This window comes from Candidatus Accumulibacter sp. ACC012 (genome assembly GCF_907163155.1).
GTDB classification, from domain to species: domain Bacteria; phylum Pseudomonadota; class Gammaproteobacteria; order Burkholderiales; family Rhodocyclaceae; genus Accumulibacter; species Accumulibacter delftensis.
Genome location: NZ_CAJQUC010000022.1, coordinates 1 through 113,454, shown reverse-complemented (window position 1 = coordinate 113,454; position 113,454 = coordinate 1). Strand labels below are relative to the sequence as shown.

At 62.6% G+C, this 113,454-nt stretch carries 107 protein-coding genes, 6 pseudogenes and 1 riboswitch; of the genes and pseudogenes, 53 read left to right on the top strand and 60 right to left on the bottom strand.

The features are described from left to right. The first annotated feature begins 78 nt into the window (after positions 1-78). The 3 genes from QZ648_RS21325 to bfr all read left to right on the top strand — a co-directional run bounded on the left by QZ648_RS21325 (position 79) and on the right by bfr (position 3,995). Entirely contained in the window at positions 79-603 is a 525-nt protein-coding gene (locus QZ648_RS21325; RefSeq protein WP_291998232.1) for a hypothetical protein, read from the top strand. Positions 604-757: 154 nt separating this feature from the next. Then, entirely contained in the window at positions 758-3,202 is a 2,445-nt protein-coding gene (locus QZ648_RS21320) for a mechanosensitive ion channel domain-containing protein (RefSeq protein WP_291998231.1), read from the top strand. Positions 3,203-3,515: 313 nt separating this feature from the next. Then, complete coding sequence (bfr, locus tag QZ648_RS21315; protein ID WP_291998230.1) at positions 3,516-3,995, top strand: bacterioferritin; 480 nt, start codon at positions 3,516-3,518, stop codon at positions 3,993-3,995. Between the two features lie 51 nt (positions 3,996-4,046). On the opposite strand, the gene dtd is transcribed toward bfr, so the two are convergent. Together dtd and QZ648_RS21305 are read right to left on the bottom strand one after the other, a co-directional pair. After that, the gene (dtd, locus tag QZ648_RS21310; RefSeq protein ID WP_169066586.1) at positions 4,047-4,499 is read right to left on the bottom strand and encodes a D-aminoacyl-tRNA deacylase; all 453 of its coding nucleotides are present in this window, start codon (positions 4,497-4,499) and stop codon (positions 4,047-4,049) included. 7 nt (positions 4,500-4,506) lie between these two features. Beyond that, complete coding sequence (locus QZ648_RS21305; RefSeq protein WP_169066585.1) at positions 4,507-5,538, bottom strand: cation diffusion facilitator family transporter; 1,032 nt, start codon at positions 5,536-5,538, stop codon at positions 4,507-4,509. An 89-nt stretch (positions 5,539-5,627) separates the two neighbouring features. On the opposite strand from QZ648_RS21305, the pseudogene QZ648_RS21300 reads away from it, so the two are divergent. From QZ648_RS21300 to QZ648_RS25175, 3 genes and pseudogenes are all read left to right on the top strand, one after another. After that, positions 5,628-6,296, top strand: a pseudogene (locus tag QZ648_RS21300) (response regulator transcription factor). Then, positions 6,272-6,982: a hypothetical protein gene (locus tag QZ648_RS21295; protein ID WP_366144215.1), complete on the top strand. Its 711-nt coding sequence runs from the start codon at positions 6,272-6,274 to the stop codon at positions 6,980-6,982. Before QZ648_RS21300 ends, QZ648_RS21295 begins: the two are co-directional and overlap by 25 nt. Beyond that, on the top strand, positions 6,949-7,215 hold the full coding sequence (locus tag QZ648_RS25175) for an ATP-binding protein (RefSeq protein ID WP_366144226.1): 267 nt from the start codon (positions 6,949-6,951) through the stop codon (positions 7,213-7,215). The genes QZ648_RS21295 and QZ648_RS25175 overlap by 34 nt, the downstream gene beginning before the upstream one ends. Positions 7,216-7,359: 144 nt before the next feature. Here QZ648_RS25175 and QZ648_RS21290 read toward each other — a convergent pair whose 3' ends face one another. Beyond that, positions 7,360-8,001, bottom strand: coding sequence for a class I SAM-dependent methyltransferase (locus QZ648_RS21290; protein WP_291998229.1), 642 nt, complete (start codon positions 7,999-8,001; stop codon positions 7,360-7,362). Positions 8,002-8,310: 309 nt separating this feature from the next. Between QZ648_RS21290 and QZ648_RS21285 the strand changes: the two genes are divergently transcribed. Further along, positions 8,311-9,222, top strand: coding sequence for a DMT family transporter (locus QZ648_RS21285; RefSeq protein ID WP_169066583.1), 912 nt, complete (start codon positions 8,311-8,313; stop codon positions 9,220-9,222). A 60-nt stretch (positions 9,223-9,282) separates the two neighbouring features. Here QZ648_RS21285 and QZ648_RS21280 read toward each other — a convergent pair whose 3' ends face one another. The 10 genes from QZ648_RS21280 to rapZ form a co-directional block, all read right to left on the bottom strand. Then, positions 9,283-10,482, bottom strand: coding sequence for a hypothetical protein (locus tag QZ648_RS21280; protein WP_169066582.1), 1,200 nt, complete (start codon positions 10,480-10,482; stop codon positions 9,283-9,285). Between the two features lie 52 nt (positions 10,483-10,534). Then, positions 10,535-11,266 carry a hypothetical protein gene (locus QZ648_RS21275; RefSeq protein WP_169066581.1) on the bottom strand — a complete coding sequence of 244 codons (732 nt, stop codon included), beginning with the start codon at positions 11,264-11,266 and terminating at the stop codon, positions 10,535-10,537. Further along, a complete protein-coding gene (locus QZ648_RS21270; protein ID WP_291998228.1) occupies positions 11,266-11,817 on the bottom strand; it encodes a hypothetical protein in 552 nt (183 codons plus the stop codon). The genes QZ648_RS21275 and QZ648_RS21270 overlap by 1 nt, the downstream gene beginning before the upstream one ends. Beyond that, the gene (locus QZ648_RS21265; protein ID WP_366144214.1) at positions 11,814-12,170 is read right to left on the bottom strand and encodes a DnaJ domain-containing protein; all 357 of its coding nucleotides are present in this window, start codon (positions 12,168-12,170) and stop codon (positions 11,814-11,816) included. Before QZ648_RS21265 ends, QZ648_RS21270 begins: the two co-directional genes overlap by 4 nt. Positions 12,171-12,260: 90 nt before the next feature. Further along, entirely contained in the window at positions 12,261-12,611 is a 351-nt protein-coding gene (locus tag QZ648_RS21260) for a TfoX/Sxy family protein (RefSeq protein WP_169066579.1), read from the bottom strand. Between the two features lie 9 nt (positions 12,612-12,620). Next, a complete protein-coding gene (gene metF / locus QZ648_RS21255; RefSeq protein WP_291998227.1) occupies positions 12,621-13,460 on the bottom strand; it encodes a methylenetetrahydrofolate reductase [NAD(P)H] in 840 nt (279 codons plus the stop codon). Between the two features lie 13 nt (positions 13,461-13,473). Further along, positions 13,474-13,824: a phage holin family protein gene (locus QZ648_RS21250; protein ID WP_169066577.1), complete on the bottom strand. Its 351-nt coding sequence runs from the start codon at positions 13,822-13,824 to the stop codon at positions 13,474-13,476. Positions 13,825-13,854: 30 nt separating this feature from the next. After that, complete coding sequence (gene ahcY, locus QZ648_RS21245; RefSeq protein ID WP_291998403.1) at positions 13,855-15,264, bottom strand: adenosylhomocysteinase; 1,410 nt, start codon at positions 15,262-15,264, stop codon at positions 13,855-13,857. Positions 15,265-15,368: 104 nt separating this feature from the next. After that, positions 15,369-15,441: riboswitch (S-adenosyl-L-homocysteine riboswitch) on the bottom strand. Positions 15,442-15,518: 77 nt separating this feature from the next. Then, positions 15,519-15,893, bottom strand: coding sequence for a NusG domain II-containing protein (locus QZ648_RS21240; RefSeq protein WP_291998226.1), 375 nt, complete (start codon positions 15,891-15,893; stop codon positions 15,519-15,521). 126 nt (positions 15,894-16,019) lie between these two features. Next, a complete protein-coding gene (rapZ, locus tag QZ648_RS21235) occupies positions 16,020-16,901 on the bottom strand; it encodes an RNase adapter RapZ (RefSeq protein WP_291998225.1) in 882 nt (293 codons plus the stop codon). An 82-nt stretch (positions 16,902-16,983) separates the two neighbouring features. On the opposite strand from rapZ, the gene QZ648_RS21230 reads away from it, so the two are divergent. The 5 genes from QZ648_RS21230 (at position 16,984) to QZ648_RS21210 (ending at position 22,597) form a co-directional block, all read left to right on the top strand. Further along, positions 16,984-18,174: a M20 aminoacylase family protein gene (locus QZ648_RS21230; RefSeq protein ID WP_291998224.1), complete on the top strand. Its 1,191-nt coding sequence runs from the start codon at positions 16,984-16,986 to the stop codon at positions 18,172-18,174. Positions 18,175-18,512: 338 nt separating this feature from the next. Then, on the top strand, positions 18,513-19,193 hold the full coding sequence (locus QZ648_RS21225; protein ID WP_291998223.1) for a response regulator transcription factor: 681 nt from the start codon (positions 18,513-18,515) through the stop codon (positions 19,191-19,193). Then, complete coding sequence (locus QZ648_RS21220; RefSeq protein WP_248595366.1) at positions 19,162-20,655, top strand: sensor histidine kinase; 1,494 nt, start codon at positions 19,162-19,164, stop codon at positions 20,653-20,655. The genes QZ648_RS21225 and QZ648_RS21220 overlap by 32 nt, the downstream gene beginning before the upstream one ends. Positions 20,656-20,666: 11 nt before the next feature. Next, complete coding sequence (locus QZ648_RS21215) at positions 20,667-20,909, top strand: hypothetical protein (RefSeq protein WP_291998222.1); 243 nt, start codon at positions 20,667-20,669, stop codon at positions 20,907-20,909. A 134-nt stretch (positions 20,910-21,043) separates the two neighbouring features. Further along, positions 21,044-22,597 carry a heavy metal translocating P-type ATPase gene (locus QZ648_RS21210; RefSeq protein WP_291998221.1) on the top strand — a complete coding sequence of 518 codons (1,554 nt, stop codon included), beginning with the start codon at positions 21,044-21,046 and terminating at the stop codon, positions 22,595-22,597. A 64-nt stretch (positions 22,598-22,661) separates the two neighbouring features. On the opposite strand, the gene QZ648_RS21205 is transcribed toward QZ648_RS21210, so the two are convergent. After that, positions 22,662-23,000 (bottom strand): RES family NAD+ phosphorylase, encoded by a 339-nt coding sequence (locus QZ648_RS21205; protein ID WP_169066572.1) that lies wholly within the window; start codon positions 22,998-23,000, stop codon positions 22,662-22,664. Between the two features lie 228 nt (positions 23,001-23,228). Between QZ648_RS21205 and QZ648_RS21200 the strand changes: the two genes are divergently transcribed. The 4 genes from QZ648_RS21200 (at position 23,229) to QZ648_RS21185 (ending at position 29,791) form a co-directional block, all read left to right on the top strand. Then, positions 23,229-23,570, top strand: coding sequence for a copper-binding protein (locus tag QZ648_RS21200; protein ID WP_291998220.1), 342 nt, complete (start codon positions 23,229-23,231; stop codon positions 23,568-23,570). Positions 23,571-23,770: 200 nt separating this feature from the next. After that, positions 23,771-25,075, top strand: coding sequence for a TolC family protein (locus tag QZ648_RS21195; RefSeq protein WP_291997166.1), 1,305 nt, complete (start codon positions 23,771-23,773; stop codon positions 25,073-25,075). Further along, positions 25,072-26,631, top strand: coding sequence for an efflux RND transporter periplasmic adaptor subunit (locus tag QZ648_RS21190; RefSeq protein WP_291998219.1), 1,560 nt, complete (start codon positions 25,072-25,074; stop codon positions 26,629-26,631). Before QZ648_RS21195 ends, QZ648_RS21190 begins: the two co-directional genes overlap by 4 nt. A 1-nt stretch (position 26,632) precedes the next feature. Then, positions 26,633-29,791 carry an efflux RND transporter permease subunit gene (locus QZ648_RS21185; RefSeq protein ID WP_291998218.1) on the top strand — a complete coding sequence of 1,053 codons (3,159 nt, stop codon included), beginning with the start codon at positions 26,633-26,635 and terminating at the stop codon, positions 29,789-29,791. Between the two features lie 470 nt (positions 29,792-30,261). Here the strand turns inward: QZ648_RS21185 and QZ648_RS21180 are convergent, their stop codons facing one another. The 3 genes from QZ648_RS21180 to QZ648_RS21170 form a co-directional block, all read right to left on the bottom strand. Continuing rightward, positions 30,262-30,918 carry a PEP-CTERM sorting domain-containing protein gene (locus tag QZ648_RS21180; protein ID WP_169066568.1) on the bottom strand — a complete coding sequence of 219 codons (657 nt, stop codon included), beginning with the start codon at positions 30,916-30,918 and terminating at the stop codon, positions 30,262-30,264. Positions 30,919-30,994: 76 nt separating this feature from the next. Beyond that, complete coding sequence (locus QZ648_RS21175; protein ID WP_291998217.1) at positions 30,995-31,621, bottom strand: putative transposase; 627 nt, start codon at positions 31,619-31,621, stop codon at positions 30,995-30,997. Between the two features lie 143 nt (positions 31,622-31,764). Then, entirely contained in the window at positions 31,765-32,676 is a 912-nt protein-coding gene (locus QZ648_RS21170) for a LysR substrate-binding domain-containing protein (RefSeq protein WP_291998216.1), read from the bottom strand. Between the two features lie 119 nt (positions 32,677-32,795). Between QZ648_RS21170 and QZ648_RS21165 the strand changes: the two genes are divergently transcribed. Continuing rightward, positions 32,796-33,878, top strand: coding sequence for a class 1 fructose-bisphosphatase (locus tag QZ648_RS21165; protein ID WP_291998215.1), 1,083 nt, complete (start codon positions 32,796-32,798; stop codon positions 33,876-33,878). Between the two features lie 46 nt (positions 33,879-33,924). Further along, complete coding sequence (locus QZ648_RS21160) at positions 33,925-34,806, top strand: phosphoribulokinase (RefSeq protein ID WP_291998214.1); 882 nt, start codon at positions 33,925-33,927, stop codon at positions 34,804-34,806. A 141-nt stretch (positions 34,807-34,947) separates the two neighbouring features. Here QZ648_RS21160 and rpoH read toward each other — a convergent pair whose 3' ends face one another. Continuing rightward, the gene (rpoH, locus tag QZ648_RS21155; RefSeq protein ID WP_169066563.1) at positions 34,948-35,808 is read right to left on the bottom strand and encodes an RNA polymerase sigma factor RpoH; all 861 of its coding nucleotides are present in this window, start codon (positions 35,806-35,808) and stop codon (positions 34,948-34,950) included. Positions 35,809-36,293: 485 nt separating this feature from the next. Here rpoH and QZ648_RS21150 point away from each other — a divergent pair, with 485 nt between their 5' ends. Beyond that, positions 36,294-36,515 carry a cysteine-rich CWC family protein gene (locus QZ648_RS21150; protein WP_291998213.1) on the top strand — a complete coding sequence of 74 codons (222 nt, stop codon included), beginning with the start codon at positions 36,294-36,296 and terminating at the stop codon, positions 36,513-36,515. On the opposite strand, the gene nudB is transcribed toward QZ648_RS21150, so the two are convergent. From nudB to QZ648_RS21095, 11 genes and pseudogenes are all read right to left on the bottom strand, one after another. After that, positions 36,478-36,933 (bottom strand): dihydroneopterin triphosphate diphosphatase, encoded by a 456-nt coding sequence (gene nudB, locus QZ648_RS21145; RefSeq protein ID WP_169066561.1) that lies wholly within the window; start codon positions 36,931-36,933, stop codon positions 36,478-36,480. The genes QZ648_RS21150 and nudB overlap by 38 nt on opposite strands. Next, entirely contained in the window at positions 36,930-37,373 is a 444-nt protein-coding gene (locus QZ648_RS21140) for a barstar family protein (RefSeq protein ID WP_169066560.1), read from the bottom strand. Before QZ648_RS21140 ends, nudB begins: the two co-directional genes overlap by 4 nt. Before the next feature lie 22 nt (positions 37,374-37,395). Then, positions 37,396-37,749 carry a ribonuclease domain-containing protein gene (locus QZ648_RS21135; RefSeq protein WP_291998402.1) on the bottom strand — a complete coding sequence of 118 codons (354 nt, stop codon included), beginning with the start codon at positions 37,747-37,749 and terminating at the stop codon, positions 37,396-37,398. A 71-nt stretch (positions 37,750-37,820) separates the two neighbouring features. Then, on the bottom strand, positions 37,821-39,623 hold the full coding sequence (aspS, locus tag QZ648_RS21130; RefSeq protein ID WP_169066558.1) for an aspartate--tRNA ligase: 1,803 nt from the start codon (positions 39,621-39,623) through the stop codon (positions 37,821-37,823). Between the two features lie 21 nt (positions 39,624-39,644). After that, positions 39,645-40,310 carry a DUF502 domain-containing protein gene (locus tag QZ648_RS21125; protein WP_169066557.1) on the bottom strand — a complete coding sequence of 222 codons (666 nt, stop codon included), beginning with the start codon at positions 40,308-40,310 and terminating at the stop codon, positions 39,645-39,647. After that, the gene (locus QZ648_RS21120; RefSeq protein WP_291998212.1) at positions 40,307-40,681 is read right to left on the bottom strand and encodes an FmdB family zinc ribbon protein; all 375 of its coding nucleotides are present in this window, start codon (positions 40,679-40,681) and stop codon (positions 40,307-40,309) included. Before QZ648_RS21120 ends, QZ648_RS21125 begins: the two co-directional genes overlap by 4 nt. Positions 40,682-40,798: 117 nt before the next feature. Next, positions 40,799-41,659: an A24 family peptidase gene (locus QZ648_RS21115; protein ID WP_291998211.1), complete on the bottom strand. Its 861-nt coding sequence runs from the start codon at positions 41,657-41,659 to the stop codon at positions 40,799-40,801. Beyond that, positions 41,659-42,897, bottom strand: a complete 1,239-nt coding sequence (locus QZ648_RS21110) for a type II secretion system F family protein (RefSeq protein ID WP_169066555.1) — start codon at positions 42,895-42,897, stop codon at positions 41,659-41,661. Before QZ648_RS21110 ends, QZ648_RS21115 begins: the two co-directional genes overlap by 1 nt. Positions 42,898-42,911: 14 nt before the next feature. Next, positions 42,912-44,627, bottom strand: a complete 1,716-nt coding sequence (gene pilB, locus QZ648_RS21105) for a type IV-A pilus assembly ATPase PilB (protein WP_291998210.1) — start codon at positions 44,625-44,627, stop codon at positions 42,912-42,914. A 282-nt stretch (positions 44,628-44,909) separates the two neighbouring features. Further along, positions 44,910-45,047 (bottom strand): phosphate acyltransferase, encoded by a 138-nt coding sequence (locus tag QZ648_RS21100; protein ID WP_291998209.1) that lies wholly within the window; start codon positions 45,045-45,047, stop codon positions 44,910-44,912. 706 nt (positions 45,048-45,753) lie between these two features. After that, positions 45,754-47,205, bottom strand: a pseudogene (locus QZ648_RS21095) (phosphate acyltransferase); the annotation flags it as partial. A gap of 325 nt (positions 47,206-47,530) precedes the next feature. On the opposite strand from QZ648_RS21095, the gene fusA reads away from it, so the two are divergent. Beyond that, the gene (gene fusA, locus QZ648_RS21090) at positions 47,531-49,579 is read left to right on the top strand and encodes an elongation factor G (protein WP_291998208.1); all 2,049 of its coding nucleotides are present in this window, start codon (positions 47,531-47,533) and stop codon (positions 49,577-49,579) included. 37 nt (positions 49,580-49,616) lie between these two features. Further along, positions 49,617-52,115, top strand: coding sequence for a glycerol-3-phosphate 1-O-acyltransferase PlsB (plsB, locus tag QZ648_RS21085; protein WP_169066630.1), 2,499 nt, complete (start codon positions 49,617-49,619; stop codon positions 52,113-52,115). Between the two features lie 23 nt (positions 52,116-52,138). Here the strand turns inward: plsB and QZ648_RS21080 are convergent, their stop codons facing one another. Beyond that, on the bottom strand, positions 52,139-52,888 hold the full coding sequence (locus tag QZ648_RS21080; protein WP_291998207.1) for a transglycosylase SLT domain-containing protein: 750 nt from the start codon (positions 52,886-52,888) through the stop codon (positions 52,139-52,141). A 595-nt stretch (positions 52,889-53,483) separates the two neighbouring features. Between QZ648_RS21080 and QZ648_RS21075 the strand changes: the two genes are divergently transcribed. Then, positions 53,484-54,779, top strand: a complete 1,296-nt coding sequence (locus tag QZ648_RS21075; RefSeq protein ID WP_291998206.1) for a hemolysin family protein — start codon at positions 53,484-53,486, stop codon at positions 54,777-54,779. Between the two features lie 44 nt (positions 54,780-54,823). Here the strand turns inward: QZ648_RS21075 and queC are convergent, their stop codons facing one another. From queC to QZ648_RS20990, 17 genes are all read right to left on the bottom strand, one after another. Continuing rightward, positions 54,824-55,522, bottom strand: a complete 699-nt coding sequence (gene queC, locus QZ648_RS21070) for a 7-cyano-7-deazaguanine synthase QueC (RefSeq protein WP_169066628.1) — start codon at positions 55,520-55,522, stop codon at positions 54,824-54,826. A 129-nt stretch (positions 55,523-55,651) separates the two neighbouring features. Continuing rightward, complete coding sequence (locus tag QZ648_RS21065; RefSeq protein WP_291998205.1) at positions 55,652-56,137, bottom strand: phasin family protein; 486 nt, start codon at positions 56,135-56,137, stop codon at positions 55,652-55,654. Positions 56,138-56,381: 244 nt separating this feature from the next. Next, positions 56,382-57,767, bottom strand: a complete 1,386-nt coding sequence (locus QZ648_RS21060) for a hypothetical protein (RefSeq protein ID WP_291998204.1) — start codon at positions 57,765-57,767, stop codon at positions 56,382-56,384. A 55-nt stretch (positions 57,768-57,822) separates the two neighbouring features. After that, entirely contained in the window at positions 57,823-58,200 is a 378-nt protein-coding gene (locus QZ648_RS21055) for a PilZ domain-containing protein (RefSeq protein WP_291998203.1), read from the bottom strand. 20 nt (positions 58,201-58,220) lie between these two features. Further along, positions 58,221-58,886, bottom strand: coding sequence for a 7-carboxy-7-deazaguanine synthase QueE (gene queE / locus QZ648_RS21050; RefSeq protein WP_291998202.1), 666 nt, complete (start codon positions 58,884-58,886; stop codon positions 58,221-58,223). Between the two features lie 4 nt (positions 58,887-58,890). Continuing rightward, positions 58,891-59,679: a tol-pal system protein YbgF gene (ybgF, locus tag QZ648_RS21045; RefSeq protein WP_291998201.1), complete on the bottom strand. Its 789-nt coding sequence runs from the start codon at positions 59,677-59,679 to the stop codon at positions 58,891-58,893. 25 nt (positions 59,680-59,704) lie between these two features. Then, positions 59,705-60,229: a peptidoglycan-associated lipoprotein Pal gene (gene pal, locus QZ648_RS21040; protein ID WP_291998200.1), complete on the bottom strand. Its 525-nt coding sequence runs from the start codon at positions 60,227-60,229 to the stop codon at positions 59,705-59,707. 52 nt (positions 60,230-60,281) lie between these two features. Continuing rightward, positions 60,282-61,574 carry a Tol-Pal system beta propeller repeat protein TolB gene (tolB, locus tag QZ648_RS21035; protein ID WP_169066622.1) on the bottom strand — a complete coding sequence of 431 codons (1,293 nt, stop codon included), beginning with the start codon at positions 61,572-61,574 and terminating at the stop codon, positions 60,282-60,284. Positions 61,575-61,752: 178 nt separating this feature from the next. Next, positions 61,753-62,823: a cell envelope integrity protein TolA gene (tolA, locus tag QZ648_RS21030; protein WP_291998199.1), complete on the bottom strand. Its 1,071-nt coding sequence runs from the start codon at positions 62,821-62,823 to the stop codon at positions 61,753-61,755. Between the two features lie 10 nt (positions 62,824-62,833). Continuing rightward, entirely contained in the window at positions 62,834-63,238 is a 405-nt protein-coding gene (gene tolR, locus QZ648_RS21025) for a protein TolR (RefSeq protein WP_169066621.1), read from the bottom strand. A 4-nt stretch (positions 63,239-63,242) separates the two neighbouring features. Next, positions 63,243-63,920 carry a protein TolQ gene (tolQ, locus tag QZ648_RS21020; RefSeq protein WP_169066620.1) on the bottom strand — a complete coding sequence of 226 codons (678 nt, stop codon included), beginning with the start codon at positions 63,918-63,920 and terminating at the stop codon, positions 63,243-63,245. Further along, positions 63,917-64,360: a tol-pal system-associated acyl-CoA thioesterase gene (ybgC, locus tag QZ648_RS21015; RefSeq protein ID WP_291998198.1), complete on the bottom strand. Its 444-nt coding sequence runs from the start codon at positions 64,358-64,360 to the stop codon at positions 63,917-63,919. Before ybgC ends, tolQ begins: the two co-directional genes overlap by 4 nt. A gap of 75 nt (positions 64,361-64,435) precedes the next feature. Beyond that, positions 64,436-65,500, bottom strand: a complete 1,065-nt coding sequence (ruvB, locus tag QZ648_RS21010) for a Holliday junction branch migration DNA helicase RuvB (protein ID WP_169066618.1) — start codon at positions 65,498-65,500, stop codon at positions 64,436-64,438. Positions 65,501-65,625: 125 nt separating this feature from the next. Next, the gene (gene ruvA / locus QZ648_RS21005; protein WP_169066617.1) at positions 65,626-66,201 is read right to left on the bottom strand and encodes a Holliday junction branch migration protein RuvA; all 576 of its coding nucleotides are present in this window, start codon (positions 66,199-66,201) and stop codon (positions 65,626-65,628) included. Continuing rightward, positions 66,198-66,776, bottom strand: coding sequence for a crossover junction endodeoxyribonuclease RuvC (ruvC, locus tag QZ648_RS21000; protein WP_291998197.1), 579 nt, complete (start codon positions 66,774-66,776; stop codon positions 66,198-66,200). The genes ruvA and ruvC overlap by 4 nt, the downstream gene beginning before the upstream one ends. After that, the gene (locus QZ648_RS20995; RefSeq protein ID WP_169066616.1) at positions 66,773-67,636 is read right to left on the bottom strand and encodes a DMT family transporter; all 864 of its coding nucleotides are present in this window, start codon (positions 67,634-67,636) and stop codon (positions 66,773-66,775) included. The genes ruvC and QZ648_RS20995 overlap by 4 nt, the downstream gene beginning before the upstream one ends. 86 nt (positions 67,637-67,722) lie before the next feature. Then, positions 67,723-68,505 carry an IclR family transcriptional regulator gene (locus QZ648_RS20990; protein WP_169066615.1) on the bottom strand — a complete coding sequence of 261 codons (783 nt, stop codon included), beginning with the start codon at positions 68,503-68,505 and terminating at the stop codon, positions 67,723-67,725. Positions 68,506-68,644: 139 nt separating this feature from the next. Here QZ648_RS20990 and QZ648_RS20985 point away from each other — a divergent pair. The 10 genes and pseudogenes from QZ648_RS20985 to QZ648_RS20940 form a co-directional block, all read left to right on the top strand. Next, positions 68,645-69,361: pseudogene (locus tag QZ648_RS20985) on the top strand ((Fe-S)-binding protein); the annotation flags it as partial. A gap of 77 nt (positions 69,362-69,438) precedes the next feature. Next, positions 69,439-70,905, top strand: coding sequence for a LutB/LldF family L-lactate oxidation iron-sulfur protein (locus QZ648_RS20980; protein WP_291998196.1), 1,467 nt, complete (start codon positions 69,439-69,441; stop codon positions 70,903-70,905). Positions 70,906-71,011: 106 nt separating this feature from the next. Then, positions 71,012-71,737, top strand: coding sequence for an aldehyde dehydrogenase family protein (locus QZ648_RS20975; RefSeq protein WP_291998195.1), 726 nt, complete (start codon positions 71,012-71,014; stop codon positions 71,735-71,737). 8 nt (positions 71,738-71,745) lie between these two features. Continuing rightward, positions 71,746-72,702 (top strand): D-2-hydroxyacid dehydrogenase, encoded by a 957-nt coding sequence (locus tag QZ648_RS20970; protein ID WP_169066611.1) that lies wholly within the window; start codon positions 71,746-71,748, stop codon positions 72,700-72,702. 205 nt (positions 72,703-72,907) lie between these two features. Continuing rightward, positions 72,908-73,684: a molybdate ABC transporter substrate-binding protein gene (gene modA, locus QZ648_RS20965; RefSeq protein ID WP_169066610.1), complete on the top strand. Its 777-nt coding sequence runs from the start codon at positions 72,908-72,910 to the stop codon at positions 73,682-73,684. Between the two features lie 35 nt (positions 73,685-73,719). Beyond that, complete coding sequence (gene modB, locus QZ648_RS20960) at positions 73,720-74,382, top strand: molybdate ABC transporter permease subunit (protein WP_169066633.1); 663 nt, start codon at positions 73,720-73,722, stop codon at positions 74,380-74,382. After that, positions 74,379-75,524, top strand: coding sequence for an ABC transporter ATP-binding protein (locus tag QZ648_RS20955; protein ID WP_169066609.1), 1,146 nt, complete (start codon positions 74,379-74,381; stop codon positions 75,522-75,524). Before modB ends, QZ648_RS20955 begins: the two co-directional genes overlap by 4 nt. Beyond that, positions 75,521-76,210, top strand: a complete 690-nt coding sequence (locus QZ648_RS20950) for a lactate utilization protein C (RefSeq protein ID WP_169066608.1) — start codon at positions 75,521-75,523, stop codon at positions 76,208-76,210. The genes QZ648_RS20955 and QZ648_RS20950 overlap by 4 nt, the downstream gene beginning before the upstream one ends. 260 nt (positions 76,211-76,470) lie before the next feature. Further along, positions 76,471-77,154, top strand: coding sequence for a TIGR04283 family arsenosugar biosynthesis glycosyltransferase (locus QZ648_RS20945; protein ID WP_291998194.1), 684 nt, complete (start codon positions 76,471-76,473; stop codon positions 77,152-77,154). A 36-nt stretch (positions 77,155-77,190) separates the two neighbouring features. Next, positions 77,191-78,054, top strand: a complete 864-nt coding sequence (locus QZ648_RS20940) for a DUF547 domain-containing protein (protein WP_291998193.1) — start codon at positions 77,191-77,193, stop codon at positions 78,052-78,054. 96 nt (positions 78,055-78,150) lie between these two features. On the opposite strand, the gene QZ648_RS20935 is transcribed toward QZ648_RS20940, so the two are convergent. After that, a complete protein-coding gene (locus QZ648_RS20935) occupies positions 78,151-78,918 on the bottom strand; it encodes a LysE family translocator (RefSeq protein WP_291998192.1) in 768 nt (255 codons plus the stop codon). A 240-nt stretch (positions 78,919-79,158) separates the two neighbouring features. Between QZ648_RS20935 and QZ648_RS20930 the strand changes: the two genes are divergently transcribed. The 11 genes from QZ648_RS20930 (at position 79,159) to QZ648_RS20880 (ending at position 89,005) form a co-directional block, all read left to right on the top strand. Next, on the top strand, positions 79,159-80,568 hold the full coding sequence (locus tag QZ648_RS20930; protein ID WP_291998191.1) for a diguanylate cyclase: 1,410 nt from the start codon (positions 79,159-79,161) through the stop codon (positions 80,566-80,568). A gap of 278 nt (positions 80,569-80,846) precedes the next feature. Continuing rightward, entirely contained in the window at positions 80,847-81,350 is a 504-nt protein-coding gene (tpx, locus tag QZ648_RS20925; protein WP_169064809.1) for a thiol peroxidase, read from the top strand. Between the two features lie 56 nt (positions 81,351-81,406). Further along, complete coding sequence (locus QZ648_RS20920) at positions 81,407-82,273, top strand: IclR family transcriptional regulator (RefSeq protein WP_169064810.1); 867 nt, start codon at positions 81,407-81,409, stop codon at positions 82,271-82,273. Continuing rightward, positions 82,270-82,539, top strand: coding sequence for a YkgJ family cysteine cluster protein (locus tag QZ648_RS20915; protein ID WP_291998401.1), 270 nt, complete (start codon positions 82,270-82,272; stop codon positions 82,537-82,539). The genes QZ648_RS20920 and QZ648_RS20915 overlap by 4 nt, the downstream gene beginning before the upstream one ends. A gap of 34 nt (positions 82,540-82,573) precedes the next feature. After that, entirely contained in the window at positions 82,574-83,398 is an 825-nt protein-coding gene (locus tag QZ648_RS20910) for an undecaprenyl-diphosphate phosphatase (RefSeq protein WP_169064811.1), read from the top strand. Between the two features lies 1 nt (position 83,399). After that, a complete protein-coding gene (locus QZ648_RS20905; RefSeq protein ID WP_169064812.1) occupies positions 83,400-83,978 on the top strand; it encodes a YqiA/YcfP family alpha/beta fold hydrolase in 579 nt (192 codons plus the stop codon). A gap of 2 nt (positions 83,979-83,980) precedes the next feature. Then, a complete protein-coding gene (locus QZ648_RS20900; protein ID WP_169064813.1) occupies positions 83,981-85,894 on the top strand; it encodes an RNB domain-containing ribonuclease in 1,914 nt (637 codons plus the stop codon). A 1-nt stretch (position 85,895) separates the two neighbouring features. Beyond that, a complete protein-coding gene (locus tag QZ648_RS20895; protein ID WP_291998190.1) occupies positions 85,896-86,783 on the top strand; it encodes a TonB family protein in 888 nt (295 codons plus the stop codon). 7 nt (positions 86,784-86,790) lie between these two features. Then, positions 86,791-87,642, top strand: a complete 852-nt coding sequence (gene aroE / locus QZ648_RS20890; protein ID WP_169064815.1) for a shikimate dehydrogenase — start codon at positions 86,791-86,793, stop codon at positions 87,640-87,642. Then, the gene (gene mtgA / locus QZ648_RS20885) at positions 87,639-88,334 is read left to right on the top strand and encodes a monofunctional biosynthetic peptidoglycan transglycosylase (protein ID WP_169064816.1); all 696 of its coding nucleotides are present in this window, start codon (positions 87,639-87,641) and stop codon (positions 88,332-88,334) included. Before aroE ends, mtgA begins: the two co-directional genes overlap by 4 nt. Before the next feature lie 137 nt (positions 88,335-88,471). Then, a complete protein-coding gene (locus tag QZ648_RS20880; RefSeq protein WP_169064817.1) occupies positions 88,472-89,005 on the top strand; it encodes a LapA family protein in 534 nt (177 codons plus the stop codon). 72 nt (positions 89,006-89,077) lie between these two features. Here the strand turns inward: QZ648_RS20880 and QZ648_RS20875 are convergent, their stop codons facing one another. The 6 genes from QZ648_RS20875 to nirJ form a co-directional block, all read right to left on the bottom strand. Continuing rightward, positions 89,078-90,481: a DEAD/DEAH box helicase gene (locus QZ648_RS20875; RefSeq protein WP_169064818.1), complete on the bottom strand. Its 1,404-nt coding sequence runs from the start codon at positions 90,479-90,481 to the stop codon at positions 89,078-89,080. Between the two features lie 286 nt (positions 90,482-90,767). After that, complete coding sequence (locus QZ648_RS20870; protein ID WP_169064819.1) at positions 90,768-91,316, bottom strand: chorismate lyase; 549 nt, start codon at positions 91,314-91,316, stop codon at positions 90,768-90,770. A gap of 179 nt (positions 91,317-91,495) precedes the next feature. Then, positions 91,496-91,939, bottom strand: coding sequence for a DUF192 domain-containing protein (locus QZ648_RS20865; protein WP_169064820.1), 444 nt, complete (start codon positions 91,937-91,939; stop codon positions 91,496-91,498). Positions 91,940-92,082: 143 nt separating this feature from the next. After that, complete coding sequence (locus tag QZ648_RS20860) at positions 92,083-92,382, bottom strand: hypothetical protein (RefSeq protein WP_169064821.1); 300 nt, start codon at positions 92,380-92,382, stop codon at positions 92,083-92,085. A 14-nt stretch (positions 92,383-92,396) separates the two neighbouring features. Further along, entirely contained in the window at positions 92,397-94,004 is a 1,608-nt protein-coding gene (locus QZ648_RS20855; protein WP_291998189.1) for a nitrite reductase, read from the bottom strand. Next, positions 94,004-95,197, bottom strand: a complete 1,194-nt coding sequence (nirJ, locus tag QZ648_RS20850) for a heme d1 biosynthesis radical SAM protein NirJ (RefSeq protein WP_169064822.1) — start codon at positions 95,195-95,197, stop codon at positions 94,004-94,006. Before nirJ ends, QZ648_RS20855 begins: the two co-directional genes overlap by 1 nt. Positions 95,198-95,665: 468 nt before the next feature. Between nirJ and clsB the strand changes: the two genes are divergently transcribed. Beyond that, positions 95,666-96,826, top strand: a complete 1,161-nt coding sequence (clsB, locus tag QZ648_RS20845) for a cardiolipin synthase ClsB (protein ID WP_291998188.1) — start codon at positions 95,666-95,668, stop codon at positions 96,824-96,826. On the opposite strand, the gene gluQRS is transcribed toward clsB, so the two are convergent. Beyond that, complete coding sequence (gene gluQRS, locus QZ648_RS20840; RefSeq protein ID WP_291998187.1) at positions 96,823-97,764, bottom strand: tRNA glutamyl-Q(34) synthetase GluQRS; 942 nt, start codon at positions 97,762-97,764, stop codon at positions 96,823-96,825. The genes clsB and gluQRS overlap by 4 nt on opposite strands. A 90-nt stretch (positions 97,765-97,854) precedes the next feature. On the opposite strand from gluQRS, the gene argB reads away from it, so the two are divergent. The 4 genes from argB to QZ648_RS20820 all read left to right on the top strand — a co-directional run bounded on the left by argB (position 97,855) and on the right by QZ648_RS20820 (position 104,222). Then, positions 97,855-98,742 (top strand): acetylglutamate kinase, encoded by an 888-nt coding sequence (gene argB / locus QZ648_RS20835; protein ID WP_169064825.1) that lies wholly within the window; start codon positions 97,855-97,857, stop codon positions 98,740-98,742. 13 nt (positions 98,743-98,755) lie between these two features. Continuing rightward, positions 98,756-99,400, top strand: a complete 645-nt coding sequence (locus QZ648_RS20830) for a pyrimidine 5'-nucleotidase (protein WP_291998400.1) — start codon at positions 98,756-98,758, stop codon at positions 99,398-99,400. A gap of 121 nt (positions 99,401-99,521) precedes the next feature. Next, complete coding sequence (locus tag QZ648_RS20825; RefSeq protein ID WP_291998186.1) at positions 99,522-103,130, top strand: PAS domain S-box protein; 3,609 nt, start codon at positions 99,522-99,524, stop codon at positions 103,128-103,130. Between the two features lie 15 nt (positions 103,131-103,145). After that, a complete protein-coding gene (locus tag QZ648_RS20820; protein ID WP_291998185.1) occupies positions 103,146-104,222 on the top strand; it encodes an acyltransferase family protein in 1,077 nt (358 codons plus the stop codon). On the opposite strand, the gene hemB is transcribed toward QZ648_RS20820, so the two are convergent. After that, complete coding sequence (gene hemB / locus QZ648_RS20815; RefSeq protein ID WP_291998184.1) at positions 104,215-105,243, bottom strand: porphobilinogen synthase; 1,029 nt, start codon at positions 105,241-105,243, stop codon at positions 104,215-104,217. The genes QZ648_RS20820 and hemB overlap by 8 nt on opposite strands. A gap of 194 nt (positions 105,244-105,437) precedes the next feature. After that, the gene (gene yihA / locus QZ648_RS20810) at positions 105,438-106,151 is read right to left on the bottom strand and encodes a ribosome biogenesis GTP-binding protein YihA/YsxC (protein WP_169064892.1); all 714 of its coding nucleotides are present in this window, start codon (positions 106,149-106,151) and stop codon (positions 105,438-105,440) included. Positions 106,152-106,273: 122 nt separating this feature from the next. Here yihA and QZ648_RS20805 point away from each other — a divergent pair, with 122 nt between their 5' ends. The 5 genes and pseudogenes from QZ648_RS20805 to ilvN all read left to right on the top strand — a co-directional run bounded on the left by QZ648_RS20805 (position 106,274) and on the right by ilvN (position 111,478). Continuing rightward, complete coding sequence (locus QZ648_RS20805) at positions 106,274-106,909, top strand: c-type cytochrome (protein ID WP_169064829.1); 636 nt, start codon at positions 106,274-106,276, stop codon at positions 106,907-106,909. A gap of 137 nt (positions 106,910-107,046) precedes the next feature. After that, positions 107,047-107,478, top strand: a complete 432-nt coding sequence (locus tag QZ648_RS20800) for a CBS domain-containing protein (RefSeq protein ID WP_291998183.1) — start codon at positions 107,047-107,049, stop codon at positions 107,476-107,478. A gap of 335 nt (positions 107,479-107,813) precedes the next feature. Next, the gene (locus QZ648_RS20795) at positions 107,814-109,091 is read left to right on the top strand and encodes a cation:proton antiporter (RefSeq protein ID WP_291998182.1); all 1,278 of its coding nucleotides are present in this window, start codon (positions 107,814-107,816) and stop codon (positions 109,089-109,091) included. Between the two features lie 387 nt (positions 109,092-109,478). Next, positions 109,479-111,162, top strand: a pseudogene (gene ilvB, locus QZ648_RS20790) (acetolactate synthase large subunit). A 6-nt stretch (positions 111,163-111,168) separates the two neighbouring features. Beyond that, positions 111,169-111,478: pseudogene (gene ilvN / locus QZ648_RS20785) on the top strand (acetolactate synthase small subunit). Between the two features lie 80 nt (positions 111,479-111,558). Here the strand turns inward: ilvN and QZ648_RS25170 are convergent. The 3 genes and pseudogenes from QZ648_RS25170 to bioB all read right to left on the bottom strand — a co-directional run bounded on the left by QZ648_RS25170 (position 111,559) and on the right by bioB (position 113,406). Then, positions 111,559-111,720, bottom strand: coding sequence for a hypothetical protein (locus QZ648_RS25170; RefSeq protein WP_366144212.1), 162 nt, complete (start codon positions 111,718-111,720; stop codon positions 111,559-111,561). A gap of 258 nt (positions 111,721-111,978) precedes the next feature. Further along, a complete protein-coding gene (locus QZ648_RS25165) occupies positions 111,979-112,413 on the bottom strand; it encodes a hypothetical protein (protein WP_366144211.1) in 435 nt (144 codons plus the stop codon). Between the two features lie 6 nt (positions 112,414-112,419). After that, positions 112,420-113,406: pseudogene (gene bioB / locus QZ648_RS20775) on the bottom strand (biotin synthase BioB). Between the last annotated feature and the right edge of the window lie 48 nt (positions 113,407-113,454).

Here is a 113,454-nt window from a genome sequence, read left to right as displayed (position 1 = left end):
CAGCAGGAGAATCGAACCGCCTACAGGAGGCGGCCTGGGGCGGCGAGTTCATGTCTCTTTGTTGAGGTAGAGCGAGCAATGAGCAGTAGTGATCAGAAAGGTGGGCACTGGAAGGAGAAAGTCTTCCACGAGTTCGGCGAGTACGCGACCATCGTTATCTACCTGACCCTGGTGTTTGCCGCTTTCACGCAGTATCGCCGGCTGGTCCTCGCTGCCCATGACATTAGCTACACGAACTACTGGATAGCGCTTGTCGAGGCGTTCATTCTGGGCAAGGTGATCATGATCGGTTCTGTGCTGCGTATTGGTCGTGGCCTCGAGGACAAGCCCCTGATTTTTCCGGCGCTCTACAAAACCGTCATGTTCACCCTTCTGGTTGTGGTGTTCACGCTCTGTGAGCATGGGTTCAAGGGACTATGGACAGGCAAGGGTTTCGGCGGCGGCTTGCTTGAATTCCTTGGTCAGGGCGCGCATGAATTGCTCGCCGGGTCTCTGGTCATCTTTGTGGCCCTGACCCCCTTCTTCGCCATCAGGGAGCTTGGGCGGGTCGTGGGTACGGACAAGATATGGGCTCTGTTTTTCCGGGCACGACCTCGCCAATGAATGTTTGAACGCTCGCCACGGATGAGCGGCCAACAAGTTTCGGGCTTCCCCTTCCCGTGAAAGTCGCCTACGCGACCCACCAATCGCCCTTTTCCCACCGCCTGGAAAGGTCTTATGCCTGTGTTTTTTGAGTTGCCACCTCTGGAATAGAAATATGCCGATCCGTAATGCGAGCCACCGTTTTCTCCGCCGCTTTGTGCGCTGCCCGGTCTGGGTCTTGTTGCTGGTTTCGGCGCTGCTGATCCCTGCGGCGGCAGCGGAGGCGCCGGGACTTGAGCTTCTGAGCAAGGCGACGGCAGCCCTCGATCGAATTGAACGTCAGCTCGACTCTGCAGGGAGAGCGACAAAGCAGGAGCTGAGAACGCTTGAGGCGCAAGTCGCCACGGTTCGTGCCAGCGCGCTGGACTGCGTGCAAGGGGCGACCCTGGAGGTCAAGAAGCTGGACCGCGAGCTGGCCATCCTCGGCCCAAATAGCCGCGCGGACGGCGGGGCGGGCAAAGAGAACCCATCCAGCGAGCAAGCTGAAAAACCGGTTTCGTCCGCTAACGGCGGGCCGTTGCAAGACTCGCAGCGCCGGAAAGCCGATTTGGAAGAGCGTATTGCCCGCTGCAAACTGCTGCTGCTACGCACTGACGATCTGGACTCACAGGTGGACCATCACCAGCGCCGTCTGCAAACGCGGCAGCTACTGGTGCGCGGACCGGGCCTGGTGGATCTGGTGCAGGCCAATCTGGATGGGGCGGATCGCTGGCTGGACTTTACGACCCAACTGGCGGCGAGATCCACAGGTTGGCATGCGCTTGGCCCTCTGCATTTGGCCGCTGCCGCGGCTCTTGGCTTGCTGGGCTTTTTCCTCGGCCGCAGTGTGCAGCGCCGGCAGTTGGCTCAGGTGGCCGCCATGAAGGTCGAGAATGGGGACGTCTCGGCCGGACTTGTTCAGGCGCTTGTCGCCTGCGCCATCAGTTACGCGCCCGTTCTGCTTGCTCTGGGCGGTCTCAGCGCTTATGTGGCGGTCATTCCGCGCGCCGGTGGCGATCTGCCCTTTGTCGCCAAACTGGTTTACGGCCTGCTGGCTTACTTCCTTGTCGTGGTTGGTATCCGAAGCCTGCTCAGCCCCTGTCGGCCCGCGACCTACTATCTGAGCTTGTCGGAAAGCGTTGCGCGGCCGCTAGGCCGGCGCAGCCGCATGTTGCTCCTGCTGGCGCTGACCTGGTGGCTGGTGCAAGAACTCCGGGCGGAGGGCCTGCTCAGCGAGATCATGTTTTCGCTAACCAGAAAGGCCTTCGATCTGCTCTGGGTTCTCAATGTCATCTGGGTTATCTGGCTGCTGCGCCGGCTCCATGACTGGCGTGACAAGTGGTCCGCCCCACTGCTGATCAGCCTGGCCTTGTTCGCTGGCCTGCTTGCCGGCTGGATCGGCTATGCGAACCTCGAGAGGCTGATAATCAACGGCGTCAGCGTCAGCTTGCTGTTGTTCGGGCTGGCCCTGGTGGCGAGTCGGTTTTTCGCCGATCTGTTCGATGGCCTGGACGAGGGACGCTATCGCTGGCAAAAAACCCTGCGTCAGGCCATCGGACTCAAGGGCGACGAGTACGTGCCCGGCCTGTACTGGTTGCGACTGCTGCTCAAGCTTTTGCTGTGGATTGCTATCGCCTTGCTGGTGTTGCGTGTCTGGGGAGCTGGAGAGATCAACAACGATATCCTGCGCTATTTTAGCGAGGGCTTCGAGGTCGCCGGCGTAAACATCGTCCCCGGTCAATTGCTGTGGGCCATCTTGGCGCTAGTCGTCCTGCTCACACTGACTCGCTGGTTCAAGGGCCGACTGGAGTCGAAGTGGTTGCTCAATACACGCATGGAGAACAGCGCACGGGAAGCTCTGGTCACCACTTTCGGTTACCTGGCAGTGGCTCTTTCGGTCATCGTCGCGCTATCGATCGCCGGCATCCAGTTCACCAATCTGGCCATCATTGCCGGTGCGATGTCGGTGGGCATTGGTTTTGGCCTGCAGAATGTCATCAATAACTTCGTATCTGGCATCATCATGCTGGTGGAGCGGCCGGTGAAGTCCGGCGACAGGATCATCGTCGGCGGCACCGAGGGTTACGTCGAGCGCATCAGCATACGCACGACGACCATACGCACCTTGGAACGTGCCGATGTGATCGTGCCCAACTCGGACCTGATCTCAGGCCAGGTGACCAACCTGACGCTGCGCAACACCTGGGGAAGGATCACGGTACCCATAGGCGTTGCCTACGGCAGCAACGTCGAGAGAGTCATCGAGACGCTTCACGAGGTCGCCAACAATCACCCGGAAGTCATCAGAGGCAACCCGGAGCTATCCGAGCCTTATGCACTGTTTCTGAGCTTCGGTGACAGCGCGCTGATGTTCGAGCTGCGCGCCTTTATCCGCGAAGTCGACCGGCGCCAGCGCGTGATCAGCGACATCAATCGTGCCATCGATGCCGCGTTCCGCGAAGAGGGCATCGAAATCCCCTTTCCTCAGCGTGATATCAATTTCCGTGGGCCTTTGCGGATCGAGCGCGCCCCGGTGCTTCCACGACCAGCCACTGCTCGCGAGGACCCGCCAGAGGCATAGCGCTGGCCCCGATTCGAATTACTGGCGATTGTTGCAGACCGCCGGCGGCGGTACATTCTCGCTAGGCTCGGGGTCAACAGGGCGCGCGAATGAGCTGCCGGAAAGGAGCGCATTGTCTGGAGCCACGCTTGCTGGAAACTGAGTGACGACGCGAGCTGTTCCTTGATGTGAATTGCGCGGCCACGTTGCTGTCTGTAACGGTGGCTGCGCTGTCATACTGGCGGGCAAGCTCAGGGTGGAAACCCGGCTCACCCGCGCTTCCCCAATTACCCGCCGCAACACTTTTTGCGGCAAACCTCAAAACGGAGTCCCCATGAAAGGTGACAAAATGGTCATCCAGCTGCTCAACAAACAGCTGGCCAACGAGCTTGCCGCGATCAACCAGTATTTCCTGCACGCCCGGATGTACAAGAACTGGGGTTTCAATGCCCTCGGCAAGCACGAGTACGAGGAGTCGATCGAAGAAATGCAGCACGCCGACAAGATCATTGAACGTCTGCTGTTTCTCGACGGCCTGCCCAAGATGGAGGTGCCGAAGCTGTTAATCGGCAGCAACGTTCCCGAGTGCCTGAGCGGCGACCTCAAGCTCGAGCGCGCTGCGCACGCCGACCTTATCAACGCCGTGAGCCACTGCGAATCCGTCAAGGACTACGTCTCCCGCGACCTGCTGCAGGAGATCCTCAATGACACCGAGGAGCACCTTGACTACCTCGAAACGCAGCTCGATCTGATCGACAAGGTTGGCTTGCAGAACTATCTGCAGACGCAGATGGGGGGGGCGTCAGGGGACTGATCGTCGGCTGGCTGCCTAGCGATGAGCGAGCGCTGCTGGCTCGCCCAGCGGCTACTCCGCTTGCCGCGAATCGAGGCTGATCGTCACCGGACCGTCGTTGATCAGGTGAACTTGCATGTCGGCGCCGAAGACGCCGGTCGGCACCTGCCGTCCCAGGGTTTTCTCGAGGCACAGGACAAAGCGCTCGAAGAGCGGTTGCGCCAGGTCCGGCGGTGCCGCGCGGCTCCAGGAAGGGCGGTTTCCTTTTCGGGTCGATGCAAAGAGGGTGAACTGGCTGACCGCCAGCAGTTCGCCGTCGGCATCGACGACGCTGCGGTTCATGACCCCGGCGGCATCGGCAAAAATGCGTAGCCTGGCCAGCTTGGCGGCCATCCAGTCAAGATCGGCGGCGGCGTCAGAGGGCTCGAAGCCGGCCAGGACCAGCAGACCGGTGCCGATGCTGCCGGTCACTTGACCGTCGACTTCCACCCGTGCCGAGGCGACGCGTTGGGCGACGACCCGCATCCCTCGCTCAGCTTCCCGGCACGCCGCGTTGTTCGCCGGGCGCCAGCCAGCGGACGGCATTGTGCAGAGGTTCCGGCTGTAAGGTGACGTGCGTGATGCCTTGCTCGGAGAGGAGCTGCCGACTGGCGGCAAGGACCGCTGGCCAGTGTGCCAGCGATTCGACGACGAGATGCGCCGATAGGGCGATACGGTTCGACGAGAGTGTCCAGATGTGCAGATCGTGCACCGAGGCAACGCCCGGCACGCCGGCCAGCCGGCGACCGACCTCCGCGGTGGACAGGCTCACCGGGACACCTTCCATCAACGCCTGCAGGACCTCGCGCAGCAGGCGCAGGCTGGACACCAGCATCAGCGCGCAGATCAGCAGCGAGAGCAGCGGGTCGACGGTCATCCAGCCGGTCCACATGATCACCGCACCGGAGACCAGCGCGGCCACCGATCCGAGCAGGTCACCGAGCACGTGCAGCAGGGCGCCGCGGGTATTCATCGTTTGCTCGCCGTGCATCAACAACCAGGCGACACCGATGTTGAGCACCAGTCCAATCGCCGCGACGATGGTTACCGCTTCGCCGTTGACCACCCCCGGTTCGAGAAAGCGGCGCACCGCCATCACCGAAATGCCAACCACGACCACGACCATGAACAGCACGTTGGCCAGCGCCGCCAGCGTTTCGACGCGGCCGTAGCCGTAGGTGTGTCGTTGTGTCGGCGGCCGTTTCGAGATCCAGGCGGCAAAGGCGGCGAGGGCCAGCGAAGCACTGTCGGTGACCATGTGCCCGGCATCGCCGAGCAGTGCCAGCGATCCCGACCAGAAACCGGTGACTGCCTCGACGGCGGCAAAGCCGAGCGTCAGCAGCAACGCCCAGATCAGGCGTGGGCCGGCGTCCGCGTGGTGGTGGTGATGCGCGTGGCCATCGTGATCGCCATGCGCGCTATAGTCGTGCGCGGTGTGGCCCGCTGCGTGCGAATTGCCGTCGTGATCGTGGCCCTCGTGGCCCTCGTGGCCCTCGTGCTTATCGTGTGGGTGGTGTTCGCTCATAGTGGCGGCATTCTAGCCGACATCAATGCCGCCGGGGTCAGCTCAGGACTGCGGGCGGAAGATGCTGCCGTTGGCTGAAAGGAGAAAAGATGCGGGTCCTTCTGGTCGAAGACGACGCAATGATCGGCAATGCCGTTCTCGCCGCCTTGAAGGATGCTTCCTACGCCGTTGATTGGCTACGCAACGGGCACGGCGATCAGCACCATGGCGAGTCAAATCTATGAGCTGGTGCTCCTGGATCTTGGTTTGCCGGGCAAGGACGGACTGCAGGTGCTCAACAGCATCCGCAGCCAGGCCAACCCGGTGCCAGTCCTGATTATCACTGCACGCGACGGCGTCGAGGACCGGCTTTTGGGCCTGACGGCGGCGCTGATGACTACGTGCTCAAACCCTTCGAGATGCGCGAATTGCTGGCTCGCATGCGGGCGGTGATGCGCAGGAAAGGTGGCGCCGCGGCTGCCGAGCTGAGTAATGGTCTTGTTTCGCTTGATCCAGCGGCGCACAAGGCACGCGTCAAGGATGGCGAACCCGTAACGCTTTCCAATCGTGAATTCGCGCTCCTGCAAGCACTGCTGATTCGTCCCGGTGCGATCCTGTCGCGTAGCGAGCTGGAGGACAGGATCTACGGCTGGGGCGAGGAAGTGGACAGCAATGCCGTCGAATTCCTGATTCTGATTCATGTGCTGCGCAAGAAGCTGGGCAGCGAAGTCATCAAGAACGTTCGGGGAGTTGGATGGATGGTCTCGAAAAGCGTCTGAGAGAGTCGCTGCAAAGCAAGTTGTCCGTCGGGCTGTCACTGGCGATTCTCGGTGTGGCCCTGATCGCCGGTATCTTCGCTTTTTTTCTGGCGCACCATGAGGCTGAGGAGTTGCAGGACGACGTGCTGCGTCAGCTTGCGGCGGTCATTGTCCGGCAACACCTGGCCCTGGCTACTCCGCCTGTGGGAGAACTCGGTAACGAGGAGGTTCGTGATCGGGAGAATCGCGTTTTCGTGCAACTCCTCGCCGGCAGTTCCTCGATCGCCAGCGGTGTGTCTGCCGATCTGCCCTTGGCGTTGCCAACAGATCTGGTCGACGGTCTGCAGACGGTGAGTATTGGTCATGAACGCTATCGCGTTCTGGTCAGGGCTCTCGACAGTGGGGATCGCCTAGCCATAGCGCAGGACACGGCTGTCCGCGACGAAATTTCTCGCGGCGGCGCGCTACTCACGCTGACGCCCTTCCTGATCCTGGTTCCGATCCTGCTATTTGTCGTCGCCGCTATCGTTCGCAAGATATTTCGCCCGCTTGCCGCGCTCGCCCATGAAATCGATCAGCGCCACGAAGACGAGTTGCACCCGATTGCCCCCGAGACTCTGTGGTGGGGAACGCGATTCGTTACACGCCGGCCGGTGGGCGCGTCGACTTGTCGGTGCTGGCTACCGCCGTCGCGACGACGCTGGTAATCGAAGATAGCGGTCCCGGCATTCCGGACGCAGAGCGAGAGCGGGTGTTTGATCCGTTCTATCGCGTCCTGGGCAGCAACGAGATTGGTTCGGGGCTCGGTCTGTCGATTGTTCGGGCTATTGCCGTTCGTGTGGGCGCCACGCTGGCTTTTGGCTTTGCTAACCAGCAATCGTGTTCAGGCCTGCGGGTGACGGTAACTTTTCCAGCCGTAGAGAAGGGATGCTGCGATTGATCCGGGCACAACCCTGTCGCCGACCAGTACGCGGCGTGACAGCGGTGACAGCGGCTTTTTGAAGTGCCCGAGCAGCGGCGAAGAAAGAGGGGGACGAAAGGCGCATGGAGTTTTCGTGGCTTTGCTGCAGAACTTGTTCAGCTTCTATTGAACTCGTTCGAACAGGGCCAGGTGTAGCGTGTGGAAGAAAGGGCTGCGCGCAATGTCCTTCACCAGTCGGAAGCCTTGCGTTCTGAAGTAGGTTTCCACCTCGCCAAGCGGCGTTGTGAATTTCTGCGACCTGCGGCCACCGCAGAGCACCCGGAGACGGCGGGCGAAGGAGCTTGCCGAAAAGGGACTCGAGTATGAGAGGACGACCTGGCTCCCGGCGACGCGACAGAGTTCAGAAACCGCTTTTTGCCGGATGCTCGGCGTCGGGAAATGATGAAACAGGCGAAAACAGACGATGGTATCGAACTGTCCATCGGCGTAGGTCAACTGTTCGATATCCTGCTCTTCGAGCCGGCAGTCAAGCCCGTTATCGGCCAGGCCCTGGCGGGCAATCTGCAGCATGGCGACGGAATGATCGGCGCCGCTCACTTGATAGCCCTGCCTGGCCAGATGGACGCTTACTCTGCCACCGCCGCAAGGCAGGTCCAGTACTCGCCGGCTTTTCGCAACAAGGGTAAATACCTGGTCGAGCAACGCCATCTCGGCGAACTGTTGCCTTGCGGGGCGATCCTTGTAGGCCAACGCGGTGCTCACGTCGTACTTGGTTTTGCCGCGATAGTCGATCACTGTTTGCATGTGCTGGCCTCCTGGCTCGGTTAGCCGGAAGCGGGTTTTACGCTTGCCAGGAAGTGTGACCTGGAAAGCCGCGCTTCCCCTCGCCGGCGGGTGTGTATGCCTGCGAAGATAGCGATCAAGACTTAGCCCAGCCTTAGCTGCTGACGGCCGCTGTCTCGGGTAGGCTGCGTGCCAGCCAGCCGGTCGGTCTGAGGACCGGAGAGCGCTTTCGCCGTCGCCGACGTTTACCCGTCGTCGCCGTTGACGTACAGTGAGCGCCCGCTTCGTCAGCCAGAGGCTTTCGCACTATTTTTTTTTCTTGCCATCGGCATGCCCTGGAAAAATTGGTCTGCCGAAAGTCTCGGGGTCGCGCTGGCGATTCTGGCGGCCTTCGGCTTTTCGTTCAAGGCGATCTTCGTCAAGCTCGCCTACGCCGTCCCGCAGGCAGTGCCGGTCGAGGCGATCACCCTGCTCGCCTTGCGGATGAGCTTCGCCCTGCCCTTCTTCGCGGTCATCGCGGTGCACGCCAGTCGCGCGGCGCCGTCGCTGTCCCGGCGTGACTGGCTGACGCTGATTGCGCTCGGCCTGCTCGGTTACTACGGCGCCAGCATTCTCGACTTCATTGGCCTCAGCTACATCAGTGCCGGTCTCGAGCGCTTGATTCTGTTTACCTATCCGACGCTGACGGTGATGATCGGCGTGCTGTTCATGGGCAAGGCCTTGCAGCACCGCGAGATCGGCGCGCTGCTGCTGTCGTACGCGGGAATCGGCCTGGTCTTTTTCCACGACCTCGAGTTCTCGGGGGAGGCGCGATCGGTAGTCATCGGCTCGCTTTTCATCTTCGCTTCGTCGCTGGCCTACGCTTTCTACCTGGCGGGCAGCGGCAGCATGATCCAGCGCCTCGGTTCGGTGCGCTTCACGGCCCTGGCGATGCTGGTCTCGGTCCTGGCCACGGAGCTGCATTTGCTCGTCACGCAGCCGCTGTCGGCGTTGTTGCTGCAGCCGCTGCCAATCTATGCCTACGCGGCGGCGATGGCGCTTTTTTCCACGGTGCTGCCGGTCTTCCTGCAATCGGCGGCGATCCGCCGTATCGGCGCGAGCAAGTCGGTGATGATCGGAACTCTTGGCCCGATGCTGACCATCGTCTTCGCCTGGTTGCTGCTCGACGAGCCGCTTTCCCTGGTGCAGTTGGCAGGCGCTGGACTGGTCCTGGCCGGGGTGTGGCTGGTCTCGCGGCGTTGAGCCAGTCCAGGAAGCGCCCGCGGCTGCGAGGCGCGCCTGCTGGCCGCCGTGTCCACGCCACTAACGGATGATGCAGTTTTCCTTGAGGTAGGTGAGCGCCTGGCTGCCGGAAGTATCGGCGGGGTCGACCAGGGCGTTCTCCAACTCGGGAAAGACTTCATTCCAGAGAGCCTCGAGGTCATCCTGCATGGCGTAAGGGGCAAAAGCGCGGATGAAGGCCAGTGCCGGTTGGCGTTGCAGGCCCTCTTTCCGGATCTTGCCGATCAGCGTACGTGCGGCGGCCTTGCTCAGTGCCGCCCTGGGCGCCATATCGACCGCCAGACAGAGGAAAATCGTCAGCAGCGAATTATCGTCTACCTTGCCAGCGGTGATCTTCTGCCAGTCCTGTGACACGCCTGCGCTGAACTGGCTGGCTTCCTCGAGACCGAAGTCGCGCAGGAAATACAAGGGCTCAAGCTCGGGAATCAGCTTGTTCATCGCCTGCGAGGCGTCGAGAATCCGCGGCAGATCGTCGCTTTCGACCTTGTGCAGTTCCCTGCGAGCGGCTGCCTGATAGGCTTCCGGCAGCGCCTTGAAAACCGCCGCGAGGCTTTTTCTGCCTTTGGCGGGGACGCCTTTTTCGCGGAGTTTCGCCAATATGCCAACGAATTCGGCGGCGTTGGGAAGTGAAGCTGCCGTGCTGCCGGCGAGATGCAGGAGGACGGCGGTGCGGATGATCGACTCGCTGGCCACGGTCGAAATCTCTTCCGCAGGGACGCCGAGGCTTTCGGCAAACCACAGCGCCGTGTCGATCGTCTGCTGGTGGTCTTGCCGTTCTGCGCGCGCCTGGCGATAGTCGGCGCTACTGCGCAGCGACCAGTCGGCGAGAAACAGCTTCTGGGACTGCTTGATCATGATTCCGAACGAGGCATCCTCGGGCATTGCCCAGAGGCTTTTCAGCATTTCCGAGCCGCCCCGCGAATGCGACAGAAAAGTACCGTCACGCAAGGAGTGTGCTGCTTTTTCAAGGTCGCCACCACTTTGTTCCTCAAGGAACAAACTGACCAGATTGACGATTCGTTCGCGTGCTTCGTCGATGTTCGGGCGCAGGTACTGGGTGCCGAAATACTCGGCGATCTGCACCATGCCCTTCGGCCCGTCGTCGACAATAGCGGCAATTTTCGCGTCGGCCAGGATGCCGGCGCGGACGCCGAAAGCGAGCGCACGTTCGAAAAAGGGCCGCTCGTCGAAAACGGCGAGCTGGTGGTGGTCGTTGGGCATGGGCGGTCAGCTGTCTGCGGCTAGCATTGGGTGCATCGAGAGATCTACCGATCTACAAGGCTGATTCTTCCTCGGGCTCACCCGGGGGGCGGCGCTGCTCATTGGCACGAGTTGGCGTCTCGTCGCTTGCAAGTTGCGGTTCTTCGGCTCGTGCGCGCGCCCGCAAGATCAGCAGGACATCGCGAAAAATCTCGGCATGTTCGTAGCGCAGGAGCCAGGTCAGCTCCATCCAGTCCTGATCGCTGACTTCGCTATGGCTGAGGAAGGGGCGATTGGCCTCGGGATCCGACAATTCGTCGAGACGTTCGTCGTCGTTCAACTCGGCAGCCGCTTCATCGACGTCGTCGAAGAAGCCGAAAGTGCCGGTTTTGAAGAAGTGCTCGACGATTTCGGCACGATCACAGAGATAGTCCGCCAGCGCGTCGCAGCCGCCGTCTACCGCCGCGATTGCCTCGATGAACTCGCCGGGGTCGCTGTCAGCCCGGAAAATGACCGAGTTGATGATCGCCTGCAGGCGTTCGTGAGTGGCATCGCCATAGCGACGCTCAAGGACGATGGCGCGCGCGAATTGCTCCGGCAGGACCAGCAGGCTGACCACCGATTCCTTCGAGGAATCGAAGTCGCGGAGGACTGCCAAGAGGTCCTTGGCGGCGAAATCATCGAGCGCGACGACCAGGGCGCCGTCGCCGTCGCTATCGACCAGGGAGGCCAGCGCCGCTTCGGCCCCGACAATGTCGCCGACGCGGATCAACTTCTCGGCGCGTACGAGTACTGGGTGACTCATCAGTTGTCTCCCGAATGGCGATCTTTGCGGTCAAAACCCTGTTCGGCAAGCCAGTCGGCGCCCGCTTCCTCGAGATCGATGTCGTCGCCGTCGACGTCGGGGTCGGAGCGGTCGTCGTCGAAATCGTTGCGCTGCCGTCGATCGCCTGACTCTGACGAAGGCTTATTCCGGCCGTGCAGGTATTCCAGGCACGCGGTGACGACCAGGAAGCGTTCGCCGTTCGGATCTTCGAGGACCGTTTTCGCCAGCTCGCTGGCCCACGGCTGCAGATGCACGCTCTCCAGCAGTATCTCCCAGGAAGGTAGGTCTTCCGGGTCCTGAGACGCCAGATCGCGCATGACTTCCGGGCTGGAAAAGTCCATTCCCCCGTGGAACGTGACGGCGACCATTTCCGGGCTGAATTCGATCATCGGCAGCAGTTCGGGAAGCTGACTGCGCTTCAGGAGCAGCCGCTGGGCGAGGACATCGTGCCCAGCCGAATCGGTCAGCAGGTCGTCGAGCTCAGCGTCGTAGGCCGAGCTGAGTTCTTCAAAAAATTGCGACAGCCTCACTGCAATATTCCTTCCAGGTAGTTCTTCCAGATCTCGCGCGCGGTCTCAAGCGGTTTTTCGAGAAGATTGCGACGCCGGTTCTCGTCATAGTCGTGCCGCTTGCCCTCGTCGGAAAGCGTTTCGTACGCTTCCTGAACGTCGCGGAATCGGTCAGCGGCGTCGGCCGCGGTATTGCGGTCAGGGTGGAGCTGCAGGGTTTTTTTGCGATAGGCCTGCTTTACGCCTTCGAGAGACGTATCACTGGCCACGCCAAGTACTGCGTAATAGTCCTTCATGCGTCCTCTTCGGGCTGGGTCGGCTGCGCGCTGGCGCGCGTGCCGCTGAAGCAGGCGAGATTGCGCAAAGCGGGCCATTCTAGCCCGAAATCAGCGCTTTCGGCCGGGGCGCGCGAACGAAGCGGCCGCTGCGCGCGACGCTGGCGTGCCTCCGCCCCGCCGACGAAGTTACTTTGCCGGCTTGCGATTGCGCGCCGCCGCGGCCAGCGCGGCACGCGCCCAGGGCAGCATTTCCTCGCTACTCTCCATCGCCTCTTCGGGCACCGTCCAGTAATTCATGGTGTCGCTACGGCCGTCCTTGCGCAGCAGGCGGAAAGGCTCGCCGCCGACAGTTTCGAAGGTGGCTGCGCTTTGCGCGTCAGCCTTGAGGTAGAGGATGTCGTTGGCGACGATGGCAAAGAAGAGATCGTCGCAATAGAAGCCCCAGCCGCCGAACATCGCCTTGACGCGCAGGGTGCCCAGCGGAGCGAAGAGTTCGAGAGCATAGCGGACAACTACGGGTAGCTCGCGTGCAGCCATCTTGAAAACCTATGATAGGCGGAGGCGCTGCCACAAGGCGGCGGTCAGCGCGTCCTGGTTGAGGGTGTAGAAGTGCAGGCCCGGTGCGCCGTTGGCCAACAGGCGTTCGCAAAGCCCGGTTACCACGTCGAGGCCAAAGGCGCGGATCGATGCACTATCGTCGCCGTAGCTTTCGAGCTTCTTCCTGATCCAGCGCGGTATTTCTGCACCGCAGGTATCGGAAAAGCGCGCCAGGCTGCTGTAGCTGGCGATGGGCATGATGCCGGGGACGATTGGCAGGTCGATGCCGATTGCCTGGCACTCGTCGATGAAGTGTGCGTAGGCGTCGAAGTTGTAGAAGTACTGGGTGATTGCCGAGTTGGCGCCAGCGTCGAGCTTGCGCTTGAAGCTTTGCAGATCGTCCTGCGGATTCTTCGCCTGCGGGTGGTACTCGGGGTAGGCGGCGACCTCGATATGGAAGCAGTCGCCGGTTTCGGCACGGATGAATTCGACCAGTTCGTTGGCGTAGCGAAAAGCGCCAGGCCGGGCCATCCCGGATGGGAGGTCGCCGCGCAATGCGACGAGGTGGCGGATACCGTTCGCGCGGTACTCTTCAAGGATGCTGCGGATGCTTTCGCGCGTCGAGCCGATGCACGACAGGTGCGGCGCCGCCTGGTAGCCCTCGCGCTGGATCTCGAGCACCGTTTCGAGCGTTCGGTCACGGGTCGAGCCGCCGGCACCGAAAGTGACCGAAAAGAAGCGCGGCTTGAGCGCGGCCATGCGGGCCCGCGCGGCGCGCAGCTTTTCGGCGCCCTCGGGCGTTTGCGGTGGAAAGAGCTCGAGGCTGAAAGTACGCTTGTTCTGTGTCATGAGGAGAACATCACTAGCCCTTGCGGGTGGTCAACAGGGAAGAAAGTAGCGACGAGATGATGCTGTACAGCAGCGCTCCGAAGACGCCCGGCCAGAAGCCGCTGACGACGAATCCGTCGACCAACGAACCCGCCAGCCAGAACATCAGGCCGTTGACCACGAACAGGAAGAGGCCGAAGCTCAGCAGCGTGACCGGGAGTGTCAGCAAGACCAACAGAGGGCGTAAGGCGGTATTCACCAGCCCCAGCAGCACGGCGGCGATCATGGCCGTGCCAAATGATGCCAGCTGTATCGACGCGGGCATCAGGTAGGCGACGGCAAGGAGTGCGCAGGCGTTGAGCAGCCAGAGCAGGATCAGGCGCATGACGATCTCCCCCTGTTAAGGTCTCGGGTATCAGTAGCGGTAGTGGTCCGGCTTGTAAGGACCGTCCTTGGCGACACCGATGTACGCTGCTTGCGCATCGCTCAATTCGCTGAGTTGGGCGTTCAGGGTTCTGAGCTGCAGGCGCGCGACCTTTTCATCCAGATGCTTGGGCAGTGTATAGACGCCGATCGGGTAATCGTCGGTCCGCGTGAACAGCTCGATCTGGGCGATCGTCTGGTTGGCGAACGAGGAACTCATCACGTACGACGGATGGCCCGTGCCGCAGCCGAGATTGACCAGACGACCCTTGGCCAGCAGGATGATGCGCTTGCCGTCGGGAAAGATCACGTGGTCAACCTGTGGCTTGATCTCTTCCCAGCTGTAGCCCTCGATCGACGCGACGTCGATTTCGTTGTCGAAGTGCCCGATGTTGCAGACGATGGCCTGATTCTTCATCTTCGCCATGTGGCTGTGGTCGATGACGTGGTAGTTGCCGGTGCAGGTGACGAAGATGTCGGCCTTGTCCGCCGCGTAATCCATGGTCACTACCCGGAAGCCTTCCATGGCCGCCTGCAGCGCACAAATCGGGTCGACTTCGGTGACCCAGACCTGGGCGGAGAGGGCGCGCATGGCCTGCGCCGAGCCCTTGCCGACGTCGCCGTAGCCGGCAATCAAGGCGATCTTGCCAGCGATCATCACGTCGGTCGCCCGCTTGATGCCGTCAACCAGAGATTCGCGACAGCCATAAAGGTTGTCGAACTTCGACTTGGTGACCGAATCATTGACGTTGATGGCCGGGAAGCGCAGTTCGCCCCTGGTGTGCATCTGGTAAAGGCGATGCACGCCGGTGGTGGTTTCCTCCGTGACCCCCTTGACCGCCGCCAGGCGGACGGAGTACCAGGCGGGATCGCTGGCCAGCTTGGCCTTGATCGAAGCGAAGAGGATCGTTTCTTCTTCCGAAGTCGGCTTGGCGAGAACCGAGGGGTCCTTTTCGGCTCTGGCACCGAGGTGCAGGAGCAGGGTTGCGTCACCACCATCGTCGAGAATCATGTTGCTGAAGCCGCCGTCGGGCCACTCGAAGATGCGGTGCGTGTAGTCCCAGTAGTCGGTCAGCGATTCGCCCTTGACGGCAAACACCGGCACGCCGGATGCCGCGATCGCTGCGGCGGCATGGTCCTGGGTCGAAAAGATGTTGCACGACGCCCAGCGCACTTCGGCGCCGAGGGCGGTCAGCGTCTCGATCAGTACGGCGGTCTGGATGGTCATGTGCAGCGAACCGGTGATGCGCGCGCCCTGCAGGGTCTTGGTAGCGGCAAATTCTTCGCGAATCGCCATCAGGCCAGGCATTTCGGTTTCGGCGATGCGCATTTCCTTGCGGCCCCAGTCGGCGAGGCCGAGGTCGGCAATCACGTAGTCTTGGGTCTTGCTAAAAGCGTCCAGCACAGGTGGCTCCTTCAGAACTTTGCCGGGACAGGAAACCGTCGTGTGCCCACTGAAGGACTTCAGCGTGGGCCCATCCCGTTTCCCATGTCCGGCATGGGTTGGTTGGATGAGCGCCGTTTGAGAAATCCGAGCCTGAAACTGTCTCGCGACAGCCCTGCAGCGCCCCTCGGATTAGGCTTGCCATTATAACCGGATCCTGGTCCGTTAAAGCAGGGCTTCCGTCACGAACTCGTGCTCGTGCCGCGCCGGGTTCAGTAAGCGAGTGAATCGTAAGTCTGCTTGCTTCCCCGCACCTCGACGCTGACCTGGTTGGGAGCGCAGATGGCGATCTCGCCGGGGCGCGACAGCCAGCCCTGGCGCACGCAGTACTGGCGAAGGCCGGGATCCGCAGCGACGCGCACTCGACGCTGGTCGACGACCACCGTGGTGATGCCCAGCGGACCGGGGACTTCGATGCGCCGATTGCGTGATAGTTCGAGTTCCGAGAAAACTTCGCCGCCGCGCCGGACGATGGCTTTTTCAGCAACGCCTGCCCGCCAGGCCAGCGGGAAGGCGGTAGCACAGAAGGCCAGGCCGAGCGCCACGATCAGCCAATCGCCGGGCTTGAACAGCCCGAACCAGTGCATGACCGTTACCGTGACAGTCGCGTCCGCGACTCACGAAGCTCCCTTCTCCCCTCTGCGGGAGAAGGGTTGGGGAAGAGGGGAGCAGCCATGACTATCATGAGCGGGGGTTCTGGGGCGTCATGACCGTCAGGAAATGTCGAGAGTGCCGAGCATCGGCGGCGGCAACTCGCGGTGGCGAACCAGCACCCGGGCACTGCTGCGGAATTCACGCCCCAAGCGTTCGGCGAGGTAAACCGAGCGGTGTTGCCCGCCGGTGCAGCCGATGGCTACGGTCAGGTAATTGCGACTGTCGCGGATATACGCCGGTAGCCAGGCGCGAACGAAGCCGGCGATGTCCTGGCGCATGCGCAGGACTTCTGCTTCGGCTTCGAGAAAGGAAATGACCTGCTCGTCGCGGCCGGTCAGCGTGCGCAGGCTGGCTTCGTAGTAGGGATTGGGCAGGCAGCGCACGTCGAACACCAGGTCGGCGTCGAGCGGAATGCCGTTCTTGAAGCCGAACGACTCGAACAGCAGCGCCAGTCCCTGGCAAGGCTCCGCCATGTCGTCGGTGGCGACGAACTGGCGCACCCACTCGCGCAAGGCTGCCGGCTTGAGGACGGTGGTGTCCATGTGATGAGCGATGGCGGACAGGCCGGCGAGGTGGACACGTTCTTCGGCGATTGCTTCGGTGAGGGTCAGCCGATCGCTGGCCAGTGGATGTCGGCGCCGCGTTTCGGAATAGCGTTTGATCAGCGTGTCGTCCTGCGCGTCAAGAAACAGCAACTGCAGTTCGAGATTCCGGGTCCGCAGTGTGTCGAGTTGCGGCGGTAGCTTGGCGACGCTGTCGCCGCCGCGACTGTCGATCACCACGCCGACCTTGCGATAGCCCTGCTGGTCGAGTTGCTCGACAAGCTGCGGCAACAACTGCGAGGGCAGGTTGTCCACACAATAGTAGTCGGCGTCCTCCAGTACCTTGAGGGCAATCGATTTTCCGGAACCGGAGAGGCCGCTAATGAGAACGAGGTGCATGTGAGCAAGGATAGCGGTGTGCGCAGTCCCGAGCAAGTCACTCTGGCATACTCTCGATGTTCCTTTTTGTCAGGTCAGGCTCATGACTCTTTTTGATATCCCTTTTCTCGGCGAACTGGCGGCAATTCGGCGTGATCTTCATGCCCACCCGGAGCTTGCTTTCAATGAGTTGCGCACTGCCGATTTGGTGGCGCGCGAGTTGAGCAGCTACGGGCTGCAAATCCATCGCGGGCTGGCGCGTACGGGCGTTGTTGCGACCCTGCGCAACGGCAGTGGTGCGCGGGCGATCGGCCTGCGCGCCGATATGGACGCCTTGCCGCTGCTGGAGAAGAACGATTTTTCCCACCGCTCGACCGCGCCAGGTCTGATGCATGCTTGTGGTCACGACGGCCATACGGCGATGCTGCTCGGCGCCGCGCGCTTCATGGCCGAGCACGTAAACGAGCTTGATTTCGACGGCAGCGTGCATTTCATCTTCCAGCCTGCCGAGGAGTCGGAGGGAGGGGCGGCGGTGATGATGGCCGACGGCCTGTTCGAGAAGTTTCCGATGGACGCCGTATTTGGCCTGCACAACTGGCCCGGAATCCCGGTTGGCGAAATGGCGGTGATGCCCGGGCCGGTGATGGCCGGGACCTGCGCCTTCGAGATCTGGGTGCGTGGCCACGGTTGCCATGCCGCGATGCCCCATCAAGGGGTCGATACGCTGGTCGTCAGCAGCCAATTGGTGCTGGCCTTGCAGACCGTCGTGGCGCGCAACGTCCACCCTTGCGAGTCGGCCGTGGTCAGCGTCACCCAGATACACGGCGGTGAAGCCTGGAACATCATTCCCGACGACGCCGTCCTGCGCGGCACGATCCGTAGCTTCAACGGGCAAACGCAGGCGCTGGTCGAGAGCGCCGTCGAACGCCTGTGCAGCGGCATTGGCAGCGCTTTCGGTGCGCAGATTTCAGTGCGCTTCGACCATCGCTATCCAGCAACGGTCAATAGCGTGGCAGAAAGCGAGGTCTGTCGTCAGGTGGCGAGGGACGTGCTAGGCGCTGACAAACTGCGCATGGACGAACTGCCGTCGATGGGCGCCGAAGACTTCGCGTACATGCTGGCCGAGAAGCCGGGTTGCTACGCCTGGTTGGGCAACGGTCCGGGTAGCGGCGGCTGTACCCTGCACAATCCCCACTACGACTTCAACGACGAAATCCTGCCGATCGGCATCAGTTACTGGGTGCGCCTGGCAGAGGCCTGGCTCAACGGGAGGCGCGCGGAAGGCCCGGCCTGAGTTGCTGGCCAGCGTTCCGCGAAGGCGCCGGCATGGCTCGCGGAACGTAGTGCGTGGTGCATGACGACAGTGGGCGGTTTTTTGTTACACTCGCACGATAGCAGGGCCGCAGCCCGCCCCGCGACCGACCGCGGCGGTGACGGCGGTTGCGGTACTGCTGCAAAGGCCCGCGAAAAAATGGCGGGGAGTATCCACGTACTTTACGTGGATACTCCCCGAGTTCCGGCCGAAGTCAGAACTCCCAGACCATGAAATGGAGAGCAGCGTGTGTAGCGTGTGTAGCGTAAAGGCGGGGGCTTACAGGCAGCTTACGTGCGTCAGCTCAAGAACCGAGAGCGATGCGCATTCTTCTTGCTGAAGACGACAGAATCATTGCCGATGGCCTTTGCCGCTCGCTGCGCAAGGGAGGCTACGCCGTCGACTGCGCGTACACAGGAATCGACGCCGATACCGCTTTGATGACCAACGTCTACGATCTGGTAATTCTCGACCTGGGTCTGCCAAGGCTGCCCGGCCTGAACGTGCTGCGCCGGTTGCGCGCTCGCAAATCGAGCACTCCGGTATTGATCCTGACTGCGCTCGACGGTATCGACGACCGCGTCAAAGGGCTTGATCTGGGTGCCGACGATTACATGGCCAAGCCTTTCGAGCTGCCTGAACTCGAAGCGCGTGTGCGTGCGCTGAGTCGCCGCTCGTCGGGCACGGCCCGGCTTATCCATTGCGGTTTGCTTACTTTTGACCAGACCGACCGTTGTGCGATGGTCAATGGCGAGATGCTCGACCTTTCGGCTCGTGAGCTCGGCTTGCTGGAGATTCTCCTCTCGCGCGCCAGGCGGCTGGTCAGCAAGGACCAACTGGTCGATCACCTCTGTGGCTGGGGCGAGGAAGTGAGCCATAACGCCATCGAGGTCTATATCCATCGCTTGCGCAAGAAACTCGAAGCGACTGGTGTCAATATCACGACCGTGCGCGGCCTCGGATACTATCTTGAGAAACCTGCGGAAGAAACGAGACCCTGACGTCCAGCGCTCGCTCTTCGGCGAGATCCTGGACTGGATGCTGGCACCCTTACTGTTCGTGTGGCCGATCAGCATCGCATTCACCCACTACTTTGCCAATAGCGTTGCCAGCTTCCCTTACGATCAGTCACTGCGCGAGCATGTAACGGCGATATCGCGCCAGATCACTTTCGACGACGGGCATCCGCAACTGGCGGTGCCGGCTCTGGCGCAGCTTTTTCTGCGTTCCGACGAGATCGACAACGTCTATTTCCATTTGCTCGATGGTGACGGCGAACTGGTCGTCGGTGACCCCGAACTGCCCGTGCCGGTCTTGCCCATCAGCCTGGAGAACAAAGAGCCCGGCGAGGTTCATTTTCGCGATGACGAGTACCGCGGCCAGACGCTGCGCGTCGCCTACATGGTTCTCTTCGCCAGCGCCCAGTCGACGACGCCCCGGGTCTTGATCGAAGTCGGAGAAACGACTGAAAAGCGCTCGCAGTTGGCGAACAAGATCATTGCCAGCGTGATCTTGCCACAGTTCGTGATCATCCCCCTGGCGGTGGTGCTGGTCTGGTTCGGGCTGTCGCAAGGCTTGCGCCCGCTGACCCGACTGCGCAAGCGCATCGAAGCGCGTCGCGAAGCGGATCTCTCGCCGATTTCGCTGAGCCGCGTCCCCGAGGAGCTGCGGCCGCTGACCGAGGCCTTCAATTCGATACTGGCGCGGATGCAGAACAACGTCGACGCACAGCGCCGTTTCATTGCCAACGCCGCGCACCAGATGCGCACGCCGCTTACCGGCTTGAAGACGCAAGCGCAGCTGGCCATGCGCGAGCGTGATCCGGGCGAGCTGCGGCACGCCTTGAGCCAGATTCTCGCTGGCGTTGATCGCGCCTCGCGCCTGGTCGACCAGTTGCTGGCGCTGGAGCGCGCCGAAGCGAGTGGTCACTCGCAGCAGACGCTGCTAGCGCTCGACCTTGAGCCACTGCTGCGCGAAATCGTCGAGACCTGGGTCGTGCAAGCGCTTGAAAAGCACATTGACCTTGGCTACGAGCCGGCCGGTGCCGTGCCCATCGTCGGTAACGCTTTTCTCTTGCGCGAGATGATCAACAATCTGCTCGACAATGCCCTGCGCTATACGCCCGCCGACGGACGCGTCACGGCGCGCGTGTTTGCGCAGGGCGATTTCGCCCTCCTCGAAATCGAAGACAGTGGCAGCGGTATTTCCGACGACGATTCGCTCAAGGTTTTCGACCGCTTTTACCGGGCCGACGGCAGTGATGGCGAAGGAAGCGGCCTGGGCCTGGCTATTGTTCGCGAGATTGCCGAGATCCATCAGGCCGCGGCCAGCCTGCGTCCAAAGACCAGCGGCGCGAGTGGTGAAGCGGTGTGCGGCTGTATTGCCAGGATCGTTTTCCCGTTGCGGCGCTTGCAGCCGTCACGCCTGCCAATTCCGGCAGCCGCCCGCACCGGCTTTGCCTGACCGCCGCCGGTATGGCCCCGCCTTGCCGGATGGTTGCGCCGGCGATCGGCGGTAGTGACGACGTTCCCGATCTGACTCCCACGGACGGCCCACTGGCACTCGCCGACGAGGTGCTGACCAAGCGCATCGCCGAAGGTTTTCAAAGCCCCGGGTCGCCAATGGCGATGCCGCCGCGCGGCGGCAAGCCTGGCTTGAGCGCTGAGGATATCAAGGCGGTCGTGCACTACATGCGTCAGGAATTTGCTGTCCGATGACCCATCACGTACAGCTGGCGGCATGACCAGAGGCGACCAGAAGCTGCCGAAATCTACTTCCACAAGCGAGGGCTGGAAGTGCTGGACACCCTCTCCCTACGCGGCGTCAAATCGGTCGTCAATCCAGCCTCAACATGTTCACGCTGATCGGCCTGGGTGTTGGCTCGGCATATCTCTTCAGCATCGTCGCGGTCCTCTTTCCGGGGCTGTTCCCGGATGGCTTTCGCGACGAGCAGGGGCATGTGGGCGTTTACTTCGAAGCCGGCGCGGTCATCGGCGTCCTGGTTCTGCTCGGGCAGGTGATGGAGCCGGGCGCGCGTGAGTGCACCGGTTCGGCGATCCGCGCCCTGCTCGACCTCGCCGCCAAGACGGCGCGCGTGATCCGTGCCGACGGGCGCGAGGAGGAAATCCCCCTTGAGGACGTCGTCGTCGGCGAGCACCTGCGGGTGCGCCCCGGCGACAAGGTGCCGGTCGATGGCGTCGTGCGCGAAGGTCACTCGTCGATCGACGAGTCGATGATCTCGGGCGAGCCGGTACCGGTGGAAAAGGTCGCCGGAGACACGGTCACCGGGGCGACGATCAACGGCACCGGTTCGTTGATCATTGAAGCGCAGCGGGTCGGCGGCGACACCGTGCTCAGCCAGATCGTCGAAATGGTTGCCAATGCGCAACGCTCGCGGGCGCCGATCCAGAAGCTCGCCGACTCGGTTGCCGGCAAGTTCGTTCCGGCGGTGATCGGCATCGCCATCCTGGCCTTCATCGCCTGGGCGACCTGGGGACCGGCACCGGCGTTTTCCTACGGTCTGGTCGCAGTGGTGGCGGTGCTGATCATCGCCTGCCCTTGTGCGCTCGGCCTGGCGACGCCGATGTCGATCATGACCGCCACCGGGCGCGGCGCGCAGGCCGGCGTGCTGATCAACAACGCCGAAGCGCTGGAGCGCTTCGCCAGGGTCGACACGCTGATCGTCGCCAAGACCGGCACACTGACGGTCGGCAAACCGAAGCTGGTGGCGGTCCTGCCTGCTGCCGGGCACGAGGAGGACGAAGTGCTGCGCCTCGCGGCGAGCCTGGAGCGGGGGTCGGAGCACCCGCTCGCCGAAGCCATCGTCAGGGGAGCCGCGGAACGTGGGGTCGGGTTGGCCAAGGCTGACGAGTTCGAGGCGCTCACCGGCAAAGGTGTGAAGGGCGTCGTCGATGGCCAGGCGGTTGCCCTGGGCAATGCCACACTGCTCACGGAAATGGGCCTTGATGGAGGCAGCTTCGGCGAGGCGGCCAACGCCCGCCGCGACGAGGGTGAGACGGTGATGTTCATCCTGATTGGCGCAGAAATTGCCGGCTTGGCAAGCGTCGCCGACCCGGTAAAGGAGAGCACTCCAGAAGCGCTCAAGGCGCTGCACGCCGAGGGCCTGACGATCATCATGGCCACTGGCGCCGGCGTGGCCATCGCGAGTGCCGGCTTCACGCTGGTGAAAGGTGACCTCAACGGTATCGTGCGCGCCCGCCGTTTGGCCCGAGCCACGATGCGCGACATCAAGCAGAACCTGTTCTTTGCCCTGGTCTACAACGCCGCCGGGGTGCCGGTCGCCGCCGGCATCCTGGTGTCACCGATCCTTGCCGCCGCGGCGATGAGTCTGTCGTCGATCTCGGTGATCAGCAACGCCTTGCGGCTGCGCAGCGTGCGCATCTAGACGGGATCGATTTCGCCATTGCGGTGATTGCACCGCGACACTGGTCGCGACCGCCACCCGGTGGTCAGCCGTTCGCCCTGAACATTCGGCTGTCCCAGATCACCGGTTCGGCGATGGACACAATCAGCTTGTGAAATCGAGGGTGTGCCGGATTGACCATCGCATTGCACTCCAGGCGGGCGACAACGGACGGAACGACAAGGATCAGACTCCGCCCTGACGCAAGCCAGTCGTCGGCGAAGCTACGGGCAACGCTGCTGTTCTCGGCATCCCAGGCAGCCGGCAGGCTGTGCCGATCGTGGCGCTCGACAGACAGCTCGTCCGGCCCTTCGGCGACGACAACGCGCTGGCTACGTGGCACCCGGCCGAGGGTGGTAGGCGCTTGTTCCACACGAAACGACATAGAGCCTACGCCGTCCGCCAAGGACGTGTTGGCTGTGCTCGATGGCGAACAGCATTACAGTAATGTAATCTCGATGTCAGCTTGCTGACCGGGTGACGCAGTCATCATTGGCGGCCTTGATCATCTTGAGTTCAGCGCATGCGCCATCCTTGTGCAGGAAGAAGTCCTCCTTTCCGGATGGAAACTCAGCGCCTTTCGACCCCCGATCATCTACCCACAGGATCCGCCATGAAATCTCTGTTTCCCGTCATTTCCCTGCTTACCATGGCCCTTGCCAACCCGGTGTTTGCCGCCGCCGAGCACGATTCCCATCATCCGGCGGGCAGCGGCGCCGCTAGCGACAAGGCAGCAGCTTCCGCAGGCACCGTGAAGAAAGTGGACAAGGCGGCCGGCAAGATCACCATCAAGCATGGCCCGCTGGCCAATCTCGGGATGCCGCCGATGACCATGGCTTTCCGTGTCAGTGACCCGGCGATGCTCGATCAGGTCAAGGCAGGCGAAAAGGTAAGCTTCACCGCGGAAAATGTCGGCGATGCCTTGACGGTCACCGCACTCGAGCCTGCGAAGTAGTTTCCTTTCTCGCCTACGGGAGCAGCGCGCTTCGTGAGTCGCGTACGCGACTTTCACATTAACGGTCATGACACGTGGAGACACCCCAAATCATGAAAGTCATGACCGTTACCCTCTTCCCCTGACCCTTCTCCCGCAAGGGGAGACGGGAGTTTCGTGAGTCGCGTACGCGACTTTCACATTAACCGGATTCCCGACAGATGATGCTTTCCACGCCAAGCGCGCTCACGGCACGCCTTGCTGCGGCCGGCTGTGTGCTGCTTGCGCTCGTGCTAGCGAACGCGCCGGCTTACGCGCAGGGCCCACTCGCCCCGCCGCTGGGTGCTTCGCTCAGCGGCTTGCTGAGCTACGCCCGCGAGCACAATCCCGAGCTGAGTGTCCGCAAATTCGAGGCGGAAGCGGCACGGGAACGGGTCGAGCCGGCTGCGGCGCTGCCCGATCCGCGTTTCGAGCTCGAACTGATGGACTTCACCAATACCGTGAATTCCGAACGCGCGCCCTCGCTGCTGCCGGGGCAGGTGGGCAATACCCGCTACCGGGTCGTCCAGCCGCTGCCGTTCTGGGGCAAGCGCGAGCTGCGCGGTGAAGTCGCCGAGGCGCTCGCCGAGCAGGTCGAGACCCTGCAGGACGGCACCGTGCTGGAGGTCGAGAACCGCATCAAGACCGCCTACGCCAGGCAGTTCCAGGCCTCCGGCCAGATCCGCATCCTTCGTGAGACCCTGTCGCTGCTCGACGCTATCGAGCAGCTGGTGCTGACCCGCTACGGCGTCGGTCTGGTACCGCAGCAGGACGCCCTGCGGGCCCAGAGCGAACTGACCAGCGTCAAGATCGATCTCGTCGAAGCCGAACGTCGCAAGCGCGACAATGCCGCCAAGCTCAATGCCCTGTTGGCGCGCGATGGCGATGCCCCGCTGGCCGAGCCCGCGCAACTGCCGCCAGCCCCCGCCAGAATTTCCTACCAGAGCCTGCTCGAACAGATCCGCACGCGCTCGCCAGAGGTCTCACGCGAACGTTTCGGCGTCGTTGCTGCACAAAAAAGTCGCGAGCTGACCTGGTTGAACCGCTATCCGGACTTCGCCGTCGGCCTGACCAATAACCGCCCCTACAACGCGTCGGACAACTGGGAAGTGATGGTCGGCGTGACCATTCCGCTGCAACAGTCGTCCCGGCGCGCCCAGGAGCGCGAGGCAGAACGCCGCCTGGACGCCGCGCAGACGCGTGTGCTGGCCGCTGAAACGCGCCTCGCCGGCCGGCTTGGCGAAACGCTTGCCGCTTTCGAGGCCAGCCGCGACAAGGCGCGCCTGCTGAAAAACACCTTGCTGCCGCAGGCCAGCGCCACTTTCGACGCGGCACAGTCCGGTTACGAAAGCGGCCGCGTCAACTTCAACACCCTGATCGACGCCGAGCGGCAGATCCTGCGCGCTCGCCTAGCCTTGCTCGACGCCGACGTGGAAACCGCCGTTCGCCTCGCCGAACTCGAATTGCTGACCGGAGAAGCGCTGTGAACCGCAGTCTCAAATTTACCCTGGCAGTCGCCGTGATCGCCACCATCGCCGCCGCCCTTGGAGCCGGCTACTGGTTCGGCAGGCAGCAGCCGGCCGCTGCGTCGACCATGGCAATGGCCGACGCAGCCAGCGGCGATACCGCCGCCTCTCCCTCACCAGCCGGCAAGAACGAACGCAAGCTCCTCTACTACCGCAATCCGATGGGCCTGCCCGATACCTCGCCCGAGCCGAAGAAAGACTCGATGGGCATGGACTACATCGCAGTTTACGAAGACGACGCACCCGACGACAGCGGCGCCGTCAAGGTCAGCCCGGCGCGTATCCAGACGCTCGGCGTCAAGACCGCCCGTGCCGAGGAACGCACCCTGGACGCGGCCTTGCGCACCGTCGGCCGGGTAGAGGTCGACGAGCGCCGGATTCACGACGTTGCGCCACGCTTCGAAGGCTGGATCGAACGGCTGCAGGTGAGCGCTACCGGTGATCCGGTGAGCAAGGGACAGGCACTGTTCTCGGTCTATAGCCCGGAGCTGGTCTCCGCCCAGAAGGAATTGCGCATCGCCGAGACGCTCGAGCAGAGCGCCGGCAATGCCGATCCGGTAGCCCGCGAGGGCGCCCGCCGCCTTGCCGAAGCCGCTCGCGAACGGCTGCGCAACTGGAAGGTTGCGGGCGCGGCCGGTTCGCAGAACGCGCTGGTCACCTTCTCCTCGCCGGCCACCGGCGTGGTACTCGAAAAGAAGGCCATCGAAGGGATGCGTTTCATGGCCGGAACGGTCATCTATCGTATCGCCGACCTGTCCACCGTCTGGGTGATCGCCGATGTCTACGAACAGGATCTGGCCCGGGTCAAGCTCGGCGAAAGCGCGCAGGTGATCATCGACGCCTTTCCGGGACATCCCTTCGAAGCCAAAGTCACCTACCTCTATCCGACGCTCAACGCCGCGACACGCACCACTCCGGTCAGGCTCGAACTAAAAAACCACGACGGGATGCTGCGTCCGGGCATGTTCGCGCACGTCGAGATCGCCACCGCGGGTAAGGCTGCACGCCTGACCGTGCCGCCATCGGCAGTGATCGACACCGGCGACCGCCAGGTGGTCCTGCTCGTGCTGGGCGAGGGCAAATACAAACCGCAGGCCGTGAAGATCGGTCTGCGCGGACGCGAGGCGGTCGAGATTCTCGAAGGCATTCAGGTCGGCGACGAAGTAGTCACCGCGGCCAACTTCCTGATCGACGCGGAAAGCAACCTCAAGGCGGCCTTGTCGACCTTCACCGCACCACAGTCGGCAGAATCGGCCAAAGCGGTGGCGAAACTGTACCAGGCGCAGGGCTCGATTGATTCACTGGACATCGCGTCGAACACCGCGTCGGTTACGCACGAGCCGATTCCAGCACTGCAGTGGCCGGCGATGACCATGGAGTTCGGGCTGGCGAGTCCCGAGGTCGCCAAAGGGGTGCCACCCGGCGCGCCGATGCACTTCGAGTTCGAGGACCGGGGCGACGGCGAGTTCGTGATCACCCGCATCGAGAAGGCCACCGCCAAGCACGAGGGCCACTGAGATGCTCGATCGGCTGATTGAATGGTCGGCGCGCAACGTCTTCCTGGTGTTGCTGGCCACCCTGGCGGTGGTCGCCGGCGGCATCTATGCGGTCAAGAAAACGCCGCTCGACGCCTTGCCGGATCTTTCCGACGTGCAGGTGATCGTGTTCACCCCCTACGCCGGGCAGGCGCCGAAGGTCGTCGAGGATCAGGTGACCTATCCGCTGACCACGGCCATGCTGGCGGTGCCGAAAGCCAAGGTGGTGCGCGGCTTCTCGATGTTCGGCGCCTCCTACGTCTATGTGATCTTCGAAGACGGCACCGACATCTACTGGGCGCGCTCGCGGGTACTGGAATATCTGAGTTCCGTACAGGGCAACCTGCCGCAAGGCGTTGCGCCGCAGATCGGGCCCGACGCCACCGGCGTCGGCTGGGTCTTCCAGTACGCGCTGACCGGCAAGGATCAGTCGCTGGCCGACCTGCGCAGCGTCCAGGACTGGTACGTCCGCTACCAGCTGACCAAGGCCGGTGGCGTCGCCGAAGTGGCCAGCGTCGGTGGCTTCGTCAAGGAATATCAGGTCATCGTCGACCCGCACCGGCTGGCCAGCTATGGCGTTTCGCTGGCACGTCTGTCGCAGGTGATTCGCGAATCGAACCGCGACGTCGGCGGTCGCGTCGTCGAGCTGGCCGAGAAGGAATACATGGTGCGCGGGCTCGGCTACCTCAAGGGGGTCGCCGACATCGAGACGCTGGTGCTGAAGAGTGACGGCGGCACACCGGTGCTGGTGCGCGATGTCGCCCGCGTCGAGATCGTCCCGGCCGGGCGGCGCGGGATCACCGAACTCAACGGCGAGGGCGAGGTGGTCTCGGGGATCGTCATGGCCCGCTTCGGCCAGAACGCGCTCGACGTGATCGCCAACGTCAAGGCCAAGATCGAGGAGTTGCTGCCGGGCCTGCCGGAGGGAACCGAGATCGTTCCCGTCTATGACCGTTCGAAACTGATCGAACGCGCCATCGACAACCTGAAATGGACCTTGCTCGAAGAAAGCCTGATCGTTGGTGCCGTCTGCGTGATCTTCCTGATGCACGTGCGCAGCGCGCTGGTGGCCATTCTGACTCTGCCGATCGGCATCCTGATTGCCTTCATCGCCATGCGTACGACGGGCATGGGTTCGAACATCATGAGTCTGGGCGGTATCGCGATCGCCATCGGGGCGATGGTGGACGCGGCGATTGTGATGATCGAGAACGCCCACAAGCGACTCGAACACCTGCCGCCGCACGCGACCAAACATGATCGCGCGGCGACCATGATTCGCGCCTGCAAGGAAGTCGGGCCGGCGCTCTTCTACTCCTTGCTGATCATCACTGTCTCCTTCCTGCCGGTGTTCACCCTCGAAGGCCAGGAGGGGCGGCTGTTCAGTCCCTTGGCCTTTACCAAGACCTTCGCCATGGCCGGCGCCGCGATCCTGTCGGTGACGCTGGTGCCGGTGCTGATGATGTTCTTCATTCGCGGGCGGATCATGCCCGAGCAGAAGAACCCGGTGAACCGCTTCCTGATCTGGGTCTACCGGCCGATCATCCAGGCGGTGATGCGCCACAAGATCGTCACCCTGCTGCTCGCGGGCGTGGTCATGGCAGTCACCGTGTTTCCGGCCAGTCGCATCGGTTCGGAGTTCATGCCGACGCTCAACGAAGGCTCGCTGTTCTATATGCCGGCGTCGCTGCCGGGGATGTCGGTGACCGAAGCCGCGCGCCTGCTGCAGACCACCAACCGCATCATCAAGACTTTCCCCGAGGTCGAGTCGGTCTATGGCAAGGCCGGCCGTGCCGCCAGCGCCACCGACCCGGCACCGATGGAGATGTTCGAGACGGTGATCAACCTCAAGCCCGAAAAGGAATGGCGGGCGGGTATGAACGTCGACAAGCTGATTGCCGAAATGGACGCCGCGCTCAAGTTCCCTGGCCTGGCCAATTCCTGGACGATGCCGATCAAGGCGCGTATCGACATGCTGTCGACCGGCATCCGCACGCCGGTCGGCGTGAAAGTCTTCGGCAAGGAGCTGGCGGTGATCGAAAAAGTCGCCCGCGAGATCGAGCAGGCGGTGAAGGACGTTCCCGGCACCTCGAGCGCCTACGCCGAGCGGGTTACCGGCGGCTATTACCTTGACATCACGCCGAAGCGCGAGCAACTGGCGCGCTACGGAATCACCGTCGGCGATTTCCAGCAGGTGATCAGCAGTGCGCTCGGCGGCGCCGTGGTCACCACCGCTGTCGAAGGCCTCGAGCGCTATAACGTCACCGTGCGCTATCCGCGTGCGCTACGCGACGATCCGCAGCGCATCGCCAACGAGGTCTTCGTCCCAGGCAACGCCGGGATGATCCCGCTCGGCCAACTGGCGAGCATCGAACTGCGTAACGGCCCGCCGGGCATCAAGACCGAGAATGCGCTGCTCGCCGCCTACGTCTTCGTCGATATCCGCGATCGCGACGTCGGTTCCTACGTCAAGGATGCCCAGAAAGCCGTCGCCGACAAGGTCACTTTCCCGCCCGGCTATTACGCCACCTGGTCGGGGCAGTTTGAGTACATGGAGCGCGCCAAGTCCAAGCTCGCCCTCGTCGTACCGTTGACCCTGGCGATCATCTTCGTGCTGCTGTACCTCAATTTCCGGCGCCTGACCGAGACGCTGATCGTCATGCTCTCCGTTCCGTTCGCGCTGGTTGGCGGTATCTGGCTGATGTGGTGGCTGGGCTACAACATGAGCGTCGCGGTGGCCGTCGGCTTCATCGCCCTGGCCGGCGTTGCCGCCGAAACCGGCGTGGTGATGCTCATCTACCTCGATCAGTCGTGGCAGGAAATCACCGCCAGGCGTCGCGCCGAAGGCGTTGATCCGACAGCCGCCGACCTCTACCACGCGATCATGGAAGGCGCCGTCGAACGCGTGCGCCCGAAGATGATGACCGTGGTGGCGATCATGGCCGGTCTGCTGCCGATCATGTGGTCGACCGGTACCGGTTCGGAAGTGATGAGCCGCATCGCCGCACCGATGGTCGGCGGCATGGTTTCGTCCACCGTGCTGACCCTGTGCGTCATCCCGGCGCTGTATGCGCTGGTCAAGCTGTGGCAGTTGCGCCGCGAGCTGGCCAGGCCGACAGTGCTGCCTTTGAGCGAAAGCTGATCAGCGGGGCCGCCGGCTCCGACCAGGACAACTGCGATCGCCGCGCTGGCGAGCGACCACGCTTGCCCGAAGAGGGCTGACATACCAGGGAAATCGATAGCCTCTGGATGGGTCAACGAAAGCCATACCGTTTTCTCCAGGCGCCCGCCTCGAAGGCACCCTCGATGACGAAGCAGTGGAAGTGCTGATGCGGATTGAGCAGCGTGCCAAAGCGGGGTGGATGAAGGGCACCCCGCCGATCCGGGAATAAGGGCCTGGCGAACCGGCCAAGGACGCCCTCCTGCTCTGGGTGACGAAAAGACAAAATCCTGGCGCCCGAGCAAGATGCGGGCGCCAGGATTTCCTGGTTTTCGTCAGGGCAGCGTCACGCGACACAGCTTGTCGCAGACGGTCGGGTGTGACGGCCTGAGCTTGTCGAAGGCCGGCTTAACCCGAGCTGCGACTGTTTTGAGGAAGCTAGCGATTGCCGCTCAGGTGCGCTTGCGGCGACCGAAGCCCAGACCTGCGAGGCCGAGACCAAAGAGGGCGAGGGTGGCAGGCTCCGGGATCGGTTCGGGCCGCGAAGCACCGAAGGTCACGTTGTCGTAACCCACCTGGTTAACCGTGCCGCCGAAATCGATCGACTTGGCGGTACCGGCAAAGGCGAGGCCGCCGATCGCCCAATTGCTGAAGCTGCCACTCGGATCACCGGGACCAGCGCCGAGTGCGGCGAGGTTGATCGTGCCGAGGAGGTTCCCGGTTGCATTCAGGTCGTCATAGACGTCGACGTCGCCGCCGAACGCCACGGTGGTGTACCAAAACGAGAAACCGGTCGTGAATCCCGGTGCGTAGTTCAGAACCGCGGAGCCGGTCAGGAAGAACATGATGGTGTCCGGGGTGGGTTCGTTGCCAAAGTTGCCGGTGCCACCGGCGTCCGCATCGATGATGCCGAGCGTGTTGCTGCCGAAAGCGACGCCGTAGTTGGTGCCCGAATTGCCGAGGCTGTCGGTGCCGCCGTTGTAGAAGTTGTCGATCGAAGCCTGATCGCCGATGCCCTCGAAATCCAGGGTGATGACGACAGCGGCGGCGGAGGCGCTGTAGACCAGGCCGGCGGTGAGCAGAGCGGTGCAGAGACGATTCATTTTCATGACGAGTTTCCTTCTATGGTTTGTGGTATTGATCACCGGCGGTAGCGGAGTGGCAGTCGCCGCGCCCCTTCGTTGCCTACCGGAAAAGTAGGTGGAGAAACCCTCTTTCTCTTACCCTGGCCTTAACAAAGCAGGATATGTGCCAGGAACTGCGCGACCTGGATCGGCGCCTTGACTTAATGTCTTTTATTCGCCAAACAGCCTGTTTACTCAACAAAAATTTGTGGGTCAGCGAGAGTTTTCTGACACCAGGTGTAAATAATTCCGACAGCCAAGCATTGGGCGCGTCGGCGGCTGACCAATCGTCACCGGGATACTTGCGATGGGAGAGACAGGCAATCCGACGCGCCTTCAGGCGTTTGAACAACTTCGGACTATAGCCGTCGCGATCGAAGACCAGGGTGAAGCGATGGCGCAACGGTTCGGCTGCCAGCACTTCGGCGTTCGGCTGACCCGGGATGTCCCGTTCCAGACGGAGCAGAGTCTCGCCCTCGAGGACCTTGATCAGGCCGCGATCAACGACTTGCGTGACCCGAAAGAAGGGTTGTCCGTTGATCGCGTTGACCCAGTAATCGGCGGTCGCCCGCTGGCACAGCCGCTGCCGCGCGATGTGGTGGCGCGGCAGCTTGGTCTGCTCGCCGTAATACACCCGCACATGCGCGTCGACGCAAGGGATGCCTGCTTCTGTCGGCGCCGCCGCCATCCAGCGCCGACACACAAATCGGCAGCCCATTTTTCGGCCTGATCACCCTGACTAAGGAGCTGAATTTTCTCGCGCTGGGCACAATGACCGCGGATGGCCCTAAGGTCGACATCATCGGCAAGCGCCCCCTGTCGAGCGAGTCCTCAGACCAGCTTGCACAGGTAGGCTGGCGCGAAGTCCAGGACGAAGTCCCAGAAAGCGGCCAGCGCTGGCGTCAGGTGTTTGCTCTTGTGGCGGACGATGTGCCAGCGGCGCATTACCGGTGTGCCTTCGACTTTCAGAATGCTCAGACGCCCGGCGCTGAGTTCGAGTCCGAGCGTGTGCTGGGAAAGGAAGCTGATCCCCAATCCGGCAACGACCGCCTGCTTGATGGCTTCATTGCTGCCCATCTCCATGCCGATCCGTGGCTTGAGCGAACGTTCCTTAAAGAACTCTTCCATCGCCGAACGCGTGCCTGATCCAGCCTCACGAACGATCAGCATTTCGCTGACCAGGTCTTCGACGGTGACGTTTGGCCGCTGGGCCAATGGATGGTCGACACTGGCAACAATCACCAGCGGGTGCGGGGCAAAGGCCACCGCCGTGGCGTCAAGGGCCGGTGGTGGCCGGCCCATGATTGCCAGGTCCACCTCGTTGCTGGCCAGCAGGCGATACACCGTGTCGCGGTTGTCGATCAGCAGGCGAATACGTACGTCGCCGTGCGTCTTGCGAAACTCCGCCAGCAAACCGGGCGCGAAATATTCGGCCGTACTGACAACGGCGACGGCGATGCGTCCGCCTTTCAGCCCCTTCAGCGCCAGCAGCGCCTCATTGGCGTCTTTCAGCGACTGCAGGATCTGGCGTGCGTGTTCGAGCAGGGTTTCGCCTGCTTCGGTAAGAAAGACGCGTTTGCCGATTCGTTCGAAGAGCAGCGTCCCGCAGACCTCCTCCAGTTGCTTGATCTGCAGCGAGACGGCGGCATGCGTCAGATGCAGGCTCTCGGCAGCGCGCGCAAACGAAAGATGGCTGGCGGCGATCGAGAAGATCTGCAACTGACGGATTGTGGCGTTTCTCATGGGTTAGTATATGTTTATCAAATTAGACAGTAGCTTTAACTAGAGTTTTTCTATCAGGCGGCTAGAATCAGGTGCCTTCCTGACCGGCGAGCAAAATTTTCATCTTCCGGAGTGCTGCCATGCTATGCGGACGGACCAACGTCAACAAGTTCCTGATCGAAGAGCAGCGTCGCAATCCGGCGCTGATCGGCGATTTCTCGATGCTCATGAGCGACATCGTGCGTTCCTGCAAGGCCATTGCGCAGGGCGTTTCGCGTGGTTCGCTGGCCAACCTGCTTGGCGATGCGGGCAGCGAAAACATCCAGGGTGAAGGGCAGAAGAAACTTGACGTACTGGCCAACCAGGCCTTCCTGCGCCATTGCGAGTGGGGTGGCCACCTGGCGGCGATGGCTTCCGAGGAGATGGAGGACATCTTTCCGATTCCCTCCGAAAACCAGCGCGGCCAGTATCTGCTGGTTTTCGACCCGCTCGATGGCTCTTCGAACATCGACGTCAACCTGTCGGTCGGCAGCATCTTTTCAGTGTTGCGCTGCCCCGAGAATTGTAGTGGCGGCGCGCCGACTGCAGTTGATTTTCTGCAGCCTGGCTCGCAGCAGGTTGCCGCCGGCTACGCGCTCTACGGGCCATCGACGATGCTCGTACTGAGCGTCGGCAACGGTACGCACGGCTTCACGCTGGATCGCAACATCGGCGAATTCCTGCTCACCCACCCGAATCTGTTGATCCCTCCGGAAACTCACGAGTTCGCGATCAACGCTTCCAACGAGCGCTTCTGGGAGTCTCCTGTGCAGCGCTACGTCAGTGAGTGCCTGGCTGGCCAGAGCGGTGTTCGCGGCAAGGACTTCAATATGCGCTGGGTGGCGTCAATGGTCGCTGAAGTTCATCGCATCCTGATGCGTGGCGGCGTTTTCCTATACCCCCGCGATAGCAAGGATTTGTCCAGGCCGGGCCGACTACGCCTGATGTACGAAGCCAACCCGATGGCGATGATCGTTGCCCAGGCGGGCGGCCTGGCGTCAACCGGCAGCGAGCGAATCCTTGACGTGCAACCGGCTGGTCTGCACGAGCGAGTGCCGGTCATTCTCGGTTCGCGCGACGAGGTCGAGCGCATCGAACGCTACCACCGCGAGCACGATACGGGAGAAGACCAGCCCTTCAGATCGCCACTGTTCTCGACGCGTACCCTCTTTCGGGACGATTGAGCCGCACAGCGGACCATCCATTACTTAATTTGAGGAGGCATGCCCAATGTCGATCAAGAATCCCGTCATCGCGATTACCGGTTCTTCGGGCGCCGGCACTACTTCGGTGACGAAGGCCTTCCAGCATATTTTTCGACGCGAGCAAGTCAACGCGGCGATCATCGAGGGTGACAGCTTTCATCGTTACGACCGTCTCGCAATGCGCGCGCAGATGGCCGAGCGAGCGCTCGCCGGTGACCACCATTTCAGTCACTTCGGACCGGAAGCCAATCTGCTCGCAGAGCTCGAAAACTTGTTCCGCCAATACGGTGAGAGCGGCAGCGGCACGAGCCGCCACTATGTGCACGATGAAGGCGAAGCCGAGCGCTATGGTGCGCCGCCGGGAAGTTTTACCGAGTGGAGCGAACTGCCGGCGGGCACCGATCTGCTGTTCTACGAAGGTCTGCATGGCGCCGCCAGGACCGACACGGTCGACGTCGGGCGGCATGTCGACCTGTGCGTCGGAGTGGTTCCGATCATCAACCTGGAGTGGATCCAGAAGCTGCATCGCGACAAGGGGCAGCGGGGCTATTCGACCGAGGCGGTGATGGATACCATCCTGCGCCGGATGCCCGACTACATCAATTACATCTGCCCGCAGTTTTCCACGACGCACGTCAATTTCCAGCGCGTGCCGACGGTCGATACCTCGAATCCCTTCACTGCTCAGGATATTCCACTGGCCGACGAGAGCATGCTGGTGATCCGCTTTGCCAGCCCCCATGGCATTGATTTCCCTTATCTGCTGAGTATGCTGCATGATTCGTTCATGTCGCGCCCGAACATCATTGTCTGCCCGGGCGGCAAGATGGGGCTGGCGATGCAGATCATTTTCACGCCGATGATCATGCAGTTGATGGACAAGAAGCGCCGTGTGCGCCAAAAATGAGCGCAGGAAAGGTGTGTCTTCCGGTTTGCTTGCCGGCATGGTTTGACGGGCAGGGAGCATGTTTACAATCGGGGCGGCACAAGAAAAAAGCCGGCAATGCCGGCTTTGCTTAGTGCTTAGCGGGAAAGTCGCCTTCGCGACTCAGGTGATGGCCACCAGCGGCGCTAGATTGGCGCGCATTTTCTGCATCGCCTTGACTTCGATTTGGCGAATCCGTTCTGCGGAAACCGAGAACTCGCCTGCGAGATCGTGCAAGGTTGCCGGGTTTTCTTCCGTCAGCCAACGCGCTTCGACGATCCTGCGGCTGCGTGGGTCGAGACTGCCCAGGGCATTCTGGAGGCCGTCGCTGTACAGTCGCTCGCGGGCGCGGCCTTCGAGAATATGTACCGGTTCGCTGGAGTTGTCGGCCAGATACGCCGCGGGAACAAAGGCCTCGTCATCGTCAGCCTGCGCGTCAAAGGCCGTGTCGTGACCCGACAGGCGAGTGTCCATTTCCATGACCTCGTCGGCTTTGACGTTCAGGCGCTGGGCGATATCGGCGACCTGAGCCGGGCCGAGCGTGTCACGGTTGGCTTTCATGCTGCGCAGGTTGAAAAACAGTTTGCGCTGCGCCTTGGTCGTTGCCAGCTTCACCATCCGCCAGTTCCTGAGGACGTACTCATGAATCTCGGCCTTGATCCAGTGGATGGCAAAGGAAACCAGCCGAACGCCGCGCTCGGGATCAAAGCGCTTGACGGCTTTCATCAGCCCGATATTGCCCTCCTGGATCAAATCCGCATGCGGCAGGCCATAACCCAGGTAGCCGCGAGAAACGGAAATCACCAGACGAAGGTGTGAAAGAATCAACTGGCGCGCAGCGCCGAGATCGCCTTCGTCGCGGAAGCGTGTCGCCAGACCGAACTCCTGCTCCTCGGTCAGCATGGGAAACTGTCTGGCCGCCTGGATATACGCGTCAATGCTGCCGACGGCGGAGATCGTGGGTAAAGCCAACGCTTGTGTCATTTGGATGGACTCCTCCTTGCTGTTTACTTTCTAACAATTGTATTTTAGCACTCGCGGCTTGAGAGTGCTAAAAGCAGAGAAAGTTCGTCCGGATGATGAGCCGCAGAGCCGCGGAGCATTGATGGCTTCACCGTCCGTGATGCTGCTGCTGCGATAGCCGTGCTTGCTGCCCCGTTCGCTCTCCAGGAGCGGCCGCGACGGCAAAGTGGCGATTGCCTAGCGTACGCCGTCGTCGCTTTTCGCGCCCTATCGGAGTGCCGAGTGGGACGTGTTGGCTCGGGAGCTGGATCCGGTGCTTGCGCGCATCGTCCGCGCGGCAGTCGGAAAATGGGCAGAAAAATTCGCCGTTCGCCATCCTTTCGCCTGGCGTGCTGCCCAGCGCCAGGATAGACTACGGCTGCCCGGGATCTTGGCGCTTGGGCACGGCAAGGCGTGTCGCTTTGCCGCGGCGCCCATGAGAGTGAAACTGGAGAGCAAGGAAGGCCATGTCGAAGGTCCCTGAAAAGCCGCTGGCGAGCACCTGCCCAGCTTGCGGCATGTCCTTCGTCTGCGCTGTGGCGGCTGGTCTTGCCACTTGCTGGTGCATGGAGAAAGCCGACACAGCGCCGCTTTCCTTCGCGCCGGAGGTGGGTGGCAGTTGCTATTGCCCGGGCTGCCTGGCGCAGCGCGTCAGCGCTTCGCCAGGGAAGCCCTCTCCGGGAGCATGAGCAGCGCGTCGCGGTTGCTCCAGGAGAAGCATTTTGCGGCAGCCTCTCGCCAGGGCAGCCAGCAGTAGTCGAGATGCTCGCCGGGAGCGAGGCTGACCGCTTGCACGGCCGCTACCTGCAGCGAGAAGACATGCTCGGTGTTGTACAGTACGCCCGGTGCGTAACGATGCCGCCACTCGGCAAAAATCTCGTAGCGATTGCTCACCTGCCAGTCCTGCAGCTCGCCTGGAGAGGTGCGGATGCCGGTCTCTTCGGCAAGTTCACGCCGTGCCGTGTCGAGCAGCGCCTCGCCCGCTTCCTGGCTGCCGGTGACTGACTGCCAGTAGCCGGCATGCGCAGCACGTTCAAGCAGCAGCACCTGCAGTTGCGGGGTATGGACCACGACCAGGACCGATATCGGTTGCTTGTAGGCAGTCATTCCAGGGTCGGAAGAGTCGCCAGGCCGTCGGTCTGGCAGTCGTAGACAACCCACATCGGGACGTCTTGCGCACGCCATGCATCAATCACGGCGGCAAAGACGTCGTTGAGCGTCCGGAAAGCGTCTGCGTTCGCGAACTGCAGGGTGTCAGCTCGCGACAGGATCAATAGATAGCCGGGTTCTTCGCGCCAGGAGATATCGCTCAGGCAATCTTTCAGAGCGTCGAAGTTGCTGCCGTACCATTCGGGGAAGCCGAACTGGCGGCCGAGCTGGGTAAGTACCGCCTCGATCCGGTCGCAGTCGCCGAGATCGGCCTCGAAACAGGCAAAGCCGGCTGCCTCGGCCGCGTCTCTGAGGGCCAGACGATCGCCATGCGGCAGAGCGTAGATGCCGGCCTGGCGTGCATCCTCCAACAGCGCTTGCAGATTCTTCTGAGTCATGGCAGATGGTGGCTATTGGTAACTATTCGCGGATTCGGCGGAAGCTGCGGTAGTGATCGCCGGTGTAGTAGTACTCGCCGGAGGTGGCGACATCACCACCGCTGCCCGCTCCGGCGACAATGCGTCGCGGTCCGCGGTCGCGGCGACCCGGAGTCGGTACCGTGTATTCCCGATAGTAAGCGCGTGGCTGCAAGGGGAGGCGCTTCTCGAAATTGCCGAAGACGCTGCCGTCCTTGGGTACATACGGGAAGGGTCCGCCTTGCTTGATCAATTGCAGGGTTTGCCGCGCTTCGGCAGGCAGCTCGGCCAGTGCGACGCTGTTGAGGGGCACGCTTTCGCGTGCCGTGGCAGTGCTCGCGCCCAAGAGGCCGAGCACTGCCAGCAGCGCGAGCAGCGCCACCGTACCCAGTAGCAGCCGAAAAGAAGCGGTGGCGCGTAGCACGGCTGCTAGCCCTTGCCGACCTCGACCTGCGTTTCGACTTTCTGGCGCAGGCGGATATGCAGTTCGCGCAGCTGTTTCTCGTCGACGCTGTTTGGCGCGTCGGTGAGCAGACACTGCGCGCGCTGGGTTTTCGGAAAAGCGATCACGTCGCGGATCGACTCGGCGCCGGCCATCATGGCGACGATGCGATCGAGGCCGAAGGCCAGGCCACCGTGCGGTGGCGCACCGTACTTGAGTGCATCGAGCAGGAAGCCAAACTTGAGTTGCGCTTCCTCGTCGCTAATACCGAGCACCTTGAAGACTCTCTCCTGCACCTCGGCCTGGTGGATACGCACCGAGCCGCCACCCAGTTCCGAACCGTTCAGTGCCAGGTCGTAAGCTTTCGCCAGGCAGTTGCCCGGGTCGCTCTGCAGGCGGTCGAGGTGGCCGTCTTTGGGGCTGGTGAAGGGGTGGTGGCAGGCGCTCCAGCGTCGTTCGGCTTCGTCGAAGTCGAACATCGGGAAGTCCACGATCCACACCGGCTCCCAGGGGTTAGGGTTCAGGAAGCCCTTTTCGTGACCGATCTTGACGCGCAGTGCGCCCAGCGCGTCATTGACGACCTTGCTCTTGTCGGCGCCGAAGAAAATCAGATCGCCGGACTGTGCGCCGGTGCGCTCAACGATGGTCTGCAGCGCAACGGCATGCAGATTCTTGACGATCGGCGATTGCAGCCCGGTCTCGTTGAGCTGCGTGACATCATTTACCTTGATGTAGGCCAGGCCGCGAGCACCGTAGATACCGACGAACTGGGTATAGGCGTCGATCTCGCCACGTGTCAGCGTGGCACCACCAGGAACACGCAAGGCGGCAATGCGCCCGCCCGCGCTGTTGGCGACGCCGGCAAAGACCTTGAAGGAAACGTCCTTGAGCGCGTCGGTGACTTCGACGAGTTCGAGAGTGACGCGCAGATCCGGCTTGTCCGAACCGTAACGATTCATCGCCTCGCCGTAGCTCAGGCGGGGAAAGGGGTTGGGCAACTCGACGGCCAGCACTTCGCGGAATACCGCCCGGATCAGCTTCTCCATGAGCGCGACAATTTCGTCCTCGGCCATGAACGATGTCTCGATATCGATCTGCGTGAACTCCGGCTGCCGGTCGGCGCGCAAGTCCTCGTCGCGAAAGCACTTGACGATCTGGTAATAGCGGTCGAAGCCGGCGACCATCAGCAGTTGCTTGAACAGTTGTGGCGATTGTGGCAGGGCGAAGAACTGCCCCGGATGAACGCGTGACGGTACCAGATAGTCGCGCGCTCCTTCCGGGGTGCTCTTGGTGAGCATCGGCGTTTCGATGTCCATGAAGCCGGCGTCGTCGAGGAAGCGGCGAAAGGCGCGCGCCGTTTGGTAGCGCAAGCGCATGTTCTTCTGCATCTGCGGACGGCGCAGGTCGATTACCCGGTGCTGCAGGCGGATACTTTCCGACAGGTTCTCTTCGTCAAGCTGAAACGGCGGCGTCGCCGAAGCGTTGAGAATCTCCATCTTATGACAGAGAATCTCGACTTCACCACTGGCGATGTTGGCGTTCACCGTTCCTTCGGGACGGGCGCGAACCTTGCCCGTAATGCGCAGGCAGAACTCGTTGCGCACCCCTTCGGCGGTCGCGAACATTTCCGGGCGATCCGGGTCGCAGACGATCTGAGCCAGGCCCTCGCGGTCGCGCAGGTCGACAAAGATGACGCCGCCGTGGTCTCGCCGCCGATGCGCCCAGCCGCAAAGCCTCACTTCCTGGCCGATGAGCTGTGAATTGACTTGTCCGCAGTAATGGGTTCGCATGCTGTTTCCGGGTTGCTGATATCAGGTTATGGTGGGGTCGATGGGCGGCGCGACGGCGGCCGCCGATGGTTTCGAAGCTGCCGATTTTTTCGAGTGCGTGGACGGTGGCGCGACGACGCCCATGGAAATGACGTACTTCAGCGCCGTATCGACGCTCATCTCCAGTTCGATGACGTCTGTTCTCGGCAGCATCAGGAAGAAGCCGGAGGTCGGGTTGGGGGTCGTCGGCACGTACACGCTGACAAAGTCACCGTCGAGGTGGCGAAGCAGATCAGCGCCCGGTCTGCCCGTCAGGAAGGCGATCGTCCAGGCTCCGCGACGCGGGTACTCGACCAGCAGCGCTTTGCGAAAAGCGTTTCCGGATGACGAGAATAGGGTGTCGGAAACCTGCTTGACGCTGTTGTAGATCGAATTGACGACCGGAATGCGCGCCAGCAGATGTTCCCACCAGCGCACCAGCTGTTGGCCGATGAAGTTGGCGGCCAGCAAGCCGGTGGTGATGATGATCAGCAGGGTCAGTATCGCGCCGGCACCCGGGATGTCGAAGCCGAGCAGAGTGCGCGGCTGGATCGCCGTCGGCAGCAGGCGCATCGATTGGTCCATGGTGCCGACGATCAGCACCAACACCCAGGCTGTGATCGCCAATGGCACCCAGATCAGCAGTCCGGTGATGAAATACCGCTTCATCCCTTGTCTTTAACAGCCGCCGTGCTCTTCGCACTGGCGGGCGTACTGTCGGCCGAAGTCGTTGTTTTGGTCGAGCTCGTTGAACTGCTTGAAGCGCTGGCCTGCGCCGTTGAGCTCGTCGTATTTTCCGTACCGGTTGGCGAGCTGTGCTTGTTTTCGGGGCCTGTGGTTGTCGACGGGGCCTTGTTGCCACCCTTGAAATCGGTCACATACCAGCCGTTGCCTTTCAACTGAAAGCCGGCCGCCGTTACCTGCTTCGTATAGGTCGCCTGTTCACATTCCGGGCAGATACTCAAGGCCGGGTCACTCAGTTTTTGCAGGTGATCGTTTTCGAAACCGCAAGTTTCGCAGCGATAGGCGTAAATCGGCATGACGAACCCTCAAAAGGCGCAGGATAGCGCCCGAAAAGGCACGATTATACGCGAACCCCGGTATCGTTTACCCGTCTCCGCCGCGGCTGCGGGGGCTCCAGTTGCCAGCCGGAAAGGCTACAGCAAGCTCAGGTAGGCGCGCGTCAGTGGCTTTCCCCAGAACAGCGCCAGCAAGCCGGCCATCGCCAGGTAGGGGCCAAAGGGAATGGGCACGCTGCGCCCGCGCTTGGCAATCACGATCAGTGCGATACCGACCACTGCGCCCAGCAGTGACGAGAGCAGGATGGTCAGGGGCAGCATCTCCCAGCCGAGCCAGGCGCCGAGGGCGGCGAGTAGCTTGAAGTCACCGTAGCCCATGCCCTCCTTGCCGGTGGTCAATTTGAACGCCCAATACACAGACCACAGGGCAAGATAGCCGCACATCGCCCCGATGACCGCCGCTTGCAGGTCGGCGAAAGTGCCAAAAAGATTGACAAGCAGGCCGGCCCAAAGCAGGGGCAGCGTGATCGCATCCGGCAACAGCTGGCTGTCGAAGTCGATGCAGGTCAGGGCGATGAGGCCCCAGATCAGCAGCATGGCCGCCAGGCTTGTCCAGCCATAGCCGAAATGAAACGCAGCAAAGGCACACAACAGGCCGCTGATCGCTTCGACCAGTGGGTAGCGTAGCGAGATCGGAGCTGCGCACGCCGAGCAGCGGCCGCGCAGAAACAGCCAGCTCAGTAGCGGAATGTTCTCGAGCGCGGTAATCGCATGCCCACACGCGGGACAGCGCGAGCCGGGCCTGGCCAGTGACAACGGCTCGTGTTGCGGTGCCTCGTCACCGCATAGTTCGGCGCAGTGGTTGCGCCACTCGCGCTCCATCATCGTCGGCAAGCGGTGAATGACGACATTGAGAAAGCTGCCAACCAGCAGCCCGAGCACTCCGCAGATCAGCGCGAAGAGGGCCGGGGGCAGGTCAGCAGGGACGAGGTCGAGCACTATCCGACGACCGCGCCCAGTTTGAAGATCGGCAGATACATGGCAATCACCATGCCACCGATCAGCACCCCGAGAACGACCATGATGATCGGTTCCATGAGGCTGGACAGCGCCTCGACCGCGTCGTCAACCTCGGCCTCGAAGAAGTCGGCAACCTTGCCGAGCATTGAATCGAGGGCGCCGGACTCTTCACCGATGGCGACCATCTGATTCACCATATTCGGGAAAAGCGCCGAGTTCTGCATCGCCGAAGTGAGGCTGGTGCCGGTGCTGACCTCGCTCTGGATCTGCCGGGTGCCGACCTTGTAAACGTAGTTCCCGGCTGCGCCACCTACCGATTCCAGCGACTCGACAAGGGGGACGCCGGCCGCGAACATGGTGGCCAGGGTACGTGTCCAGCGGGCGATGACCGACTTGCGGATGATGTCGCCGAAAACAGGCAAACGGAGGAACAGGCGGTCGAAAGCCATCTGCATCTTCTCCGAACGTTTCCAGGTGTAGAAGAAGGCAAAGACGCTGCCACCGATACCGCCGAAAATGGCCCACCAATACTCGATGAAGACGTCCGATATGGCGATTACCACCAGTGTTGGCGTCGGCAGGTCGGCACCGAAGCTCTTGAAGACTTCCTTGAAAGCCGGAATCACGAAGATCATGATCACTGCGGTGATGACGAACGCGACGACGATGATCGCTACCGGGTAGAACAGTGCGGCCTTGATCTTGGACTTGATGGCGATCATTTTCTCCTTGTAGGTCGCCAGTCGGTCGAGGAGCGTTTCGAGAATGCCGGCCTGCTCACCGGCAGCGACCAGATTGCAGTACAACTGGTCGAAATGCAGCGGATATTTGCGGAAGGCTTGCGACAGCGAACTTCCGGTCTCGACGTCGGACTTGATGTCCAGGAGCAGTTTGCCGACCGCCGGGTTGTCGTGTCCGCGGCCGACGATTTCAAAAGTCTGCAGCAGCGGCACGCCGGCTTTCATCATCGTTGCCAATTGCCGCGTGAACAGCGCGATGTCCTTTTCGGTGACTTGACGTCCACCCTTGAAGCGCTGCTTGGAGACCTTGCTGACGAGAATTCCCTGCCGTCGCAGCGTCGCGCGCACGACGTTCTGGCTGTTGGCGCGTTGCTCGCCGCGGACGACCTTGCCAGTCTTGTTTTTACCTTCCCAGAGAAAGACGTATTCTTTGACTTCCGGCTCGGCTCTTCGGGTGCGTTTCGCAGCGGTGGCCATCTATTTCCTCCTCTTCAAGCGTTGGTGCTGCCGAGAATTTCGTCGAGAGAGGTGAGCCCTTGCTTGACCTTCAGCAGCCCGGAGCGACGCAAATCATTGACGCCTTCCTGTCTGGCCTGGTCTGCCACGTCATGCTCCGTGCCGTTGGCCATGACAATGCGTTGAATCGCTTCAGTGACCGGCATCACCTCGTAGAGCCCTACCCGTCCCTTGTAGCCACTCCCCTTGCAGCGTTCGCACTCGCCCGGACCGTAGAGCGTCCAGGTGCCATCCAGATCGCTTTCCAGGAAGCCGGCGTTGAGCAAGGTCTCGACCGGTGTGTCGAGCGGCTTCTTGCAGGTGCACAGCCGGCGCACCAGGCGCTGCGCGGTGATCAGCAGAATGCTCGAGGCCAGGTTAAAGGTCGGAATGCCCATGTTCATCAGGCGAGTCAGCGTTCCCGGCGCATCATTGGTGTGCAAGGTCGACAAGACGATGTGCCCGGTTTGCGCTGCCTTGATCGCGATTTCCGCCGTTTCGATGTCGCGGATTTCGCCGACCATGATGATGTCCGGATCCTGCCGGAGAAAGGCCTTGAGCGCCACCGGGAAGGTGAGCCCGGCTTTGTCATCGACGTTGACCTGGTTGATTCCTGGCAGTGGTATTTCGGCCGGGTCTTCGGCGGTGGCGATGTTGACCCCGGCCTTGTTGAGAATGTTGAGGCAGGTATAGAGCGAAACGGTTTTTCCGGAACCCGTCGGTCCAGTGACCAGGATCATGCCGTAGGGTCGGTTGATGGCGTCGAGCAACAGTTCTTTCTGCTCGGGCTCGTATCCCAGCGCATCGATCCCGAGGCTGGCGCTGGCCGGGTCGAGAATCCGCAAGACGATCTTTTCGCCGTACATCGTCGGCAAGGTACTGACCCGGAAGTCGATGGCTCGACTCTTGGACAGCACCAGACGCATCCGACCATCCTGGGGAACGCGTTTCTCGGCAATGTTCAGGCGCGAAATGACCTTGATCCGCGAAGCAATCTTGTCCTTGATGACCAGCGGTGGCGCCGCCACTTCGCGCAAGATGCCGTCCGTACGAAAGCGGATGCGATAGCTCTTTTCATACGGTTCGAAATGGATGTCGGAGGCCCCGTCGTTGATCGCATCGAGCATCATTTTCTGAATGAAGCGGACGACCGGCGCGTCGTCGACCTCGACGGCTGAGGCATCGTCGGTTTTCTCCTGTGTCTTCTCGTCAGTAAACTCGAGGTCAATGTCCTCGCTGGTAAAGCTCTTCAGGCTGTCTTCGACCGACTCCGAGAGTTTGGCGACCAGGGGGGCGAGCTTGTTTTCTTCGACGATTACCGGGTCCACCGCCAAGCCGGTCTGGAAGCGGATTTCATCAAGCGCGCGCAGATTGGTGGGGTCGGCGATGGCTATTGCCAGGCGGTTGCCGCGCTTGTGCAGGGGCACGACGCGATGGCTGGCGATCAGCTTGCGGTCAATCGCGCTCTTCTGGATCTGTGTGTCGTCGAAGGCGGACAGATCGAGCAAGGGGTAGCCGAACTTCTCGGCGGCAAAACGCGCCAGGTCTAGGAAGGTCGCCTTGTTGGCGTTGACTATCTGTTCGATCAGCGAGGTGCGGCTGGCAGCCGAATGTGCGAGCAAGGACTCGGCCTCGGCTTCCGTGAGCCGACCAGCTTGTACCAGCGCCCGGGCGAGGCCGCTGAGCGGGGAGTTTTGCGGATTGGCTGCCATTGTTCGCGATAGGACCTTGTAATGCGTTTTGAACCATCAGGTCCCGGCTATGCCGAGTTATTAGCCTTCCCGATCATGCATTGACTCGGCGTGTTTGTAAAGGAGCTCCTTTTCGGCGAGCATTCCGGCCCCAGGGCCGCTCGCGGAGCGTGTCGCTGCAGCGACTGCGCGGAACGCGCTGGAGCGCGCCCATTCGGCGCATTCAATGATTCAATCAATCATCTATTCAAGCGTTCAATGGGCGACGGTTGGCAATTGCCGTCGCCGGATGAACTGCGACGCTTACTCGCTTGCTGCCTCGACGACGATCAGGGCGCTCATGTCCACCACTCGACGAACCGTCGACGTCGCTGCCAGTACATGCACCGGGCGCGCCGCGCCCGAGCAGATCGGGCCGACGCAATTCGTCGCCCCCCTCATCTTGAGCAGGTTGTAGGAAATGTTGGCGCATCAAGGTTGGGCATCACCAGTATTCGCCTCGCCGCTCAGTGCGACTGCGGGTCCGAGGGTTCGCGGATGCTCGTGAGATGGCGCTTTCGCCGTGCATCTCGCCGTCAATCTCCAGATCCGGCGCTTGGCGCGGACGATCACGCCTGGGACTTTGCTGGGCGAACCCGCGGTGGGTGACTTTGTAGGCCTGAATGCGGGGAGTATTCCGGGGCGTCGCTCGAACCTTCGGCGCAGCCTTCTCTTCTTTCCTGGTTGGAGTTGTAGTGCGTCTCTAGTATCAGCCGCGGATGAGTAGGACACGTATTCCGCACCCATGGTGTTCGCGCGGCTGGATATTCCTTTGATCTTTCGCCGTGTTCCCTTTGTTTTCGCAAGTGTGTAGGATCTCGATACTCCAGCTTTCTATAGTCTAGGATAACTCATGCTCTACTGGTTTGTTTCTTCATCTCTTTTTTGTACTCTCTTTCCCCCAACGTTTTTCACCTGTATTTGTCCTTACTGTTCTCGTTTATATTGTGTCTCTTTGTGTGTTCCTCACTTCCTCTCTCCTTTCCCTCGACCCCCCGCACCCAACCCCTTCCCTCCTGTGCAAGAGTAGTGGACCATACTCAGGGTATGACCCCGTCCCCACGCCCCCACCCGCCCCCGCCCCACCCACACCACCGACGACCGCCGCGATGACTTCCGGGCGACCAATCAGGATCGGGCGCGTCAGCCCTTCATTGATGATCGTCTGGGCCGCGCGCAGCATGCGTTCGTCTTCGCCATCGCAATAGACGATGCGCGTTTCGCTGCTGCGCTTGGCGGCCGAGAACACCGCGCGCATGCCGACACCACTTTGATAGACGAACTCACGCAGCTTCTCGCGGTAAGCCTCCATGTCGGCGATCGGTCGGGTGGCCACTCCCGAATTCATCGCCGCCTGGGCAACCGCCGGGGCGATGATGGTAATCAAACGCGGATCGAACGGCTTGGGGATCAGATAGTCGCGGCCAAAAGCCAACTCCTGGCCAGGGTAGGCCATGGCCACTTCGTCGCTCACCTCTTCCTGCGCCATCGCTGCCAGGGCTTTGACGCAGGCCATCTTCATCTGCTCGTTGATACCCGTTGCGCCGACGTCGAGCGCACCACGGAAAATGAAGGGAAAACAGAGGACGTTGTTGACCTGGTTCGCATAGTCCGAGCGGCCGGTGGCGATGAGCACGTCCGGGCGCACTTTCCGCGCCAGTTCGGGCATGATTTCCGGGGTCGGATTGGCGAGCGCGAAGACAATCGGATCCTTGGCCATGTTGGTGAGCATCTCGGCTTCGAGAATGCCCGCTGCCGAGAGTCCGAGGAAAACGTCGGCCCCGGCAAGCGCTTCGCCGAGAGTGCGGCAGTTGGTGTCACGCGCATAACGCGCCTTGGTGGGCTCCATGTTGGCGTCGCGGCCGGCGTAGATCACGCCTTTCGAATCACAGACGAGAATGTTCTCGCGACGCACGCCAAGATCGCACCACAGGTTGAGGCAGGAAATTGCCGCCGCCCCTGCTCCGGAGCAAACGACCGTCACTTCGGCGATTTTCTTGCCGGTCACCTTGAGCGCGTTGAGGATCGCGGCCGACGAAATGATCGCCGTGCCATGCTGGTCGTCGTGAAAGACCGGGATCGACATGCGCTCCTTGAGCTTGGCCTCGATATAGAAGCACTCCGGGGCTTTGATATCCTCCAGGTTGATGCCGCCCAGGGTTGGCTCCATCGCGGCGATCATGTCGATCAGCTTGTCGGGATCTCTTTCCGCCAATTCGATGTCGAAGACATCGATGCCGGCGAATTTCTTGAACAGGCAGCCCTTGCCTTCCATCACCGGCTTCGCCGCCAGCGGGCCGATATTGCCCAGGCCAAGCACGGCCGTACCGTTGGTGATCACTCCGACGAGGTTGGCGCGCGAGGTGTACAGGCTGGCCGAGCCGGGTTCATCGACGATGGCCTGGCAGGCGAAGGCGACGCCAGGAGAATAGGCGAGTGCCAGGTCGAGCTGGTTGTTAAGTCCTTTGGTCGGCTGAACAGCTATCTTTCCCGGTGTCGGCTCGCGGTGATATTCGAGAGCGGCCTCGCGAAGGTCGGCCTGGCGCAGATCATTTTCCATTTTTTCTCCTGACGCGGTGTTCATAAAAACGAAGCGCGTCACTTTAGCCGACTGACGCGGTTTACACAAAAAGGACGCTTTGCCTCCGCTTATGTTCGAGTTGTTCGGGCCGCCGCCTGCCAGCAGCTGATCGCCGGGCAGAGGACGAGTTGGCGACGGCGGGAGCGCGCACGGCAATTTGTCGACGGCATTCCCGAAGCTGGCCGCAAGCAGCACGCGTTAGGCTCGCAGCGGGGGTAAAATGATATCAGCACGTGCGGCCTGACATGCCATGTGGCTAGATGGGGAGCTGCGGCGTGCGTTCGACTTGAATGGGAGATGATCAATGGGCCAAACCACCACCAGTATGCTGCGTGCTGTCGCTCTTGTCGGCCACGGCGCTGCCGGCAAGACGACGCTAGCCGAAAGCCTGCTCGCTGCCGCTGGCGCGATCAGCAGCCGCGGCAGCGTCGAGAAAGGCAACACCGTTTGTGATTTTGACCCCCAGGAAAAGGAATTCGGCCACTCGCTGAATGCGGCGCTGGCGGGTTTTTCGTGGCGGGACGTGTATGTGCATCTGATCGATACGCCAGGCTTCCCGGACTTTGCCGGGCAGGCAATCAGCGCCCTGGCCGCCGTCGACACGGCGTTGGTGGTGATCAATGCGCAAAACGGTATCGAGCTATCGACTGAAAAGATGATGCAGCTGGCAGCCGCTCGTGGCGTCTGCCGGATGATCGTCATCAACAAGATCGACGCCGACAATGTCGACCTGCCGGCGCTGCTTGGCGAGATTCGCGAGCGCTTCGGGCGTGAGTGCATGTTGCTCGACCTACCGGTCAAACAGGGCGCAGAAGTCGTCGAATTGCTCGGCCACGATAGCGGCGAGAGCGATTTCGAATCGGTGGCTGCAGCGCATCGCGCCTTGATCGATCAAATCGTTGAGGAAGACGAGGACCTGCTCGCCCGCTATCTGGACGAAGGCATCGATCCGAGCCCCGACGAATTGCACCTGCCTTTCGAGAAAGCGCTGCGTTCGGGCCACCTGGTTCCGATCCTCTTTGTTTCGGCGAAAACTGGCGCCGGCATCCCGCAGCTGCTCGACGCTCTGGCGCAACTGGCACCCAGTCCGGCCGAGGGCAATCCGCCACCGTTCTATCGCGGCGAGCTGGGCGGGCCGACGGAAGCTTTCCAGGCCGAACCGGACCCGGAAAAGCACGTTCTGGCGCATGTCTTCAAGATCGTCAGCGACCCTTTCATTGGCAAAGTCGGCGTTTTCCGTGTTCATCAGGGCACCATTCGCAAGGATTCGCAGCTCTTTGTCGGCGATGGCAAGCGTCCGTTCAAGGTCGGACACATCTATCGCCTGCAGGGCAAGGAGTACCTCGAAGCCGAATCACTGCTGCCTGGCGACCTCGGCGCAGTGGCCAAGGTCGATGAAATCGAGTTCGACTGCGTACTGCATGATTCGCATGACGAAGACCATATCCACCTCAAACCGCTCGAGTTCCCGCAGCCGATGCAGGGCCTGGCGGTGACCGCCGTACGCAAGGCCGACGAGCAGCGCCTGTTCGAGATCCTGCGCAAGCTCGAGATCGAAGACCCCTGCTTCAAGATCGAACGCCAGGCGACGACCAACGAAACGGTGATTCGCGGCATCGGCGAAATGCACTTGCGCGCCAAGCTGACGCGGCTGGCGCAGCAGTACAAACTGGACCTCGACACCGCACCGCCGCGGATCGCCTATCGTGAAGCGATTACCGCTGCCGCCGAAGGGCACTGCCGGCACAAGAAGCAGAGTGGCGGTGCCGGTCAGTTTGGCGAAGTGGCGCTGCGCGTCGAACCCCTCGAGCGCGGCGCAGGTTTCGAGTTTGTCGATGTCGTCAAGGGGGGTGTCATTCCGGGTGTCTTCATGGCTTCGGTCGAGAAAGGCGTCCGCCAGGCACTGGCCGACGGCGTCGTCGCCGGTTTCGAGGTGCAGGACCTGCGGGTCACCGTCCATGACGGCAAGTCGCACCCGGTCGACGGCAAGGACATCGCATTCCAGACCGCCGGTCGCAAAGCAACGATCGAAGCGATTCGCGCCGCCAAGCCGATCGTTCTCGAGCCGGTGGTCGAGATTGAAATTCTCGCACCTGAGGCGATGACCGGCGATCTCACCGGCGACCTTTCCAGCAAGCGCGGCCACCTCACCGGCACGCAGCCGCGTGGGCCGGGAGTGATGGCCATCACCGGGCAGGTGCCGCTGGCCGAACTGGACGCTTACCAGTCGCGCCTGAAATCGCTGACTGCCGGGCAAGGCTCGTACAGCATCAGCTTCTCGCATTACGCGCAGGTGCCGCCGGCCACGCAGCAGGAACTCGTCGCGCAGCACAAGGTGGACGACGAGGAGTAGTGGTCGGCGACGAGCGAGGAGGAGCCAGGCCGTCGTGATGAAGGCGGTCAAGCTCGCCGACTGGTTTCTCCGCCTGGCACGCCGGCTGCTGTATCTCTGGGTACGAACCTCGGTTTTCCCGGCGAAGATGCAGGAATTGCCGCTCGATCCGATGAAGCCGGTCTGCTACGTCCTGCAGGACCGCCACTTTTCGAACCTGCTGGTGCTCTTCGAAGAGTCTCGGCGCGCTGGCTTGCCACGCGCCGAGGCGTCGCTCGACAGCGGCGGACAGCGGCAGCCGCGCTCATTCTTTTTCCTCAATCGTGACCGCCGTCTTGCCGTCAGCGAGCGCGACGCGCCCCGGCACTCGGCGCTCCTCGCCAATTTGATAGGCACGACAATCGCCGACCCGCAGTTCGACGTGCAGTTACTGCCGGTGGTCATCCTCTGGGGGCGCTCTCCCGGCAAGCAGGACTCGATCATCAAGGCTCTTTTCTCCGAGACCTGGCGCCCGCCAGGCGCGTGGCGACAGCTGCTGGCAATCGTGCTGCACGGTCGCCAGGTTCTGGTGCGCTACAACCCGCCGATCTCGCTGCGCGATCTGGTGCAAGGCGGGCTCGACGAGGAGCAGGCGCGACGCAAGCTGTCACGGGTCTTGCGTGTCCATTTTCGTCGTCAGCGCGAGATGGCCATCGGACCCGATCTGTCGCATCGCAACACGCAGGTGGATGCCGTGCTCGCTGGCGAGCGCGTGCGTGCGGCGATCACCCGCGAAGCCGCAACGCACGCGCTCTCGCCGGAGGAAGCGAGAGCGCGTGCCGCCAGCTTCGCTCGCGAGATTGCCTCCGACTACTCGCACGGCGCTATTCGGGCCCTCGAGCTGTTTCTGAGCTGGTTGTGGAAGCGGCTCTACGACGGCATCGAGACGCATAATTTCGCTGCCCTGACGCGCATCGCACCAGGGCAGGAAATCATCTACGTTCCCTGTCACCGCAGCCATATCGACTACCTGCTGCTGTCCTACCTGATCCGCCGCAACGGCCTGACGCCGCCGCATATCGCTGCTGGTGCCAACCTCAATCTGCCGATCGTCGGTTCCCTGCTGCGCCGCTGCGGTGCCTTCTTCCTGCGCCGTAGTTTCAAGGGTGAGCCACTGTATGCGGCTGTGTTCGATGAGTACCTGCACCTGATGCTTGCCCGTGGCTTCCCGCTGGAATACTTCATCGAGGGTGGGCGGAGTCGGAGTGGACGGATGTTGATGCCCAAGGCCGGCATTCTCGGCATGAGCGTGCATAGTTTCATTCGTGAGCACAGCCGGCCGCTGCTCTTCGTGCCGGTGTATGTCGGCTACGAAAAACTGCTCGAAGGGCACAGCTATGTTCGTGAACTGGCTGGCAAAGCCAAGCAGCGTGAATCGCTATGGGGCCTTCTGAAAAGCATGCGCACCATCAAGCGGGAATTTGGCAAGGTCCATGTCAGCCTGGGCGAACCGCTGGCCCTGGCCAACTTTCTCGACGCGCAGCACGCCGGCTGGCGCGACCAGGCTGGCGACTGCCCTTCGCCATGGTCGCGCGCGGCCAGCCGCCACGCGGCCGCCGAACTTGCCAGGCGCATCAACGCGGCGGCAGTGCTCAATCCAGTGAATTTGATCGCCCTGACGCTCTTGGCGACACCCAGGCGCAGCGCCGATGAACTGGCCCTGCAGCGGATGATCGCGCATTACCAGGCTTTGTTCAGCGAAGCCAGCTATGCCCCGACCAGCATCGCCTGCAAGCTCGACGCCAACGAGGTGGTGGCCTACGCCGAGCGACTGGCGGTCGTCGAACGTTTTGCCGATCCCCTCGGAGATCTGATTCGGGTGTCTGACAAGCAGGCGCCATTGCTTGCCTACTTTCGTAACAACGTCCTGCATCTGTTCGCTCTGCCGGCGGTGATCGCCTGCCTGCTGAGCCACAACCGCCGTCTCGACGGTGCGCGCGTGGCACAGGCGGTGAGTGGCATTTACGCCCTGCTTCGCGCTGAGCTTTTCCTGCGCTGGTCGCCCGCCGAATTGCCGGCGGCCAGCGAGGCCGTGATACGGGTGTTGATTGGTCGCGGTCTTCTGCTGCGCAGCGAAGTATCGGGCAGCCTGGCGGCGCCGGAGCCCATCAGTCAGGAATTTGCCGAACTGCACCTGCTCGGCGAAAGCATCCGGCCGATGCTGGAACGGCATTTCCTGACGCTGGCCTTGCTCGAGCAGCAGGGCAGTGGTCGGCTGACGCGCCAGGCGCTGGAGGAGAGCTGCCATCGCCTGGGGCAGCGGCTAACGCTGCTTTACGTGGTCAATTCGCCAGAGTTCGCGGAAAAGGTCAGCTTCTCGGCATTCATCGCCGCGTTGATCGAAGCCGAGTTCCTCTGCGAGGACGAGGGTGGCTTCATGCACTTTGACCACCGTCTGATGACGCCGCTGGCCGATGCCGAGTTGCTGCTCTCGGCCGAGGCCAGCCAGACGATCCGGCGCATGGCGGGCGCCGGCGTTACCGAAGCTGGTGCCGAGTCTCTCTCAGTGGCCTCGTGAGCGAAGCCTCGCCAAGAACCGACTCAGGCCTGCGAGCTGCCCGTGCGCACGGCTTTTTCGAGACGCTTCTTTTCGGCAAAGACTTTCTTTGCGTAGCCGGTTGCCGGGTCCGTCGGTGCGCCACCATAGTGCTGCAGGCCGCCAGTCAGGCTGCCACGCCAGCGGATCGCCTCGTCCAGGACATGGACGCCGACCTGGATGTTGGTGACCGGGTCCAGGAAGGGTTCCTCGCCCGCGTCGTCCGGCAGCTTGTCCTTGTGGAATTGAGGCATTACCTGCATCAGGCCCTGGGCACCAACCGCGCTTTCGGCGAAGGGGTTGAAGCGCGATTCGATACCGATAATGGCGATGATCAGCAGCGGATCGAGGCGGACCTCGCGGCCGATACTTTGCGCGGTCTCGAAGATCGGCACCAGCGCCTCGGGGGCCACACGGTAGCGGCGCGAAACATAGTCGAGGGCGTGCTTCAGCGACGGCCGCAGCTCTTCGGGAGCGGGTTCGACGGCTTTCGCCTGCAACTCTGGCGGTGGAGCGGCTGCAACGACGGCTGATGCCTCTGCTGCGGCGACAAGCGATGCCTCTTCCTGGGCCATCAAGGATGGTTCAAGGACCGCTGCAGGAAAATTATCGCTGCCGGTGCTGCTGCCGAAAGCTGCTTTGAAGCTACCCAGGGCCAGCATCAGACCAACGATGATCAGGCCGTGTTGAATGAAACTCAAGGTGGCGTCGCTACGACGCGGCCTTTTGCTCTTGAGCGAAATAGTGGCGGACATGCTCTCTCCTTCACTGTAGTCGTCGCGCCAGTACTACTACCCGACGGTGACAACTAAAGATGGGTGCAAAGCCTCGAACTTGGGGGAAACAGGTACCCTGAGGCCGGGTCTCGCTGCAGGGTGGTGCGCTGCAGCAAAGGGGCGGAAAGCAGGCTGGGCCGCTGAAAGTGCCCTGTGACGTCACAGCCGTGGGCTGTAACTTGCCTGCTTCGAATCAACTCGAGGCGGACTCTATTGAGTTTCGGGGCTGTGGTCAAGCCGCCGCGCCGGAGCCTCTGCGGCAAGTGCCGCCGGCCGCCAGCCGACAGGCAGTGGGCCGGCCACCCGGAAAGACCAACTCTGCTATCCCGAAAGCCTTGCACCTAGGGCGATTCGCCGCTGTCTCTGGGCGACGATTGCGGTATTGATTCTGGCCGTCTGGCCCTGTGCGAAAGTGTTGCAAAAAAACAACGGGGTGCGGATTTTGCGGCGGCGCAGCATGAGGCGCCGCCGTGCTGCAGGCGCTCCTCAGCAGCGTTCAACAAGCTCGAGGGTCGATATAATGCCGACAACTCCCGTTAACCAGAGCGACTGCCAAGCTCTACTGCCTACATCAATGGATATCGCACTACTCTTCTTTCTGATTCTGCTCAACGGTATTCTGGCGATGTCGGAAATTGCCGTCGTGTCTTCACGTCAGTCACGCTTGCAAAAGCTCGCCGATGACGGCCAGCCTGGCGCTCGCTCGGCACTGGCGCTGAATCATGAGCCGTCGATCTTTCTGTCGACCGTTCAGGTCGGCATTACCACGGTCGGCATCCTCAGCGGCGCTATCGGCGATGCGACCCTGGCGGCGCCGCTCGGCGACTGGCTGACGACGATCCCGTCGCTGGCGCCTTACGCCCGGCCCATCTCGCTGACGCTGGTCGTCTGCGGCGTAACCTACTTTGCGGTCGTCGTCGGCGAACTGGTCCCCAAGCGTCTTGGTCTGCTCGCGCCGGAGCGCATCGCGTCACTGATCGCGCCGCCGATGAATCTGCTTTCGCTGTTGGCTCGCCCGCTGGTGTGGCTGCTTTCGTCGTCGTCCAGTCTGCTCTTGCGCCTGCTCGGTGCGCGCCAGTCGCTGGACTCTTCGGTCAGCGACGATGAAATCAAGATCCTGATGGGTCAGGGTGCCCGGGCGGGCGTCTTCCACGCCAGCGAACAGGAGATTGTTGCCAATGTCCTGCGCCTCGACCAGCAGCGCGTCGGCGAGATCATGACCCACCGCAAAGATCTCTATCTGATTGATCTGAACGATGGCGAAGTGGAAATCCGCGACCGCCTCGCCGCCAGCCCCTTCAAACGCGTGCTTGTCTGTCGCGACGGCCTCGATAACCTCGTCGGCGTCCTGCGCACCAGCGATTTGCTGAAAGGCGCGCTCTCCGGTGCGCCACTGGCCATCGAGGACATCATTCGGCCGCCGCTGTACGTGCCGGCGAGCGTGAACACGACGCAGTTGCTGGAAACCTTCCGTCGGGCACGGCAGCAGTGCGCGCTGATGGTCGACGAATACGGCGAACTGCAGGGTCTGGTGACTCTTACCGACGTGCTGACATCCATTGTCGGCGACCTGCCGGCCCTGGACTCTCCCGAGGAGCAGGATATCGTCGTGCGCGAAGACGGCTCGTGGCTGGTCGACGGGCTTGTCACCCTCGAGCGACTGCGCGGCGTTCTCGACATCGCCAGCGAACTGCCGGGGGAGGACGAGAACGCCTTCCACACGCTCGGCGGTTTCATCATGTACGTCCTCGGTCACATTCCCGAGGCCGCCGAGCATTTCGAGTTCGCCGAGCTGCGCTTCGAGGTCGTCGACATGGATCACAATCGAGTCGACAAGGTATTGATTGCACGCACGATTCCCGTCGAATAAGGGTTGTTGGCCGGAGCCTGTCCGGCTTCCCTGGTGGGCAGCGATCAGGCGGCGTAGCGCGTCGGATCAGGCACCGCGGCGGCGGCAAAACCGGCTTGCCGCAGCCGACACGAATCGCAGATCGCGCAGGCGCGACCTGCCGAATCCGCCTGGTAGCAGGAAACGGTGAGCGCGTAGTCGACGCCGAGTTCGGCGCCGAGCTGGATGATCTGCGCCTTGCCGAGGTTGATCAGCGGCGCGTGCAGGTGCAGCCCGGTGCCTTCGACGGCAGCCTTGGTTGCCAGCCGGGCCATGCTCTCGAAAGCTGCGATGTATTCCGGGCGGCAATCAGGATAGCCCGAGTAATCGACGGCATTGACGCCGACGAAAATGTCGGAGCTCTCCAGCACCTCGGCCCAGGCCAGCGCCAGCGAGAGCATGATGGTGTTGCGCGCCGGGACGTAGGTCACCGGTATCCCCGGCTGAACGCCGTCGACCGGGATGTCGATCGCCATGTCGGTCAGCGCCGAGCCGCCGAAGATATCCAGAGACAGGCTGACGACGCGGTGTTCGGCGGCCCCGAGTGCCGCAGCAACTGCTGCCGCCGCGTGCAGTTCGGCACGATGACGCTGGCCGTAGTCGACCGACAGGCAATGGCATTCGAAACCGGCAGCCCGGGCGATGGCCAAGGTCGTTGCCGAATCGAGCCCGCCGGAGAGAAGAACGACGGCACGCTGGCCGTTTGAGTCAGGTGGCGTATGCATGGGGGCGAAAATATACCGCTTTCCGGCGTGGATGGTGTGTCTTTCGCGCGTGGCAGCGCGAAATATGGGGAGGGTGAAGTTCGCAATGCATCGCTTTGCTTGGCGAAGGGCTCGCGGTGCTGCTCACGATCACAATTTCGCTGGCCCTTCGGGCAGTTTAAACACATCCTTGATTTCACCGAGGCTTTCCGGAATGCGTTTGGCAATCGCAGCACTCGCCTGCTGATTGGCCTGAACAACGATTTGTGTGAGCTCCTGCATTTGCCTGACTGCGGTCGCGAATGCCTTATTCGCCAGTTCGCTCTCGGTGGCGACCAGCTGTTGCGGCGAGCCGGACTGCGAGAGTTTGCCGATCGCGTCGCTCAACTCGAGCATCGTCTCCTGCAGCAGCTTTGCCTGCCACGCGCCGACCGCTTTCATGCCTTCCAGCGCGACTTGATTGGCGGCGTTGAGCGCTTCCAGGTTGTCGCGCTGGCTGGCTACCAGGGCGTCCATGTTGACGCCGGGCACTTTCAGGCCGGCCATGATATTGAGCAATTGTTCGCTGCTCGTGGTCACGTCCATGCTGGCGACTGCCTTGCTCCAGTCGCTGAGTTGTTGAGAAAGGTCTGCCATGTTTCTGTCCTCCGCTCGATCTGCGATTAATGTGAAAGTCGCGAATGCGACTCACGAACCTCCCTTCTCCACCTGCGGGAGAAGGGCCGGGGGAAGAGGGGGGACGGTCATGACTTTCATCATTCGGGGTATCTCGACTGACATGATCGTTAGCCACTACCTCTACCTGTGAGTAGCCGTGATTCATTCTGCGCCTAGCCGCACGGCTTTTGCTTTCTGGCGGCGCCCGCTGCAGCGCATCGTTTCACTCCGGCGGCACTTCCAGTAAGGGCTGCCCACCGACAAGACTGTTGATCATCTGCGCGACGGCCTTGATCTGTTTGCCATCCCGGGTGTGGTAGCCGGCGTGGGTGTAATTCTGCCCCCACCAGTCCCAGCAGCCGCGCGGATTGACCGGGCCCAGGCTGCGCGCCTGAATCTGCGGATAGAGAACAAGCATGTCGTTGGCTTTGGCCCATTCGTTGTAGCCGGCGTACTTGGCGAACAGGTTGCCCGTATGGCCTGGCCGATAGTCGCTTGTACCCCCTTGCTTGCAGCCGTGGAAGGCAATGTGCAGCTTGCACTGGCGACCATCTTTGCAGGCCTCGGGAATGAATACATAGCCTTCTCTGGCCATCGAGGCATTCTGCAGCGCGGTATACGGAATGTTCGAAAACTTGCCGAAAACCTTGCGTTGGTCGAAGGCGCGCAGCTCGCTCTCCTGCACCTGCATACGTCCCTTGCTCAGCGCCTGCGCGCCGTAGATACGTTCGAGAATGGCGCCGGCGAGATCGACGTCTTGCAGATCCTTGCAGACCGCAAGTTTGTCGGGCGGCGGACACGCTGCAGTGGCTTCCTCGCCGGCCGCGGGGGCGTCCGGACAAGTGCAGTGGTTTTTTTCCAGGTGCTGCTTGGCCACCGCCTGGCAGTCGTCGATGTAGGCGTTGCGCTCCGCCGCAGGAGGTGGCGCCGGCGGCAGGGCACAGTCGCCAACTACGCTGCCGGCGGGCTTGCCAAAGCTGTCGCGGACCATCGTGTGGCGAGCCGGGAAAGTGCTGCTGAAGTCGATGTTGCCTTGCCGCACGCCGCCCTTGTCGGGATCGGCATAGAAGCGGAAAACAGTGGCCATCACCTCGTTCGGGACGATCTCGTCGTAGCTGCCGCTGAACAGATAGATCTTGTCGTCGCGCAGGTTGGCGAGCGCACTGATCTTGCCGGCGTTCTCCTGCTTGCGCGCCTCGGCGAAAGACGCAGCTGCCGCGCGTTCGATCTCACTTCTGTTTTTTGGCGCCAGGTCGGTCTGGCCGCACAGTTTGGGGTCCAGTTTGGAGGCCAGGCATTCGAGCGTCGCGAACCGACTGCAACGCGTGAGCGCGTCGACAATGTTGCCACGAGCGCAGTAGTAGGGTCCGCCAGCGACGATGCCGGCACCCATGATGTGCTGCGAGTGCGCCAGGTGGAACTGGTGCGCCATGAAGCCGCCCGAGGAAATCCCCGACACGGAAATCTGCGCCGGATCGAGCTTGACGCCGGCAGCCACTTCTTCCAGCGCCGGTGCTGCGCTTAGTGAAAGGGAAAACGCCCAAGCGCACAGCCCGGCAGTGGCCGGGAAGCCGCGCCAACTGTGTGTGTTCGCCTTTTTCTCCGACATGGTTTCTTCTCCCTGTTTTTGAATGGTCGCTCAAGCGCTCGTCTGGTGGTGCCGACTACGTGGCGAGAAGTGCCGAAAGCTCGCGCTCCAGTAGCTCGGGGTCGCCGGCGTTCAGTTCGACCAGACGCCGCAGGTGGGTGACGCTATCGACATCGATGCCCTGGCAGGCGAGCCCTATCCGGTGGCCTTTGCGGTGCACGACGGTGGTCTGCATGCAAATTTTCGTGCCGCCGTCGTCGAGGGTGATGCGGAGTTCGGCGGCTGCTCCGGGCCCAAGCTCGGCGTGCGCGGGCAGCTGTGGCAGTTGGACCAGTGCACCGCGCAGGGAAAGGTCGAGGACCAAGAGCAAGACTTCGGAGCGCTGCTCAGGAAGCAGTAACTGGGCCGGTGAAGCGAAGGCAATGCGCGCATAGTGACGCCGTTGCTCGGTCATGGCTGCTCTTTCGCAAGGGTTTACTTGCCTCGCAGCTTACCCCAAAGAATCTTGTGCAGCTGCAACTGGAAGCGCACTGGCAGGCGGTCGGCGACCAACCAGTCGGCCAGCGTTGCCGCTGGCAACTCGTTGTCCACCGGTGAAAAAAGCAGCGGACAGAGGGCTGCAAGCTGCCGTTCCTCGATCATTTGACGTGCCCATTCGTAGTCGGAGCGGTCTTTGAGGACGAATTTGAGCTCGTCGTTGGCGGTCAGCAGGGCCAGGTTCTGCCAACGATTCCGATCGCTCTCGCCGGAGCCGGGGGCTTTGATGTCGACGACGCGTGCCACGCGCGCGTCGACCTGGCCAATATCGAGGGCGCCCGAGGTTTCCAGAGAAACGGCGTGGCCGGCGTCACAGAGAGCGCTGAGCAGTGGCAAGCAAGCCGGCTGGGCGAGCGGTTCGCCGCCGGTCACGCAGACCCGGCCGACGTCGCGAGCGGCGACGGTGACTGCGGCGAGAATCTCGGGCAGCGACATCGTCTGACCGCCGGCAAAGGCGTAGGCCGTGTCGCACCACACACAACGCAGGGGACAGCCGGTCAGGCGGACAAAGACCGTCGGCAAGCCAACCCGCGAACTTTCACCCTGCAGGGACAGGAAAATCTCGCTGATCTTGAGCGTCAGCACTTTGCGCGTGGCGGCCAAGCGCCTATTTTTTCAGGCGTTGCCTGGCGGCTTTCGCCGCCGAGCTGTCCGGATACTTGGCCAGCAGCGCGTCCAGGGTATTCTTGGCACTCTTGCTGTCGCCGAGCTCCTGCTGGCAGGTGGCGACGTTGAGCAGTGCATCGGGGGCCTTGGCGTGCGCCGGCCATTTGCTGCCGACGAGGCGCTGTGCTTCGAGCGCCCGACGGCAATCACGCATGGCGTAATGGGCGTTGCCGAGCCAGTAGTAAGCGTTCGGGGTCAGCGTGCTGTCCGGATGCGCCCTGGCGAACGTTTCGAAGGCCGCCGCCGCCTCTTTGAGCTTGTTCGCGCGAAACAGATTCAGCGCTGCCTCGTACTCGCGCGTTTCGGTGGCCGGGTCGCTGGCGACTTTCCGAGGAGCTTCGCTTGCCGGACTGCTGTCGTCTGCCGGTTTGACGGCCGCGCCGGCCGCAGTCGCCGACGCTGCTGACGCCGAAGGTGTCTCGAGTTTGCGCAGGCGAGTGTCGAGGTCGATGTAGAAGTCTTTTTGCCGCTTCGTGGCCGCATCGAGCTCGTAGTTGAGCGTCTCGACCTGGCCGCGCAGGCGGGCGTTTTCGTCGCGCAGCGCCTGAATTTGATTGGCCAGCTCCATTTGACCTTTTGCAACCGTGTCCAGGCGCTCGTTCGACTTGAGCTGCAGATCGCTGACCTGGCGCCTCGCCTCATCGTCGTCAAAGAGACCGGCGTGCGCCTGTTGCGCGCCGAGGGCGGCGAGCAACAGGGCGATCGAAATGACGCGTGTTCTGGTCGGCAAGCGACCGCTGCAGGGTCCCGGCATCCTAGAACTCACCGTTATAGAGCATGTCGGCACGGCGGTTCTGCGCCCAAGCGGCATCGTTCTGGCCTTCATTTTTTGGCTTCTCCTCGCCCAGGCTAACCGCCTCGAGCTGCTCTTCCTGAGCGCCGAGCAAGGCCAGCATTCTCTTCACCGCGTCAGCGCGCTTCTGACCGAGCGCCAGGTTGTATTCGCGGCTGCCGCGCTGGTCGGTGTTGCCCTGGATGAGTATCCTGAACTGCCGGTTCTGGGTGAGGAACTTGGCGTGCGAAGCGACCAGATCCCGGTATTCAGCTTTCACTTCGAAGTTGTCGTAATCGAAATAGACGCTGCGCTTGGAAAGAATATTGTTTGGGTCGGTGAGCTCGGGGGGCAAGCGCTGGCTGTCGACACCGCCTGTGGTGACGGTGGCCACTCCCGGTCCGCGCGACTCAACCGGCGCACCGCCGCCGGCTTTGTCGGCGTCGGGTGTCGAGCTGCAGGCCGCCAGCAGAAGCGCTATAGCAGCCGGGATGACGAGTTGTTTCATGAATCTATCTCCTGCACAAAATGGCAATTAAAGCGGCAAATAAAGCGGCAAATTACTTGTTGAATGGACCCCAGGCCGGCTCACGAACATCGCCCGCCGAAATGGAGAGACGCTGTTTGATGCGGCCATCGGTAGATACTGCAGACAGCACTCCACGACCACCAGACTCGGTGGCAATCAGAATCATCCGGCCGTTCGGCGCAAAAGTCGGTGATTCATCTTTGTATGAGTCGGTCAGAACCTGCACCTGCCTGCTTGCCAGGTCCATCACGCTCAAACGAAAGCCTCCATCACGCCGGCTGATGAAGGCCATCGACTTGCCATCTGGCGAAAGGCGAGGGCTGACATTGTAACTACCTTCGAAGCTTACCCTCTCCACGTCGCCACCGCCGATCCCGACCCGGTAGATCTGAGGGCTGCCGCCACGGTCGGAGGTGAAATAGACGAATTGTCCATCCGGGGAAAAGTAGGGTTCGGTATTGATTGCGCTGCTACTCGTCAGGCGTTGTGCACCGGTGCCGTCGGCATTGACGAGAAAGATCTGCGAACCACCTTCCTTGCTGAGCACCACGGCTACACGGCGGCCGTCTGGCGACCATGCCGGCGCCGAGTTCGAGCCCTTGAAATTGGCCACCACGACGCGCTTGCCGGAAGCCAGCGAGTGAGCATACACCACCGGTTTCTTGTTTTCGAAGGAGACGTAAGCCAGGCGGTCGCCATCCGGCGACCAGGAGGGCGAAATAATCGGTTCTTTCGAGATCAGCGCCACTTGCGAGTTTTGTCCGTCAGCGTCGGCAATGTGCAACTCGTAGCGCGTGGCATTGACCCGGACCACATAGGCAATTCGCGTCGAGAAAACGCCCGGTTCGCCGGTCAGCTTTTCGTAGATCACGTCTGCGATGCGGTGTCCGGCAGCGCGCAGCATCGCTTTTGAGGTCACGAAAGCAGATCCGCCGAGGACTGTCTCCCGGCTGACGTCGTAAAGCCGGAAGCGTGCTTCCTGGCGCCCATCAGGACTCAAGCCGATGCTGCCGGCGGCGAGCGCGTCGGCACCCCGACTTTTCCAGTCCGCGAAATTTGGCGGGGTGGTCTCCGTGATAGCCTCGCCGCTGGTGTCGATCATCTTGAACAGGCCGCTACGTTCCAGGTCGCCACGGATGACCGAAGTCAGAATCCGGGAAGCGGCCGGATCACCGCCAAATTCCGCGATGGCCACGGGAATGCGGTTGGCCCCAGCGCCAGTAATCTCGATGGTCAATTGGGCATGTGCCGAAGCCTGCAGCAGAGCAAGCGCACAGATGGCAAGCAGGCCGATACGACGGAGTTGGCAGAGTATTCTTGACATGGCATGATCCAATACAGAATGCGCGATTATATCGCCTTTGCATTCCTGGTATTTGTAACAAAAAATTATGGCGTCGAGTGTCGCTTGCCAGGTGGCGGGAACAGCCGCCAGCTATCGGTTTCGGCAGCGCCATTGAGCGACCACCCGGAGACCTTTGCGGCGAGACCGATGGCGGTCGCTAGCTGTCGTCGCGTGGACGATAGGGGATCTTTATTTCGCGATCGAAAAGCTCCGGGTTAGGTGGCTTTGGCAAGGGTGACGATCTACGGATCGCGCGCTCGACGGCGGCGTCGAGGGCCGCATTGCCGCTAGAGCGGCGGATCTTGACGTCGAGAATGTCGCCGCTTGGCAGTTGGGTGACCTCGAACACCGCTTCGGGATTTCCCTGGATGCCTGGCGGTAGTGCGATGTTGCCGCGAATCTTGCCACGTACCTTGTCCATGTACTCGGCCAAGCCGCGTGCTGCCTCCTCGGCTTGTAACTGCTTGCGCTGACGATCCAGGGCGTCGGCGCGGGCGCGCTGGTCCTGAGCGGCTTTCTCGGCCGCCTTCTGCTTCGCTTCCTGCGCTGCTTTCTGCTTTTCTATCTGCACTTTCTCGCGTGCCAGCTCGTCTTCAAAACTTGGGCGGCGCTCCGCTTGTGGCTTGGGCTCTTCCTTCTTGGGCGTTTCCTTGGGCCTGGGTTCTTCCTTCTTCGCTGTTTCTTTCGCTTTCGGCTCTTCCTTCTTCGGCGCTTCCTTTGGCTTCGGCACTTCTTTCTTCGGCGGCTCCTTGACTTCTTCCTTTCTGGGCGCTTCCTTGGGTTTCTTCTCGTCTTTCAGCGCAATGTCCGGCTTGAGCTTCGGCTCTGGCTTCGGCTCTGGCTTCGGCTCTGGCTTCGGCTCTGGCTTTGGTTCTGGCTTCGGTGCCGGCTTCGGTGCCGGCTTGGGCTCGGGCTTCGGTTCAGGCTTGGGCTCGGGCTTCGGTTCCGGCGCCGGTTTCGGCTTTGCAGGCGGTAGTGGTGTCGGCTTTACCTCGGGCTTTGGCTCCGCTTTGGCTTCAGGTGCTGCTGCGGCCTTGATCGGCTGAGCTGGCGCTGGCGCGCTGCGCCAGACCTCGACTTCGACCGACTTCGGGGCTTTGCTCTTCCATTGCACGCCGAAGAACAAGGCGCCGATGAGCAGCAAATGGACGAGCGCAGCCAGCGCCAGCGAGGGCCATTTGGTCGGTTCGGCGGCGAGCGGGGGCGTTTGCAGGTCGACAGAGTTCACTGGCCCGAACTCACTTGCCGGACAGTTGGACGAGCAGGCCGATGCGTTTGACCTCGTTGCGCTGCAACTCGTCCATTACCTTGAGCACTGCTTCATACTTGACACTGCGGTCGCCAACGATGACCACCGCCAGTTCCGGGTTGCTAGCCTGTGCGGCGCGAATCTCCGCGGGCAGTTGGCTGCTTTTCACGGGAGTTTCGCTGCCCCCCGGCGCCAACAGGGTCAGGGACCCGTCGGCGCGGACATTCACTTGCAGCGCGTCGGCTGGGGGCTGTGCCGCTTTGGCGACCGACGGTACGTCGATGCTGGCGGTGGTCATCATCGGTGCGGTGACCATGAAGATCACCAGCAGCACCAGCATGACGTCGATATAGGGGACGACGTTGATCTCGTTTTTCAGGCGGCGCGGACGCATGGTTTTACCTCACTTGCCGCTGCAGAATGTTCGAGAACTCCTCCATGAACGACTCGAAGCGCGACGACAGGCGGTCGATCTCGTGCGCGAAGCGGTTGTAGGCGACCACTGCCGGAATGGCCGCGAAGAGGCCGATGGCCGTTGCCACCAGCGCTTCGGCAATCCCCGGGGCAACCGCCGAGAGCGTCGCCTGGCCGACGTTGGCGAGGCCGCGGAAGGAATGCATGATTCCCCAGACGGTTCCGAACAGGCCGACGTAGGGACTCACCGAGCCGACCGAAGCGAGAAAGGCAAGATGCGAGTCGATGCTGTCCATCTCGCGCTGATAGGTGGCGCGCATGGCACGGCGCGAGCCGTCGATGACATCCTTGGCGTCGAGGTGTTTCTGGCTGCGCAGTTTGGTGAACTCGCGAAATCCGGCTTCGAAGATACGTTCCATGCTGCCGGTGCTGTGGCGGTCGTTGATGGCGCTCTGGTAAAGGCTGTTGAGATCGCCGCCGCTCCAGAAGTCGCGCTCGAACTGCTCGCTTTGCGATCGTGCCGCTCTAACCGTGAACCACTTGCGGAAAATGTAGTACCAGGACATGAACGAAACACCGGCCAGCAACAGCATGACCGCCTGCACGACGGCGCTGGCGTTGAGGATCAAGTGCAGGATCGAGAGGTCTTGCGAGACGTTCATTGCAGTGCTTCCAGTTGGGACCGCAGAAATGCGGGAATCGAAGTTGGCTTCATCTGTGCCGCGGTTACACAAACGAGGTGCACGGTCGCGCTGAGCAGTTCACCCGAGCCGCCTGCCAGGCTCTCGTCGGCGCGCCGGATGGTCTGGCGAAAGAAGATCTGCGCGCGGCTGATTTTCTCGACTTCGAGATCGACCAGCAGCTGATCGTCCAGGCGTGCCGGCTTCAGGAAGTCGACCTGGACACTGCGTACGACGAAGGCAATTCCCGGGTCATGCAGCAGCTCGGCCTGCTGATGGCCGATTGCGCGCAGCCATTCGCTACGGCAGCGTTCGAGGAACTTGAGATAGTTGGCGTAATAGACGACCCCGCCAGCGTCGGTGTCTTCGTAATAGATCCGAACGGGAATCGAAAAAGTGCTGAGCTTGAGTGGAGATTTCATCGTAGGATCAGATTCTAATGCAGCTTTCTTCGTGTAGAAAGTAAGCTTTTGTGACCGCGCCTGTGCGCTCGCCGTTCAGGTGTTTCGCCAGAGCTCGACCTGCGCCTCGCCGAGCAGGTTTTCCAGGCCCAGGTGCCGGTAAACGGCCGCCGTCGCCACGCGACCGCGCGGCGTGCGCTGCAGGAAGCCTTGTTGAATCAGGTAGGGTTCGAGGACATCCTCGATGGTGTCGCGTGCCTCGCCAATGGCCGCAGCGAGGTTGTCGACACCGACCGGGCCGCCGCCGAACTTGTCGATTATCGCTGACAAAAGCTTGCGGTCCATGACGTCGAGGCCGCCGTGGTCGACGTCGAGCATCAGCAGCGCCGCGTCGGCGACCTCGCTGGTGATCCGGCCGGAGGCCTTGACTTCGGCGAAGTCGCGCACCCGTCGCAGCAGCCGGTTGGCAACCCGCGGCGTGCCACGCGAACGGCGTGCGATCTCCAGCGCGCCGCCGCCATCGGTTGGCACCTTGAGCAACTGCGACGAGCGGGTGACGATCTGTGTCAGCTCCTCGGGGGTGTAGAACTCGAGCCTGGAGACGATACCGAAGCGGTCGCGCAGCGGGTTGGTGAGCATACCGGCGCGGGTGGTCGCGCCAACCAGCGTGAACGGCGGCAGATCAAGTTTGACCGAGCGCGCTGCCGGACCCTCGCCGATCATGATGTCGATCTGGAAGTCTTCCAGTGCCGGATAGAGGATCTCTTCGACGACCGGTGACAGGCGATGGATCTCATCGATAAACAGCACGTCGTGGGCATCGAGATTGGTCAGGATCGCCGCCAGATCGCCGGCCCTTTCGAGTACCGGTCCCGAAGTCGAGCGCAGGTTGACGCCCATCTCGGCCGCGATGATGTGCGCCAGTGTCGTTTTCCCCAGCCCCGGCGGGCCGAAGAGGAGAACATGGTCGAGCGTGTCGCGGCGTCGTTTGGCGGCCTCGATGAAGATTGCCAGTTGCTCGCGAATCTTTGCCTGACCGACGTAATCGGCCAGCCGTCGCGGCCGCAGCGCGCGCTCAATGGCTTCTTCCTGCGTCGATTTCGACTCGCCCGAAATCAGCCGCTCGATCGGCACGGTGCCGATATCGTCGCTTTCGATCATGGCTGCTTCCCGGCTTCGACCGCCAGCTCGGCAGCCGACCGAGGACCAGCGTGCATCAGCAGCAGCGCAACAGCGGCGATCTGGATCAGTTGCTGGTGGCCAGGGTTCATGGATTCACGCGCGGTTCAGACTTTTGACAGCAACTTGAGCGCCTGCCGAATGCCGTCGGAAGTCGTGATTTCGGCTGGCAACTGCCTCATTGCGGCGCCTCCTTCGCGCTCATTGTAACCCAGCGCCAACAGCGCATTGAGAATGTCACTGCGGCTGTCGGCGACGGCCACGGTGCTTGTCGGCAGCGCCTCGGCGAGCTTGCCCTTGAGTTCGAGCAACAGGCGTTCGGCAGTCTTGGTGCCGATTCCCGGCACCTTGGTCAGTCTGCCGACTTCCTGACGGGCAACGACCTGCGCCAGGTCGCCGACCGACAGGCCTGACAGCACCGACAGCGCCATGCGTGCGCCGACGCCGGTGATCTTGAGCAGCTGACGAAATGCGAAGCGCTCGCCTTCGCTGGCGAAGCCGTAGAGAAAATGCCCATCCTCGCGGACCACGAAATGGGTCAGCAGGCTGAGCTTCTCGCCGTTGTCGGGCAGGTTGTAGAAAGTGCTCATCGGGACATCGAGTTCATAGCCGACGCCATGCACATCGACCACCACCTGCGGCGGATTTTTTTCCAGCAGGATGCCACTAATACGGCTGATCATCGTTTGCTCTCCTTGGCGACCAGCCAGCGGCCATTGCGAACGTGCAGGCCGCGGCTGCCTAATTGCCCGATGCCCTGGCCACCGTGCGCATGCGCAATCGCGCAGGCCAGGGCATCGGCGGCATCCGGGCTCGGTTCGGCCGACAGGGACAACAGGCGCTGCACCATGTGTTGCACCTGCACCTTGTCGGCGTGACCGTTGCCGACCACTGCCTGTTTAACCTGCAGGGCGGTGTACTCGGCGACTTCGAGGCCACTGACGACCAGCGCGGTGATCGCCGCGCCACGCGCCTGGCCGAGGCGCAGCGTCGATTGTGGATTGATATTGACGAAGACAATTTCGACGGCTGCCTGGTCGGGTTGGTGGCGGGCGACCAGCGTCAGCAGTTCGGCGTGTATCGTCCCCAGGCGGCTGGGCAGAGGGGTGCTGGCATCGGTCTTGATGCAGCCGCTGGCCAGATAGGCCAGCCGGTTGCCGTTTTTTTCGATCAGCCCGAAACCGGTGATGCGCAAGCCCGGGTCGATTCCGAGAATGCGCAATGGGCGTGCTCTGCCATCCTGAGCGCAGTCCCTCATCGCGGTGTGGCGCGGGCCAGATAAACGCCGCTGACCGCCAGCACCATGCCGGCGACCGCCAGGCCGCTCAGCGTTTCGTCGAAGAGCAGCCAGGCGATGAGCGCCGTGCTTGGCGGCGTCAGGTAGAACAGAGTGGCGACATTGACCGCGCTGCCGCTGCGGATCAGCACATTGAGCAGGCTGATCGCTCCGACCGAGAGCACCAGAACCAGCCACAGGAGGGCGAAGACAAACTGCGGCGTCCACTCGATGGCCATGCTCTCGGTCGCCGAGGCGACCAGCGCGGTGATGATCGCCGTCGGCAGGAACTGGATCACCGATCCGGTACGCAGATCAAATCTCGGGCAGAAGCGCTTCTGATACAGGGTGCCGAGAGTAATGCCGAGCAGCGCGGCAATGGCCGGAACGAGCATTGCTGCCAACGCTACGTCGCCAAGCTTGTTGGCGACGACCAGGCTCACCCCGGCGAAGCCCAGTGCCAGGCCCAGCCATTGCCGCGGCGAGACGCGTTCGCCGAGCAGGAAGCCGGCTCCGCAGGCGGTCAGCAGCGGCTGCATGCCGACCACCAGTGCAGTTACCCCCGCCGGCAAACCGTGCTTGATGGCCATGAACACGCCGCCCAGATAGACGCAGTGCACCAGCACGCCGGAAACGGCGATATGGAAGAACTGACGCGGATTGGCGGGCCACGGCGCGCGCGTCAGCAGCACAAAGGGAAGCATCAGCGTCAGCACCAGCAGGTAACGAGTGAGCAGGAAGGTCAAGGGCTCGGCGTAGGGCAGGCCGAACTTGGCGCCAATGAAGCCTGTGCTCCACAGAAAGACAAACAGAAAGGGCAGCAGCGACGGCGGAAGGGACATTCAATGGGCTCCGTGGCAGGGGCAAGAGTCTAGCAAGCATCGCGCCTGCAAGACGGCACGCGGCGCAATCATCGCCAGCGCGCGCCTTAGCTGCGCCGCACTGTTTGTTGATGGCCCAGGGCGCGCGCGATGTCCTCGGCGATGGCCTTGATCGGCTTCGCCCAGTCGGGGTTGTGCCGATCGCTGGGCGCCGAAACGGAAAGGCCGGCGACCAGCTGATCTTCGTCGTCGCGGATCGGTGCGGCGATACAGCGCAGGCCGATCTCCGCCTCTTCATTGTCAAAAGCCACTTCATGGCGGCGAATTTTGTCGAGTTCTTTTTCGAGCGCGTCGAGGCGCGTCAGCGAATGTGGCGTCTTGCCCGGCAGACCGGTACGACGGGCATAGGCGCGCACAGCCGCGGTGCTGTCGGCAGCGAGAAACAGCTTGCCCACCGAAGTCAGGTGCAAGGGTGCCCGACCACCCACCAGATAGACGACACGCACCAGCGAGCGGCCGCTCGAAGTCCGTTCGACGTAGATGATCTCGTCGTCGTGGCGAATGCCGAGATTGACGGCTTCGCCAATGCTCTCATGCAGTTGCTGCATGTATGGCAGGGCGACCTGGCGGATGTTGATCCGCGACTTGACCAGGTTGCCGAGTTCGAGCAGCCGGATGCCGAGCGTGTAGCTGCCGTTTTCGTGGCGCTCGACGACCGCGGCGCTGGTCATCGCCGCCAGAATCCGGTGCGTCGTTGACGGGTGCAGGCCGCTGTTCTTCGCCAGCACCTTGAGACTCACCGGGTCGGGGAGATCGGCCAGCACATCGAGCAGCGACATCATGCGCTCGATGACCTGAATCGAAGTCTTTTCTGCCTGCTGTTCCGCCATTTCCTTCCTGTCGATCCTTTCGGCAGCGTCCGCAAGCGTCGCAAGTTTCTGCAAGCTTTTGTTTTCGCCTGCGGGAGACTACTATTGCTCGTTCTGCCACTCGCCCACCCTACCTTGTGCGGCGCAATATCTTACCATCATGCGCGTTGCCCTGTTCGTAAGCTGTTTGGTCGATCTGATGCGCCCGAGCGTCGGCTTCGCGACCATCCGGCTGCTCGAGGCCGCCGGCTGTGAGGTCGAAGTTCCGGCCAGCCAGACCTGCTGCGGCCAGCCCGCGTACAGCAGCGGCGACCAGCTGGCGGCGGTCGCGCTGGCCAGGAAGACGATTGCCGAGTTCGAAGCCTTTGCCTACCTGGTCGTTCCCAGCGGTTCTTGTGCCGACCAGATCCGGAATGCTTACCCGACGCTGTTTGCCGACGACCCGCCCTGGCGCAGCCGCGCCGAACGCCTGGCCGGACGCTGCTACGAACTCAGCGATTTTCTGGTCAGCGTCCTGAACGTCGATGCCGTGCCCGGCGAGTTTGCCGGCAGCGTCACTTACCATGATTCATGCAGCGCTCTGCGTGGCCTCGGCATCCGCGCGCAAGCACGCGCGCTGCTGGCGCGCGTGCCCGGCCTGACGCTCAAGGAAATGCCGGCTGCCGAGGAGTGTTGTGGCTTTGGCGGTGCTTTCTCGCTCAAGTTTGGCGATATTTCGGCGGCCATCGCCGAGAAGAAGTGCGTGAACCTGCGCCTGGCGGACGCCGACGCCGTTGTTGGCGGCGACCTCGGCTGCCTGCTCAATATAGAAGGCAAGCTGCGGCGCATGGGTGACCGGCGCACGCGCGTGCTGCACATCGCCGAGGTGCTCGCCGGAGTCTACGAGTCCGCCGTCGCCGGCCCTGTCGCAAATAGCGCCGACAGCGCCGACAACGCCGACAGAGACCCTGGCTGATGCGGCAACAGTCAATGTTCTTCAAGGCGCGCGTCGGCACGATGCTCGCCGACGTTCGCCTGCAGGCCAATCTGCGCAAGGCCAAAGGCAAATTCGTCGACACGCGTGCGCAAGCGGTGCGCGATTATGACCAGGAGCGGGCCAGCGAAGGTCAGGGCGACGCGGCTTTCGAAGCCTTGCGCGACGCTGGCGAAGCGATCCGCCAACGCGTCGTCGGCAAGCTTGACGCCTGGCTCGAAGTCTTTGAAGAGAAGGCCACGGCACGCGGCGCGACCGTTCTCTGGGCGCGCGACGGCCAGGAAATCTGTGATTTGGTGCTCGACATCGCGCGGCAGCACGGCGTGCGCAAGGTGATCAAGTCGAAGTCGATGCTTTCCGAAGAGGCTGACCTCAACCAGGCACTCGAAGCTGCCGGTATCCAGCCGGTCGAAACCGACCTCGGCGAATACATCCTGCAGATTGCCGGCAACGAACCGCCGTCGCACATCATCGCGCCGGTGATGCACAAGAACGTGGACCAAGTCGCCGACCTCTTTGCCAGGACGCACGGCACGCCGCGCAAGACCGACATTCCGGCACTGACCCGGGAAGCGCGCGAAGTGCTGCGTGAGCATTTCGTCAGCGCCGAGATGGGCATTTCCGGCGCCAACTTCCTGATCGCCGAGACCGGCAGTGCCGCGCTGGTGACCAACGAAGGCAACGGGCGGATGGTGACGACGCTGCCAAAAGTGCATGTGGTGATCACCGGTATCGAAAAAATCGTCCCGACACTGGACGATTTCGCGACCCTGATGCGCCTCTTGCCGCGCTCGGCCACCGGCCAGGTGATCTCCAACTACGTCTCGCTGCTCACCGGCAACAAGCGCAGCAGTCCTGCCGGTGAGGATGCCAATGATGGCGATGGTCCCGAGACGATGGTCTTCATCCTGGTCGACAACGGTCGCGTCGGCCTGCTCGGCACCGAGTTCCAGTCGATGCTGAGTTGCATTCGTTGCGGCGCCTGCCTGAATCATTGCCCGGTCTATCAGACGGTTGGCGGGCACGCCTACGGCTGGGTCTACCCGGGGCCGATGGGTTCGGTCCTGACGCCGCTCTTCGGCGGCATTGACAAAGCGCTCGACCTGCCGCAGGCCTCGACACTTTGCCAGCAGTGCAGCGTCGTCTGCCCTGTCCGGATTCCTCTGCCGGGACTGTTGCGCCAGCTGCGCCAGCGGCAGACGCGCGCCGGCCTGCGCCCGCGCAGCGAACGCCTCGGCCTGCGACTTTGGGCCTGGCTGGCGGCGCGCCCGGCGCTTTATGCGCTGAGCGCCCGCATCGCCGTCCGCTATCTGAACTGGCTCGCCGCTGGCCGCGAGCACATCGAAGTGCTGCCTATCGCGCCGAGCTGGAGCGCTGCTCGCGACCTGCCGGCACCGCAGGGCAGGACGTTTCACGAACTGTATCGCCAGCAGCGGCGCGGCAAGTGAAGCATGCCGGCGCTTTGTCCTCTTTGGTCCGCTGGCGAGCATTTCCTCAATTCGTGAGTCGCTTGCGCGACTCTTACATTAAGTAAGCAAGGAGCAAAATTTCCGAATGATGTCCGAAACCGATCAGGTCCTGGCCATACCGCTGTGGATCAATGGGCGCGCCTATCTGACCATGGCGCCGGCTTTTTTCGACGTCCGCGACGCAGCCAGCGGCGAGATCAAGCGGCGCACACCCCTGTGTGGCGCGTCCGAAGCGCTTGCTGCCGCCACGTCGGCGCAGGCGGCGCTGCCTGATTGGGCCGCCCGAAGCGTCGCCGAGCGTGCCGCGCTGCTGCTGGCGCTGGCCGATGCACTGGCTGGGTACGGCGAGCATTTTGCGGCGCTGATCAGCGAGGAAAGCGGCAAGGACGCTGCGCTCGCGGCAGCCGAAGTCGGCGACGCGCTGAGCCTGCTGCGCGGCGTCGCCCCCGCCGCCGCAAGCGACACAGGAAGCACCGGCACGGCTGCCAATGCTGTCGTGGCCATCGTCAGCGACGACAGTGCGCCACTCCTCGGCCCGTTGCGGCATGCCGTTCCGGCACTGCTGGCCGGTGCGACGGTCGTCGTCAAGCCGAGCCCGAAAGCGCCATCAGCCGCTTTCGCACTGGCCGAACTGAGCGCTCGCAGCGCTTTCCCTGGCGGTGTTTTCAACGTTCTGCACGGCGACCTGGCGGCTATCGAAGGGCTTTGTGGGCTCAGCGAGGTCAGCCGGCTGTGCTTCGCCGGCGATCCGGCGCTGGGCGCCAAGGTTGCCGAAATTGCCTTCCGCTACGACAAGCCTTGCGTGGATTGAGCGGAGCCATGCACCGAATCGTCTATCTCGAGCGCGACTCGATCATCGCCGAAGTCCGCCGGCCGGATTTTCCGCACCATTGGGCCGAACATGCGAAAACCCTGCAGGGCGAGGTCAAGGAGCGGCTCGCCGGAGCGACGATAGCCATCGTCAACAAACTGCGGATCGACGCCGAACTGATCGCCGCGCTGCCCGCCTTGCAGATGGTCGCGGTCGCCGCGACCGGCGCCAACAACATCGACCTCGAGGCCTGCCGCGTGCGCGGCATCGTCGTCTCGAACATCCGTGGCTACGCTGCGCATACCGTTCCCGAGCACGTGCTGGCGATGCTGCTGGCGCTGTCGCGCAACATCTTCGCCTATCGGCAGGCGGTTGCCGACGGAAGCTGGCAGCGTGCCGAGCAGTTCTGCTTTTTCGATTACCCGATCCGCGATCTGCATGGCGCGACGCTGGCGCTGATCGGCAGCGGCAACCTCGGCAGCGGCGTCGCCCGCCTGGCCGCCGCCTTCGGCATGCGCGTGCTGCGCAGCGAACGCAAGGATGCGCTCAGCGTTCGTCCGGGCTATACCTTGTTCGCCGAAGCGCTGCGCCAAGCCGATGCGGTTTCACTGCACTGCCCGCTGAGCGCCGAAACGAGCAAGCTGATCGGCGAAAGCGAACTACGTTCGATGAAGCCTTCCGCCCTGCTGATCAATACCGCGCGCGGTGGCCTGGTCGACGAAAGCGCCCTGGCCCGGGCGCTGCAGGAAGGCTGGATCGCCGGCGCCGGTTTCGACGTCCTCAGCGTCGAGCCACCGCGCAACGGCAACCCCCTGCTCGCTCCCGAGCTGCTGGCGCTGCCCAACTTCATGCTCACCCCGCACATCGCCTGGGCCAGCCAGCCAGCGATGCAGGCCCTCGCCGAGCAGTTGATCAGCAACCTCGAAGCCTTCGCTCGCGGCGAGCCACAACACGTGTTGACATGAACAGCGCCACACAACTGCCGGCGCTTCCATTGCCAGCGCCACCCCTCGCCCCTCCCCCCTCATGGGGGAGGGCTTGGGGAGAGGGGAGCCGCGGGCTGCGGCTCGCGACCCTCGCTGTTCGACGACCGTCATACGCGTGCGCAGTCGCTGCTATTTGCCACGTTCGTCAGCGGCAGGCACGCCTTCCCCCACCAATCACAACAACATGCGCTTCCTGCTTTTCCTCCTGCTGAGCCTCGTCGCCAGCGTTGCCCATGTTGCCAACGCCCAGCCGACCAAAGTCGCTGCCGCCTCCGATCTGCAGTTCGCGCTCGGCCAGATCGCGGCCCGTTACGAGCAAGAAACGGGCAACAAGGTGGCCCTCTCCTTTGGTTCCTCGGGTAACTTCGCCCGCCAAATCCCGCAGGGAGCACCTTTCGAACTCTTCCTCTCGGCTGACGAGGAGTACATCATCCGCCTCGCCGAGCAGGGTCTGTTGCGCGACCAGGGCCAGCTCTACGCAATTGGCCGTCTCGCACTGCTGGCGCCGCATGGCTCGTCGCTGAAGGTCGACAGCGAATTGCGCGATCTGGCGGCGGCGATCAGCGATGGTCGCCTACAGCATCTGGCGATCGCCAACCCGCAGCACGCGCCGTACGGGCGTGCCGCGCGTGCCGTCCTCGAACGCGCCGGCCTCTGGGCAGTGCTGCAAGGGAAGCTGGTGCTCGGCGAGAACGTCGCGCAGGCGGCGCAGTTTGCACTCAGCGGTTCGGCGCAGGGCGGCATCGTTGCCTGGTCGCTGGTCAAGGCGCCCGAGCTCGCCCGGCACGGCGTCGCGGCGCTGATTCCCGAGAACTGGCACCCGCCCTTGCGTCAGCGTATGGCGCTGACCCGTCACGCCGGCGAAGACGCCAGCCGTTTCTACGACTATCTGCAAAAACCGACGGCGCGCGCCATCTTCGAACGCAACGGATTTTCGCTGCCGGCAAGCAGGGAGCGGTGAGCGCGGTGAGCACCGTGACCGCGGCGTTCGCCGTGATTGATTGGCAAGCGCTCTCGCTGTCCCTGCAACTGGCGACTGCCACGGCAATCTTGCTGCTGCCCTTGGCGATCTGGCTGGCGCGCCTGCTGGCCTGGTCGCAGTTTCGCCACCAGGCGGCGCTCGAAGCGGCGATCCTGTTGCCGCTGGTGTTGCCACCGACGGTGCTCGGCTACTACCTGCTGCTCGGTTTCGGCGGCGCTTCGCCTCTTGGCCAGGCCTACCACGCGCTCACCGGGCGGGCGCTGGTGTTCAGTTTCGACGGACTGCTTGCCGCTTCGCTGATCTTCAACCTGCCCTTTGCCGTACAGCCGATGCAGCGTTCCTTCGCCGCCATCCCGCGCGAAGTGCGCGAAGCCGCGTGGGTCTCCGGGCTGTCGCGCTGGCAGACCTTTCTGCGCATCGAAGTGCCGTTGGCCTGGCCGGGAATCGCCGCCGCGCTGGCGCTGACTTTCGCGCACACACTCGGTGAGTTCGGCGTCGTGCTGATGGTCGGCGGCAGCCTGCCTGGCGAGACCAAGACCATCGCCATCGCCATCTACGATCAGGCGCAGGCGTTCAACGATTCGGCGGCGGCCGGCATGTCGGCGCTGTTGTTGGCCTTGTCCTTCGTTGCCGTGCTGCTGGTCAGTCGCCTCGGTCGTTCGGTGCTGCGCCGGTGAAGCTCGTCGCGCGCCTCGAACAGAGTGCGCCGATACCGCTGGCCGCCGACATCGCCTGCGACAGTGGCGAGTTGCTGGCGCTGGTTGGCCCTTCGGGCAGCGGCAAATCGACCATTCTGCGCTGCCTCGCCGGCCTGCACCGGCCGTCAGGCGGCAGCGTGCGCTGCGGCGACGAAACCTGGTTCGACGCCAGCCGCGGCGTCGATGTCTCGCCGCAGCAGCGGCGTGTCGGCTTCGTTTTCCAGCATTACGCGCTGTTTCCGCACCTCAGCGCGCTGGCCAACGTGATGGTCGCACTGCAGCACCTGCCGACGCGCGAGCGCGCCGCGCAAGCGCGCCACTGGCTGGCGCGCAGCAAGCTCGAAGGGCTGGAAGCGCGCCGCCCCGCCGAGCTCTCCGGCGGTCAGCAACAACGCGTGGCGATCGCCCGCGCGCTGGCGCGCGAACCGCAGGTGCTGCTGCTCGACGAACCCTTCTCGGCCCTTGATCAAGTGACGCGCCGCAAACTGCTGCGGCAGCTGATCGAATTGCGGCGCTCGCTGGCCATCCCGATCATTCTGGTTACTCACGATCTCGAGGAAGCAGCACTGCTCGCCGACAGCATGACCGTCCTGCATCACGGCCACACGCTGCAGACCGCCGCCCCAGACGAACTGCTGGCACGACCAGGGAGTGCGTTGGTCGCGCGCCTGACCGATCAGCCGAACCTCTTCGGCGCTACGGTGAGCGCGCAGTCGGCGGCCACCGATACGACGCAGATCGACTGGCTGGGGCAACCGCTGCAAGCCAGCCATCACGCCGGCTTCGCCGTCGGCGACCGCGTCTGCTGGGTGCTTCCCGAAGCCGGTGTGATTCTCGTACGCGACCACCAGGCCGGTCGCGAGAACACCTTCGCCGCGACCGTCAGCGAGCGACTCGCCTGGCGCGGACATGCGACGGTGACCGCGCACATCGCCGACCGCCGCGACGCGGCGCTGTCCTTCGCCATTGGCTCCGCGGTCGCACAGCGGCGCGGTATCGTTCCCGGCGCTCGTATCGCGCTGCAGTTGCAGAAGGCCGCCATCTGTCTGACTCCCGCCGATGCGGCGATCGGCACCCACGGCGGTATCAATGCCGACCCCACCGGAGAGCTCCGCAAATGAACCAGCACTCATCGCGAGCCGACATCCTGGCGCGCGTTCGCGCCGCGCTACAGCACCATCCGGCGTCCGCCGAGGAACGCCGGGCGAGCGTCATCGCGGAGATCGCCGCGCCGCCCGCAGGCCCTCGTCCGCAGCTGACGGGTGACCTGGTCGACCGCTTCTGCAAGCGCTCGCTGGCGATGTCGTCAAGCATCGAGCAGGTCGCCAGCCTTGCTGCAGCGCCGGCAGCGATCGCCCGCTACCTGGCGGCCGGCGGCTTGCCGACCGCTGCCGTCTGTTGGCAGGAGTACGCCGACCTCGACTGGGCCGGCGCCGGCCTCAGTGTCGAAGCCCGCGCCGCGCGCGACGACGATCTGGTCGGCATCACCGGCACCTTCTGCGCCCTCGCCGAGACCGGCACGTTGATGCTGCTCTCCGGGTCACGCACTGCTGCGACGACCAGCCTGCTGCCCGAAACGCACATCGCCATCGTGGACGCAGCACGTATCGTCGCCGGCATGGAGGAAGGCTTCGCGCTGCTCCGCCACGAGAGTGGTGAACGTGGTGAGTGCGGTGAACTGCCGCGCGCCGTGAACTTCGTTTCCGGCCCTTCGCGAACCGGCGACATCGAGCAGACCATCGTCCTCGGCGCGCATGGTCCGTATCGGGTGCATCTGGTGATTGTGGGTGCGGGTGTGAAAGCTTGACTGCTCAAGCTCGAGAGCAGAGAGCTGACTATTCCCTGTTAATGTGAAAGTCGCGCACGCGACTCACGAAACTCCCTTCTCCCCTCGCGGGAGAAGGGCCGGGAGAAGAGGGGGACGGTCATGACTTTCAGCATCCGGGGTATCTCGACTGTCATGACCGTTAGCGATGCGCTAGGGTAGGGGCGGTGGAGTTGACGGCAACGTAAGGATCGGCGCGCCTGGACGACCAAGCTCCTGTCGCCTCCATGCCGGATAACAGAATGCCAGGCTCCAACACGATCTCCGTGATCATCCCGACGTTTAACGAAGAAGCCCGCATTGGCGCGACGCTAGCCAATGTGTTGCCGCAGCGGCCGGCGGAAGTGCTGGTCGTGGACAGTGGCAGCAGCGATGCGACGGCCAGCATTGCCGCGGCGACTGCCGGCGTGCAGCTGCTGCAGTCGGCAAAAGGCCGGGCGCGTCAGATGAACGCTGGCGCTGCGGCTGCTGGTGGCGAGTGGTTACTGTTCCTGCATGCCGACACGCTCTTGCCGGCGGGGGCGCTGGAGCGTATCGCGGCGCTGCCCGATGGCGTCCTGGCCGGTGCTTTCAGGCATCGCTTTTCCGGGGACGACTGGCGCTTGCGGCTGATATCGCGTCTCGACAACACGCGCAGCCGGCTGACGAAGATTGCTTTCGGCGACCAGGCGGTGTTCGTGCGGCGGATGCTGTTCGAGCGGCTCGGCGGTTTTCCGGTGTGCGAGGTGATGGAGGATGTAGCCTTCGGCGAAGTCCTGCGCCGCGCCACCACGCCGATTCTGCTCAGCGAAGAGGCGATTACCGATTCGCGCAAGTTCGAACAGATGGGCGTGTGGACCAGCCTGCTGCGGGTTGGCGTGCTGCTCGCTTGCCATCGCCTGCGCCTGCCGCTCGTCGGGCGGTCGTTTTTCAATGAAATTCGCTGACCGTGTGGCGAGTAGCGGCCGGATCCGGGAGATGGCATGAAGAGCTGGACGAATTGGACGAAATCGACGCATTGGACGAAATGGACGAAATGGACCAGCGGGATTTTCGCGCTCGCGCTCCTGTGCCTGCCGCTAGCGGCCAGTGCGGCTTTCGACCATAGTCACGCGGCGTGGACGGTGCTGCTCAAACGGCATGTCGTGCTCATCGATGGGGGCAAGGCGTCGCAGCTGGACTATGGCGGGCTGGCGCAGGAGCGGACGGCATTGCAGGCCTATCTCGACAGTCTCTCGGCGGTGCCGCGGGCGGAGTTCGATTCCTGGTCCAAGTCGCAGCAACTTGCATTTCTGATCAACGCCTACAACGCTTTCACTGTCGAGCTGATTCTCGGCAAATATCCGGATCTGAATTCGATTCGCGATCTCGGCAACATCGTTTTCAATAGTCCGTGGAAGCAGAAGTTCTTCACGCTTTTCGGCGAGCGCCGCCATCTGGACTGGATCGAACACGAGGTGATTCGCAAGCCGGGCGCTCATGACGATCCGCGCATCCATTTTGCGGTGAATTGCGCCTCGGTCGGCTGCCCGATGTTGCGCGAAGAGGCTTTCGTCGGCGAGCGCCTGGATGCCCAGCTGGAGCAGCAGACGCGGCGTTTCCTCGCTGATCGCACGCGCAATCGCTACGACCCGAAGACGGCGACTTTGGTCGTCTCGCAGATTTTTGACTGGTACGGCGAGGATTTCTCGGCTGGCTACCGTGGCGTGGGCTCGCTCAGACAGTTCCTGGGCAGTTATGCCAATCTGCTGGCGACTACGCCGGCCGAACAGGCGATGCTGCGTCAGAATCTGGTGGGAATCGACTTCATCGAGTACGACTGGGCGCTGAACAGCGTGCCGCGTTGAGCGGCCGCGCGCGCCAGGCGCGGTGCTGCGCGGGACTGTCGCCCGCGCTCTACTCGCACTCCTCGCACGCCGCCGCACAAGACGCTACGCCTGAGGCTATTTGCTGCTGCGCGTTCCCGTGACGGCGGCGAGGACGCCGAGGCCGATCAGGACCCCGGCGCTCAGGTAGTGGCCGACGCCGCGCAGCCGGCCGTGGCGCAGCAACGCTGGCTCCACCGCACTCGCGGTGAGCACGTACAGGCAGTCGGTGACGACGGCGATGAAGACGAACAGCAATCCCAGAAGCACGCTCTGCAATAGTGCCGACGTCATTGGGTCGACGAACTGCGGCAGGAAGGCGGCGAAGAATAGCGCCGTCTTGGGGTTGAGCAGCGCGACGACAAAGCCCTCGCGAAATATCGGCGTGAGTTCGGCGGCGCCGAAAGTCGCCTTGTCCGTCTGCCGTGCAGCGCCTTCGCCAAGCGCTTTGATGCCCAGATAGACAAGATAGGCTGCGCCAGCGTACTTGACGACGGCAAAAGCCAGTGCGGAGGCGGCAAACAGCGCCGCCAGGCCGATCGACGCGCCGACGGCGTTGGCCAGGTTGCCGAGCGCGACGCCGGCCAGCGAAACCAGCCCGGCTCGCCGCCCCTGGGCCAGGGTGCGCGTCACGATATAGATCACTCCCGGCCCCGGTGTGGCCGCGAGCACCAGACTGGCCAGCACGAAGGCGGAAAAAGGCAGTGTTGCGGCAGAGTTGCCAAGCAGGATTTGGCTGATTTCGGTGATCGCGGGCATCGCACTTCCCTGGCTGTCGAAGAGATGGATGAAATACAAGGCGATGTGGGCAATCCGTCTGCGGTAAACCTGACAAATTGTCAGCAATCAGCTACCTTGCGCAAAAAAAGGCTCCTTTCGGGTTCATTTCTTCTTGCCAGCCGCATCGCGCAGCATTTGAATACTGTCTGATATACCCAAACGGTGATGACATGTCGAGACTCTCCTGATGATGAATATCGTGACCGTTCCCCTTTTTACCGACCCTTCTCCCGCACGTGGAGAAGGGAGATTCGTGAGTCGCGGGCGCGACTTTCACGGCAAGTGTCTGCCAATGGAGGGCCCGGCATGAACAACGGTGGAGGTATCGATCGTTCCCGAGAGCAGCTTTCGTCGACCTGGGCCAGGCAGGTCGTGGAAGCCATATCGATCCCGATGTTCGTGATTGACGCCGAGCACCGCGTCGTGCATTGGAATCGGGCGTGCGAGAAGCTTACCGGGGTTTCTCAGGATTCCGTGCTGGGGACGACGCGAGCGTGGTCCGCGTTCTACCAGGACTCGCGACCGGTGATCGCAGATCTCGCTTTGAATGGCTCACGGCTGGAGGATCTCGAACGCTATTACGCCGGAAAATATCGTCCATCGGCTTCGCTCGAGGACGCTTGGGAACTCGAAGACTTCTTCCCGCGGATGCCCGATGGCGGCAAGTGGCTGGTCTTCAGCGCCGCAGCCCTGCACGACGAGAGCGGCGTTGTCGTCGGGGCCGTGGAGACGCTGCGCGACGTCACCGCGCAGCGGGCAGCCGAGCGGGCGGCCAGCGATGCTGCCTTGCTGTTGTCTGAAATCGTTCAGGGCTCGCCGGTGCCAACCTTCGTCATTGACGCCGAGCATCGCGTCACGCACTGGAATCGCGCCTGCGAGGCGATTCTCGGGGCGCCGGCCGAGCAGATGATCGGCTCGCGCGAGCAGTGGCGACCGTTCTATCCGCATCCGCGACCGGTCATGGCCGACCTGGTGCTTGATGCGACGGAGGGTCAAATGGGCGAGCTCTACGCCGGCAAGCTGCGACCTTCACCCTTGATCGCCGGTGCCTGGGAAGCCAGGGACTATTTTCCGCAGTTCCCGGGCGGCGGGCGCTGGTTGTACTTCACCGCGGCGCCACTACACGGCGCCGATGGACGCGCCATTGGCGCCGTCGAGACGCTGCAGGACATCAGCAAGCAAAAACACTACGAAGTGCAGTTGGAAGCTCTTGCTCGGCAAGACCCGCTCACGGGACTCGCCAACCGCATGGTGCTCGAGGAGCGCATCAATCTCGCCCTGTCGCAGGCGGCGCGACACAAACGCCTGCTGGCACTCGCTTTCCTGGACCTCGATCACTTCAAGCCGATCAATGACGCCATGGGGCATGCGGTTGGTGATGCGCTACTGGTCGAGCTCGCCAAGCGCCTGCTGGCGATGGTGCGTGCTTCCGACACCGTTGCCCGGATCGGTGGCGACGAGTTCGTCATCGTGTTGGCCGAGCCGGAATCTCGAGAGGCCGTCGAAGGCGTGATGCAGCGCATCATCGAGACGGTCAGGCAGCCGTTCCAGCTTGACGAGCATTGCGTGCAGGTCGGTTGCAGCATTGGCATCGCGCTCTATCCGGAGGACGGCGACGACCACGGAGGCCTGCTGCGCGACGCCGATGCGGCGATGTATCTTGCCAAGACGGCTGGTCGCAACGGCTACCGCATGCATGCCAGGCAGGTTCAGTAAGTGCAGGGCAGCAGACTGCCTGGCACGCGAACTGGTGGCGAATGGCCAGCTCGCGGCATCGCTGGCAGAGTCGGTGGCCTGCGCCGGTTCGCGGTCAAGGAGGGTGTCAATCGCAGGCGATGCAGGCCGAGCAAAGTTGATGCGGTGGTGGTTCGAGAACTTCCACCGTGAAATAATGACCAAAGAGCGCTGACCAGAACGGTCAGGCCGGGCGCCCATGCGGTGCCGATTGATTGCCAACTTTCACCATCCCTTCTCCAGAAAACAAAGGAATCAACATGACGAGCACAGTAACTCTCGGTGGCAACCCTTTTCAGGTTAACGGTGATTTCCCGCAGAAGGGTCAGACGGCAGCTGCGTTCACGCTCGTTGGCAAGGATCTTGCCGACGTTTCGCTAAGCGCTTTTGCCGGTCAGAGGAAGGTGCTGAACATCTTCCCGAGCGTGGACACGCCGACCTGCGCAACGTCGGTGCGTACCTTCAATGCCAAGGCGAGCAGTCTGGCGAACACCGTCGTGCTTTGTATCTCGGCCGATCTGCCGTTTGCGCTGAGCCGCTTCTGCGCTGCCGAGGGCCTCGAGTCGGTGCTCACGCTGTCCACCATGCGCGGTCGCGAGTTCCTCCAGGACTATGGCGTTTCTCTGAGCAACGGTCCGCTGGCCGGCCTCGCCGCGCGGGCAGTGATCGTGCTCGACGGCGACGACCGGGTGCTGCATAGCCAGCTGGTTGCCGAAATCAAGGACGAACCTGATTACGAAGCTGCGCTGCAGGCGCTTGCCTGAGCCGTGCCCCCTTGATCTGCCATCTGCCGCCTCGCACCCGCCGCTGAGCAGCAAAGATGCCTGCGCGCGACGACACTGAAGCGATTCCGCAGCGCCAGGGCATTCAGTCGATCGAAGTCGGCACGCGTCTGCTGCGTGCCCTGGCGGCCAGCCAGCGGTCGATGATGCTGCGCGACGTCGCCCGCAACGCCGGCATGCCGGCGGCAAAGGCCCGTCGCTATCTGGTGAGCTTCATGCGCATGGGGCTGGTCGAGCAGGATGCCAATACCGGGCGCTACGACCTTGGCGAGTTTGCGCTGGAACTGGGGCTGGCCAGCTTGGCGCGGCTGGACCCGGTGCGCCTGGCCGGGCCCGTGCTCGACGACCTCTGCGAGCAGATCGGCGCCACCGTCGCCCTGGCCATGTGGGGTAATCACGGCGCCACCTGCGTGCGCTGGGTCGAAGCCGGCGGCGCGGTGACCGTCACCCTGCGCACCGGCGTCGTGCTGCCGCTGACGACCTCGGCGACCGGGCTGGCCTTCTCTGCTTTTTACCGTTCACCTTATCTGAAAAAGATGCTCGACGCCGAAGTGCAGGCCACCGCCGAGGCTGCGGGAAAGACCTCGGCGGAGGTGATGTCGACGCTGACTTTGCAACTCGAAGACATTCGCCGTGACGGCATGTCGCGTGCGGCGGGCAGCATGACGCCGGGGATCAACGGCGTCAGCGCGCCCGTTTTCGGGCACACCGGTCGGATGGTGGCGGCGGTTACTGCTCTGGGCGTCGTCGGCAGCTTTGACGTCGCGCTGGACAGTTCGATCGCGCAGGGCACACGGGAAGCGGCGGCGACGCTTTCCAGGCGTCTTGGTTATGGCAGCAGCGACGGCGCGGCAGGCGAGCAAACCACAGCCTCTGTCAGCGCTGCGCCGCAAGTCAGTCGCTGACGTCTGTGCTTCGTGCTTGCCGTGCCGGCTGTGGGGCCTGCTGTATTGCACCTTCGATCACCACGCCGATGCCCGGCCATGCGCAGGGAAAACCGGCCGGCGAGCCCTGCGCCAATCTGAGCACGGACCTGCGTTGTCGCTTGTGGGGGCGGCCCGAGCGACCGGCCTTCTGCGCCGGCCTGCAGGCCTCCGACGAAATGTGCGGCGACGACCGGCAACAGGCGATCGCCTGGTTATCGGCGCTGGAGCGGGCAACCCGGCCGTGAGTGCTAAAATGCGCCTTTTTGCCGAAAGCTCCACGTGGACCTGCTGCTGCTGCTGAAAGCCCTGATTCTCGGCATCGTCGAAGGGGTGACCGAATTTCTGCCGGTCTCGTCGACCGGCCACCTGATCCTTGCTGGCGCTTTGCTCGATTTCAACGACGAGCGCGGCAAGCTGTTCGAGATCGTCATCCAGTCCGGCGCCATGCTCGCCGTCTGCTGGGAGTTCCGCGCCAAGATCATGCAGGTCTTGCGCGGTCTGCCCAGTGATCCCGGCGCACAGCGTTTCGCGCTCAATGTGTTGGTCGCCTTTCTGCCGCTGGCGATCATCGGGCTCTTGTTCGGAAAGACGATCAAGGCCTATCTGTTCAACGCGCCGGTGGTGGCGACGGCCTTCATCGTTGGTGGCCTGATCATTCTCTGGGCCGAACGCCGCGAGCATCGCATCCGCGTCGAGTCGATCGACGACCTGTCCCTGGGCGACGCGATCAAGCTCGGTTTTGCACAGGCGCTGGCGCTGATTCCGGGGACTTCACGCTCCGGGGCGACGATCATTGGCGGCCTGCTGTTCGGCCTTTCGCGCCGCGCCGCCACCGAGTTCTCCTTCTTTCTGGCCATGCCGACGCTGATCGGCGCGAGCATCTACCAGCTCTACAAGGAGCGCGCGCTGCTCTCTGTCGACGATATCGGAATGTGGGTGGTCGGCTTCGTTGCGGCGTTCATTTCGGCTTTCTGGGCCGTGCGCGGGCTGCTTCGCTATATCAGCACGCACGACTTTTCGATTTTCGCCTGGTATCGCATCGCCTTCGGGATACTGATTCTCGTGACTTGGCAGTACGACTTCATTTCCTGGGGAGATCACTGAGTTGGCCGCCCCACGCATCATCTATCTGCACGGCTTCTGCTCCTCGCCAGCGTCGTGGAAGGCGCGCCTGCTGGCCGAGTTTCTGGCCGTAGCGGGTCTCGCCGACCGCTTTTCCTGCCCCGTGCTGTCGCACGTTCCGCGCGCTGCGATCGCCACCGTCGAGGCCTTGCTGGACAGCGACGACGCGCCGACGACGCTGGTCGGCAGTTCTCTGGGCGGCTATTACGCGGCCTGGCTGGCCGAAAGGCGGGATCTGAACGCCGTCTTGATCAATCCGGCGGTAATGGCCCCAAGCCTGCTCGAGGGGCTGCTGGGAACACACGTCAACTACACCAGTGGCCGTCGCTTCGAGTTTGGCGCCGAGCACGTCGAGCAACTGCGCGCGCTCGACACGCCGCTGATCACCCCGTCGCATTACCTGCTGATGGTCGAAACCGGCGATGAGGTGCTCGACTACCGGCACGCCGTCGAGCGTTTTGCCGGCTGCCGACAGATAGTCGTCGAAGGCGGCGATCACAGCTTCACCCGTTTCCCTGACTTCGTACCGCAAATCATTGAATTCTGTGGGTTACAATCGTAGTGATGCATGTTCTATATGAAGAAGACGGCGCCTTCCGGACGGCCACTATTCTGGTCGACAACGACAGCTCCTTGCAGGTCGAGACGGCTTCCGGAAAGCGCAGCAAGATCAAGGCGGCCAACGTTCTGCTGCGTTACGGCGAGCCGGTACCGACGCTCTTGCTCGAGCAGGCCGAGGCGCTCGCCGCCAGCATAGAACAGGAGTTTCTCTGGGAGTGCCTGGGCGACGGCGAGTTTTCTTTTTCTGATTTTGCCAACGAATACTTCGGCCATGTCGCGACGGCGGTCGAGGCGTCGGCCTTGCTGCTGGCCCTGCATTCGGCGCCCGTCTATTTCCATCGCAAAGGCAAGGGCCGCTTCCGCAAGGCAGCAGCCGATATTCTCCAGGCCGCTCTTGCGGGTCTCGAAAAGAAGCGCCAGCAAGTACTGAGCATCGAGCGCATGGTCGGCGAACTGAAGGCCTTCACGCTGCCGCCGGAGTTCACGCCGATTCTCAGCCAGTTGCTCTACAAGCCCGACCGCAATCGCAGTGAAACCAAGGCGCTCGAAGCGGCGTGCAGCGAAAGCGGCCTTTCGGCGCCGCATCTGCTGCAGAAGTGTGGCGCCATCCGCTCTGCTCACGACTATCACCTGCAGCGTTTCCTGTTCGAGTATTTCCCGCAGGGCACGGGCTTTGCGGCCTGCGCCGCACCCCTTTTGCCGAGCAACCTGCCACGCGCCGACGTGCGTGCATTTTCGATCGACGACGCGGCAACCACCGAGATCGACGATGCCTTCTCGCTGCAGGTGCTGCCCGGACTCGGCTGGCAGGTCGGGATCCACATCGCTGCGCCGACGCTGGGCATGGCGCCGGGATCGCCGCTCGACGCGATTGCGCGCGATCGACTGTCTACGGTCTATTTGCCGGGCAGCAAGATCACCATGCTCCCGGAAAAGGTGGTTGAGGCCTTTACGCTATGCGCTGGCCGTGACTGTGCGGCCATTTCTCTGTACCTGACGGTGACTCCCGAGTTCGAAATCACCGCTTGCGAGTCGCGCATCGAGATCGTCCCAGTGGTCGCCAATCTCCGCCATCACGACCTTGAACCCCTGTTCAACGAAGCCAGCATTGCCGCCGGCCTTGCCGAGTTCGCTTTTCGCGACGAGCTGATGACTCTCTGGCAGCTGGCCAATGCCTGCGAAGGTCGCCGTGGCAAGCCGTCGGCAACGCAGACTTTTCTCGACTACAACTTTCGCATTCAGGGCGACCTCGGCGATGCTGACGCCTGCGCGGTGGAGATAAGCGCTCGCCGACGCGGCAGTCCGCTCGACAAGCTGGTCTCCGAAATGATGATCGTCACCAACAGCACCTGGGGTGGCCTGCTATCCAGCAAGGGCGTGACCGCGATCTATCGTATCCAGACGCCTGGCGGCAAGGTGCGCATGAGCACCTCGCCGCAGGCGCACGAAGGTCTCGGCGTCAAGCAGTATGCGTGGTCGACCTCGCCGCTGCGGCGTTATATCGACCTGCTCAACCAGTGGCAGCTGGTGGCCTATCTGAATGGCGATACACCGCCTTTTGCCGCGCGTTCGGACGATCTTTTCGCCGCTCTGAGCGATTTTGACATGACCTACGCTGCCTACGCCGACTTCCAGCGCAGCATGGAACGTTACTGGTGCCTGCGCTGGTTGCGGCAGCACGAAGTCGAAACGATCAAGGCGACAATTATCGGTCGCGAGAACCTGGCGCGCTTCGATCAGCTGCCGCTGCTGCAGCGCGTGCCCTCGGCACCCGAGCTCAAGCCCGGTCAGGAAATCATGCTGCACGTCGAGTCGATCGACTATCTGACGCTCGAACTCGGCTGCCGCTATGTCGAGACGCTGCCTCCGGCGGCTGTCGCAGCTGCCGACGACGAGCTGCAGGAGGCGATCGATTGAGGTGAACGCTGCCCTCCGCGATCGCTATCAATCGCCGCTGGCGGCAAGCAGACTGTGGCTGGCCGTGGCGGTTTCCCTGCTCCTGCATGGTGGGCTGCTGGCGGTGCATTTCAGCTTTCCAGACGCTTCGCGCGCTTTTCAGGAGCGGGCACTCGATATCATCCTGGTCAATAGCCGTTCGCCGCGAAAACCTGCCGATGCGCAGGTGTTGGCGCAAGCCAATCTCGACGGGGGCGGCAACACCGAGCAGGAGCACCGCGCGGCGACGCCCTTGCCGCCGGCACCGCGCCATCAGGACGGCGACGACCTCGAACAGTCGCAACGACGCATCCAGGAACTCGAAGCGCACCAGCAGCGGCTGGCCGCAAAAGCGCGTAGCCGTACGCTGGTCGCGCCAAAGCCGGACAAGGAAGAGCAGCTGGCACCGACGCCGCCGCCCAGCGTCAGCGGCCGCGATCTGGCGCACAGCGCGCTGGCCATGGCGCGCCTTGAGGGCGCGATCGACAAGGAACTCAACGAGTACAATCAGCGCCCGCGCAAGAAGTTCATCGGCACCCGCGCCAGCGAATACCGATTCGCACAATATATCGAGGCCTGGCGGAGCAAGGTCGAGCGCGTCGGCACCCTCAACTACCCCGAGGAGGCCAGGGGTAAGCTCTACGGCAAACTGGTGATGACCGTCAGCATCAAGAGTGACGGTAGCCTCCTGCGTATTGAGATCAATCGCTCGTCAGGCCACCAGATCCTCGACGACGCCGCCCGTCGCATCGTCACCATGGCTGCCCCGTACGGCGATTTCCCACCAGCTATCCGGGAGGATACCGACATTCTGGTATTCACCCGCAGCCTGCGTTTCACGCAGAGCGACAGTCTCGAAAGCAAGAAATAAGGCCAGGATGAGCGATCTATATTGCGTTTTCGGCAATCCCATCAGCCACAGCAAGTCGCCGGTGATCCACACGGCCTTTGCCAGGCAGTGCCGCCAGGACCTCCGCTACGAGGCACTGCTGGCGCCGATCGACGGTTTTGCCGCCAGTGTGCGTACTTTTATCGCCGCCGGTGGTCGTGGCGCCAATGTCACCGTGCCGTTCAAGGAAGAGGCTTTTCGTCTGGCGACTCGCCTGAGCGTGCGCGCCGAACTTGCGGCGGCGGTCAACAGCTTGCGTTTCGACGGCGCCGAGATTGTCGGCGACAACACCGACGGCGCCGGCCTGCTGCGCGACCTCCTCGTCAATCTGGCGTGCCCGATCGCCGGCCGGCGTGTCCTGCTGCTTGGCGCCGGCGGCGCAGCGCGCGGCGTTGTCGCGCCCTTGCTCGAGCAGCGGCCGGCGACGCTGGTGATTGCCAATCGCAACGTTTCCCGAGCACAGGAGCTGGTGCAGTGCTTCGCCGCTAGCGCTAGTGCTTCCCTCCTGTGCCCTGGTGGCTATCCGGAACTCGCTGGGCAGTCCTTCGACCTGGTGATCAACGCCACCTCGGCCAGTCTCGCCGGTGCGCTACCACCGCTGCCCGCGGCGGCCGGCATTTTCGCACCCGCCAGCCTGGCTTACGACATGATGTACGGGAAGGGCGACACGCCATTCCTCGCCTTTGCCAGAGCGCAGGGCGTGGAGCGCCTGGCCGACGGTCTGGGCATGCTCGTCGAGCAGGCGGCTGAAGCCTTCCATTTCTGGCGCGGCCTCCGCCCCGACAGCACGCCGGTGATTGCCGCGCTACGTGCCAGGAGCGAGGCCGGGCCGGCCGGATGATTCGCCTCGGCGTCTGGCTGAAGCGGCTGCTGTTGGCGGTCATCGGCCTGCTGCTGGTCTTTCAGTTCTGGCTTTTCGGCTGGGTGCTGTGGTGGAACTGGGTCAATCCCGAGAGCACGCGGTTCATGGAGATTCGCCTCGCCGAATTGCGCGTCGCGGATGCGCAGGCGCAGTTGCAGCAACGCTGGATCGCGTATGGGCAGATCTCGGCCAATTTGAAGCGCGCCATCGTCGCCGCCGAGGATGGTAAATTCCTCGATCACGAAGGTTTCGACTGGCAAGGCATCCAGAACGCGATCGAGACGAACCAGAAGAAAGGCCGCGTTGTCGCCGGTGGCTCGACGATTTCTCAGCAGTTGGCGAAGAATCTTTTCCTGAGCCCGGCCAAGACCCCCTTGCGGAAAGCCGAAGAGGCAATCATCACCCTGATGCTGGAAGCCGTCTGGAGCAAGCAGCGGATCCTGGAGGTGTACCTCAACGTCATCGAGTGGGGCAGCGGCGTTTTCGGCGCCGAAGCGGCCGCCCGCCACTATTTCGGCATTTCGGCGAGTCAGTTGTCGGCCGAGCAGGCGGCCCGCCTGGCGGCCATGGTTCCGCGGCCGCGTTTCTACGACCGCAACCGCAACGCTCCGGCGCTGCTTGCGAAGAGCGAGATCATCCTGGCGCGAATGCGTTCGGCGGCTGTTCCGTGAGTCGGGCAGGCGACTTTCGCTTTAAGCAGCCGGGGTTTTTGCAAGTGGCGACCATTCGCCAATCCTGGGATACTATCGAGCTTCGGTCCCCGTCGCGCGAGCCCTTTTTCGGCAACCAATGAAGGAGTGATTACCTCATGAAGTTTCGCACCCTGTTTCTGCTGCTCATCCTCGGCGCTACCGCTGGCTTTTCGGCGCTCAATTGGGGCGCGTTCATTGCCCCGACCACGCTTTCGCTGGGCGTGACTGAAGTGCAGGCGCCGATCGGGGCGATCATGTTGGGCGTGGTGGGCCTGCTGACGGCCTACTTTTTGCTCTTCGTGATTTACGTGCAGGCCTCGGCGCTCTTCGATTCTCGTCGCCATGCGCAGGAATTGAAAGCCAACCAGGAGCTGGCGGACCGGGCCGAGGCCTCGCGCTTTACCGATCTGCGCGGCTTCATTACCACCGAACTGCAGGCGATGGGCAGGCATGGCGCGGGCAACGCGGCGTCGGGTGGCGCTGACCCGGCGCTTCTCGCCCGGCTCGATCGCATCGAGACCGAGCTGTTAACGGCCATCGAGCAGTCGGGGAGCAATGTTGTGACTTCTCTTAATGGGATCGAGGATCGCCTCTCCCGGTCAACAAACGGCGGCGGCCTGCCAGTGCTTGCGGCGAAAAGCAGCTTCTAGTGCATTGGCACGGGCAGAAAAAAGCCCGCTGAGTGCGGGCTTTTTCGTTCTCGATAGCGGCTTGATCAGTGATCAGCGATCGCCGTAAGCGCGGCGGTTGGCGTTCGCGCCGCCACCGCCACCATGACCACTCTTGGGCCCTTCGTGGTGAGGTGTGCGCGGCAGGCCTTCGCGGCGGGGAGCAAAAGGCTTGCCCTGGCGGTTGTCGCCACCCTTCCAGCCCGGCTTGCCGGTCGGTCGCGGTTTTGCCGGCGACGGCCGACGCGTCGGCTCGTGACCCTCGACGACAGCGACTGGAATCAACTGCTTGGTGAAGCGCTCGATCTTGCGGACGTTGAAGTGTTCGGCATGATGAACCAGCGAGATGGCCAGGCCATTGCGGCCGGCACGACCGGTACGACCGATGCGGTGCACGTAGTCTTCGGCGAACTTCGGCAGGTCGTAGTTGAAGACGTGCGTGATCGTCGGGACGTCGATACCGCGTGCGGCAACGTCGGTGGCAACCAGGATGCGTACCTGGCCACGACGCATGGCGGTCAGTGTGCGGTTGCGCGCGCCCTGATGCATGTCACCGTGTAGCGCGGCGGCGTTGAGGCCAGCGACGTTGAGACGATCGCTGACCGTATCGGCGTCGCGCTTGGTGGCGGTGAACACCACTGCCTGGTCGATCGAGGCATCGCGCAGGAGGTGGTCGAGCAGGCGGTTCTTGTGCGACAGGTCGTCGACGAAGTGCATGCGCTGCTCAATGTTGTCATGCCGGGCGGTGGTCGCATCGACGCGAATTTGCAGCGCGTTGCGGGTCATCCGTTTGGCCATCTCGCCGACGGTTCCGTCGAGCGTTGCCGAGAAGAGCATCGTCTGGCGCTCGGTCGGGGTGGCCGAAACGATCTTTTCGATGTCTTCGATGAAACCCATGTCCAGCATGCGGTCGGCTTCGTCAAGGACGAGTACCTGCAGCTGGGAAAAGTCGATCTTGCCCGAGTTCATATGGTCGATAAGACGACCCGGCGTAGCGACCAGGATCGCCGGGTTGCGGCCAAGAAGTTCCATCTGTTTCGGATAAGGCATGCCGCCGAGGATGGCAACAGCGTGCACGTGGTGCACCTGGCGGCCGTACTTCTCGGTGGCGGCAGTGACCTGCAGGGCGAGTTCGCGAGTCGGCGTCAGGACCAGCATTTTCGGCTGTGCTGGCTGGAAGCGCTGGCGATCGTTGCCGCGCGAGCGGGCCGGGCGACGTTCCTGAGAGGCGGGCGGGCGCGCTGCTTCGGGGGCGCGTTCGAGCGACGCGAAGCGATGCAGTGCCGGCAGCATGAAGGCGGCGGTTTTGCCTGAGCCGGTTTGCGAGGAAACCATCAGGTCGCGGCCTTCGAGGGCCGCCGGAATGGCTTGTTTCTGGACCGGCGTTGGTTCGCTGTAACCGGAATCGGTGAGTGCTTTGAGGATGGCCGGGTGGAGGCCGATATCTGCAAAAGTCATGGTTCTCTTTTCTATGGATGCGCCGCACGCTACCTCTACGGCATAGTGCGTTGCGAAAAAACAAATGCAACGCCAACCAACGAAAAGCTGAGAGAGACTTTGATCAAGTCGATCGCTTCGATCGATTCGCGGAAGTCAGCAGCTATCGGCACAAAAGCTTTGTGCCAGTGCGGCGCTGAATGAATCGACACCAGAAGGCAGGGGGGCTTGAGAGTTACGGCCAGGTTCGCGATGCTCGTCGCAGCGAGCAGCCCTTGGCCGCTCAGTGCAGCCGTGCATTATAGCATCAGCGTGCTGCGTGTGTTTCCTTTTTGTTGGTTTCGCGCAGTTGCAGCATTCGCGGCGAGAAGACCTCGGTGACCAGTACCGATTGCGCGCCAAAGCGAAAGTGAGAGCGACGTGCCCACAGGCAGCCTGCCTCCACTTCTTCAAGTTGCAGAGCGCCGAGCGCCGAGGCAAACAGTGTATGGCGCTCATCGAGCCGCTTGTAGTTGATCTTTCCACGCCTGAAGCCGGGGTGCGAGAAGAGCAGCGCGCCAAGTGAGCGGTTGCCCAGGCGTGCCAGCCAGAGTTGCAGTGGGCCGCGTGGCCGATACGGCAAGACGGTGTGCGCGAAGACGACGCGTTGTTCGTCACAGTGCAAAGCGACTTCACGAACCCACGCCCGTACGCCTGGTTCGATTCCGAGCAGGCGTGCTTCATCGGCAGTCGGCAGGCCGAAGCCCTGGCGCAGCACGCGCACCGCAAAGCGTCCTCTGGCCTGGATGCGTGCAGTCAGCGAGCCGCGGTCACGCAACCAGGGGATGAAAGCGACGTTGTCGGGCGTGCGCAGCAATCGGCTGCGCCAAGGCCCTTGGGGTGCCTTGCTGTTGAACACGTGGCCAGCTTTGCTTAATGTGAAAGTCGCGCCAGCGACTCACGAAACTCGCATCTCCCCTTGCGGGAGAGGGGCCAGGAACAGCGGGGGGCGGTCATGGCTTTCATGATCTGGGGTATCTCGACATGGCATGACCGTTACTGGGGACGCGGCGATTTGTCGATGCCGGCAATGCGCGTTCCCGGTTTGATTCCCTTGCTGGCGAACCAGTCGAGGTTCATTTCCAGTGCGTAGCGGGCCTCACCAGCGGCGCAGTGGTTGTCCTCGGTTTGCGGCTGCATTTTCTCGATGTTGAGAATGCGCCCCTCCTGGTCGAGAAACGCGACCGACAGCGGCAGGTAGGTGTTGCGCATCCACATGCAATGGCGGGTCGCCTGCGCAAAGACGAACAGCATCCCGTGGTTGGCCGGCAGGCTGCGGCGATTCATCAGACCCTGCGCGCGACTGGCGTCATCCGCAGCGACTTCCGCTTCGATACGATAAAAGCCGGCGCTGAGCTCGATGCTCGCAAGCTGCGCAGAAACGGACAGCGAAGCCAGCAAGGGCGCCAGCGCGATCAGAAAACAAGGAAATCTGTACATCAAGAACTCCGGGAGGGAGGATGGATTGAACGGCAAGGACCGTCACCCTCGCTGTTGCCCCACGCGCAGAAAAGTACCGCCAAGCGGATCCAGGCTAGGCGTCGAGAACGTCCTTCTGGCGTCGGCGCTATTGGGCTTTGCGACTACTTCCGTGACTTGCTCTTCGCTTTCGAATCTGTCTTCGTGTTCGTCCTGCTCTTCGCCTTGGCCGTCGTCTTCGTCCGCGGTGTCGCTTTGCCAGCCGGGCTCGATTTTTCCACCTTGGCTTGCGCTGCTGGCGAACTCTTCGCGCCTTTCGGCGGCGGTTTCGGGTGCACCGTCGGTGCGCCAATGGTGACTTCGGCAGCACCGTTCTCGGCAGCTTTCGGTACCGCCAGAGTCGCCGTGCAAGCGAGCAGCAGGGCACCAGCCAGCAGCTTGCGCAAGGAGTGGTTGATGGTCACGGTCATTGCCTGGCTCAGTGGCTGGTGCCTTCGGAACGCGATATTTTGTTCCAGACGTTGTACTTGCCGACCGGCTTCTTGGCCGGGATTCGCTTCACTTCCTCGAGCGTCTGCGCGTCGATCACGACCAGCGCGCCATCGTCTTCCCAGAGGCTGGCCAGCGCGTAGCGGCCGTCCCGAGTGAATTCGACGTGGGCCAGCGTCTGTCCCGGTTTGGCCTTGATCTGCCCGACCACTTCCAGGCTCTGCTTGTCGATTACCTGCAGAACGTGCTTGTTTTCCTTGCTCATCATTGAGTCGGTGAAAGCGTAGCGACTGTTCTCGTGGCTGCGCATGAAGAAACCCGGGCCAAGGGTCTTGATCTCCTTGACATTCTCGTAGGTCTCGAGATCGATGACTGTCACCACCCCTTCGTTGAGGTTTGGCGAGGCCATGACCGTCCGCACGCGACCCTTGGGGTCGGTCCATTGCCAGGTGATTCCCGAGCCCAGATGCGGCATTCCCGGTAGGTCGAGGTCGGCGATCTTCTTGCGCCCGTCGAGAAAAATCACCTGTCCCTTGCTTGCCGAACGCGACGACCCGAGGATCTCGCCGTAGCTCTGAGTGAAGAAGAAGTCGTCGAGATACTCCTTGAGCATGGTTCGCTGCGGGTAGAACATGCCCGGCGTGAAGTGACCCTCCTGATACTGGAAGTCATGCACCAGTCCCTCGGCGACTGGCGCTGCATCGGGGTCGTAGCTGATCTCCCAGGCTTCGGGAACGTCCTTCAGGGCGGCGACGAAACTCTTGCGCGGTGCCGCGTCGTAGACCGCCGAGACGCGCGAGGTCTTGTCGCCGGCGGCGTTGAGCGTCGGGATGATCTTCACCAGCGAGAGGTCTTTGGCGTCGAGCAGGACCAGGCTGTGCGGCAGGTAGTTGGCTATCATCACCCACTTGCCGTCACCGGAAACGGCAGCGTTGCGGGTGTTCAGGCCGGCGCGGATTTCAGCGACGACGAGCAGATTGTAGATGTCGAACTTGGTGATCCAGCCGTCACGCGAAGCGAAATAGACAAAGCGGCCATCGGGCGAGAACTTCGGGCCGCCGTGCAGTGCGTAGCGGCTGGGGAAGCGGTGCAGGCGTTCGAGCTTGTCGCCGTCGAGCACCGACACGTGATGGTCGCCGGTTTCGACGACGATGAACAGATTCAACGGGTCGGCACCTTTCAGCCCCGGACCAGGCTGGTCGGGTAGTTTGCCGGCGTCGGCGTTGACCACTTGCGAGGCGCGAATTTCGCTCTCCCCCCATTGCGGCGCCGGCGTTATCGGGTTGTAGATCAAGTCTGCCAGTTGTTGCACCTGATCGGCGCTCAACTTGTCGCCAAAGGCCGGCATTTGCGTCGCCACGCGCCCGTCGCTGATCACTTTCAACGCTTCTGGTTTGCGCAGTCGGGCCAGGTTTTCCGGCAGGAGAGCCGGCCCGACACCGCCAAAGCGCGTTTCGCCGTGGCAGGCGGCGCAGTGTTCCTTGTAAAGTGCCTGGACGCCGGCTGCCTCGGGCCCTCCGACAGCGCTGGCGAACGACGATCCGCCAGCAAGAGACGCTGCCAGGCAGGCGGCAGACATAGCTAGGCGCCAGTTCATCAGGCTCTCCGGATTCTGATGTGCGGGGTGACCGTCAAGCGTTCGCGGCCGGGTTCAACGCCGATTTCTTCGTCGTCGAGATAACAGCCGGGGTCTTCGGCCCAAGGGTCGCCGGTCAGCTGTTGCGCGCGCACACGCGTGTTGCCGTTGCAGATGTCGAAATGCTGGCAGTCGCCGCAACGCCCCGAAACGCTGCGCGGAAACTGCTTCAGACCGGCCATCAGCGGGTCGGAAACATCCGTCCAGATTTCCGAGAACGGCCGCTCACGGATGTTGCCGAGGTTGTAGTGCCACCACATGGTGTCGGGATGGACATTGCCGAGATTGTCGATGTTGGCCACATTGACTCCCGAAGAATTGCCTCCCCATTGCGCCAGCCGGGCGCGGATGTTGGCTGCCTTGTCGGGGAAGTTCTTTTTCACCCAGTACAGGAAATAGACCCCGTCGGCGTCATTGTTGCCGGTGGTGAACTCCTTGTGCAGGCCACGTTGCTGATAGTCCCAGCAGGTATCGAAGAGCAGGTCCATGGCCCAGCGCGTCAGCTTGTGTTGCGCGTCGTCCTTGCGGTTCTTGTTGCCGCGGCCGGCGTAGTTGAGGTGCGAGAAGTAGAAGCGATCGATGCCTTCGTCCTCGACCAGTTCGAGCAGGCGCGGCAGGTCGTGCGCATTGTCCTGGGTCATCGTGAAGCGGACGCCAATTTTCAGGCCTAGGTCGCGGCACAGGCGAATGCCTTTCAGGGACGCTTCGAAAGCACCTTCCATTCGCCGGAACCTGTCGTGGGTTTCACCCATGCCGTCGAGCGAAACGCCGACGTAGTCGAAGTCGCACTCGGCGATGCGGTCGATGTTCGTCGCGTCGATCAAGGTTCCGTTGGACGACAGCCCGACGTAGAAGCCCATCGTTTTCGCGCGTCGGGCGATGGCGAAGATGTCCGGGCGCAGCAGTGGCTCGCCGCCGGAGAGAATCAGCACCGGAACGCGAAAACGCTTGAGGTCGTCCATCACCGCGTAAATCTCTTCGGTGCTCAGTTCGCCGGGAAAGTCCTTGTCGGCCGAGATCGAATAGCAGTGCTTGCAGGTCAGGTTGCAGCGGCGGATGAGATTCCAGATGACCACCGGCGCCGGCGGGTTCTGCTTGGGGCCGGGCTGCTTGGGTGCGACGAGTTCCTGCATGTACTGGGAGATTCGAAACATCGTGCGTGCACTTCCCGAAAGAAAACCGTGTATTAGAGGGCAGGCCTAGGGGCTGGGCCTTGACGTGGATCAAGGCTCGGCGCATCCGCTGCCGCGAACCTGGCCAGGCAGCTGTTCGCCCGGTGGAGAAAGTCGCATTCTCACCCTCGTTTCTCCGGTCGGCAAGTGGTGACCAGCGAAGCTTCGCTCCGTGCGCTTGCGGTTGGCATCAGCTTTGCGTATTTTGGCGGCACTGCATTTTCCGAGGCGCGCAAAAAGCCTTGTGCACGGCGCTGGACGCGTGTGCGCGAAGCGTCGAGAATAGCTGCTCGACGCGCCTGGCGGCGATGGTGCGAGTTATGGGCATAGGGGGAGTAGCGGGCTTGAGCGACTGCCGATTCGGTAAAGTCCTTTGCGCGGCCGCGTTTCGGATCCAGGCAGTAAGGCTGTGTGCCAGGCGAAGCCGGGTCCGGGTCCGGAGTCAACTCCATGGCCGCTGACTTCCTGCCCGGCAATCGCTTGACCTTGCTGAACAGCGGAGCCGAGTACTTTCCGGAACTGATCAGGGCGATCGACGGCGCGCAGCACGACGTTCACCTCGAAAGCTACATTTTCGAGGACGATGCGACCGGTCAGGCGGTCGCCGCGGCGCTGGCAAGCGCTGCTCGACGGGGTGTCACGGTGCGTGTGCTGGTCGACGGCTTCGGCGCTCGGGAGTTCGCCGAGTCTCTGCAGCCGGCCTTGCTCGCCGCTGGCGTACAGGCGATGGTCTACCGACCCGACATCGCGCGCTTTCGTTTGCGCCGCCATCGTCTGCGTCGTTTGCATCGCAAGCTGGCGGTGATCGACGGTGAAATCGCCTTCGTCGGCGGTATCAACGTCATCGACGACCTCAATACGCCGTATCAGATCCCGCCGCGCTATGACTACGCAGTTCGCGTCGAAGGCCCCTTGCTGGCGCCAATCCAGCAGGCCCAGCAGCGACTGTGGGAAATCGTGTTGTGGGCAAAGCTGAATCGTCGTTACCGCCTTACCAGGCGTGTGCAGACCGATCTGGGAGCGCGTGGCGAGCAGGCTGCCGCGTTCGTGGTGCGCGACAATATTCTCCATCGCCGCGACATCGAGGAGGCGTATCTCGAGGCCATTGCCGCTGCGCAGCAGGACATTCTGCTCGCCAACGCCTACTTCCTGCCCGGTCGGCGCTTTCGCCGCGCCCTGCACGACGCGGTAAAGCGCGGCGTGCGGGTGGTCATCCTGTTGCAGGGGAGGATCGAATATCGCCTCCTCCACTACGCGACGCAGGCCCTTTATGGTCGCTTACTGGGCTACGGCATCCGCATTTTCGAATATCGGCGCAGCTTCCTGCATGCCAAAGTGGCGGTTATCGACGGTCATTGGGCGACCGTCGGCTCGTCGAATATCGATCCTTTCAGTCTGCTGCTGGCCAGGGAAGCCAATATCGTCGTCAAGGACCCGCTGTTCGCCAACAGTCTGCGCGAGAGTCTCGAACAGGCGATGCGCAATGGCGCCCGCGAACTGCCGATCGATAGCTGGAAGCGCCTGCCCTGGAATTCGCGCCTGCTGCGTTGGGCAAGCTACAACCTGGTGCGGACCCTGGTCGGCATCGTCGGTTACGGCGGCAAGCGCTAGTAAGGGCAGACGCCGCGCAAGGCCGGAACGCGCTCGATCGACCAGGCGGCAATTGCCCAGGGCCAGAAATCGCGGAGCGGTCCGGCGCTGATTTCCGGCGGTACCGCGTGACCAAGAAATTGGAGGGCTGCTGACAGGACTGCGCTGCCGGCTGATAGATCGACGGCGGCAGCCCGCGTTTGTTTGGAGAGCTTTTCGCCGGCGGCATTGGTCACCACCGGCAGGTGCGCGTAAGTCGGCGTTGCCAGGTCCAGACATTGCTGCAGCCAGATCTGCCGTGGTGTCGAGTCGAGCAGGTCGACGCCGCGGACGACTGCGTTGATCCCTTGCGCGGCGTCGTCGGCGACGACTGCCAGTTGGTACGCGTACTGGCCGTCGGCACGCAGCAGGATGAAGTCGCCGACGGCGCGGTCGAGATTCTGCTGCACCTCGCCCTGAACGCGGTCGCCGAAGGCGATCGTCGCGTCGGCTACGCGCAGCCGCCAGGCGCGTGCCGCTCGGCCCGCGGCGAGGCCGTTGCGGCAGCTTCCCGGGTAGACCAGGCCGCCGTCCACCGATCGTGGCGGCGAGCAGGCGGCAATTTCCGTTCGCGAGCAGGCGCAGGGGTAGACCTCGCCGTCGAGTTGCAGGCGCACCATTGCGGCGTGGTAAAGGTCAAGACGCCTGCTCTGGACGAGCACTTCACCATCCCAGGTGAAGCCGAAGCCTTCCAGCGTGCGCAGGATATCGTCGGCGGCACCGGCAACCGTCCGCGGCTGGTCGACGTCCTCGATGCGCAGCATCCACTGGCCGCCGTGGGCGCGGGCGTCGAGATAGCTGCCGACGGCGGCGACCAGCGAACCGAAGTGCAGGGGGCCGCTTGGTGAGGGCGCAAAGCGGCCGCGATAGGGTGGCAGCGGGCGCTGAGCGCGGTCGTCGGTCGGCGTGGCCGCGATCATTGGGCTCGCGGCGCAGCGTTCAGCGTGCGCCGTCTTTGTATTTCCACCGCTGCCGCGTAAAATCCGCCGGTCATTAAAAGGACTCCAGCCATGAACGATCGTGTGTTCACCCCTGCCAACGAAGCTGCCATTCTCGCCGAGGCGCTGCCGTACATCAAACGCTTCCACGGCAAGACCATCGTCGTCAAGTACGGCGGCAATGCGATGACCGACGAGCATCTCAAGCAGTGCTTCGCGCGCGACGTGGTACTGCTCAAGCTGGTCGGGATGCACGTGGTGGTGGTGCACGGCGGCGGTCCGCAGATCGAAAACCTGCTCGCCCGAGTGGGCAAGAAAGGAAAGTTCATTCAGGGAATGCGCGTCACCGACGCCGAAACGATGGACATCGTCGAGATGGTTCTCGGGGGCCAGGTCAACAAGGATGTCGTCAACCTGATCAATCAGGCGGGGGGCAAGGCTGTTGGACTGACCGGCAAGGACGGCAGCTTCATTCGCGCCAAGAAATTACTGCTGGCCAACCACGAGAACCTTGGTGACCTGATCGACGTCGGTCAGGTCGGTGATATCACGCAGATCGACCCGTCGCTGATCGGTCACCTCGAGTCAGGCGGCTTCATCCCCGTTGTGGCCCCGATCGGCGTTGGCAAAGGCGGCGAGACGTACAACATCAACGCCGACGTCGTCGCCGGCAAGATCGCCGAAATCCTCAAGGCCGAAAAGCTGGTACTGCTCACCAATACGCCCGGTGTCCTCGACGAGAGCGGACAGTTGATCACCGGCATGACGCCCAAGGAGATCGACCAGTTGGTGGCCGACGGGACCCTGTCGGGCGGCATGTTGCCGAAAATCAGCTCGGCGCTCGATGCCGCACGTAACGGCGTCAGGAGTGTGCACATCATTGATGGCCGTGTCGAACACGCGCTGTTGCTGGAGATCCTTACCGATCACGGCGTCGGCACGATGATCAAGTCGCATTGATCAGGGAACTCTGCTGAGAGCGTCCGCGCCGGTCTGGCTTTTCGACCTCGACAACACTCTGCACGACGCCAGTCCGCATATTTTTCCGCAGATCAACCGTTCGATGGTGGCGTACATCCGCCAGCACCTCGGTGTGGACGAGGAGGAGGCAACGCGTATTCGGCAGGATTACTGGCAGCGCTACGGCGCCACGCTGCTCGGCCTGATGCGCCATCATGCAATCGATCCCAAGCATTTTCTCTGGCATACGCACCAGTTTCCTGACCTCAAGCGGATGCTGGTCTTCGAGCGCGCCCTGAAGGCCATGCTTTGTCGCTTGCCAGGGCGCAAGATTGTCTTCTCGAACGCGCCGCTGCGTTATAGTGAGGCGGTTCTGGAAATGACCGGTGTTCACCGCTGTTTCGACGCCATCTATTCGGTCGAACGCCTTCGCTTCCAACCGAAACCGGCAGTTGCTGGCTTTCGCCACCTCTTGCGCAGCGAGCGTCTGAATGCGCAGCGCTGCATCATGGTTGAAGATACTCTGCCCAATCTGCGTACAGCGAAGCGACTCGGCATGAGGACCGTCTGGGTGAGTGCGGAAACGCGCCAGCCGGCTTCGGTCGACGTGCGGCTGGTTTCGATTCTCGACTTGCCGCGCCATCTCGCCCGGCTCTGAAGCGCGGCCGATATATCTGCCACGACAGCGCTTCCCGCACCTTCTTTTCCGGGTAAGCGCTGCTCCACCGCGGCCTTCCACAGTCGTGTACACTTTCCCCGAAAAATTTCCGTTGGTCGCCATGAGAGAGTCAGGTTCACTGGAACAGCAGCTACTTGAGTACAAGGCTATCCTCGAGCATTCGGGGAGTGCCGTGGTGTGCACACGCAATCGCCGCGTGTACCGCTGCAACCCGCGCGCCGAAGCACTTTTTGGCTGGCCGTCGGGGACTCTTGTCGGGCAGCGGGACCGTGTCTTCTATCCCGATAGCGCGGCCTGTGAGGCGCTGCGCGAGCAAGCGCGTGCGGCACTGAGCGTCGGCGAGACACTCGATATCGAAATGCAACTGGCGCGCCGCGACGGCAGTAGCTTTGTCGCTCATCTCATCGGCCGGGCGATTGACCCTGCCGCGCCGGGCCAGGGTGCCGTCTGGATTGTGCGCGACATCACGCAGGAGGTCGACGCGCGCGAGTCCAGCGCGCAGTTGCTGCGCGAGCAGCAACTCATTTTCGAGAACGCCGAAACCGGTATCGTGATCCTGCGCGATCGCCTCATCCAGCGCTGCAACCGGCGTTTCGCCGAGATTCTCGGCTATGCGCCAGACGAATTGATCGGGCAGTTGACGCGCATCTACTACCCGAACGAAGAGGCCTGGCTGGAAACCGGGCAGAAGGCCTACGCGGCGATTCGCGAAACCGGCATCTACCGCGGCGAGACGGCGTTTGTTCGCCGCAACGGGACGCCGATCTGGAGCCATATCACCGGCAGCATGATCAATCAGGCGAAGCCCGATGAGGGCTACATCTGGCTCTACGAAGACGTCACCGCGAAGCGCCAGGCGAGCCGTGCCATGGACGCGCTGCTGCGCGAGCAGACGCTGCTCTTCGAGCGTGCGCCGATCGGCATCGCTTTTCTGCGTGACCGCATCATCCGGCGCTGCAATCCGAGCTTCGAGAGGATCTTTGGCTCTCTGCCAGGTCAACTGATCGGCCAGTCAACGCGCGTTTGCTTTGCCAGTGATTTGGCCTGGAGCGCAGCCGGCGAACGCGCTCTGCGCGGTATCGACGAAGGCGGGACTTTCGTCGGCGAGGTCGAGTACTGCAAGGCCGATGGCACACCGATCTGGTGCCAGGTGACCGGTAGTCTGCTCGACCCGGCAAATCATGACGAAGGCCACGTCTGGCTGTTTCAGGACATCACCGCACGCCGCGCAGCCGAAGAGGCTCTGGTCGAAAGCCTCTGGGAGCAGCAGCTGATTTTCGACAACGCGATGATCGGCATCGCGTATCAGCGTGAGCGCACGATCTTGCGCTGCAATCGCCGTTTCGAGGAGATCTATGGCTTTCCGCCAGGCGGTCTTACGGGACAGCCGACGCGCCTTCTCTATGCCAGCCAGGAAGCGTGGGAAGACGCCGGGCAGCAGTTCTATGGTCAGGGTGCAGCGCTTGGGGCCTTTGAGGGGGAAGTCCTTTTCTGCCGTCGCGATGGCACTCCGATCTGGGTCCATGTCATCGGCCGTCCGATCGAGGAACAGGACGAAGGCCAGACCTGGATCTGGACGCACGAGGACGTAACGGCGCATCGCGCTGCCCAGGATGCACTGCGGCAAAGCCATCTCCAACTCGAGCAACACGTTGCCGAACGTACTCATGAGTTATCGCAACAGCTGGATTTCATGCACCAATTGGTGGAGGCCATCCCGGGTCCGGTGTTCTACAAGAATCGTGCCGGCTGCTACCTCGGTTGTAATCAGGCGTTCCTCGAAATGATCGGCAAGTCACGCGCAGAAGTTGTCGGAGTAAGCGTCTACGATGTCGCACCGCGCGAGCTTGCCGATCTCTATATGGCGGCTGACGAAGAACTCTTTCAGCGCGCCGGTTCGCAGGTCGACGAAGCGCAGGTGCTGCGCGCCGATGGCCAGTACCGCGACGTCGTTTTTCACAAGGCGATCTACGGTGCTCCCGGCGAAGCGGCTTGCGGTCTGGTCGGAATCATGCTCGACGTGACCGAGCGCAAGCGTATGGAGCAGCGTCTGCAGCAGGCGGCGACGGTTTTCGACAGCAGCGCCGAAGGCATTACCATCACCTCGCCAGAGGGCGAGATAATCGCCGTCAACCGTGCATTTTCCGAGATCACCGGTTACTGCGAGGACGATGTCGTCGGTGTCAACCCGCGTATCCTGCAGTCCGGGCTTCAGGACGCGGACTTCTACCGCGAAATGTGGCGGACCCTGCACACCTGTGGGCGCTGGCGGGGAGAATTGTGGAATCGGCGCAAGGATGGGCAGGCGTTTCTGGAGTCGTTGACGATCAGCGCCGTCAAGGATGCGCAGGGCCAGGTGACGCATTATGTGGGCGTCTTCTCGGACATCACCGAGTTGCGCAAGGCGCACGATCAGCTCGACCACCAGGCGCATCACGATCCGCTCACCGGCCTCCCCAATCGTCTCTTGCTCGGGGATCGCCTGGACAAGGCGCTGCAGCGTGCTCGGCGCGACAACCGTATTTTGGCGGTGCTGTTTGTCGACCTCGATCGCTTCAAGAACATCAACGATACCCTCGGCCATCAGGTCGGCGATCGCGTTCTCTGCGAAGTGGCGCGGCGCCTGACTCGATTGCGGCGGGAAGCGGACACTGTTGGTCGCCTCGGTGGCGACGAGTTCCTGATCATCATCGAAGATCTTGCCGATCCAGCGGCCGTTTCGCATATCGCGGACAAGATTCTGTGCCTCTTGCAGGACTCGCCGGTGACTGTCGAGCAGGAGTTCTACGTCGGCGCCAGCATCGGTATCAGCCTCTTTCCCCAGGATGGCGGTGATGCCGAAACGCTGATGAAGAATGCCGACGTGGCCATGTACCGGGCCAAGGAGCGCGGCCGCAACACCTACGAGTTCTTTACCCAGGAACTAACCCAGTCTTCGCTGGCGCGCCTGCAGATGGAAACCGACCTGCGGCGGGCCATAGACCGCGGCGAGTTGCGCGTCTTCCTGCAGCCGCAGTTCTCGCTGGGCAGCGGCGAGTTGGTCGGCGCCGAAGCACTAGTGCGCTGGCTGCGTCCAGAGCTGGGTCTGGTGATGCCGGGCGAGTTCATCAAACTTGCCGAGGAGTCGGGGCTGATCGTCCCGATCGGCGAATGGGTCCAACAGACCGCCGCTGGCCAGTGGGCGGCGTGGGTCGCCGCCGGCTTCAAGCCCGGCGTGCTGTCGATCAACGTCTCCGGCGTCGAGTTCCGGCGCGGCCGAATCCAGGAAACCGCTCGCAAGACGCTGGCAACGTCGCGCCTGCCTGCGCAATTCCTCGAACTGGAAATCACCGAAAGCGCGATCATGACCCAGGCCGAGAACAGCGGCCAGGTTCTCGACGCGCTGCGGGACATGGGACTCGGCCTGGTGATCGACGACTTTGGCACCGGCTATTCCTCGCTTGCCTACCTCAAGCGTCTGCAGCCCAACAAGCTGAAGATCGACCAGAGTTTTGTGCGCGGCTTGCCCAGCGACGCCGAGGATCGGGCGATCACCCGCGCGGTGATCGCCCTTGCCCATAGCCTGCAACTGACGGTTATCGCCGAAGGCGTCGAGACCGAGGCGCAGCGCGATTTTCTGGCTGGTGAAGGCTGTGATGAGATGCAGGGTTACCTGCGCGGCAAGCCGATGCCGCTCGACGAGTTCCGGCAGCGTTTCCTTGCGGGCTGAATCGAGGTGGCGGAAGTGACTTCCCGATTGCCATTCATCGATGCGCTGAAGGCCGTGGCGGTGCAGTTGATCGTCCTGCATCACCTGGCCTTTTACGGACCCATGTCTGACCATGCCTACGCGCTGATTCCGGACCTCATCTCCTGGCTGAGTCAGCACGCGCGCGCGGTGGTGCAGGTGTTTCTGGTTATTGGTGGCTTCCTCGCTGCGCGCAGTCTTGCTCCGGCTGGCCACCTGGTGTCGGCGCAGCCCTTGCGCCTGCTCCTGAAACGTTACCTGAAACTGGCCGTTCCCTACCTCATCGCCCTGGTGATCGGCATTGGCTGCGCGACCATTGCCCGTGCCCTGATGACTCATGATTCCATTCCTGAGTGGCCGACGCTGCGGCAGTTCCTGGCGCACGCGCTGCTCCTGCAAAGCATCCTCGGTTACGAGGGGCTGTCGACGGGTGTCTGGTACATCGCCATCGATTTCCAGTTGTTTGCGCTGTTGCTGGGGACTCTCTGGCTGGCACGTGGGATCAGTTGTGGCCTCGGACGCGGCATCGCCGGCGCGGCGATCGTCGGTCTGCTACTGGTCGCCACGTTGGCCCTGTTTTCTCTATACCACTTCAACCGCGACGCCGAATGGGACAACTGGGCGTTGTATTTCTTCGCGTCCTACGCGCTCGGGGCGCTGACGTTCTGGGCGGCGAATGCGAAGCACGTCGTGCGCTGGCTGTTGCTGATTGCCGTAGCGGTGGTCATGGCCCTGCTGCTCGACTACCGTTCGCGTATCGCCGTGGCGCTGGTGGTGGCTCTGGCACTCGGCCTCGCGAGCCGCTACGGCTTCCTGGTGCGCTGGCCGAAGTCCTCCCTGCTCGCCTACCTGGGGCAGATTTCCTACTCGGTATTCCTGATTCACTTTCCGATCTGCCTGATCGTCAACGGGCTGTTCGTGCGTGTCGCCATGGCTGATCCGTGGCTCAATCTGGCTGGAATGGTCGTCGCCTGGGCGGCCAGCCTGCTGGCCGGCGGGCTGTTCTACCGCTTCGTCGAAGGTCCGGCGCAGCAGGGGTTTCGCGGATTGCGTGCAGCGCCTGGCCTCACCTAGAGGTTTTCAACCATCCCGCCGCGCTCAGGGCGAAGTAGCTCAGGATGCCGTCTGCACCCGCCCGCTTGAAGGCCAGCAGGCTTTCCAGGACGCATGCTTCTTCGTCCAGCCAGCCGTTCTGGGCGGCGGCCTTTAGCATCGCGTATTCGCCGCTGACCTGGTACGCGTAGGTCGGCACTTGGAAGGTTTCCTTGACCCGCCGGACGATGTCGAGGTAAGGCATGCCCGGTTTGACCATCACCATGTCGGCGCCTTCGGCGAGGTCGAGGGCCACCTCGCGCAGCGCTTCGTCGCTGTTCGCCGGGTCCATCTGATAAGTGTGTTTGTTGCCCTTGCCAAGATTGCCGGCCGAGCCAACAGCGTCGCGGAACGGGCCGTAGAAGCTCGATGCGTACTTTGCCGAATAGGCCAGAATGCGCGTATGTATCTGCCTCGCCGCGTCCAGTTCGTGACGGATGCGGGCCACACGACCGTCCATCATGTCCGAGGGGGCGACGATGTCGGCGCCTGCCTGGGCGTGCACCAGCGCCTGCCTGGCGAGTACTTCGAGCGTTTCGTCGTTGAGCACATAGCCGGCGGGGTCGTCGGCGTCGATCAGGCCGTCCTGGCCGTGGCTGGTGTAGGGGTCGAGGGCGACGTCGGTAATCACGCCCAGTTCCGGGAATTCTTTTTTCAGCGCCGCAACCACCCGTGGCACCAGACCATCCGGGTTGTACGCTTCTTCGGCTGCCGCCGTCTTGCCGGCCGCGTCAATGACCGGGAACACCGCCAGCGCCGGGATACCCAGTCGCAGTGCCTGCTCTGCCGTCTTCAGCACGCGGTCGAGGCTCTGCCGTTCAACGCCCGGCATCGACGCGATCGGCTCGCCGCGGTTGATGCCGTTGAGGACGAAGACCGGGTAGATCAGGTCGTCAGCGCTCAGCCGCGATTCGCACATCATGCGGCGGGAAAAGTCGTCGCGGCGCATGCGGCGCATGCGCGTGCCAGGGAAGCGTGCTTTGGGGTCGGCTTGGTGGTCCATAGAATTCGCTACGATTAAATAGATACGATTGATGGGAAAAAACTTCTTGCCGGGAACTATCGCTGGTCAGTGCGCTCTTATCTGGCGGATGGCTTCGCCATCCCCCGCTTCACCTCCCTGAGCGGGTGCCTTATTCCTGTAAGGCATGTTGCCCCCGGCCCCCCCTTTGCCGGGGGCTTTTTTTTGCGCCTTGACTAGTGACACTTGGTGACACTGCTGCCGCTGCGCGCACTCCAGCCGATGGCGCCGCGCTTCTTGGGGCGGGCTTTCTTCTCGCTGGCCAGTCCAGTGCGCGGTGCCGGCTCGTCCTTCAGCGGCAGGTCTAGCCAGCCAGCGAGGACCGCTTCCGCTTCCTTGACGCCGGATTTCTGCAGGCTCGAAAACAGCTGCAGGCTGAAGTTCTCGCCAATTTCCGCCAATACCTCCTGGACCTCGCGAAAAACCAGTGTCTGTTGCTGGCGAGTCAGCTTGTCAGCTTTGGTCAGCAGGACGTGAATTGGCTTGCCGGTTGGCGCGAACCAGCCGAACATCTGCAAGTCGAGTTCGGTGAGTGGATGGCGACTGTCCATGATCAGCACCAGACCACAGAGCGCGTCGCGGTGGCGCAGGTAGGGCGCGAGCAAGCCTTCCCATTGCGAGCGGATCTCCTCCGGGGCTTTTGCGAAGCCGTAGCCTGGCAGGTCGACGAAGTACTTTCCTGGTTCGAGCAGAAAGTAATTGAGGTGCTGCGTTCGTCCCGGTGTCTTGGAGACAAAGGCCAGGCGGGTGTGATTGGCCAGCGTATTGATTGCCGACGACTTGCCGGCGTTCGAGCGTCCGGCAAACGCAACTTCGCACTGCGAATCGGCGGGTAGATCCCGCAGCTTGGCCACGGTCGTGCTGAAGGCAGCTTTCTGGAAGAGTGGCATCAGGGAACCCGAGAGTAGATGGACCGGCACGTGTCCAAGCAGCAAACTGATATAGAATATCAGGTTTGTCGCTTGGCTTCGCCGGCCTCAGAGCAGTCATTGTTGTCAATGGGAGTTTGGACATGATTCGTACAACGGCAGTTGCGGTTCTCCTGGCCGCCAGTTTACCCGCCTTCGCGTCAGAGCAGGCACCAGCAAAGCTTGACTTGGCAAAAGCCAAGGAGATTGCCGAAGGCCTTTGCGTTGCTTGTCACGGCGCCGACGGCAACAGTCCGACCTCGGCCAATCCGATTCTGGCTGGTCAGATCCCGCAGTACCTGTACAAGCAGCTGACCAACTTCAAGTCGGTTGACGGCAAGCCCCCGGTACGTGATAACGCGATCATGGGTGGCATGGTCGCGGCGCTCTCCGATGAAGACATGCACAGCCTGGCGGTGTATTTCTCGCAGCAAAAGATGACACCTTCGGTGGCGACCAACGAGAAACTGCTTGCCCAAGGCCAGGCGTTGTGGCGCAAGGGCGACTTCGAAAAGGGCATTCCGGCCTGCGCAGGCTGCCACGGACCCGCCGGTGCCGGTCTGCCGGTGCAGTATCCGCGCCTGGCAGGACAGTACGCGGAGTACACGGTCAGCCAGTTGAAGACTTTTCGTAGCCACGAACGCGCCAACGACGCCGAGAGCATGATGCGCGTCATTGCCGGCAAGCTCTCCGACCCGCAGATCAATGCCGTCGCCGAGTACGTTGCCGGTTTGCGCTAGGCGTTCTGGCTGCTGATTTTCTCGCAGGACTTGGCGGCGAATTTCACGACACCGTCGCACGGGGAAGACTTTCCTTGGCAATGGGCGGCGGACGCTCTAGTATGGTGGCGTGACTTCTTGACCAGAAAGGACGTTTCATGAAGACGCTCAAGCAAATCCTTGCTAGCAAGGGTGGGAAGCTGGTAACCGTTGCACCGGACGACTCGGTTTTCTCGGCCTTGCAGGTGATGGCCGAATACAACGTCGGTGCGGTCCTGGTGATCGAGAAGGAGCAGTTGCTGGGCATCTTCTCCGAGCGTGACTATGCTCGCAAGGTCTCCCTGCAGGACAAATCCTCGCGAGACACGCGGGTTCGCGACATCATGAGCGGCAAGGTGCTGTACGTGACGCCCGACCAGACGGTGGACGAGTGCATGGCGATCATGACCGAAAGGCACTTCCGTCACCTGCCCGTTCTCGATGACGATCACATGCTCCTCGGCATCGTTTCCATCGGCGACGTGGTCAAGGAAACGATTTCCGAACAGCAGTTCATCATCCAGCAGATGGAAAAGTATATCGCTGGCTGATTGCCGTATCGGTTCTTCCGGGGCGCAGTCCCGGGCGAGGCCGACAGGCCAGCGATGGTGCCAGGACCTCCCAGCACTTTTTTGCCAACTGGCGCATCCTCTCCGTCTGACGGGCGTCCGTCCGCCGTTCCGGCAAGCTTTCCAGAACGCAGATCTCCACCCGTCTTGCCGACGCTGTCGTCGCTCTGGCAGGGCTGCTCGCGTGCGCCGAGCGGCGCTGGCGGAAGCGCGTCGGCTGTTGTGTGATCAAGGCCTGCTGGCGAACTGCCTGCAGGAGCCCATGCGTGGCGCGATGATTCTTGTTCGCGACGCGTGCTTGGCCTTCGAATCGAACCATGACTTATCCCACCATCCTCAGCGCTTCCGTGTTCCTGCTTATCGTTTTCGCGGTCGAGCGTCTTTGCCGGCGTTCGGGTGTGCCGTCGGTGATCGTATTGGTCGCCAGCGGCCTTTTGGCGCGGCCGTTGCTCGACTCCGTTGGCGTGACACTGGGCTGGGCAGGTACCCTGGTGCCCATCATCGGTACCATCGGCCTGGTGTTGATCGTGCTGGAAGGCGCCCTGGACATCGAATTGCGACGCCAGCGTCTGCGCCTCATCGCCGCGACCTTTCTCCTGGCGACTGCGGGTTTTGTCATCGCTACCCTCAGCTTCGCGCTGGCCGCGCGCTGGGTGTTGGGTCTCGACGTCGTGCAGGCCATTCTCCTGGCAACCTCGGTAGCCGTTATCAGCAGCGCGGTGGCCATTCCCAGCTGTACGTTTCTGCCGCCCAAGGCGCGCGAGTTCATTACCTACGAAAGTTCGATGTCGGACATCATCGGCGTCCTGGTTTTCTTTTCGCTGCTGGGTTCGGACGGTACGCTTTCTGGCGCTCTGTTGGCGCTGCTCGGTGGCGGCGTGCTGTCCCTGCTGTTGTCGATGCTCTGCGCTCTGGTGCTGATGCTGCTCTTGCTGCGAGTGTCTGGGCCGATCCGCTTCGTGCCGCTGTTGGCGGGCTTGTTCGCCTTGTACGCGACAGGCGAGCTGCTGCATCTCTCGCCGTTGATCATGGTGCTCTTTCTGGGCCTGTTGCTCAATAAGCCGTCGCTGGTTACCCGCTTTCGGCCGGTAAGCCTGTGGATAAGCAGAGAATACGAAACGACGCTGTCCGAGTTTCGTACCCTGGTCGTGGAACTGACCTTCGTCGTGCGCGGCTTCTTCTTCGTGCTGTTTGGCTACTGGACAGATCTCTCCGACCTCACGTCGTCGTCTGCCTGGTTGGGTGCGGGCCTGGTCTTGGCGGTGGTCTACGGTAGTCGTTTCATCATGTTGCGGTTGATGCTGGGGCCGGCGGCCGCCGGGCCTCTGATGTGGATTGCCCCGCGCGGCCTGATTACCGTCCTGCTTTTCCTACACGTTCGCGAAGCGTTCTTGCTGCCCAGTTATCTCGACGCTTCGATCATGCTGGTGGTCCTGGCGTCGTCAGCATTGATTCTGATTGCCAGTTATCAAGTCAACCACCAGGTACCGCTGGCCGCCGCGCCGCCGTTGCCAGCCCCTGATGACGAGGCGCTGCCAGCGGCAGGTGATGCGGGCGGTGCGCAAGGGAGAGCCGAGGCAGGCGGGCACGACTGAGCCTGTCGCTGCGACAGTCTGTTTGGTCGGTGCTGCTGATCCCGTGTAAGGCTTGCATTATTTTCCACGCTCGGTTCTAATTGCCTTTCGGCTCAAATGACTTCTACGTGACCACGATGCGCCACTTCCACGACCATAGTACTTATCCGCTTGCTTCCACTGGTGCGCTTGTGGTCGTTGCTGTCGGCGTCTCTCTGCTAGGCGTCGTACCCTTGGTACGCGTACCAGGGGACACACCGTCGAGGGCCGGGAGAAGAGCAGTCAAAGTGTAGAAAGAAACGACAACTCATTCCAGAAACCCCCGCCGGTGCAAGCCGAGCGGGGGTTTTCTTTTCTGACGCCACATTCGACCAAGTCAGCAGCGCAATTCAATTCAAGGAGAGTCTCTTGCCCAAGCAAACATCCGAAACCCTCAGCGGCGCACAGATTGTCGTGCGCCTGCTGGAACGACAGGGCGTTCGCACCCTCGCCGGCATCCCCGGCGGAGCAATACTGCCCATTTATGATGCCTTGTCACAGTCGGCGCTGATTCACCACGTGCTTGCACGGCACGAACAGGGCGGCGGTTTCATGGCGCAGGGGATTGCGCGTACCACAGGCTTGCCGGCGGTATGCCTGGCGTCGTCGGGCCCCGGGGCAACCAATCTACTCACCGCAATCGCCGACGCCAAGCTGGATTCAATTCCGCTGGTGGCAATCACCGGGCAGGTGCCGAGAGCGATGATCGGCAGCGACGCCTTTCAGGAAGTCGATACCTATGGTCTGAGTATCCCGATTACCAAGCATAACTTCCTGGTCAACTGTGCCGAGGATCTGCTCGAAGTCGTTCCGCGGGCTTTCCGGATCGCCGCTTCGGGTCGGCCGGGGCCGGTACTGATCGACATCCCGAAGGACGTTCAGAATCAAGTGGTCGAGGTCGGCGAGTGGCCCGCGGTCGGCGTCGCCGAGATCGTTCCGGCGCCAGCGACTGAACGGGTCGCCGTCGCCGCGGCGATGATCAACGAGGCTTCCCGGCCGATTCTCTACCTCGGCGGTGGTGTCGTGCATTCGGGAGCGTCCGCAGCGGCTGTGGCGCTGGCCGAAAAAGCCGCTCTACCGACGGTGATGACCCTGATGGCCCTCGGCGCGATGCCGGTCGAGCATTCCCTGTCGCTGGGTATGCTCGGTATGCACGGCGCGCGTTTTACCAACCTTGCGCTGGACGAGTGCGATCTCCTGATCGCTGTCGGTGCGCGTTTCGACGATCGTGCGACCGGCAAAGTGGCCGGTTTCTGCCCGCAGGCGAAGATCGTCCATATCGATATCGACCCCTCGGAACTGGATAAGATAAAGACCGCGCATGTCGGTATCGCCGGTGACGTCGGGGCCGTGCTGCAGACCTTGCTGCCGGCCGTCGAGGAGCAGCAGCGGCAAGCCTGGCTGGCGCGCGTGGCCAGCCTGAAGGCAGCGCATCCGCTACGCCTGCCGGGAATCGACGATCCGCGTACGCCTTACGGATTGATCCGCGCCGTCGCCGATTGCCTTGACGATCAGGCGACGATCACCACCGACGTCGGTCAGCATCAGATGTGGGTGGCACAAGCCTACCCGCTGCGCCGGCCGCGCCAATGGCTGACCTCGGGTGGCCTTGGCACGATGGGCTTCGGAATGCCGGCAGCGATCGGCGCGGCTCTCGCCGAACCGGAACGGACGGTGGTCTGCTTTACCGGTGACGGTAGCATTCTGATGAATATCCAGGAACTGGTCACCGCTGCCGAGGAGAAGGTCAATGTCAAGATCGTGCTGATGAACAACTCATCTTTGGGCCTGGTCTTCCAGCAGCAAACGATGTTCTACGGCGAGCGCATCTACGCTTCGAAATTCAAGGGCATGCCCGACTTCGTTCGCGTTGCCGAAGGCTTTGGCGTGCCGGCCATCGATCTCGATAACGGCCAGCGATCCGCGTGCAGCCCTGGCCGAGGCGTTGTCCAGCCGCGGCCCGATGCTGATTCACGCCAGCATCGCCATGCACGAACAGGTTTTGCCGATGGTGCCGCCCGGTGCCGCCAACAAAGACATGATCGGAGGCTGAAAAACCATGAACACGATCTCAAGAATGGAAAACCAGGCTGTGGCTCGTACGGTGCTCGAACTGGACGTCTACAACCACCCGGGTGTCATGTCGCACGTCGTCGGTCTGTTCTCGCGCCGCGCCTACAACGTCGAAGGTATCCTGGTGATGCCGGTGGGCAGTGGCGCGACCAGTCGCATCTGGCTGTTGGTCAATGAAGACCAACGTCTGGACCAGATGGTCAAGCAGGTGGAGAAAGCTGGAGGACGTCCTGGCGGTGCGTCGGCACGGCGCCGAACACGAGGTCTTCATCCGCCTCGAGGAGTTCTTCCGCTAAGTCGGAAAGTTCGGCCGCCGGCGCTCGTGGCTGGCGGCCCGCTCAACGCATCCGCTGCTGCGGGTCGAAGCGGACGATGCTCAGTCGGCGGGGGTTTTTCTCGGCGCCGCTTTCCAGGCGTGGCCGTAAACCACTTCCACCGTCGCTGGCACGCGGCCATCGTCGGCGGCGAGCCGTGCGTACGCCGCGCGTGCCCTGGCCCATGCCGCCCGCCCCGTCAGGCCATGGCTACGTGCCTGCATGGCGCAGGTCGAGCCGCTATGGCGCAGATCGATGAGCAGTTGGTCGAAGGCCGGCGTAGGTCATGGTCAGCAGTTCGGCGTCCATCAACCGGGTCGGAAAAGCCGCATTCAAGCAACATGTCGCCGTAGTCATGCATGTCGGTAAAGCGCTGGGTGTGCACATGGCCGTCCTTGAAACTGCTGCGCAGCTCCTTCAAGGTATCCGGTCCGAAGGCGGAGAACATCAGCAAGCCACCGACGTCGAGCAGGCGATGCGCTTCACGAAATGCTGCAGCGGGTCGTCAAGCCAGTGCAGCATGAGGTTCGACCAGAGCAGGCCGATCGACTGCGGCGGGAACGGCAGCGCGCCGCATCCGCCGCCAGCAAGGGCGTTCGCTGGCGACGCAGGAAGGGCATCAGCCAGCGCAAGCGTGAGCGCGAGGCCTGGCTGGCGCGCAGCATGTTTTCGCAGAAGTCGGCGCCGATGAGCAGTGCTCCGGGATAGCGCGCGTGCAGGGGCGGTGATGGTTGGCGCCGGTACCGCAGCCGAGATCGAGAATGCGCTGCGGGCTCGATGCGCACGTAGTCCAGCCTGGCCAGCATGCGGCTCGCGATCTCGCGCTGCAGCACGGCCACTTCATCGTAGCTGGCCGCGGCGCGGGCAAAACTGCGTCGCACCTGGCGCTGATCAACGAACTGCGCCGGTGCTTTCATGAGTGACTAGATCGGGCGCAGGCCAAGTTTCTCGAACAGGCTTCGTCACGATCCGCTTCCGGATTGCCGTGGTCAGCAGCTTGTCGCCGTAAAAAATCGAGTTGGCGCCGGCCAGAAAGCAGAGCGCTTGCAGCTCGTCGGACATCTCCTGGCGACCCGCCGACAGACGCACGAAGCTCGTTGGCATGGTGATTCGCGCGGCAGCCAGGGTGCGCACGAACTCGAAGCTATCGACCGGCGCGACATTGGCCATCGGCGTTCCGGGAATCGGGACGAGGTTGTTGATCGGCACCGACTCCGGGGCCGGGTTGAGGTTGGCGAGCTGGACGATCAGCGCGGCGCGGTTGCGGCGCGATTCGCCCATGCCGATGATGCCGCCGGAACAGACCTTGATACCTGCTTCACGCACCTGGCCCAGGGTGTCGATCCGGTCGGCGTGCTTGTGGGTGGTGATCACCTGCCCGTAGAAGGAGGCGTCGGTATCGAGATTATGGTTGTAGTAATCGAGGCCGGCTTCCTTGAGTTCGTCGGCCTGGCCGTCCTTGAGCATGCCCAGGGTGACGCAGGTCTGCAGACCCATGGACTTGACGGTGCGAATCATCTCGGTGACCTTGGCCAGGTCCTTGTCTTTCGGGCCACGCCAGGCGGCGCCCATGCAGAAGCGCGAGGCGCCCTTGTCCTTGGCAGCCTGGGCGGCGGCGATCACTTCATCGAGCGGCATCAGCGCTTCGCGTTCGGTGGTGGTGCTGTAGCGCGCCGCCTGCGAACATAGCCGCAATCCTCCGAACAGCCGCCGGTCTTTACCGAAAGCAGCGTCGAGCGTTGAATCTCGTTGGCGTTGAAGTTCTCGCGGTGCACCTGTTGCGCGCGAAACAGCAGATCCATCAAGGGAAGCTGGTAAAGTGCTTCGACATCGGCAACCGTCCACTTGCCTGCTGGGGCCGAAATGGCGCGATCCGGACTAAGTGTCGCGACTTGAGGAATTGCGTTCATTGGTTAGACCTATGGTTGGGGGGTGGTTTGAGGCCGGCTGGGCCACCG

Bases quoted from the DNA above. Each gene is read 5' to 3' on its own strand.
- nudB (WP_169066561.1), bottom strand. From the start codon at position 36,933: ATGACTGCCTACAAGCAACCGATATCGGTCCTGGTCGTGGTCCATACC.
- QZ648_RS21065 (WP_291998205.1), bottom strand. From the start codon at position 56,137: ATGGCAGACCTTTCTCAACAACTCAGCGACTGGAGCAAGGCAGTCGCC.
- QZ648_RS21250 (WP_169066577.1), bottom strand. From the start codon at position 13,824: ATGCGCCTGATCCTGCTCTGGCTGCTCAACGCCTGCGCACTCCTTGCC.
- dtd (WP_169066586.1), bottom strand. From the start codon at position 4,499: ATGCGGGTCGTCGCCCAACGCGTCGCCTCGGCACGGGTGGAAGTCGAC.
- QZ648_RS21325 (WP_291998232.1), top strand. From the start codon at position 79: ATGAGCAGTAGTGATCAGAAAGGTGGGCACTGGAAGGAGAAAGTCTTC.
- QZ648_RS25165 (WP_366144211.1), bottom strand. From the start codon at position 112,413: ATGAAAGCACCGGCGCAGTTCGTTGATCAGCGCCAGGTGCGACGCAGT.
- QZ648_RS21160 (WP_291998214.1), top strand. From the start codon at position 33,925: ATGTCGATCAAGAATCCCGTCATCGCGATTACCGGTTCTTCGGGCGCC.
- QZ648_RS21230 (WP_291998224.1), top strand. From the start codon at position 16,984: ATGACTCTTTTTGATATCCCTTTTCTCGGCGAACTGGCGGCAATTCGG.
- pilB (WP_291998210.1), bottom strand. From the start codon at position 44,627: ATGGCAGCCAATCCGCAAAACTCCCCGCTCAGCGGCCTCGCCCGGGCG.
- QZ648_RS20975 (WP_291998195.1), top strand. From the start codon at position 71,012: ATGATGTCCGAAACCGATCAGGTCCTGGCCATACCGCTGTGGATCAAT.
- ybgC (WP_291998198.1), bottom strand. From the start codon at position 64,360: ATGAAATCTCCACTCAAGCTCAGCACTTTTTCGATTCCCGTTCGGATC.
- QZ648_RS20970 (WP_169066611.1), top strand. From the start codon at position 71,746: ATGCACCGAATCGTCTATCTCGAGCGCGACTCGATCATCGCCGAAGTC.
- aspS (WP_169066558.1), bottom strand. From the start codon at position 39,623: ATGCGAACCCATTACTGCGGACAAGTCAATTCACAGCTCATCGGCCAG.
- QZ648_RS21075 (WP_291998206.1), top strand. From the start codon at position 53,484: ATGGATATCGCACTACTCTTCTTTCTGATTCTGCTCAACGGTATTCTG.
- QZ648_RS21185 (WP_291998218.1), top strand. From the start codon at position 26,633: ATGCTCGATCGGCTGATTGAATGGTCGGCGCGCAACGTCTTCCTGGTG.
- QZ648_RS21265 (WP_366144214.1), bottom strand. From the start codon at position 12,170: ATGGCCCGCTTTGCGCAATCTCGCCTGCTTCAGCGGCACGCGCGCCAG.
- rapZ (WP_291998225.1), bottom strand. From the start codon at position 16,901: ATGCACCTCGTTCTCATTAGCGGCCTCTCCGGTTCCGGAAAATCGATT.
- gluQRS (WP_291998187.1), bottom strand. From the start codon at position 97,764: ATGATCGCGGCCACGCCGACCGACGACCGCGCTCAGCGCCCGCTGCCA.
- QZ648_RS21060 (WP_291998204.1), bottom strand. From the start codon at position 57,767: ATGTCGGAGAAAAAGGCGAACACACACAGTTGGCGCGGCTTCCCGGCC.
- QZ648_RS20940 (WP_291998193.1), top strand. From the start codon at position 77,191: ATGAAGAGCTGGACGAATTGGACGAAATCGACGCATTGGACGAAATGG.
- QZ648_RS20930 (WP_291998191.1), top strand. From the start codon at position 79,159: ATGAACAACGGTGGAGGTATCGATCGTTCCCGAGAGCAGCTTTCGTCG.
- QZ648_RS21080 (WP_291998207.1), bottom strand. From the start codon at position 52,888: ATGTCCGCCACTATTTCGCTCAAGAGCAAAAGGCCGCGTCGTAGCGAC.
- yihA (WP_169064892.1), bottom strand. From the start codon at position 106,151: ATGCCACTCTTCCAGAAAGCTGCCTTCAGCACGACCGTGGCCAAGCTG.
- queC (WP_169066628.1), bottom strand. From the start codon at position 55,522: ATGCATACGCCACCTGACTCAAACGGCCAGCGTGCCGTCGTTCTTCTC.
- metF (WP_291998227.1), bottom strand. From the start codon at position 13,460: ATGACACAGAACAAGCGTACTTTCAGCCTCGAGCTCTTTCCACCGCAA.
- QZ648_RS21290 (WP_291998229.1), bottom strand. From the start codon at position 8,001: ATGCAAACAGTGATCGACTATCGCGGCAAAACCAAGTACGACGTGAGC.
- fusA (WP_291998208.1), top strand. From the start codon at position 47,531: ATGGGCCAAACCACCACCAGTATGCTGCGTGCTGTCGCTCTTGTCGGC.
- QZ648_RS21280 (WP_169066582.1), bottom strand. From the start codon at position 10,482: ATGCCCAACGACCACCACCAGCTCGCCGTTTTCGACGAGCGGCCCTTT.
- modA (WP_169066610.1), top strand. From the start codon at position 72,908: ATGCGCTTCCTGCTTTTCCTCCTGCTGAGCCTCGTCGCCAGCGTTGCC.
- QZ648_RS20900 (WP_169064813.1), top strand. From the start codon at position 83,981: ATGCATGTTCTATATGAAGAAGACGGCGCCTTCCGGACGGCCACTATT.
- QZ648_RS21100 (WP_291998209.1), bottom strand. From the start codon at position 45,047: ATGAGGGGGGCGACGAATTGCGTCGGCCCGATCTGCTCGGGCGCGGCG.
- QZ648_RS20945 (WP_291998194.1), top strand. From the start codon at position 76,471: ATGCCAGGCTCCAACACGATCTCCGTGATCATCCCGACGTTTAACGAA.
- QZ648_RS21125 (WP_169066557.1), bottom strand. From the start codon at position 40,310: ATGAAGCGGTATTTCATCACCGGACTGCTGATCTGGGTGCCATTGGCG.
- ruvB (WP_169066618.1), bottom strand. From the start codon at position 65,500: ATGATCGAAAGCGACGATATCGGCACCGTGCCGATCGAGCGGCTGATT.
- QZ648_RS20880 (WP_169064817.1), top strand. From the start codon at position 88,472: ATGAAGTTTCGCACCCTGTTTCTGCTGCTCATCCTCGGCGCTACCGCT.
- QZ648_RS21055 (WP_291998203.1), bottom strand. From the start codon at position 58,200: ATGACCGAGCAACGGCGTCACTATGCGCGCATTGCCTTCGCTTCACCG.
- QZ648_RS21295 (WP_366144215.1), top strand. From the start codon at position 6,272: ATGGATGGTCTCGAAAAGCGTCTGAGAGAGTCGCTGCAAAGCAAGTTG.
- QZ648_RS21120 (WP_291998212.1), bottom strand. From the start codon at position 40,681: ATGCCGATTTACGCCTATCGCTGCGAAACTTGCGGTTTCGAAAACGAT.
- QZ648_RS21260 (WP_169066579.1), bottom strand. From the start codon at position 12,611: ATGGCTGCACGCGAGCTACCCGTAGTTGTCCGCTATGCTCTCGAACTC.
- QZ648_RS21110 (WP_169066555.1), bottom strand. From the start codon at position 42,897: ATGGCCACCGCTGCGAAACGCACCCGAAGAGCCGAGCCGGAAGTCAAA.
- pal (WP_291998200.1), bottom strand. From the start codon at position 60,229: ATGAAACAACTCGTCATCCCGGCTGCTATAGCGCTTCTGCTGGCGGCC.
- plsB (WP_169066630.1), top strand. From the start codon at position 49,617: ATGAAGGCGGTCAAGCTCGCCGACTGGTTTCTCCGCCTGGCACGCCGG.
- ruvC (WP_291998197.1), bottom strand. From the start codon at position 66,776: ATGAGGGACTGCGCTCAGGATGGCAGAGCACGCCCATTGCGCATTCTC.
- QZ648_RS21205 (WP_169066572.1), bottom strand. From the start codon at position 23,000: ATGTCGTTTCGTGTGGAACAAGCGCCTACCACCCTCGGCCGGGTGCCA.
- QZ648_RS20875 (WP_169064818.1), bottom strand. From the start codon at position 90,481: ATGACTTTTGCAGATATCGGCCTCCACCCGGCCATCCTCAAAGCACTC.
- QZ648_RS20855 (WP_291998189.1), bottom strand. From the start codon at position 94,004: ATGAACTGGCGCCTAGCTATGTCTGCCGCCTGCCTGGCAGCGTCTCTT.
- QZ648_RS25170 (WP_366144212.1), bottom strand. From the start codon at position 111,720: ATGCAGGCACGTAGCCATGGCCTGACGGGGCGGGCGGCATGGGCCAGG.
- QZ648_RS21210 (WP_291998221.1), top strand. From the start codon at position 21,044: ATGTTCACGCTGATCGGCCTGGGTGTTGGCTCGGCATATCTCTTCAGC.
- QZ648_RS20825 (WP_291998186.1), top strand. From the start codon at position 99,522: ATGAGAGAGTCAGGTTCACTGGAACAGCAGCTACTTGAGTACAAGGCT.
- ruvA (WP_169066617.1), bottom strand. From the start codon at position 66,201: ATGATCAGCCGTATTAGTGGCATCCTGCTGGAAAAAAATCCGCCGCAG.
- QZ648_RS20805 (WP_169064829.1), top strand. From the start codon at position 106,274: ATGATTCGTACAACGGCAGTTGCGGTTCTCCTGGCCGCCAGTTTACCC.
- QZ648_RS21275 (WP_169066581.1), bottom strand. From the start codon at position 11,266: ATGAGTCACCCAGTACTCGTACGCGCCGAGAAGTTGATCCGCGTCGGC.
- QZ648_RS21175 (WP_291998217.1), bottom strand. From the start codon at position 31,621: ATGGCGGCGGCGCCGACAGAAGCAGGCATCCCTTGCGTCGACGCGCAT.
- aroE (WP_169064815.1), top strand. From the start codon at position 86,791: ATGAGCGATCTATATTGCGTTTTCGGCAATCCCATCAGCCACAGCAAG.
- hemB (WP_291998184.1), bottom strand. From the start codon at position 105,243: ATGGACCACCAAGCCGACCCCAAAGCACGCTTCCCTGGCACGCGCATG.
- QZ648_RS21170 (WP_291998216.1), bottom strand. From the start codon at position 32,676: ATGAGAAACGCCACAATCCGTCAGTTGCAGATCTTCTCGATCGCCGCC.
- QZ648_RS21305 (WP_169066585.1), bottom strand. From the start codon at position 5,538: ATGAGCGAACACCACCCACACGATAAGCACGAGGGCCACGAGGGCCAC.
- QZ648_RS20980 (WP_291998196.1), top strand. From the start codon at position 69,439: ATGCGGCAACAGTCAATGTTCTTCAAGGCGCGCGTCGGCACGATGCTC.
- clsB (WP_291998188.1), top strand. From the start codon at position 95,666: ATGGCCGCTGACTTCCTGCCCGGCAATCGCTTGACCTTGCTGAACAGC.
- QZ648_RS20865 (WP_169064820.1), bottom strand. From the start codon at position 91,939: ATGTACAGATTTCCTTGTTTTCTGATCGCGCTGGCGCCCTTGCTGGCT.
- tolQ (WP_169066620.1), bottom strand. From the start codon at position 63,920: ATGAACGTCTCGCAAGACCTCTCGATCCTGCACTTGATCCTCAACGCC.
- QZ648_RS20920 (WP_169064810.1), top strand. From the start codon at position 81,407: ATGCCTGCGCGCGACGACACTGAAGCGATTCCGCAGCGCCAGGGCATT.
- bfr (WP_291998230.1), top strand. From the start codon at position 3,516: ATGAAAGGTGACAAAATGGTCATCCAGCTGCTCAACAAACAGCTGGCC.
- QZ648_RS20950 (WP_169066608.1), top strand. From the start codon at position 75,521: ATGAACCAGCACTCATCGCGAGCCGACATCCTGGCGCGCGTTCGCGCC.
- QZ648_RS20990 (WP_169066615.1), bottom strand. From the start codon at position 68,505: ATGGCGGAACAGCAGGCAGAAAAGACTTCGATTCAGGTCATCGAGCGC.
- QZ648_RS21215 (WP_291998222.1), top strand. From the start codon at position 20,667: ATGGCCCCGCCTTGCCGGATGGTTGCGCCGGCGATCGGCGGTAGTGAC.
- rpoH (WP_169066563.1), bottom strand. From the start codon at position 35,808: ATGACACAAGCGTTGGCTTTACCCACGATCTCCGCCGTCGGCAGCATT.
- nirJ (WP_169064822.1), bottom strand. From the start codon at position 95,197: ATGTTTCGAATCTCCCAGTACATGCAGGAACTCGTCGCACCCAAGCAG.
- QZ648_RS21225 (WP_291998223.1), top strand. From the start codon at position 18,513: ATGCGCATTCTTCTTGCTGAAGACGACAGAATCATTGCCGATGGCCTT.
- QZ648_RS20795 (WP_291998182.1), top strand. From the start codon at position 107,814: ATGACTTATCCCACCATCCTCAGCGCTTCCGTGTTCCTGCTTATCGTT.
- QZ648_RS21320 (WP_291998231.1), top strand. From the start codon at position 758: ATGCCGATCCGTAATGCGAGCCACCGTTTTCTCCGCCGCTTTGTGCGC.
- argB (WP_169064825.1), top strand. From the start codon at position 97,855: ATGAACGATCGTGTGTTCACCCCTGCCAACGAAGCTGCCATTCTCGCC.
- QZ648_RS21150 (WP_291998213.1), top strand. From the start codon at position 36,294: ATGTCGAAGGTCCCTGAAAAGCCGCTGGCGAGCACCTGCCCAGCTTGC.
- QZ648_RS21285 (WP_169066583.1), top strand. From the start codon at position 8,311: ATGCCCTGGAAAAATTGGTCTGCCGAAAGTCTCGGGGTCGCGCTGGCG.
- tpx (WP_169064809.1), top strand. From the start codon at position 80,847: ATGACGAGCACAGTAACTCTCGGTGGCAACCCTTTTCAGGTTAACGGT.
- QZ648_RS21195 (WP_291997166.1), top strand. From the start codon at position 23,771: ATGATGCTTTCCACGCCAAGCGCGCTCACGGCACGCCTTGCTGCGGCC.
- QZ648_RS21165 (WP_291998215.1), top strand. From the start codon at position 32,796: ATGCTATGCGGACGGACCAACGTCAACAAGTTCCTGATCGAAGAGCAG.
- tolR (WP_169066621.1), bottom strand. From the start codon at position 63,238: ATGCGTCCGCGCCGCCTGAAAAACGAGATCAACGTCGTCCCCTATATC.
- mtgA (WP_169064816.1), top strand. From the start codon at position 87,639: ATGATTCGCCTCGGCGTCTGGCTGAAGCGGCTGCTGTTGGCGGTCATC.
- QZ648_RS21180 (WP_169066568.1), bottom strand. From the start codon at position 30,918: ATGAAAATGAATCGTCTCTGCACCGCTCTGCTCACCGCCGGCCTGGTC.
- QZ648_RS20800 (WP_291998183.1), top strand. From the start codon at position 107,047: ATGAAGACGCTCAAGCAAATCCTTGCTAGCAAGGGTGGGAAGCTGGTA.
- QZ648_RS20995 (WP_169066616.1), bottom strand. From the start codon at position 67,636: ATGTCCCTTCCGCCGTCGCTGCTGCCCTTTCTGTTTGTCTTTCTGTGG.
- QZ648_RS21140 (WP_169066560.1), bottom strand. From the start codon at position 37,373: ATGACTCAGAAGAATCTGCAAGCGCTGTTGGAGGATGCACGCCAGGCC.
- QZ648_RS21240 (WP_291998226.1), bottom strand. From the start codon at position 15,893: ATGCACTGGTTCGGGCTGTTCAAGCCCGGCGATTGGCTGATCGTGGCG.
- tolB (WP_169066622.1), bottom strand. From the start codon at position 61,574: ATGTCAAGAATACTCTGCCAACTCCGTCGTATCGGCCTGCTTGCCATC.
- QZ648_RS21200 (WP_291998220.1), top strand. From the start codon at position 23,229: ATGAAATCTCTGTTTCCCGTCATTTCCCTGCTTACCATGGCCCTTGCC.